Source organism: Mesorhizobium loti, from assembly GCF_013170705.1.
Taxonomy (GTDB): Bacteria; Pseudomonadota; Alphaproteobacteria; order Rhizobiales; family Rhizobiaceae; genus Mesorhizobium; species Mesorhizobium loti_D.
This window is the reverse complement of the sequence record NZ_CP033334.1, coordinates 6702972-6818314: the sequence shown is the minus strand read 5'-3', so window position 1 is coordinate 6818314 and position 115343 is coordinate 6702972. Positions and strand designations below refer to the sequence as shown.

The 115343-nt window shown below is 61.6% G+C and carries 98 protein-coding genes, 1 tRNA gene, 13 pseudogenes and 2 riboswitches (2 of these 114 cut by a window edge); of the genes and pseudogenes, 54 read left to right on the top strand and 58 right to left on the bottom strand.

The features are described from left to right. Together EB815_RS33185 and EB815_RS33180 are read left to right on the top strand one after the other, a co-directional pair. Positions 1-17: the 3' portion of an acyl-homoserine-lactone synthase gene (locus EB815_RS33185; protein ID WP_056570040.1), read on the top strand. 622 nt of this gene lie to the left of the window's left edge; the window shows 17 of its 639 coding nt (coding positions 623-639); its start codon lies beyond the left edge, outside the window; its stop codon occupies positions 15-17. Positions 18-25: 8 nt separating this feature from the next. Next, complete coding sequence (locus tag EB815_RS33180; protein WP_081295035.1) at positions 26-772, top strand: enoyl-CoA hydratase-related protein; 747 nt, start codon at positions 26-28, stop codon at positions 770-772. Between the two features lie 49 nt (positions 773-821). On the opposite strand, the gene ppk2 is transcribed toward EB815_RS33180, so the two are convergent. Continuing rightward, a complete protein-coding gene (gene ppk2, locus EB815_RS33175) occupies positions 822-1730 on the bottom strand; it encodes a polyphosphate kinase 2 (RefSeq protein ID WP_056570044.1) in 909 nt (302 codons plus the stop codon). A 212-nt stretch (positions 1731-1942) separates the two neighbouring features. Here ppk2 and EB815_RS33170 point away from each other — a divergent pair, with 212 nt between their 5' ends. From EB815_RS33170 to EB815_RS33160, 3 genes are all read left to right on the top strand, one after another. Then, positions 1943-3208, top strand: a complete 1266-nt coding sequence (locus tag EB815_RS33170; RefSeq protein WP_056570046.1) for an ATP-binding protein — start codon at positions 1943-1945, stop codon at positions 3206-3208. Between the two features lie 114 nt (positions 3209-3322). Next, the gene (phoU, locus tag EB815_RS33165) at positions 3323-4048 is read left to right on the top strand and encodes a phosphate signaling complex protein PhoU (RefSeq protein ID WP_056570049.1); all 726 of its coding nucleotides are present in this window, start codon (positions 3323-3325) and stop codon (positions 4046-4048) included. 97 nt (positions 4049-4145) lie between these two features. Then, positions 4146-5153, top strand: a complete 1008-nt coding sequence (locus EB815_RS33160) for a magnesium and cobalt transport protein CorA (protein ID WP_056570051.1) — start codon at positions 4146-4148, stop codon at positions 5151-5153. Between the two features lie 54 nt (positions 5154-5207). On the opposite strand, the gene EB815_RS33155 is transcribed toward EB815_RS33160, so the two are convergent. Beyond that, entirely contained in the window at positions 5208-5726 is a 519-nt protein-coding gene (locus tag EB815_RS33155) for a GcrA family cell cycle regulator (protein WP_056570053.1), read from the bottom strand. A gap of 357 nt (positions 5727-6083) precedes the next feature. Between EB815_RS33155 and EB815_RS33150 the strand changes: the two genes are divergently transcribed. The 3 genes from EB815_RS33150 to EB815_RS33140 all read left to right on the top strand — a co-directional run bounded on the left by EB815_RS33150 (position 6084) and on the right by EB815_RS33140 (position 9343). Beyond that, entirely contained in the window at positions 6084-7283 is a 1200-nt protein-coding gene (locus tag EB815_RS33150; RefSeq protein ID WP_056570056.1) for an aspartate aminotransferase family protein, read from the top strand. Positions 7284-7299: 16 nt separating this feature from the next. Beyond that, a complete protein-coding gene (argF, locus tag EB815_RS33145; RefSeq protein ID WP_056570462.1) occupies positions 7300-8211 on the top strand; it encodes an ornithine carbamoyltransferase in 912 nt (303 codons plus the stop codon). A 100-nt stretch (positions 8212-8311) separates the two neighbouring features. After that, positions 8312-9343, top strand: coding sequence for an Hsp33 family molecular chaperone (locus tag EB815_RS33140; protein WP_081294919.1), 1032 nt, complete (start codon positions 8312-8314; stop codon positions 9341-9343). A gap of 36 nt (positions 9344-9379) precedes the next feature. Here the strand turns inward: EB815_RS33140 and apaG are convergent, their stop codons facing one another. Continuing rightward, positions 9380-9772, bottom strand: coding sequence for a Co2+/Mg2+ efflux protein ApaG (gene apaG / locus EB815_RS33135; RefSeq protein ID WP_056570466.1), 393 nt, complete (start codon positions 9770-9772; stop codon positions 9380-9382). 300 nt (positions 9773-10072) lie between these two features. Here apaG and EB815_RS33130 point away from each other — a divergent pair, with 300 nt between their 5' ends. Then, the gene (locus EB815_RS33130) at positions 10073-11224 is read left to right on the top strand and encodes a ceramide glucosyltransferase (RefSeq protein WP_056570058.1); all 1152 of its coding nucleotides are present in this window, start codon (positions 10073-10075) and stop codon (positions 11222-11224) included. Between the two features lie 33 nt (positions 11225-11257). On the opposite strand, the gene EB815_RS33125 is transcribed toward EB815_RS33130, so the two are convergent. Then, positions 11258-12448: an O-succinylhomoserine sulfhydrylase gene (locus EB815_RS33125; protein ID WP_056570060.1), complete on the bottom strand. Its 1191-nt coding sequence runs from the start codon at positions 12446-12448 to the stop codon at positions 11258-11260. 56 nt (positions 12449-12504) lie between these two features. After that, positions 12505-12582, bottom strand: a riboswitch (SAM riboswitch). A gap of 97 nt (positions 12583-12679) precedes the next feature. Between EB815_RS33125 and EB815_RS33120 the strand changes: the two genes are divergently transcribed. Continuing rightward, the gene (locus tag EB815_RS33120) at positions 12680-13774 is read left to right on the top strand and encodes a 2'-deoxycytidine 5'-triphosphate deaminase (RefSeq protein WP_056570062.1); all 1095 of its coding nucleotides are present in this window, start codon (positions 12680-12682) and stop codon (positions 13772-13774) included. Positions 13775-13883: 109 nt separating this feature from the next. Here the strand turns inward: EB815_RS33120 and EB815_RS33115 are convergent, their stop codons facing one another. Further along, complete coding sequence (locus EB815_RS33115; RefSeq protein ID WP_056570064.1) at positions 13884-14567, bottom strand: L,D-transpeptidase; 684 nt, start codon at positions 14565-14567, stop codon at positions 13884-13886. A gap of 93 nt (positions 14568-14660) precedes the next feature. Here EB815_RS33115 and EB815_RS33110 point away from each other — a divergent pair, with 93 nt between their 5' ends. Continuing rightward, a complete protein-coding gene (locus EB815_RS33110; protein ID WP_056570066.1) occupies positions 14661-15629 on the top strand; it encodes a LysR family transcriptional regulator in 969 nt (322 codons plus the stop codon). Between the two features lie 8 nt (positions 15630-15637). Here EB815_RS33110 and araD1 read toward each other — a convergent pair whose 3' ends face one another. The 4 genes from araD1 to chvE form a co-directional block, all read right to left on the bottom strand. After that, positions 15638-16630 (bottom strand): AraD1 family protein, encoded by a 993-nt coding sequence (araD1, locus tag EB815_RS33105; protein ID WP_056570068.1) that lies wholly within the window; start codon positions 16628-16630, stop codon positions 15638-15640. 201 nt (positions 16631-16831) lie between these two features. After that, positions 16832-18118, bottom strand: coding sequence for a multiple monosaccharide ABC transporter permease (gene mmsB / locus EB815_RS33100; protein WP_056570070.1), 1287 nt, complete (start codon positions 18116-18118; stop codon positions 16832-16834). Beyond that, complete coding sequence (gene mmsA, locus EB815_RS33095; protein WP_056570468.1) at positions 18115-19647, bottom strand: multiple monosaccharide ABC transporter ATP-binding protein; 1533 nt, start codon at positions 19645-19647, stop codon at positions 18115-18117. The genes mmsB and mmsA overlap by 4 nt, the downstream gene beginning before the upstream one ends. A gap of 100 nt (positions 19648-19747) precedes the next feature. Then, positions 19748-20818 carry a multiple monosaccharide ABC transporter substrate-binding protein gene (chvE, locus tag EB815_RS33090; protein ID WP_056570072.1) on the bottom strand — a complete coding sequence of 357 codons (1071 nt, stop codon included), beginning with the start codon at positions 20816-20818 and terminating at the stop codon, positions 19748-19750. A gap of 311 nt (positions 20819-21129) precedes the next feature. Here chvE and EB815_RS33085 point away from each other — a divergent pair, with 311 nt between their 5' ends. From EB815_RS33085 to EB815_RS33070, 4 genes are all read left to right on the top strand, one after another. Next, on the top strand, positions 21130-22119 hold the full coding sequence (locus EB815_RS33085; protein ID WP_056570074.1) for a LysR family transcriptional regulator: 990 nt from the start codon (positions 21130-21132) through the stop codon (positions 22117-22119). 104 nt (positions 22120-22223) lie between these two features. Continuing rightward, positions 22224-22874, top strand: a complete 651-nt coding sequence (locus EB815_RS33080; RefSeq protein WP_056570078.1) for a response regulator — start codon at positions 22224-22226, stop codon at positions 22872-22874. Positions 22875-22879: 5 nt separating this feature from the next. Beyond that, complete coding sequence (locus EB815_RS33075; protein WP_244494040.1) at positions 22880-24604, top strand: sensor histidine kinase; 1725 nt, start codon at positions 22880-22882, stop codon at positions 24602-24604. 320 nt (positions 24605-24924) lie between these two features. Beyond that, positions 24925-29736: an autotransporter domain-containing protein gene (locus EB815_RS33070; RefSeq protein WP_065005391.1), complete on the top strand. Its 4812-nt coding sequence runs from the start codon at positions 24925-24927 to the stop codon at positions 29734-29736. A gap of 154 nt (positions 29737-29890) precedes the next feature. Here EB815_RS33070 and EB815_RS33065 read toward each other — a convergent pair whose 3' ends face one another. Next, a complete protein-coding gene (locus tag EB815_RS33065; RefSeq protein ID WP_056570084.1) occupies positions 29891-30112 on the bottom strand; it encodes a hypothetical protein in 222 nt (73 codons plus the stop codon). 439 nt (positions 30113-30551) lie between these two features. On the opposite strand from EB815_RS33065, the gene EB815_RS33060 reads away from it, so the two are divergent. Beyond that, the gene (locus tag EB815_RS33060) at positions 30552-31313 is read left to right on the top strand and encodes a Stf0 family sulfotransferase (protein WP_056570086.1); all 762 of its coding nucleotides are present in this window, start codon (positions 30552-30554) and stop codon (positions 31311-31313) included. Between the two features lie 78 nt (positions 31314-31391). Here EB815_RS33060 and EB815_RS33055 read toward each other — a convergent pair whose 3' ends face one another. The 6 genes from EB815_RS33055 to EB815_RS33030 all read right to left on the bottom strand — a co-directional run bounded on the left by EB815_RS33055 (position 31392) and on the right by EB815_RS33030 (position 37022). Beyond that, positions 31392-31625, bottom strand: a complete 234-nt coding sequence (locus EB815_RS33055) for a hypothetical protein (RefSeq protein WP_056570088.1) — start codon at positions 31623-31625, stop codon at positions 31392-31394. A gap of 84 nt (positions 31626-31709) precedes the next feature. After that, positions 31710-31783: transfer RNA gene (locus EB815_RS33050), tRNA-Gly, on the bottom strand. A gap of 97 nt (positions 31784-31880) precedes the next feature. Continuing rightward, positions 31881-33767 carry an acyltransferase family protein gene (locus tag EB815_RS33045; protein WP_056570234.1) on the bottom strand — a complete coding sequence of 629 codons (1887 nt, stop codon included), beginning with the start codon at positions 33765-33767 and terminating at the stop codon, positions 31881-31883. A gap of 202 nt (positions 33768-33969) precedes the next feature. Next, positions 33970-35460, bottom strand: a complete 1491-nt coding sequence (locus EB815_RS33040) for a hypothetical protein (RefSeq protein ID WP_056570236.1) — start codon at positions 35458-35460, stop codon at positions 33970-33972. 49 nt (positions 35461-35509) lie between these two features. Then, positions 35510-35956, bottom strand: a complete 447-nt coding sequence (locus EB815_RS33035; protein ID WP_056570486.1) for a GtrA family protein — start codon at positions 35954-35956, stop codon at positions 35510-35512. Further along, complete coding sequence (locus tag EB815_RS33030) at positions 35934-37022, bottom strand: glycosyltransferase family 2 protein (protein ID WP_244494029.1); 1089 nt, start codon at positions 37020-37022, stop codon at positions 35934-35936. The genes EB815_RS33035 and EB815_RS33030 overlap by 23 nt, the downstream gene beginning before the upstream one ends. 221 nt (positions 37023-37243) lie before the next feature. On the opposite strand from EB815_RS33030, the gene EB815_RS33025 reads away from it, so the two are divergent. Next, positions 37244-37507: a DUF6460 domain-containing protein gene (locus EB815_RS33025; protein ID WP_027047739.1), complete on the top strand. Its 264-nt coding sequence runs from the start codon at positions 37244-37246 to the stop codon at positions 37505-37507. A gap of 65 nt (positions 37508-37572) precedes the next feature. On the opposite strand, the gene EB815_RS33020 is transcribed toward EB815_RS33025, so the two are convergent. Next, on the bottom strand, positions 37573-38475 hold the full coding sequence (locus EB815_RS33020) for a histone deacetylase family protein (RefSeq protein WP_056570489.1): 903 nt from the start codon (positions 38473-38475) through the stop codon (positions 37573-37575). Between the two features lie 132 nt (positions 38476-38607). Here EB815_RS33020 and EB815_RS33015 point away from each other — a divergent pair, with 132 nt between their 5' ends. After that, on the top strand, positions 38608-39948 hold the full coding sequence (locus EB815_RS33015) for an MATE family efflux transporter (RefSeq protein WP_065005390.1): 1341 nt from the start codon (positions 38608-38610) through the stop codon (positions 39946-39948). Here EB815_RS33015 and EB815_RS33010 read toward each other — a convergent pair. Beyond that, complete coding sequence (locus tag EB815_RS33010; RefSeq protein WP_056570242.1) at positions 39941-41020, bottom strand: quinone-dependent dihydroorotate dehydrogenase; 1080 nt, start codon at positions 41018-41020, stop codon at positions 39941-39943. The genes EB815_RS33015 and EB815_RS33010 overlap by 8 nt on opposite strands. Next, positions 41017-41367 (bottom strand): DUF952 domain-containing protein, encoded by a 351-nt coding sequence (locus EB815_RS33005; RefSeq protein ID WP_056570244.1) that lies wholly within the window; start codon positions 41365-41367, stop codon positions 41017-41019. The genes EB815_RS33010 and EB815_RS33005 overlap by 4 nt, the downstream gene beginning before the upstream one ends. Before the next feature lie 107 nt (positions 41368-41474). Here EB815_RS33005 and EB815_RS33000 point away from each other — a divergent pair, with 107 nt between their 5' ends. Both EB815_RS33000 and EB815_RS32995 read left to right on the top strand, forming a co-directional pair. Further along, positions 41475-41909 carry a hypothetical protein gene (locus tag EB815_RS33000; protein ID WP_056570491.1) on the top strand — a complete coding sequence of 145 codons (435 nt, stop codon included), beginning with the start codon at positions 41475-41477 and terminating at the stop codon, positions 41907-41909. A 124-nt stretch (positions 41910-42033) separates the two neighbouring features. Next, the gene (locus tag EB815_RS32995; protein WP_056570246.1) at positions 42034-42693 is read left to right on the top strand and encodes a response regulator transcription factor; all 660 of its coding nucleotides are present in this window, start codon (positions 42034-42036) and stop codon (positions 42691-42693) included. Between the two features lie 59 nt (positions 42694-42752). Here EB815_RS32995 and EB815_RS33905 read toward each other — a convergent pair. Together EB815_RS33905 and EB815_RS32985 are read right to left on the bottom strand one after the other, a co-directional pair. Then, a pseudogene (locus tag EB815_RS33905) lies at positions 42753-42911 on the bottom strand (DAK2 domain-containing protein); the annotation flags it as partial. A 97-nt stretch (positions 42912-43008) separates the two neighbouring features. After that, a complete protein-coding gene (locus EB815_RS32985) occupies positions 43009-46491 on the bottom strand; it encodes a PAS domain-containing hybrid sensor histidine kinase/response regulator (protein WP_056570248.1) in 3483 nt (1160 codons plus the stop codon). Between the two features lie 250 nt (positions 46492-46741). Between EB815_RS32985 and mscL the strand changes: the two genes are divergently transcribed. Both mscL and EB815_RS32975 read left to right on the top strand, forming a co-directional pair. Then, on the top strand, positions 46742-47164 hold the full coding sequence (gene mscL, locus EB815_RS32980; protein ID WP_056570493.1) for a large conductance mechanosensitive channel protein MscL: 423 nt from the start codon (positions 46742-46744) through the stop codon (positions 47162-47164). A 110-nt stretch (positions 47165-47274) separates the two neighbouring features. Next, the gene (locus EB815_RS32975; RefSeq protein ID WP_056570249.1) at positions 47275-48441 is read left to right on the top strand and encodes a pyridoxal phosphate-dependent aminotransferase; all 1167 of its coding nucleotides are present in this window, start codon (positions 47275-47277) and stop codon (positions 48439-48441) included. A 27-nt stretch (positions 48442-48468) separates the two neighbouring features. Here the strand turns inward: EB815_RS32975 and hemA are convergent, their stop codons facing one another. Continuing rightward, entirely contained in the window at positions 48469-49746 is a 1278-nt protein-coding gene (gene hemA / locus EB815_RS32970) for a 5-aminolevulinate synthase (RefSeq protein WP_171883338.1), read from the bottom strand. A 278-nt stretch (positions 49747-50024) separates the two neighbouring features. Here hemA and galE point away from each other — a divergent pair, with 278 nt between their 5' ends. The 3 genes from galE to EB815_RS32955 all read left to right on the top strand — a co-directional run bounded on the left by galE (position 50025) and on the right by EB815_RS32955 (position 54203). Then, on the top strand, positions 50025-51020 hold the full coding sequence (gene galE, locus EB815_RS32965) for a UDP-glucose 4-epimerase GalE (protein WP_056565840.1): 996 nt from the start codon (positions 50025-50027) through the stop codon (positions 51018-51020). Positions 51021-51123: 103 nt separating this feature from the next. Beyond that, a complete protein-coding gene (locus EB815_RS32960) occupies positions 51124-52374 on the top strand; it encodes a D-amino acid dehydrogenase (protein WP_056565844.1) in 1251 nt (416 codons plus the stop codon). 2 nt (positions 52375-52376) lie between these two features. Next, complete coding sequence (locus EB815_RS32955; RefSeq protein ID WP_065005692.1) at positions 52377-54203, top strand: alanine racemase; 1827 nt, start codon at positions 52377-52379, stop codon at positions 54201-54203. Here the strand turns inward: EB815_RS32955 and EB815_RS32950 are convergent, their stop codons facing one another. The 7 genes from EB815_RS32950 to EB815_RS32920 form a co-directional block, all read right to left on the bottom strand. Beyond that, positions 54204-55580 (bottom strand): FGGY-family carbohydrate kinase, encoded by a 1377-nt coding sequence (locus tag EB815_RS32950; RefSeq protein WP_065005693.1) that lies wholly within the window; start codon positions 55578-55580, stop codon positions 54204-54206. Further along, positions 55577-55894 (bottom strand): L-rhamnose mutarotase, encoded by a 318-nt coding sequence (gene rhaM / locus EB815_RS32945; RefSeq protein ID WP_065005694.1) that lies wholly within the window; start codon positions 55892-55894, stop codon positions 55577-55579. Before rhaM ends, EB815_RS32950 begins: the two co-directional genes overlap by 4 nt. Beyond that, positions 55894-56889, bottom strand: a complete 996-nt coding sequence (locus EB815_RS32940; RefSeq protein ID WP_056565857.1) for an ABC transporter permease — start codon at positions 56887-56889, stop codon at positions 55894-55896. The genes rhaM and EB815_RS32940 overlap by 1 nt, the downstream gene beginning before the upstream one ends. Beyond that, on the bottom strand, positions 56886-57863 hold the full coding sequence (locus EB815_RS32935) for an ABC transporter permease (protein WP_065005695.1): 978 nt from the start codon (positions 57861-57863) through the stop codon (positions 56886-56888). The genes EB815_RS32940 and EB815_RS32935 overlap by 4 nt, the downstream gene beginning before the upstream one ends. Further along, positions 57860-59401 carry a sugar ABC transporter ATP-binding protein gene (locus tag EB815_RS32930; protein ID WP_056565865.1) on the bottom strand — a complete coding sequence of 514 codons (1542 nt, stop codon included), beginning with the start codon at positions 59399-59401 and terminating at the stop codon, positions 57860-57862. Before EB815_RS32930 ends, EB815_RS32935 begins: the two co-directional genes overlap by 4 nt. A gap of 86 nt (positions 59402-59487) precedes the next feature. Further along, positions 59488-60483: a rhamnose ABC transporter substrate-binding protein gene (gene rhaS, locus EB815_RS32925; protein ID WP_065005696.1), complete on the bottom strand. Its 996-nt coding sequence runs from the start codon at positions 60481-60483 to the stop codon at positions 59488-59490. A 48-nt stretch (positions 60484-60531) separates the two neighbouring features. After that, a complete protein-coding gene (locus tag EB815_RS32920; protein WP_056565871.1) occupies positions 60532-61335 on the bottom strand; it encodes a DeoR/GlpR family DNA-binding transcription regulator in 804 nt (267 codons plus the stop codon). A 184-nt stretch (positions 61336-61519) separates the two neighbouring features. Between EB815_RS32920 and EB815_RS32915 the strand changes: the two genes are divergently transcribed. The 3 genes from EB815_RS32915 (at position 61520) to ggt (ending at position 66844) form a co-directional block, all read left to right on the top strand. After that, positions 61520-63622, top strand: coding sequence for a bifunctional rhamnulose-1-phosphate aldolase/short-chain dehydrogenase (locus tag EB815_RS32915; RefSeq protein ID WP_065005697.1), 2103 nt, complete (start codon positions 61520-61522; stop codon positions 63620-63622). 91 nt (positions 63623-63713) lie between these two features. Then, positions 63714-65006 carry an L-rhamnose catabolism isomerase gene (gene rhaI, locus EB815_RS32910; RefSeq protein ID WP_056565878.1) on the top strand — a complete coding sequence of 431 codons (1293 nt, stop codon included), beginning with the start codon at positions 63714-63716 and terminating at the stop codon, positions 65004-65006. Between the two features lie 98 nt (positions 65007-65104). Continuing rightward, complete coding sequence (ggt, locus tag EB815_RS32905; RefSeq protein ID WP_056565880.1) at positions 65105-66844, top strand: gamma-glutamyltransferase; 1740 nt, start codon at positions 65105-65107, stop codon at positions 66842-66844. Positions 66845-66893: 49 nt separating this feature from the next. On the opposite strand, the gene EB815_RS34210 is transcribed toward ggt, so the two are convergent. The 5 genes and pseudogenes from EB815_RS34210 to EB815_RS34090 form a co-directional block, all read right to left on the bottom strand. Beyond that, positions 66894-67229 (bottom strand): hypothetical protein, encoded by a 336-nt coding sequence (locus EB815_RS34210; protein WP_081295188.1) that lies wholly within the window; start codon positions 67227-67229, stop codon positions 66894-66896. A gap of 288 nt (positions 67230-67517) precedes the next feature. Continuing rightward, the gene (locus tag EB815_RS32895; RefSeq protein WP_056565889.1) at positions 67518-68006 is read right to left on the bottom strand and encodes a hypothetical protein; all 489 of its coding nucleotides are present in this window, start codon (positions 68004-68006) and stop codon (positions 67518-67520) included. 243 nt (positions 68007-68249) lie between these two features. After that, positions 68250-68690: a hypothetical protein gene (locus EB815_RS32890; RefSeq protein WP_056565892.1), complete on the bottom strand. Its 441-nt coding sequence runs from the start codon at positions 68688-68690 to the stop codon at positions 68250-68252. Positions 68691-68749: 59 nt separating this feature from the next. Further along, positions 68750-69058 carry a hypothetical protein gene (locus EB815_RS32885; protein ID WP_244493932.1) on the bottom strand — a complete coding sequence of 103 codons (309 nt, stop codon included), beginning with the start codon at positions 69056-69058 and terminating at the stop codon, positions 68750-68752. A 925-nt stretch (positions 69059-69983) separates the two neighbouring features. Beyond that, positions 69984-70321 (bottom strand): annotated as a pseudogene (locus EB815_RS34090) (ATP-binding cassette domain-containing protein); the annotation flags it as partial. A gap of 719 nt (positions 70322-71040) precedes the next feature. Here EB815_RS34090 and nodU point away from each other — a divergent pair. Together nodU and EB815_RS33495 are read left to right on the top strand one after the other, a co-directional pair. Further along, positions 71041-72711 (top strand): nodulation protein NodU, encoded by a 1671-nt coding sequence (gene nodU, locus EB815_RS32880; RefSeq protein ID WP_019863201.1) that lies wholly within the window; start codon positions 71041-71043, stop codon positions 72709-72711. A 55-nt stretch (positions 72712-72766) separates the two neighbouring features. Beyond that, positions 72767-73063, top strand: coding sequence for a hypothetical protein (locus EB815_RS33495; RefSeq protein WP_065005699.1), 297 nt, complete (start codon positions 72767-72769; stop codon positions 73061-73063). Between the two features lie 687 nt (positions 73064-73750). Here EB815_RS33495 and EB815_RS33890 read toward each other — a convergent pair. Continuing rightward, on the bottom strand, positions 73751-73933 hold the full coding sequence (locus tag EB815_RS33890; protein WP_223217964.1) for a hypothetical protein: 183 nt from the start codon (positions 73931-73933) through the stop codon (positions 73751-73753). Here EB815_RS33890 and EB815_RS34365 point away from each other — a divergent pair. From EB815_RS34365 to EB815_RS32845, 8 genes and pseudogenes are all read left to right on the top strand, one after another. Further along, positions 73923-73967: pseudogene (locus EB815_RS34365) on the top strand (hypothetical protein); the annotation flags it as partial. The gene EB815_RS33890 and the pseudogene EB815_RS34365 overlap by 11 nt on opposite strands. Positions 73968-74083: 116 nt before the next feature. Next, positions 74084-74251, top strand: a complete 168-nt coding sequence (locus EB815_RS33885; protein ID WP_223217963.1) for a hypothetical protein — start codon at positions 74084-74086, stop codon at positions 74249-74251. A gap of 307 nt (positions 74252-74558) precedes the next feature. Beyond that, positions 74559-74915 carry a helix-turn-helix domain-containing protein gene (locus EB815_RS32865; RefSeq protein ID WP_155767353.1) on the top strand — a complete coding sequence of 119 codons (357 nt, stop codon included), beginning with the start codon at positions 74559-74561 and terminating at the stop codon, positions 74913-74915. Positions 74916-75339: 424 nt separating this feature from the next. After that, on the top strand, positions 75340-75552 hold the full coding sequence (locus EB815_RS32860) for a cold-shock protein (protein WP_065005701.1): 213 nt from the start codon (positions 75340-75342) through the stop codon (positions 75550-75552). A 1641-nt stretch (positions 75553-77193) separates the two neighbouring features. Further along, entirely contained in the window at positions 77194-77559 is a 366-nt protein-coding gene (locus EB815_RS33490; RefSeq protein WP_208863826.1) for a transposase, read from the top strand. After that, on the top strand, positions 77508-77903 hold the full coding sequence (locus EB815_RS34085; protein WP_155765388.1) for a helix-turn-helix domain-containing protein: 396 nt from the start codon (positions 77508-77510) through the stop codon (positions 77901-77903). Before EB815_RS33490 ends, EB815_RS34085 begins: the two co-directional genes overlap by 52 nt. A 971-nt stretch (positions 77904-78874) precedes the next feature. Further along, positions 78875-79984, top strand: coding sequence for a histidinol-phosphate transaminase (gene hisC, locus EB815_RS32850; RefSeq protein ID WP_065005702.1), 1110 nt, complete (start codon positions 78875-78877; stop codon positions 79982-79984). Positions 79985-80110: 126 nt separating this feature from the next. Continuing rightward, the gene (locus tag EB815_RS32845; RefSeq protein WP_081295190.1) at positions 80111-81139 is read left to right on the top strand and encodes an LLM class flavin-dependent oxidoreductase; all 1029 of its coding nucleotides are present in this window, start codon (positions 80111-80113) and stop codon (positions 81137-81139) included. Positions 81140-81397: 258 nt separating this feature from the next. Here EB815_RS32845 and EB815_RS32840 read toward each other — a convergent pair whose 3' ends face one another. The 9 genes from EB815_RS32840 to queC all read right to left on the bottom strand — a co-directional run bounded on the left by EB815_RS32840 (position 81398) and on the right by queC (position 88826). After that, positions 81398-82168, bottom strand: coding sequence for a hydroxymethylpyrimidine/phosphomethylpyrimidine kinase (locus tag EB815_RS32840; RefSeq protein ID WP_019863208.1), 771 nt, complete (start codon positions 82166-82168; stop codon positions 81398-81400). After that, complete coding sequence (locus tag EB815_RS32835) at positions 82159-82764, bottom strand: thiamine phosphate synthase (RefSeq protein WP_019863209.1); 606 nt, start codon at positions 82762-82764, stop codon at positions 82159-82161. The genes EB815_RS32840 and EB815_RS32835 overlap by 10 nt, the downstream gene beginning before the upstream one ends. Then, positions 82761-83534, bottom strand: coding sequence for a thiazole synthase (locus tag EB815_RS32830; RefSeq protein ID WP_019863211.1), 774 nt, complete (start codon positions 83532-83534; stop codon positions 82761-82763). Before EB815_RS32830 ends, EB815_RS32835 begins: the two co-directional genes overlap by 4 nt. A gap of 1 nt (position 83535) precedes the next feature. Continuing rightward, positions 83536-83733 carry a sulfur carrier protein ThiS gene (gene thiS, locus EB815_RS32825; protein WP_019863212.1) on the bottom strand — a complete coding sequence of 66 codons (198 nt, stop codon included), beginning with the start codon at positions 83731-83733 and terminating at the stop codon, positions 83536-83538. Continuing rightward, on the bottom strand, positions 83702-84703 hold the full coding sequence (gene thiO, locus EB815_RS32820) for a glycine oxidase ThiO (RefSeq protein ID WP_065005703.1): 1002 nt from the start codon (positions 84701-84703) through the stop codon (positions 83702-83704). Before thiO ends, thiS begins: the two co-directional genes overlap by 32 nt. Then, entirely contained in the window at positions 84700-86535 is a 1836-nt protein-coding gene (thiC, locus tag EB815_RS32815) for a phosphomethylpyrimidine synthase ThiC (protein WP_032921505.1), read from the bottom strand. The genes thiO and thiC overlap by 4 nt, the downstream gene beginning before the upstream one ends. 102 nt (positions 86536-86637) lie before the next feature. Continuing rightward, a riboswitch (TPP riboswitch) is annotated at positions 86638-86754 on the bottom strand. Between the two features lie 283 nt (positions 86755-87037). Next, a complete protein-coding gene (gene queE / locus EB815_RS32810; RefSeq protein WP_019863216.1) occupies positions 87038-87775 on the bottom strand; it encodes a 7-carboxy-7-deazaguanine synthase QueE in 738 nt (245 codons plus the stop codon). Beyond that, positions 87772-88128 carry a 6-carboxytetrahydropterin synthase QueD gene (gene queD / locus EB815_RS32805; RefSeq protein WP_019863217.1) on the bottom strand — a complete coding sequence of 119 codons (357 nt, stop codon included), beginning with the start codon at positions 88126-88128 and terminating at the stop codon, positions 87772-87774. Before queD ends, queE begins: the two co-directional genes overlap by 4 nt. Further along, the gene (gene queC / locus EB815_RS32800) at positions 88128-88826 is read right to left on the bottom strand and encodes a 7-cyano-7-deazaguanine synthase QueC (RefSeq protein ID WP_019863218.1); all 699 of its coding nucleotides are present in this window, start codon (positions 88824-88826) and stop codon (positions 88128-88130) included. Before queC ends, queD begins: the two co-directional genes overlap by 1 nt. Before the next feature lie 734 nt (positions 88827-89560). Here queC and EB815_RS32795 point away from each other — a divergent pair. Continuing rightward, a pseudogene (locus tag EB815_RS32795) lies at positions 89561-90643 on the top strand (IS110 family transposase); the annotation flags it as partial. Positions 90644-90957: 314 nt separating this feature from the next. On the opposite strand, the pseudogene EB815_RS32790 reads toward EB815_RS32795, so the two are convergent. Further along, positions 90958-91224, bottom strand: a pseudogene (locus EB815_RS32790) (transposase); the annotation flags it as partial. 186 nt (positions 91225-91410) lie between these two features. Between EB815_RS32790 and EB815_RS32785 the strand changes: the two are divergent. Beyond that, positions 91411-91926, top strand: a pseudogene (locus EB815_RS32785) (tyrosine-type recombinase/integrase); the annotation flags it as partial. A 775-nt stretch (positions 91927-92701) separates the two neighbouring features. Here the strand turns inward: EB815_RS32785 and EB815_RS32780 are convergent. Continuing rightward, entirely contained in the window at positions 92702-93064 is a 363-nt protein-coding gene (locus tag EB815_RS32780; RefSeq protein ID WP_019863225.1) for a hypothetical protein, read from the bottom strand. Between the two features lie 427 nt (positions 93065-93491). Here EB815_RS32780 and EB815_RS32775 point away from each other — a divergent pair, with 427 nt between their 5' ends. The 4 genes from EB815_RS32775 (at position 93492) to EB815_RS34080 (ending at position 98452) form a co-directional block, all read left to right on the top strand. After that, positions 93492-94451, top strand: a complete 960-nt coding sequence (locus EB815_RS32775; RefSeq protein WP_020629135.1) for a calcium-binding protein — start codon at positions 93492-93494, stop codon at positions 94449-94451. Positions 94452-94632: 181 nt separating this feature from the next. Further along, the gene (locus EB815_RS32770) at positions 94633-96462 is read left to right on the top strand and encodes a type I secretion system permease/ATPase (RefSeq protein WP_245303390.1); all 1830 of its coding nucleotides are present in this window, start codon (positions 94633-94635) and stop codon (positions 96460-96462) included. Between the two features lie 13 nt (positions 96463-96475). Next, positions 96476-97777 (top strand): HlyD family type I secretion periplasmic adaptor subunit, encoded by a 1302-nt coding sequence (locus tag EB815_RS32765; RefSeq protein ID WP_064982388.1) that lies wholly within the window; start codon positions 96476-96478, stop codon positions 97775-97777. A 48-nt stretch (positions 97778-97825) separates the two neighbouring features. Next, complete coding sequence (locus EB815_RS34080; RefSeq protein ID WP_019863231.1) at positions 97826-98452, top strand: calcium-binding protein; 627 nt, start codon at positions 97826-97828, stop codon at positions 98450-98452. Here EB815_RS34080 and EB815_RS32755 read toward each other — a convergent pair. Both EB815_RS32755 and EB815_RS32750 read right to left on the bottom strand, forming a co-directional pair. Continuing rightward, positions 98449-98603, bottom strand: a pseudogene (locus EB815_RS32755) (IS481 family transposase); the annotation flags it as partial. The gene EB815_RS34080 and the pseudogene EB815_RS32755 overlap by 4 nt on opposite strands. Positions 98604-98622: 19 nt before the next feature. After that, a pseudogene (locus tag EB815_RS32750) lies at positions 98623-98724 on the bottom strand (transposase); the annotation flags it as partial. 97 nt (positions 98725-98821) lie between these two features. Here EB815_RS32750 and EB815_RS32745 point away from each other — a divergent pair. Next, positions 98822-99514 (top strand): annotated as a pseudogene (locus tag EB815_RS32745) (helix-turn-helix domain-containing protein); the annotation flags it as partial. 56 nt (positions 99515-99570) lie between these two features. Here the strand turns inward: EB815_RS32745 and EB815_RS32740 are convergent. After that, a pseudogene (locus EB815_RS32740) lies at positions 99571-100698 on the bottom strand (IS110 family transposase). Between the two features lie 261 nt (positions 100699-100959). Here EB815_RS32740 and EB815_RS32735 point away from each other — a divergent pair. Beyond that, positions 100960-101161 (top strand): annotated as a pseudogene (locus EB815_RS32735) (integrase core domain-containing protein); the annotation flags it as partial. An 88-nt stretch (positions 101162-101249) separates the two neighbouring features. On the opposite strand, the gene EB815_RS32730 reads toward EB815_RS32735, so the two are convergent. Then, complete coding sequence (locus tag EB815_RS32730; protein ID WP_065005704.1) at positions 101250-101483, bottom strand: hypothetical protein; 234 nt, start codon at positions 101481-101483, stop codon at positions 101250-101252. Between the two features lie 40 nt (positions 101484-101523). Here EB815_RS32730 and EB815_RS34200 point away from each other — a divergent pair, with 40 nt between their 5' ends. Continuing rightward, positions 101524-101841: a hypothetical protein gene (locus tag EB815_RS34200; RefSeq protein ID WP_196771782.1), complete on the top strand. Its 318-nt coding sequence runs from the start codon at positions 101524-101526 to the stop codon at positions 101839-101841. Between the two features lie 89 nt (positions 101842-101930). Further along, positions 101931-102086, top strand: coding sequence for a hypothetical protein (locus EB815_RS34195; protein ID WP_019863234.1), 156 nt, complete (start codon positions 101931-101933; stop codon positions 102084-102086). A gap of 273 nt (positions 102087-102359) precedes the next feature. On the opposite strand, the gene EB815_RS34190 is transcribed toward EB815_RS34195, so the two are convergent. Next, positions 102360-102671 (bottom strand): Fic family protein, encoded by a 312-nt coding sequence (locus tag EB815_RS34190; protein ID WP_317452344.1) that lies wholly within the window; start codon positions 102669-102671, stop codon positions 102360-102362. A gap of 465 nt (positions 102672-103136) precedes the next feature. On the opposite strand from EB815_RS34190, the gene EB815_RS32705 reads away from it, so the two are divergent. Together EB815_RS32705 and EB815_RS32700 are read left to right on the top strand one after the other, a co-directional pair. Further along, entirely contained in the window at positions 103137-104570 is a 1434-nt protein-coding gene (locus EB815_RS32705; protein WP_019863237.1) for a phosphomannomutase, read from the top strand. Beyond that, positions 104570-105985, top strand: coding sequence for a mannose-1-phosphate guanylyltransferase/mannose-6-phosphate isomerase (locus EB815_RS32700; RefSeq protein WP_019863238.1), 1416 nt, complete (start codon positions 104570-104572; stop codon positions 105983-105985). Before EB815_RS32705 ends, EB815_RS32700 begins: the two co-directional genes overlap by 1 nt. Before the next feature lie 1296 nt (positions 105986-107281). Here EB815_RS32700 and EB815_RS32695 read toward each other — a convergent pair. After that, positions 107282-107542, bottom strand: a complete 261-nt coding sequence (locus tag EB815_RS32695) for a hypothetical protein (protein WP_027047760.1) — start codon at positions 107540-107542, stop codon at positions 107282-107284. A 789-nt stretch (positions 107543-108331) separates the two neighbouring features. Here EB815_RS32695 and EB815_RS32690 point away from each other — a divergent pair. From EB815_RS32690 to EB815_RS32680, 3 genes and pseudogenes are all read left to right on the top strand, one after another. Then, a complete protein-coding gene (locus EB815_RS32690; RefSeq protein WP_019863240.1) occupies positions 108332-109417 on the top strand; it encodes a cytochrome-c peroxidase in 1086 nt (361 codons plus the stop codon). 617 nt (positions 109418-110034) lie between these two features. Next, positions 110035-110712: a transposase gene (locus EB815_RS32685; RefSeq protein WP_081295191.1), complete on the top strand. Its 678-nt coding sequence runs from the start codon at positions 110035-110037 to the stop codon at positions 110710-110712. A gap of 69 nt (positions 110713-110781) precedes the next feature. Continuing rightward, a pseudogene (locus EB815_RS32680) lies at positions 110782-111317 on the top strand (transposase); the annotation flags it as partial. Between the two features lie 224 nt (positions 111318-111541). On the opposite strand, the gene EB815_RS32675 reads toward EB815_RS32680, so the two are convergent. The 6 genes and pseudogenes from EB815_RS32675 to EB815_RS34355 form a co-directional block, all read right to left on the bottom strand. Next, entirely contained in the window at positions 111542-111841 is a 300-nt protein-coding gene (locus tag EB815_RS32675; protein ID WP_019863242.1) for a M10 family metallopeptidase C-terminal domain-containing protein, read from the bottom strand. After that, the gene (locus EB815_RS34360; RefSeq protein WP_171883337.1) at positions 111838-111999 is read right to left on the bottom strand and encodes a hypothetical protein; all 162 of its coding nucleotides are present in this window, start codon (positions 111997-111999) and stop codon (positions 111838-111840) included. The genes EB815_RS32675 and EB815_RS34360 overlap by 4 nt, the downstream gene beginning before the upstream one ends. After that, positions 111923-112237: a calcium-binding protein gene (locus tag EB815_RS32665; protein ID WP_171883336.1), complete on the bottom strand. Its 315-nt coding sequence runs from the start codon at positions 112235-112237 to the stop codon at positions 111923-111925. The genes EB815_RS34360 and EB815_RS32665 overlap by 77 nt, the downstream gene beginning before the upstream one ends. Positions 112238-112854: 617 nt before the next feature. Further along, positions 112855-113620, bottom strand: a pseudogene (locus tag EB815_RS32660) (IS110 family transposase); the annotation flags it as partial. Between the two features lie 26 nt (positions 113621-113646). After that, on the bottom strand, positions 113647-113838 hold the full coding sequence (locus EB815_RS33865) for a hypothetical protein (RefSeq protein WP_027047765.1): 192 nt from the start codon (positions 113836-113838) through the stop codon (positions 113647-113649). A 681-nt stretch (positions 113839-114519) separates the two neighbouring features. Beyond that, positions 114520-114873 (bottom strand): hypothetical protein, encoded by a 354-nt coding sequence (locus EB815_RS34355; RefSeq protein WP_032920888.1) that lies wholly within the window; start codon positions 114871-114873, stop codon positions 114520-114522. Between the two features lie 388 nt (positions 114874-115261). Between EB815_RS34355 and EB815_RS32645 the strand changes: the two genes are divergently transcribed. Continuing rightward, positions 115262-115343 carry the beginning of a calcium-binding protein gene (locus tag EB815_RS32645; RefSeq protein ID WP_348625435.1) on the top strand. The gene runs 509 nt beyond the window's last position, so 82 of the gene's 591 nt are visible here — the first part of the coding sequence; it begins with the start codon at positions 115262-115264; its stop codon lies off the right edge, out of view.

Sequence of the window (115343 nt, the reverse complement as noted above, 5' to 3'; positions counted from 1 at the left end):
AAAGGAGGGCGTCATGAGATCGGAGATGGCCATGCACCCGCAACCGGAACTGCGCAACCACACGCTCATCGTCACCGTGTCGTCGAATGACGGCCGGCCGGTGCTCGACAGAAGGGCCTATGAAAGCCTTGCCAGGACGTTCCACGAAGCCGCCGACAATGATGAGGTTCGTGTCGTCGTGCTGCGTGGCCTGGCGGGCTGTTTCTGCCTCGGTGGCGACTTCTCCGAATTCCTCGACGCCACCAAGCATCAGAAGCTCATCGCCGCCGTCACCGACATGTTCCGCACGCTGGCGACGTTCCCGAAGCCTATCCTCGCCTGCGTCGACGGCGATGCCGTCGGCGTCGGCTGCACGATCCTGTTCCATTGCGACATGGTGATCGCCTCCAATGAAAGCACGTTCCGGGTGCCGTTCGTCGATTTCGGCCTTGTGCCGGACGCGGCGACCAGCATCCTGGCGCCGCAGAAGCTCGGCTATGCCGGCGCCTTCCGCTTCTTTTGCCTCGGCGACACGCTCCACGCCGAGGATGCCAGGGCGCTCGGTCTCGTCGCCGAGATCGTGCATGACGGCGTGGAGGAGGCGACGCTCGGACGGGCCAGGCAGCTGGCCAAGAAGCCGGTCGCTGCCCTTCTGCAGACCCGTGGGCTGCTCAAGGGGAACACCGGCGCGCTGTGCGATCGCATCGACCAGGAGATATCGCTGTTCCAGCAGGCATTGCAGGACGACACCACGCTGCGGCGCCTGCAGCGCATTGCAAGGCTGGCGGCCTGAGGATCGCGAAGAATGCCGTGCCGCGTGGAGGCCACGCGGCACGGCGAATTCAGCCCTCCTTGCCCAGGAATGACGGTCCTTCGCCGATGATCTTCTTGTCTTCCTTGCCGATGATATCGAGATCGCGCCCCTCATAGGGCAGCGACAACAGGATGCGCCGCATCACCGCCAGCCGCGCGCGGCGCTTGTCGTTGGCCCGCACGATGATCCATGGCGCGAACGCCTTGTGGGTCCGCTCGAACATGGTGTCGCGCATCTTGGTGTAATCATCCCATTTGGTGATGCCGGCGACATCGATCGGCGAGAACTTCCAGCTCTTCAGCGGACTGTAGCGACGGTCATGAAAACGCTCGAGCTGCGTTTCCCGGCCGATGTTCAGCCAGAACTTGAAGAAATGGATATCGTCATTGACGATCATCCGTTCGAAATGGGGCGTCTCGTCGAGAAACTTCTCGTGCTGTTCGGGCGTGCAGAAGCCCATCACCGGCTCAACGCCGGCGCGGTTGTACCAGGAGCGGTCGAAAGTGACGAACTCGCCCGATGTCGGGAAGTGGTCGACATAGCGCTGGTAGTACCATTGTCCCAGCTCGGGCTGGGTCGGCTTGGTCAGCGCCACGTTGCGTGCCGTGCGCGGGTTGAGATACTGATGCACCACGAAGATCGTGCCGCCCTTGCCGGCGGCGTCACGGCCCTCGAACAGGGCCATCACCCGCTTGCCGGTCGCCTGCAGCCATGCCTGCGCCTTGACGAGCTCGATCTGCAACTTTTCGAGCGTCTCGTCATACTCGTCGCTTTTCATCTTCTTGTCGTAGGGGTAGCCTCCCGCGGTCAGCTTTTTGGCCTCGACCCACTCCGGAAGCTCGGGATTCTCGATGTCGAATTCCCGTTCCTTGCCGTCGATCCTGATCTTCAGCGGACCCGAAGCCGGCGCGGCGGAACTTTCCTTGGCATTTTTCATGCTGACGAACCCTTTCCAGCTTTCGGACTCATGCTATTGGGAGCCACTACAGACCGCGCGTCCGTCTGGACGCGCAAACGACGCTGCAGGACTTTTGATTTTGCGCATGATCCTTTCCGAGAATCGATTCCCGATTTACGGGATCATGCGCGGAGCGGTCCAGCGGAAGTTTCCGCTGCCGCACGACCGATGGGGCGCGGGCGCGCGAGCGAATGACTGATCTGGACGCAGGGCAGAAGGGCATGGCGCAAATCCTGGCCGCCCGGCTGTGGAACAGCCGCTGGCTGCTTGCTGCCGGTGTCGCCGCGGTTCTGATCGCTTTTGCCTTCGCGGGCGTGTCCGCCTACGCGCTGGTACCGGCGCTGCTCCTGTTGCTTGCGGCGGCGATGCTGCCGGCCGCGGGACTCGGCCAGTCCGCCGATGGTGCCGCCGCGATCGAGGCGATCGGCCTGCAGCGCCTGTCGGGCGAATATCTGGCGGCGGCCGTCGCCGACCCGCTCATCATCTTCGACCATGCCGCCACCATCGTGCATGCCAACGCCGCCGCGTTTGCCGCCTTTGGCGGGATCGCACCGGGCATATCGCTGCCGCTGAAATTCCGGGCGCCGGAAATGCAGACCCTGCTCGACAGCGTGTTGTCGGGTACTCTCGCCTCGGATGTCGTCGACTATACCGAGAAGCTGCCGGTCGAGCGGGCCTACCGGGTCAGCGCGTCCTCGGTCGGGCACGGCACCGATCTCTATGTGCTGGTGTTCAAGGATCAGAGCGAGACGCGGCGGATCGACCGCATGCGCGCCGACTTCATCGCCAATGCCAGCCACGAATTGCGCACTCCGCTGGCCTCGATCGCCGGTTTCATCGAGACGCTGCGCGGACCGGCCCGCAACGATCCGGCGGCGCGCGAGCAATTTCTGCAGATCATGCAGAACCAGACCGGCCGCATGGCGCGGCTGATCGATGATCTCCTGTCATTGTCCCGGCTTGAGATGAAGCCGTATCTGAAGCCCGGGACGGAGGTCGACCTGCGCCAGACCGTCGACAGCGTCATCGATTCGCTGGCCCCGCTTGCCCGCGAAAACAGCGTTGCCATCGAGCGTGATTTCGCCAAGGGGCCTCTCAATGTGCCGGGCGATCGCGACGAGTTGTTCCAGGTTTTCGAGAATCTCCTGGAAAACGCCTGCAAATACGGCCAGTCGGGCGGCCGTGTCCTGGTGTCGATCGCGCGCGGCGACCTCGATTCCGAACCCGGCATCGACGTGACGATCCGGGATTTCGGCCCCGGCATTCCCGAGGAACACATTCCTCGCATCACCGAGCGCTTCTATCGCATCGACGTCGAGACCAGCCGGACCCAGAAAGGCACCGGCCTCGGCCTGTCGATCGTCAAGCATATTCTGACGCGCCATAACGCCAGGCTGACGATCAAATCCGAGGTCGGCAAGGGCGCCGCCTTCTCGGTTCATTTGCCGACGCACTGATCTCGCCCTAGTTTTCCCCTGGACCGTTTCTTTTTTCTGTCATCCCGCTAGCGTATCAGCGGGGATTCGAGGAAACGACTCAAAGTAAAGAACCCGTGGGAAGGCATTTCATTCATGCAGTCCGTGCACATCATGAGCGCCTATGACGAGGAGCTGAAATATCTGTCGAAGCGCATCGCCGCTATGGGCGGCCATGCAGAGCGCATGGTCGAGCAGGCGGTCGCCGCTCTCGTCAATGCCGATCCGGGACTGGCCCAGAAAGTCATTCGCGATGACGCCGTGCTCGATGAAGGGCAGCGCGAGATCGACGACAAGGCGATCATCATCATCGCCAAACGCCAGCCGATGGCGACGGACCTGCGCGAGATCGTCGGCGCCATCCGCATCTCCGCCGATCTCGAACGGGTCGGCGACCTCGGCAAGAATGTCGCCAAGCGGGTGGTCGCCGTCACCGACGGCCGTCAGCCAACCAGCCTGTTTCGTGGCCTGGAGGCGCTGGCCAACCTGGCGCTGACGCAGCTCAAGGAAGTGCTCGACGTCTATGCCTCGCGCTCGGTCGACAAGATCGGCTTCGTGCGTGACCGCGACGACCAGATCGATGCCATGTACACGTCGCTGTTCCGTGAATTGCTGACCTACATGATGGAGGATCCGCGCAACATCACACCCTGCACGCATCTTCTGTTCTGCGCCAAAAACATCGAGCGCATCGGCGATCACGCCACCAACATCGCCGAAACCATCTATTACATCGTCACTGGCGACCAGATGCCGGCCGAGCGGCCGAAAGGCGACAAGACCGATAAGATAAGTCTTTCCGCGACGCTGCCGGCGAAATGAACGCTCTTCCCCTCGAACGCTAGATCATATTGCGCTAAACTATCCCGGCGTTAAGCTTCTCAGGCCTTGATAAAGGTCCTGCCTTCAGGAGGCTGCGATGGAATATGTCCGAGAGTTCAAGCCTGCCGCGCCAACGTCAGGCATCATCGCCTCCAGTGTCTACACCGCCGGGCGGCGTATTGCCGATATTCCGATCGAGGAAGCCGGCGACTGGGCCAAGAAATCGGGACACGTCGTCTGGATCGGGCTGCTCGAACCGGACCGTGACCTTCTGCTGCGCGTCCAGGCACAATTCCATCTGCACGAACTGGCGATCGAGGATGCCGAGCATCCGCACCAGCGGCCGAAGCTCGAGCAATATGGTGACGCGCTGTTCATCGTCGCCCGCACCGCGCAGCTGATCGAAGGACGGGTGACCTTCGGCGAGACGCATCTGTTCGTTGGCTCGGGCTATATCGTCAGCGTCAGGCATGGCCCGTCGACCTCCTACGCCGCCGTTCGCCAGCATTGGGAAAGCTGCCCGCATTCATTGGCCAAGGGCGAGGATTTCGTCCTCTATGCCATTCTCGATTTCATCGTCGACAACTACATGCCCGTTCTCGAGCAGATCGAGGACGAGGTCGAGGCGATCGAAGACAAGGTCCTGCTGAAGCCGATGACCGGTCCCGACATCGAGCGGCTCTATATGCTGCGCCGCGATCTCCTGCGCCTGCGCAACGCGGCGCTGCCGCTGGTGGAAGTCTGCCGCCGGCTGACCAGCGCCGACCTGCCGCAAATCCATTCAGCCATGCACCCGCTGTTTCGCGACGTGACCGACCACATCCGCACTGTCCAGGAAAAGATCGACAGTTTGCGCGAGGTGCTGGCGTTCGCGTTCGAGGCAAGCCTGCTGGTCGGTCAGAGCCAGGAAACGGCGATCTCGAAGAAACTTGCCTCCTGGGCGGCCATTCTGGCCGTGCCGACGGCATTCGCCGGCATCTACGGCATGAACTTCACCGACATGCCGGAACTGAAGATGGAATATGGCTACCCGATGGTGCTGGCGACCATCGCGGCGATCTGCGCGGTTCTCTACTGGCGGTTTCGCAAGAATGGCTGGCTGTAAGGTAAGTCAGTAGAAATTAGTAAGTAGTGAAATTCACTACTCACTACTTGGCGCTCAGCGATTGCGCCTGCGCTCCGCCGCCGGCTGGAAGGCCACGCGGGCGTGGTATTTGCAATATGGACCGGTTTCTGCGGCTTCGTTGCCGCAGAAATTGAAGTCCTCCGACAACGGATCGCCGTTCGGCCATTTGCAGGTGCGCTCGGTCAGTTCGACGAGTTGCAGATGCCGAGAGATCGGTACCACCACATTCTCGACCGGGCGGATATAGTGTCGCGCCACCGGCTCGGCGTCGAATTGCGTCTGAAGGGCGGTCGCGCCGATCGATGCCGTGACATGGCGAGCCGTGGTTGCGGCGCGCGCCACCGATTTCTGGACGGTCGAGCCCTGTGTCGCCTTCTTCTGGCGTGCCGGCGTCGCCGTTGCGCGGCCGCGGCCCGACAGCTTCAGCCGATGCACCTTGCCGATGACGGCATTGCGGCTCACCCCTCCAAGCTGAGCGGCAATCTGGCTTGCGCTCAGACCCTCCGACCACAGTTTTCTGAGAAGTTCGACCCGCTCGTCAGTCCAGTTCATGAGACCGCGCTCCTGCTAAGCGTGCGGCAATCGGAATCCACTCCCGACCCAGCACCACTGCTGGGGCAGACACCACATATATCTGGTGATTAGGTCCGCCGCACGAAATCTAGTTATTTCTCGACTACAATTACCTTATGCGCTGACTCGGTGACAAGAGTCCCAAGTGCAACACGAATCGGTTTTTTCGGTTTTCCCCAACTTGCCCGGTCGCTTATGAGCCGGCATCGCGTTGGAGGGCTTGCCGCGCGCACTACGCGACGTTTTCGTTGACTTCATGGCCGAAAAACACGATAAGCCGCACAAGGCCGCCGCTTTGGCGGCTTTTTTGATTTTCCGGTACCGGAGACGCATATAATGAGCGGTTCGGCGCTTTACGAGACCTTTGCTCGCGCACCCCTGGCTTTCGACCACGGGGAAGGCACCTGGCTGGTTACCGACAAGGGCGAGCGATATCTCGATTTCGCCGGCGGTATCGCGGTCAATTCGCTTGGCCACGGCCATCCGCATTTGGTCGCGGCGCTGACCGAGCAGGCCGGCAAGCTCTGGCACGTCTCCAACCTTTATGAGATCCCGGGACAGAGCCGGCTTGGCGAGCGCCTGGCTGATGCCACCTTCGCCGACAAGGTGTTTTTCACCAACTCCGGCGCCGAGGCGCTGGAATGCGCGATCAAGACGGCGCGGCGCTACCACTTCGTCAAGGGTCATCCCGAGCGCTTCCGCGTCATCACCTTCGAAGGCGCCTTCCATGGCCGCACGCTTGCGACCATCGCCGCCGGCGGCCAGTACAAATACCTCGAAGGCTTCGGCCCCAAGGTCGAAGGTTTTGACCAGGTCGGCTTCGACGACATCGATGCCGCCGAGAAGGCGATCACGCCGGAAACCGCCGCGATCCTCATCGAACCGGTGCAGGGCGAGGGCGGTATTCGCCCGGTGCCCACACAATCGTTGAAGCGGCTGCGCCAGCTCTGCGACCAGCACGGCCTGCTCTTGATCTTCGACGAGGTCCAGTGTGGCATCGGCCGCACCGGCAAGCTGTTCGCGCATGAGTGGACGGGCGTGACGCCCGACATCATGGCGATCGCCAAGGGTATTGGCGGCGGCTTCCCCATGGGCGCGTGCCTGGCCACCGACGAGGCCGTGGTTGGCATGACGTCGGGCGTGCACGGCACCACCTTCGGCGGAAATCCGCTGGCCATGGCTGTCGGCAATGCAGTCCTCGATGTGGTGCTCGAAGACGGCTTCCTCGAGGATGTGCAGCGCAAGGCATTGCTGTTGAAGCAAGGCCTGGCGGCGGTCGCGGACGAGTTTCCCGATGTCATCGAAGGCATCAGGGGCACCGGCCTGATGCTTGGCCTCAAATGCGCCATGCCCAACACCAAGGTGAACATGGCGCTGCGCGACCAGCATTTGCTGGCGGTTCCGGCCGGTGACAACGTCATCCGCCTGCTGCCGCCGCTCACCGTCACCGACGCCGAGATCCACGAAGCGCTCAACCGCATCCGCGCCGGTGCCAAAGGCCTGGCGGACGCCATCGCCGTGGCCGCCGCGAAGTAATTCCGGAATATTGCTGATGTCAGTTCGCCATTTTACCGATCTTTCCACCGTTTCCGAGGGCGACCTGCGCTTCATGCTGGACGACGCGGTGGTGCGAAAGGCGCGCCTCAAGGCTGGTGAGCGGACCAAGCCGCTCGAAGGCAAGGTGCTGGCGATGATCTTCGACAAGCCGTCGACGCGCACACGCGTTTCCTTCGACGTAGGCATGCGCCAGCTTGGCGGCGAGACCATCATGCTGACCGGTACCGAGATGCAGCTCGGCCGCTCGGAAACCATCGCCGACACCGCCAAGGTCCTGTCGCGCTATGTCGACGCGATCATGATCCGCACCACCTCGCATGACCGGTTGCTGGAACTGACCGAGAACGCCACTGTGCCGGTGATCAACGGGCTGACCGACGACACCCATCCCTGCCAGCTGATGGCCGACATCATGACCTTCGAGGAGCATCGCGGTCCGGTTGCCGGCAAGACCATCGCCTGGACCGGCGACGGCAACAATGTGCTGCATTCGCTGCTCGAAGCGTCTGCACGGTTCCGCTTCAACCTCAATGTCGCCGTTCCCGAAGGCAGCGAGCCGGCGCAGAAGCACGTCGACTGGTCCAGGGCGCATGGCGGCAAGCTCCATTTCACCCGCTCACCCGAGGAAGCCGTCGACCAGGCCGACTGCGTCGTCACCGATTGCTGGGTGTCGATGGGCCAGGAGCATCGCGCCCGTGGCCACAACGTCTTCTCGCCCTACCAGGTCAACGCGAAGCTGATGGCGCATGCCAAGCCGGACGCGCTGTTCATGCACTGCCTGCCGGCGCATCGCGGCGAGGAAGTGACCGACGAGGTTATCGACGGACCCCATTCGGTGGTCTTCGACGAGGCCGAGAACCGGCTCCACGCCCAGAAGGCGGTGCTCGCCTGGTGTCTTGGTGCTTGAGATGAAGTGTCCGGGCGCTTGATCTGCGGGGGCGCGATGCCTATCTGCGCCGCATCACGCAAATCAAGCGCGTTTGGACGCATGCACCCCAGCGGGCGGCATGGCCGCGCCCTGGAGCTTTGTCATGTTGGAAACGCATCAAGTGACTGAACATCACCCCAAACTCGGCGAGTTCGGCTATGCCGGCGACGACCATGTCGTGCCTTTCGAGGTCGGCCCGCTCGACGTGCGCGGTCGCACGGTCCAGCTCGGGCCGATGCTCGACGCCATCCTCAGCCGCCACGACTATCCCGAGCCGGTCGCCCGCCTGCTGGCGGAAGCCTGCGTGCTGACGGTGCTGCTCGGCACCTCGCTCAAATTCGAGGGCAAGTTCATCCTGCAGACCCGCACCGACGGGCCGGTCGACATGCTGGTGGCGGATTTCACGACGCCTTCGGCGCTGCGCGCCTATGCGCGCTTCGATGCGGATCGGCTCGAGGCGCTGGTCGCGGCAGGAGAGACGTCCCAGCAGACGCTGCTCGGCAGCGGCGTGCTGGCGCTGACCATCGACCAGGGTGCCCACATGCAGCGCTATCAGGGTATCGTGCAACTCGACGGCGAGACGCTGGAGGACGCGGCGCGTACCTATTTCCGCCAGTCGGAACAGATTCCGACGGATATCAGGCTGTCTGTGGCCAAGCTTTTGACGCCGGGCCCTGGTGGCGCGCGCGAACAGTGGCGTGCCGGCGGCATCCTGGCGCAGTTCCTGCCGCAGTCCCCCGAGCGTATGCGCGTTCCGGACCTGCCCGGCGGCGACGGCGATCCACGCGAGGAGATCCACGATCCGGCCGACAATTCCTGGCAGGAATTGCTGGCGCTGCTCGGCACCATCGAACCGACAGAGCTGATCGATCCGACGATCGGCGCCGAACGGCTGCTCTATCGCCTGTTCCATGAGCATGGCGTGCGCGTTTTCGGCGGCGTCCCCGTCGCCGACCAGTGCTCATGCTCCAGGGACAAGATCCGCGGCATCCTCGAGGGCTTCTCCGCGCAGGAGATCAAGGACTCGACCGAGGATGGCGGCATCCACGTCGCCTGCGAATTCTGCTCGAAGCAATATGACTTCGACCCTGCGGAATTCGCTGCGCAGTGAGTCGAGCCTTCTCCCCGTGCAACGGGGAGAAGGACGCTAATTCACCGTCCGTCTCGTTCCCGGCAGATCCAGCGAAAAGGCCGGGATGGCGATGTCGAATGTCTCGCCGCGCTGGTTGCGCATCGTATAGCGTCCGACCATGATCCCTGACGGTGTCGAGAGCGGGCAGCCCGACGTGTATTGATAGCTGTCGCCGGGATTGAGTTCGGGCTGGTCGCCGACAACGCCGGGGCCGCGCACTTCCTCGACCCGGCCGGCGCCGTCGGTGATGTGCCAATAGCGCGACAGAAGCTGCACGAATTCGTCCGACTGGTTGTCGATCGTTATCTGGTAGCCCCAGACGTAGCGGTTCTCGGAAGGATCCGAACGGTCCTCGAGATAGAACGGCCTGACCTGCACTTCGATATTGCGCGTTACGGCGCGGTACATAAGCGGCTCCAAAACGATATCGAGCATGATCGCGAAAAGTGGAACCGGTTTTCTCGGTCAAACGCTTCCCGTTTGTTCAAAGGCCATGCTCAAACAAAATAAAACTCTCGGCCCTCCAGGCGAGGAGGTCAACGTGCGCGTCTTGACGCGCTCGTCCTCGAAAGGCAGGTGCCGGCAAAGAATGTCATTTAAGTGACACATGACAATGGTGGTGTGCGCGAACCGAGCGACTCGGCGCTCTGTCGAACTGTTGAAAGCGGCCACACCGCGGGCCGTCTCTTCCGGAGTGCCCAGACCTCGATGGAACTCACTCTCATAGCCACCTCGCTTTCGACTGCTCTTATCCTTTCCAACGCTGCCAGCATCGCGCTGGCCGCTTCGCGGCTGAAACGGCGCACCACGATCGCACGGCCAGCCGGCAAGTTGCCGCCGGTGTCGATTGTCGTGCCGTCGCGTGGTGTCGAGCCGTTCACGCACGAGACGCTGGAACGCGCCTTCTCTCTCGACTGGCCGCGCTATGAGTTGATCTTCTGCGTTGCCCACGCCGATGATCCGGTGGTCGGTTTGATCAGACAGGCCATCGCCCATTTCCCCGAGGTGCCGGCCCGGCTGTTGATCGGTGACGATCGCGTCAGCGCCAATCCCAAGCTCAACAATTGCGTCAAGGGCTGGGAGGCGGCGCGGCACAACTGGGTCGTCCTGGCCGATTCCAACGTGCTGATGCCCAGAGATTACATCCAGCATCTGATTGCGGCGTGGCGGCCAAACACAGGCCTTGTCTGCTCGACGCCGATAGGCTCACGGCCGGATGGCTTCTGGGCCGAGGTCGAATGCGCCTTCCTCAACACGCTGCAGGCGCGCTGGCAGTATGCCGGTGAGGCGCTCGGCCTTGGCTTTGCCCAGGGCAAGAGCATGCTTTGGAACAAGCCGATGCTGGATGCCAATGGCGGCATCCGCGCGCTGGCAGCCGAAATCGCCGAGGACGCCGCCGCGACCAAGCTGGTCAATGGGGTCGGCCTGCGCGTCAATCTCGTCGCTTCGCCCTTCGAACAGCCGCTTGGCCGCCGCACGCTTGGCGAGATCTGGTCCCGCCAGGCTCGCTGGGCGCGCCTGCGCCGCGTTACCTTTCCTCTGTTCTTCGCGCCTGAAATCCTGACCGGCGCGGGGGTGCCGCTGGTGCTTGCGCTGGGTGCGGCGGCAAGCGCCGGCTTCAGCCTGCCGCTGACAGCCGTCGCCGTGCTTGCGGCCTTCTACCTTCCGGAATGCGCACTGGCCTGGTCCAAGGGCTGGTACCTGTCGCCGCGTATGGTCGCGGCGATGATTGTGCGGGACTTGATGCTTCCAGCCATGTGGGCGCGCGGCTGGCTCGGCGGCGCTGTCGACTGGCGCGGCAACGCGATGACCATCGGCACCAAGGCCGCCGAACTTGAAGAGACGCCGTCGCGCGCTTGAACCCGCCGCGGTCGACGCCGTCTGGACGGCCTGCTATTGGGCGGCTTTCAACGCCTGTGCGATGTCCTCCAGAAGGTCGTCGGTGTCTTCCAGGCCGGCCGACAATCTCAACGTACCGGGCCCGATGCCGAGTTCGGCGCGGGCTTCGTCGCTCAAATTCTTGTGCGTCGTCGTCGCCGGATGGGTGATCAGGCTCTTGGCGTCGCCAAGGTTGTTCGAGATCAGCACGATGTCGAGTGCATTCTGCAGGGCGAAGGCTGCCTGCTTGCCGCCCTTGACATCGAGGCAGATCAGCGTCGAGCCACCCGACATCTGCTTCTTGACGATATCGGCCTGCGGGTGGTCGGCGCGGCCGGGATAGATGACACGCGCGATCTGCGACTGCTCGGCGAGAAAATCGGCGATCCTGCCAGCGCTCTCGGTCTGCTGGCGCACGCGCAGCGGCAGCGTCTCCAGGCCCTTCAGCAGCGTCCAGGCATTGAAGGGCGACAGGCTGGGGCCGGTATGGCGGAAATAGTCGTGCAGGTTCTCGTCGATCCACTTCTTGTCCGACAGGATCACGCCGCCGAGACAGCGGCCCTGGCCGTCAATGTGCTTGGTCGCCGAATAGACGACGATATGCGCGCCAAGCTGCAACGGCTTTTGCTGCAAGGGCGTGGCGAAGACATTGTCGACGACAAGCCGCGCGCCGATTGAATTGGCCAGTGCGGCGACGGCTGATATGTCGACCACTTCCAGTGTCGGGTTGGTCGGGCTTTCCAGGAAGAAGAGCTTGGTGTTGGGCCTGACCGCCTTTTCCCAATTGGCGATGTCGGTGCCGTCGACCAGCGTGGCCTCGATGCCGTATCGCGGCGCCAGCGTCTCGACCACCCAGCGGCAGGAGCCGAACAGCGCGCGCGCCGCCACGATATGGTCGCCGGCCTTGACGCTGCACAGAAGGGCCGCCGTGACCGCGGCCATGCCCGATGCCGTGGCGCGCGCATCCTCCGCGCCTTCGAGCGCGCACATGCGCTTTTCGAACATGTCGACGGTCGGATTGGCGTAGCGGGAATAGATGAAACCTGGTTCCTCGCCCTTGAAACGGGCTTCTGCCGCCTGCGCCGTCTTGTAGACATAGCCCTGCGTCAGATACATCGCCTCGGAGGTTTCGCCGAAGCCGGACCGCAGGGTTCCGCCATGCACGAGGGCTGTCTGAGGCTTCCAGTTGCGCTTCTTGGTGCTCATCGCTTTATTCCAGACACAAAAAAACCGGCCGCGAAAGTCGCAACCGGTCCATACGGCCTTGCGGCCCGACGGTCCTTTAGCGACTTGTTTAACGTGGCTGCAAGCCGACCGGCCAAATCACCACGGGATAAAGACCCTTTAGACCCGTCCCACGCTTGCGTCAATTGCCGGCTTCATTAAGAGGTTTGTACCAGGCGGGTTCGACACAGCCTGCCCTCTAGGAGCGAAGCCTTGCGAGAGACGGGCATTCTTCCCGATCAGGACATTTCGGCGCTGTTCCAGTCTGGGGCGCTGAAGTCGACGCGCGCGCTCGATGCCGACCAGATCCAGCCGGCCAGTCTCGATCTGAGACTCGGCGACAAGGCCTGGCGGGTGCGGGCCTCCTTCCTGCCCGGCCCCAATCACAAGGTTTCGGAGAAGCTCGACCGGCTGAAGCTGCACGAGATCAATCTTGCCGACGGCGCGGTGCTGGAAACCGGCTGCGTCTACATCGTGCCCTTGCTTGAAAGCCTGGCATTGCCGGCGGACATTTCCGCCTCGGCCAATCCGAAAAGTTCGACGGGGCGGCTCGACATCTTCACCCGCGTCATGACGGACCGTGGCCACGAGTTCGACAAGATCGCGGCCGGCTACAGCGGTCCGCTCTATCTGGAAGTCAGCCCACGCACTTTCCCGATCGTCGTGCGCACCGGTTCGCGCCTGTCGCAGATCCGCTTTCGCACCGGCAACGCGCTGCTCGCGGAAGCCGAACTGCATGAACTGCACCGCGCGCAAATGCTGGTCGCCACCGAGCCGCCGAATATTTCGGGCGGCGGCATCGCGCTGTCGATCGATCTCAAGGGCGACAGTGACGGGCTGGTCGGTTATCGCGGCAAGCATCACACCGGCCTTGTTGATGTCGACAAGCGCGCGGCGCAGGATGTCGTCGATTTCTGGGAGCCGATCCACAAGAGCGGCGCCGGCGAGTTGGTGCTCGATCCTGACGAATTCTACATCCTCGTCAGCCAGGAGGCGGTACATGTGCCGCCGCTCTACGCAGCCGAGATGACGCCATTCGACCCGCTGGTCGGCGAATTCCGCGTGCATTATGCCGGCTTCTTCGACCCAGGCTTCGGCCATTCGGCGGCCGGCGGTACCGGCAGCCGTGCCGTGCTCGAAGTGCGCAGCCACGAGGTACCTTTCATCCTCGACCACGGCCAGATCGTCGGCCGGCTGGTCTACGAGCACATGCTGAAGCGACCGCAGGCGCTCTACGGCACCGATCTGGGCTCCAACTACCAGGCGCAAGGCCTGAAGCTGTCCAAGCACTTCCGCGCCGCGCGGTGATCTTTACAGCCCGGTCTGCCTGACTTCGCTGGGATCAAGTCTCGGGCCTACCTTGCGCGTCCAGAAGGCCGCGCGGTGCCATGAGGCCGATCGATAGATGATGGTTGGTCTAAGCTACCGCTTGAGACTTGATCGGCAGGACAACAGCTTTGCTGCCTTCGGGAACCCGGTCGTACAGGTCTATAATATCCTGATTGAGCAGACGGATGCACCCCGAGGAAACCTTTGTGCCGATCGTCCATGGCTCGATTGTGCCATGGAGCCGGTAAAGCGTGTCGCGCCCGTTGCGATGAAGGTAGAGTGCGCGAGGGCCGAGAGGATTTCGCGGTCCTCCCGCAAGACCGTTGCGCAAGGGGCCGTAGCGCTCGGGATCGCGGCCTATCATGTCCTGCGTCGGGGTCCAGCGTGGCCATTTCTGCTTCCAGGCGATCACCGCCTCGCCTTGAAAATTGAAGGATTCCACCTTTCCCACACCAACGCCATAGCGTATGGCCCGGCCCTGTTCCAGAACCAGATACGCGAATTTTTCATTGGGATCGACAACTACCGTCCCGGGACGCTCGCTTCCTGCATAGGCCACCTCGCGGCGTAGATACTTCGGGTCGACGATCCGCGACAGGTCGATCGCGTCGACCGGGAACGGCTCGCCAGGTACGGCGGCGTACATCGAAAGATAATGTGGATCCGCCGTCGGCGGGGCGGTGGCCGGAAGCAAAGGCACGGTGGCGTTGGTGGCGCAGCCGGCAAGCACCAACGGCGTGGCGATCAGAAACCCTCTACGGTTCAAGGTCATAATCTCCTTGGCAAATTTCGTCTTGATATGACCAGCCTCCTTGGCATAAGCAATGAGAATTGATTTATAGCTTCAATAACTGATTGGAATACTATGGACGTCGCTGCAGCCTTGAGGGCCTTCTTGCGGACCGTCGAGAGAGGGTCGATAACAGGCGCCGCGCGAGACTTGGCCATTTCCCAGCCTGCGGTATCAAAGCTTGTCTCGAACCTGGAGAAACATCTCCAGGCCCGGCTCCTGGAGCGTTCGGCGCGCCACGTCAGACCCACGCCGGAAGGCAGGGCACTATACGATGCGAGCCGGACTCCCTTGGCCCAGATCGACGCCGCTTTGGAAGGTGTGCGATCGGACGCCGGTGTGATCGAGGGCGGTATTCGTGTTCATACTCCCTCATGCATCGGGGTGAAAAATCTGCATCCAATCGTGATGGAGTTTCAACGCAGGCATCCGAAGGTGACGGTGGAGCTTGTTCTCGAAAACAGGGTGGTCGATCTGGTCTATGAAAATTTCGACCTTGCAATCCGCTATGGGCGCCCGGAGGCGCAAGAAGTTATTGTTCGGCGCATCGGTCAGGTTCGTCGAATTTTGGTTGCCAGTCCGTCTTTCCTGCGAAGGGTCGGACCTATCGACACGCTCGATCAACTGGCCGTGGCTGATCTTGTCGTTACTCCGGCCGTACTGTCCTCCCGCAACATGCTCGCGCTCATCAAAGGTTTTGAGCAGACGGAAGTGGCGGTTCATTCGATCCTGCGCACGAACGATGCGAGCGTGATCGCAAATACGGTCCTGAGCGGCCATGCCGCTGGACCGGTTCAGCTTCTTCTCGTGTCCGAGGATTTGAAGGCTGGGCGGCTCGTTCGAATCTTGCCCGACTACGAGGTACGGCCAAGCGAATTGTTCATCGCTTACCCATCCATCCGGTTCATGCGCCCAGCCGTCAGGGCGCTGAGCGACCATATCATTTCTCGGTTGACGCAGGTCGACGGCGTCGACACGACCGGCGTCGCCCCGGCGGAAAAGGCTTTGGGGCCAAGCATTGCCCTTCTCGACGCACTCCAGTAACGAGCGCCTTACAGAGCCTTCACCGCGACCTTCACAGGCTTTTCGATCTCCAGCGGATTGCGCAGCGGCAGGCCGAAATCCCCAGCCTCGATCTCGAATACATCGCCGGCCTCGGTCTTGACGCCATCGGCGAAGGACAGCGTCGCTGTGCCGAACATGTGCACATGCACGTCGCCCGGCTGGCGGAACGCCGAATATTTGAAATGATGGTGTTCGAGATTGGCGATGGTGTGCGACATGTTCGCTTCGCCTGACAGGAACGGCTTTTCCCACAGTGTCTCGCCGTCGCGCACGATGCGCGACGTGCCCCTGATATCGGAAGGCAGGTCGCCGATCAGGATCTCCGGCCCGAACGAGGCATTGCGCAGCTTGGAATGGGCGAGGAAGAGATAGTTCACGCGCTCGGTCACGTGGTCGGAAAATTCGTTCGACAGCGTGAAGCCGACACGGAAGGGCGCGCCGTCGTCGCCGATGACATAGATGCCGGCCACCTCTGGCTCTTCCCCGGCGTCCTTGGCGAAGGCCGGTGACAGGAGCGCCGCACCTGGCGCCACGGCCATGGTGCCGTTGCCCTTGTAGAACCATTCCGGCTGCACGCCGACCTGGCCTTTGGCGGGCTTGCCGCCCTCCAGGCCCATTCGGAACATCTTCATGGAATCGGTGAGCTGCTCCTCGCCATCGGTGCTGAGCTTCTTGTGCATGGAATCGCGCGTCGCCGCCGAGCCGAGATGCGTCAAGCCCGTACCGGTGAGATGCAGGTGAGCCGGATCGGGATGGTTGATCGGCGACAACAGCCGCCCCTTCTTGTAGGCCAAGTCGAGATCGATCGTCTCGCCAAGCCCCTTGCGCTCGATCAGCGTGGCAAGGCCGACGCCGGTGCGGGCAGCTTCCATCGCCAGCGAATAGACGCTGCGGGCGCCGTTGATGATCCGGGTCTTGCCGCCGCTGCGGGCAACGACACGAATGGTGTCGGCGTCGTCGAGAATCTGCGAGATCAGCATGGTCAGTCCTCTCTCATGTGTCTTGGCCCGGCTGCCTCCTGGCAAACCTTGACCTGCGCGGCTCGGACCTAGCCGCGCCACGGGTTGAACTCTTCGTCCGGATTGCGCTCGCGGGCTTGATCCCCCGGGGGATCTCCTGATGCCGACAACTTGCCGGCCGCGCCGCGATCGTATGCCTCCTGCTTGCCTCGCCTAAACCTGTCAGGCCTTGTTCTTGTTGTAGACGTCGAAGATCACGGCGCCGAGCAGAACCAGGCCTTTGACCACTTGCTGCCAGTCGACGTTGACGCCCATGATCGACATGCCGTTGTTCATCACGCCCATGATGAAGCCGCCGACCACGGCGCCGATGACCTGGCCGACGCCGCCCATCGCCGAGGCGCCACCGATGAAGACGGCGGCGATGACGTCGAGCTCCGAGCCCAGACCCGCCGCCGGCACGGCCTGGCCGAGGCGGGCAGCGATGATCAGGCCGCCGAGCGCCGACAGCACGCCCATGTTGATGAACACGTAAAGCGTCAGCCGCTCGGTGTTGATGCCCGACAGCTGCGCCGCCTTGGCGTTGCCGCCCATTGCGTAGATGCGACGGCCGATGGTCATACGCTTGGTGACGAAGACGAACAGCGAGATCAGCACGCCCATGACGAGGAGTACCACCGGCAGTCCCCTGTAACTGGCGAACTCATAGACCAGGAACAGCGCCAGCGCGCTGGCGACCAGCGTCTTGACGACGAACAGGGGGAAGGGTTCGGCCTCATAGCCATGGCGCTCGCGCTTGCGCCGGGTGCGCAGCCCGAAATAGGCATAGGCCAGCACGGCGATCACGCCCAGCACGATCGTCGTCATATGCAGCGTCAGGCCGCTGCCCATGATGGTCTTGCCGGCGGCATTCACCGTCGGTGGGATCAGCGTCAGCGGGCCGATCACGTCCGGTATGAAGCCGGAGCTCAGCGCCTTGAATTCGTCTGGAAGTGGCCCCACCGAGGATCCGCCGCCCAGCAGCGCCTGGCAGATGCCGCGGAAGATCAGCATGCCAGCCAGCGTCACGATGAAGCTCGGTATTCGGTGATAGGCGATCCAGTAGCCTTGCGCCGCGCCGATAAGGCCGCCCACGATCAGGCAGACGATGGACACCACCAGCGGATTGCTGAGGGGCCCGAGCTGCCAGATGACCATCATGTTTGCCGCCAGCGCTCCGATGAAGCCCGCGACCGATCCGACGCTGAGGTCGATATAGCCGGAAACGATAACCAGCAGCATGCCCAGCGCCATCACGATGATGAAGGAGTTCTGCTGCACCAGATTGCTGAGGTTCACCGGCTTGAACAGCGTTCCCGACGTGGTGAACTGAAAGAACAGCATGATGACGATCAGCGCGATGATCAGACCGTATTCGCGCAGGTTCGCCGTCAGCGCCGAGACGGCGATGCGTGGACGTTGTTCTTCGGCGACGTTGCCCTGCGGGGCGGGGGCGCTTTCGGTGCTCATGCTGCTTTTCCTTCTCCCCGAACGATGGCGCGCATTATTTTTTCCTGGCTTGCGTCCGCCGCGGGCATTTCGCCCACGATGCGCCCTTCGTTCATGACGTAGATGCGGTCGGTGATGCCGAGCAATTCCGGCATCTCCGACGAGATGACCACGATCGCCTTACCTTCCGAGGCAAGACGCGCGATGATCGTATAGATTTCGTACTTGGCGCCGACATCGATGCCGCGTGTCGGCTCGTCGAGGATCAGCACGTCCGGGTCGGCGAACAGCCATTTCGACAGCACCACCTTCTGCTGGTTGCCGCCCGAGAGATTGCCGGTCATCTGATAGACGCTCGATGCACGGATGTTCGTCTTCTTGCGATAGTCGTTGGCGATGGCGAGCTCGCGCAGATCATCGATGACGCTGTGGCGCGACACGCCGCCGAGATTGGCGAGTGTTATGTTGTGCTTGATGTGGTCGATGAGGTTGAGACCGTAGGTCTTGCGGTCCTCGGTGACATAGGCGATGCCGTGTTCGACCGCCTTGCTCACCGACGAGACATCGATCTGCTTGCCCTTGAGCAGCACCTCGCCGGTGATGCGGCGGCCATACGAGCGGCCGAACAGGCTCATTGCGAATTCGGTTCGGCCAGCGCCCATCAGCCCGGCAATGCCGACCACCTCGCCCTTGCGCACGTTGATGTCGATGCCCTTGATCACCTGCCGTTCGGCATGGAGCGGGTGGTAGACCGACCAGTTCTTCACTTCGAACACGACCTCGCCGATCTTGGGCTCGCGCGGCGGGTAGCGGTCGTCGAGCGAACGGCCGACCATCGAGGTGATGATGCGGTCTTCCGAAATGTCTTTCTTGGCCAACGTCTCGATGGTGCGCCCGTCGCGGATGACGGTAACCTTGTCGGCGACCCGGTTCACCTCGTTGAGCTTGTGCGAGATCAGGATCGAGGTCATGCCTTGCCGCTTGAACTCGAGCAAAAGATCGAGCAGCGCCTGACTGTCCTTTTCGCTGAGCGATGCCGTCGGCTCGTCGAGGATCAGCAGCTTGACTTCCTTGCTCAGCGCCTTGGCGATCTCGACCAGCTGCTGCTTGCCGACGCCGATATTGGTGATCAGTGTCTTGGGGTCCTCCTTGAGACCCACCTTCTTCAACAGGGCGCTGGTGCGCTCCTCGTTGGCATCCCAGTCGATCACACCGTATCTGGCGTGTTCGTTGCCGAGGAAGATGTTTTCGGCAATCGACAGCATCGGCACCAGCGCAAGCTCCTGGTGGATGATGACGATGCCCTTGTGTTCGCTGTCATGGATGCCTTTGAACTGGCATTCCTGGCCTTGAAAGATGATCTGGCCGTCGTAGGTCCCCGCGGGATAGACGCCCGAAAGCACCTTCATCAGCGTTGACTTGCCGGCGCCGTTCTCGCCGACCACGGCGTGAATCTCGCCTTCCTCGACACGCAGGTTGACATTCGACAGCGCCTTCACGCCGGGGAACGTCTTGGTGATGTCGCGCATCTCCAAAATCGTCGAGGTCATTGGCGCAAGCTCCTCCGAGGCCGGCAGAAACAATACCGGGGTCGCTTGTGAACGAAAAGGGGCCCTGCGTTGCGCAGGACCCCTGACTTTACAACCGAAATTACTTCAGGTCTTCGGCCTTGATGTAGCCCGAGTCGACGACCAGCTTCTGGTAGTTCGACTTGTCGACCTCATGCGGCGTCAGCAGGATCGAGGGAACGACCTTGACGTCGTTGTTGTAGGTCTTGGTGTCGAGGCCATCAGGCTTGCCGCCCGAGAGCACCTTGTCGACGAGTTCGACGGTGGCCTTGGCCAGATCGCGGGTGTCCTTGAACACGGTCGAGTACTGTTCGCCCGTGATGATCAGCTTGACCGAGGCGGTCTCGGCATCCTGGCCGGTCACGATCGGCCAGGGCTGAGCGGCCGTGCCGTAGCCGACGGCGCGCAGCGAGGCGGTGATGCCGCGCGACAGGCCGTCATAGGGCGACAGGACGCCATCGACGCGGCTGCCATCCGAGTAGTTGGCCGACAGCAGGTTGTCCATGCGGGCCTGGGCGGTCGCCGCCAGCCAGCGCAGCGTGCCGACCTTGTCCATACCCATCTGGCCGGACTTGATCTTGATCGAGCCGTCGTCGATCAGCGGCTGCAGGACGGAAATCGCACCATTGTAGAAGAAGAACGCGTTGTTGTCGTCGGGCGAGCCGCCGAACAGCTCGACGTTCCAGGGCTTGGTGTTCGGGAAGCGCTCCTTGAGGCCCTTGACCAGCGAATTGGCCTGGATCACGCCGACGCCGAAATTGTCGAAGGTGGTGTAGTAGTCGACATTGGCGGTCTTCTTGATCAGGCGGTCATAGGCGACGACGACGACGCCGGCGTCAGCGGCCTTCTGCAGCGCATCCGACAGGGTGGTGCCGTCGATCGAAGCGATGATCAGCGCCTTCGGGCCTTTGGTGATTTCGTTTTCCAGCTGGCTGAGCTGGTTGGGGATGTCGTCCTGCGCGTACTGCAGGTCAACGGTGTAGCCGAGAGCCTCGAGCTGGGACTTGACGGCATCGCCGTCATTGATCCAGCGCTGCGAGGTCTTGGTCGGCATCAGCACGCCGACAAGACCCTTGTCGGCCGCGTGCGCCGAGTAGGTCATGGCAGCGATGCCAAGCGCCGCGACTGCGGCCAGTGTCTTGATGATTTTCACTTAACTCTCCCTGGTTGATGGACGCGGCACCCCGGGGGTCGCGGGCCGCGCAATCGTGCAGAAGCGCCAAGGCACTGCTGCCGTCATATCGATCTCCGGTATCCTCCCATGGCCCCGAAACGCTGATTTCAATCGATACGATTTTATCGTCGGCGACCGTCGCGTCTCGGGACGCGCTGACGTTGCCGCCCTTTTGCCATAACTGTCAAATGCGATCTTTGATGATTGCTATACCGCAAGTGGTATGTGTTATGATGCGTGATGGGTCGCTGGCAGATACCAACGGGCCGCGAGCGGAGGTAAGGAAAGCCATGGCGACGTTACCGAATCCGGTCGCGGTTTCAAACGTTTACAGTGACGTACCGGGCGACGGCGAAACCCTGCTGCGCAGCGGTCTCAGCTTGCGCCACATGCGCATGATCGTCGCCCTCGACGATCATGGCCGGGTGAGCGCGGCGGCGCAGGTCATGAACATCTCGCAGCCCGCGGCCTCGCGCATGATCGCCGAGATGGAGGCGGTGCTCGAGGTCAAGCTGTGCGAAAGGCTGCCCCGCGGCATCACGCTGACACCCTACGGCAAGGCGCTGGCCAGGCGTGCGCGGTCGATCCTGCTGGAGATGCGCGAGGTCGACCGCGAGATTTCCGAACTCAAGGCGGGCAAGGGCGGATCGGTGTTCCTCGGAGCTGTGACGGCGCCCGCGATCGAACTGGCGGTACCGGCGATCCGCGAAATCCGCCGCATCTACCCGCGCATCGAGATCACCATGCAGGTCGAGACCTCGAATGTGCTGGCGCGCGAACTGATCGCCACACGCCACGATTTCATCATCGCCCGCATCCCCGACGACCTCAATCCGCGGCTGTTCGAATCGCGTGTCATCGGCGTCGAGAAAGCCTGCCTTATCGTGCGCCGTGGCCACCCGCTCACCAGCGGCGGCGTGGTGCGGCTGGAAGACACCGCCGCCTATGACTGGGTCTTCCAGTCGGGCGGTTCGCCCTTGCGCCAGGCGATGGAGAGCAATTTCCTGAACCGCAACATCGCCCTGCCGGACCGGATCCTCAACACCAGTTCGCTGCTGCTCACGCTGGTCATGGTCGCGCAATCCGACGCCATCGCACCGGTCTCGGTGCAGGTGGCGAAATTCATCCAGAATCCCGACGGGCTCGCCGGCGCCATTGACGTCGTCCAGACCGAATTCGACATCGAGGTCAGGCCCTACAGCCTGATCACGGTCAGGAATCGCGTGCTGTCGCCGGCCGCCAAGATGCTGCACGATTTCATCCTGCGGGAGGTCGGTTGATGCGTGGCCACATGATTGTCGGCGGGTGCGGAGGTTGCCATCTGGTGTATTGATCGGTTTACAATGACCCTGCAGATCCATTGCAGGGCAGGCGGGTAGGGGACGTGAAAGCGAACGTCGTCGTTGTCGAGGATGATCCGCTCGTCGCCGCTCATGTCGGACGCGGCGTGGTGGCGCATGACGGCTTGTCGCTGGCGGGCATCGCGGGCACGCTGGCCGGTGCGCGTGGTCTGCTCGAGGAGAAGGTGGACCTGTTTATCCTCGATCTTGGCCTTCCCGATGGAAGCGGGATCGAACTGATCGAGGAAATCCGTGCACGAGGCGGTCTTGAGCCGAAAATACTCGTCCTCTCGGTGCTGGGCGATCAGGATACGGTGCTGGCGGCTGTGCTGGCGGGAGCGGACGGCTATCTGCTGAAAGATATTGACAGTCTCGACATCGGTCAGCAGGCCGCCGATGCGTTGACCGGTGGTGCGCCATTGTCGCCCAGCATCGCCGCTTATGTGCTGCGTCATCTGCGCCGGCAACGGGAAGATTCGAAATCGGATGATGCCGATCCGCCGCTGTCACCGCGCGAAATCGAACTGCTCCAGCTTCTGGCGCGGGGGTACAGCAACCGGCAGGCGGCGGCCGAACTGGAAATATCGCCGTACACGATCGGCGATCACGTGAAATCGATCTACAGGAAGCTCAGGGTGAGCAATCGGGGCGAGGCCATGGTACGCGCTTTTCGCAGCGGGCTGCTGCGCCTGTGACCATCATGCCCCGGCTGACGGGATGGCGCCGCGCGCTGGCTATCATTCTCGGCGCGCAACTGCTGTTCTGGTGCGCTTATACGCTCATCATCGCCGGTTTTCAGCCTGTGGGCACACTAGAGGAATATCGGTTGCCGGCGGCGCGGGCGCTGCTGGCGTCCGAGCCGGCCGAGGTGGGCGCCTATGCTGCCGGGCTTTCAGGGCCGGCCATGCTGCGTATCCCAGGCTGGCAGCCCGTGGTCCTGCGGCCGGCGCAGGCGAGTCTGTTGTCGCGCGCGGAGACGTCGGCCGGGAATGAGTGGTCGCTCACCTGCCGGGGAAATCCTTGTCCGGAGGCCGCGACAGCTTATGCAGGGCCTTTCGACCGTATGGATGAGACCGCCGGTCGGGAGAAGTTCCAGCGTTTCGACATGGTATGGCTGGTCGTTGTGACGGAACTGATGATGGGCGCAGCGCTGCTCGTCCTGTTGCCGGTCAACGGCTTTTCGCGGCTCCAGTGCATCACCGGCCTGCTGCTCATATCGGTGGGCATCGACGCCTGGCTCACCACCTTCGGGGCGGAGAGCCTGCCCTATGTCTGGTTTCCGTTGCTGCGCTACGGCGTGGAATATCTGATGCTGACGTTAGCAGCGCTTGCCGTGAACGCCTTTGCCGACTGGCGGTCGCGCGAGGCGTGGGCAGCCTGCGGCTGCTTTGGCGTCGCCTTCGCCATATTGCTTGGGACCATGGCCGCAGGCGTCGGCTTTGCGACAATTGTGCCCTGGCTCGATGCGGTGGCTCTGACCCTGCTGTTGGGATATGGCGTTTTGGCCTTGCTGCGGATGGGACGGACAGCTCCCGGGCCGGCGATCCGGGTTCTGGCGATATTGCTGGTCGCTCTTGCCTCGATTGGCTTCGACCTGTTTCTCTTGCCGCCGCCCAACGGCTTCGCGCTGCAGGCGTCGGTCCTGGCACCGCCATTGACGATGTTCGGCATCCTGTTCGAGATCGCTCTGCAGGGGCACAGGCTCAACCAGGAGGCGGAGGAGGCGCGTAGCGACCTGGAACGTCAGGTGCTGGAGCAGGATGCGAGCCTGCTGCGCTCCTCGCGATTGTTGCGCCATCAGGAACGGTTGCTGGCAATCGACGCAGAGCGTCAGCGTCTGCTGCGCGACATGCACGATGGGGTCGGAGGTGTGCTGACGCATCTTCTCCTCGATGTCCGCGAGAATCGACTGACCTCACGGGAAATCGAGCAGGGATTGCAGTCTTCGGTCGATGACCTGCGCAACATGGCCAGTGCGATCGATGCGGGCAACGAACCGATCGACGAGGCGCTGGCGATGTTCCAGGAGCGCATGGCAGGCCGTCTTGCCCGATCCGGCATCACGCTGGACTATCGCTGCACGCTCCCGACCCCGGCGCCGAGCCTCGACGTGCGGCGGCTGCTCAGCCTCTATCGGCTGTTGCAGGAGGGTATCGCCAACAGCTTGCGCCATGCTTCCGCCACAAGGATCGAACTCGCGATGAACCCCGGTGACGATGGCGTCATTCTCGTCATACTGTCGGACGACGGAATGGGGTTCGAGCCCGAGAGAGCCTCGGGCGCTGCCGGCGAAGGACGAGGCCTTGCGAACATACGTCGTCGGGCTGACCAGATGGGCGGACGAATAGCAATCGAAAGCGCGCCTGGGCGCGGCACGCAACTGACCTTGGCCATTCCGACTCACGCTGCGGGACGAAAGGCCTGATCGCTGCGTCAGAGGTGGTCGGAGCGGGGCTCGAGCGCTCGGCGGTCCGGCTTAAGATGACGGCCGACCGGATGCCGGTAAGCGAGTTGCCTGGCCGCCGGGCCAAATGCCGAAATTTGCCGTGATATTCTGCCGGTACCCCCTCGAACGCGGGATTGATGTATCCGCCGCCCCGGCGGAAAAGATCATCAACGACTCCCGTCCGGGATCGGGGAGCAAATCAATGAAACCGCGGTGCCGCCGATGGCGGCGCGGGGGAGGGCGTATGCCCGCGCTCCCTTGCGCCGACGCGCGGACGGCTGCCGTGGGGGAGCATGGCAATGAAGGCAGGGCGCGGCAATCGTTCGAGGACCATTTCGCTCGGCAGGCTGTCGGTCACGACCTCGACCCTCGCGCTCCTCGCCATCGCGTGCGCGCCTTCGACGGGCCATGCGCAACAGGCTTGTGACCCGGGAGGGGGACCGTATACCGGCGGTTTCCCGGTTTTCAACGGCGGCCCCACCAATGGTTGCAAAGTCGACGCCGATACAGCCGATACTTTTAGCGGCACCGTGGCCGCAACCTTCCGCAATGGCGCCGTCCTCAATGCGAACGCGGCCGGCGCCGTCAGCGGCGGCCTCGTGCAATTGCCGACCTTCGATGCCGTCGTGAATGCGAACGTCGCCAACGCCATCACCGGTGGCACGCTGACAATCAACGGCACCGTGAACGCACTGGCCACCGGCGCCATCGATGGCGCTTGGTTGAGGCTCGGTGGAGACGGCGTCGTCAACATATGGGCCGCCAACGCAACGACAGTGAATACCGACTTGGAGTTCGGCAGTCAGGCAGTGGCCGCGGGAGGTCTCCTCAACCTCAACGGCTACAGCACGACAATCGGTCGGATCACGAACTACATCCCCAGCGGGCAGATCGTAAACGGCGGCGCGACGGATGCCGTGCTGACGATCGATGGTTCGGCACTTGGAGATTCTTCTTTCGGTGGCGTCATCGCCGACGGCGCCGGTGGCGGCACGCTCGCTTTGGTCAAGCGCGGGTCGGGCGCGCAAACGCTTTCGGGCTCCAACACATATACCGGCGGGACGCGGATCGAAGCGGGCACCCTTGACCTCAAGGGCAACGGCACGCTCGGTGCGCCAACGGGGGAGCTCTACATCGGCAGCGGCGCCACGCTCCTTCTTGATACAACGGCCCTGACGGTCGGCTCGCTGTCGGGTGCGGGCACCGTCACCCGTTCGGACTTCAACCCCGGCCTGCTCACCGTCAATCAAGCCACCAACACCACTTTCAGTGGCGCCATCGCGGATTACTTCGACGAAATCAACGGCGTAACCACCATGACCGGGCTGACCAAGTCCGGTACCGGCACGCTCACCCTGAGCGGCAGCAACACCTATACCGGCACCCCCAATGTGACGGGCGGCACGCTGCTCGTCGATGGATCCCTGGGCAATGTGATGTGGGGGCCCATTCTGTTGGGCACGTCGACGGTTGCGATTGCGTCCGGCGGCAGTCTCGGCGGTGCCGGATCGATCGCCGGCGACGTTTCCGTGGCGTCCGGCGGCATCCTCCTGGGCCGCACCGGCCAGACCCTGTCGATGGGATCGCTGGCGCTGAATGCTGGCTCGGTTATCGATGTCTCTCTCGGCGCACCGGGCAACACGCGCCTGTTCAACGTCGCTGGCAACCTGACGCTTGCCGGCACGCTCAATGTCAGCGACGCCGGCGGTTTCGGCGACGGTCTCTATCGCCTGTTCGACTATGGCGGGGCGCTGACCGACAACGGGATGACCATTGGCGCGACGCCAGCCGGTTATGCTGGCGGCGATCTGGCCGTGCAGACTTCAGTGGCTAACCAGGTCAACCTGCTGGTCGGGGCGGTAGCGCCCGGCTCCTACAGCTTCTGGAACGGCGCGCACACCGTGCCTAACAATATGGTCAACGGCGGCACAGGCACCTGGAGCGCTGCCGGAACCAACTGGACGAACGCGGGCGGCAGCGCGAGCGGCGTCTACGATCCAGCGGCCATGATGATCTTCCAGGGCGCGCCGGGCGTGGTCACGGTCAGTGCGGGCGGTGGCGCGATGGATTTGGGCGGCGGGATGCAGTTCTTCGTCGATGGCTATCAAATGTCCGGCGATGCGCTCAATCTCACCGGATCCAGCGTTCCGATCCGCGTGGGCGACGGCACCACGGACGGCGCGGGCATGTCCGCGACCATCTTGTCTGCGCTCACCGGCAGCGGTGGCATCGACAAGACCGACCTCGGAACGCTCATTCTTTCCGGATTCAACACGTACACGGGTGGAACCACGATCTCGGCGGGCACGCTGAAGTTCGACGTCGACCTGGGCGGCACGCTTGGCGCACCGACTGGTGCGCTTGCGATCGCCGGCGGTGGCACGTTTGATCTTACCGGTACCAACCAGACGGTCGGCGCGCTGTCCGGCGCCGGCAGCATTACCACTACGGTGTATGGCGGCCGGCAAAGCCCGCTCACGGTCAATCAGGCGACCAACACCAGTTTCAGCGGTGCGATCACGGACGGATTCATGACGGGCGCTGGGGACGGCGCCGTGTGGCTCATCAAGGATGGTGCGGGCACGCTGACCCTGACCGGCAACAGTGCGTTTTCGTTCACCACCGTCGATGGCGGCACGCTGGCGATCGCACATGGCGGTACGGTCGCGAACCTGACCAGCTATATCGGCGAAGTGGCCGGCAGCAATGGCACGATGCTCGTTACCGGCATCGGGTCAGTGTGGACGACGGATTATCTGCGCCTCGGCTATCAGGGTGCGGGCACGCTTACCGTCGCGGATGGTGGCAGAGTCAGCACCGGCGTCGGCACGGTCGATATGGTGCGCACAAGCTCCGCCAGTGGCACGCTGAATCTGGACGGCACGGCCGGAGCACGCGGGGTTCTGGAAACCGGCGGTGTCTGGAAAGGTCACGATGGCGCGAGGGTCAATTTCGATGGCGGCATTTTGCGCGCCACGAGTGCCGACACCGATCTGCTCGGGCATTTCGCTGCCGGCGATGTGACGATCAAGGCGGGCGGCGCCTTCATCGACAGCAACGGTTATGACGTCGAGATCTCTTCCCCGCTGGGCGGCGTCGGGGCGCTGACCAAACAGGGCGCGGGCGAACTGTACGTGATCGGAGCCAATACGTACGAAGGCGGCACCAATATCGAGGCGGGGAGGCTGTTCCTTGGAGATGGCGGCACGCTCGGCGCCCCGACCGGATCGCTTTTCGTCGCAAGCGGCGCCACTCTCGATCTCGGCATCACGTCGCAGACCGTTGGTTCGCTGTCGGGCGCGGGCGATATCACCAGCACGGTGGCGATGGGATCCCCCAGCTTGCTCACCGTGGATCAAGCCACTGACACCACCTTTAGTGGCGTCATCAGGAATGGCATGCAACTCGTCAGTCCCGGCAGCAGCACCCTCCCGGCGATTCTCGTGCCGACGGTCGTTGGGCTGACAAAATCGGGCACGGGCACGCTCACCTTGAGCGGTGGCAATACCTATACCGGAAATACCAACGTGACCGGTGGAACGCTGCTCATCGAAGGGGCCTTGAACAGTACCCAGGTCGCGGTTGCATCGGGTGCTGCGCTCGGCGGCACCGGCACGATCACGGGCACGGTCACGGTCTCCGGCCGCCTCTTCACTGGCCCGGTCGCATCTGGCGTCGGCATCGGCACGATGAACGTGGGTGCCGTCACCTTCAATGCCGGCTCGACCTATCAGGTCGCCGCGAACGCGGCCGGACAAGCCTCCCGTCTCGACGTGACCGGGCCGGCCACGATCAACGGCGGGACGGTCAGCGTGCTGGCTGGCGCGGGCAGTTACGGACCTCAGACCGACTACACGATCCTGTCGGCGACCGGCGGCGTCAGCGGTACGTTCGCCAATGTGATCAGCAATTTTGCCTTCCTCGATCCTTCGCTCAGCTACGACGCGGACAACGTCTATCTGCGGCTGCACCGCAATAACATCAGTTTTGCCTCGGTTGGCCTGGGCGCCAACCAGATGGCCACCGGTGGCGGCGCCGAGAGCCTAGACAGCGGCAATCCGCTCTACGACGCCATCCTGGGGCTACCCGCCACGGCTGCCGCTCGAGATGCCCTCGACCAATTGTCGGGCGAGATTCATGCCTCGGCCAAGGGCATGCTGCTGGGAGATGGCCATTTCGTCCGTGATGCCGCCACCAGCCGCATCTCTGCCGCCTTCGGCGACGACAGCATGGCCGCTCTACCGATCATGGCCTATGGCGAGGGTGGTCCCGAAATGGTCGCCGCCGACACCGATCGTTTCGCCGTCTGGGGTCAGGCTTTTGGGTCTTGGGGCAGCACGGACTCCGATGGCAACGCCGCCGCCTTTGATCGCTCGACTGGCGGCCTGCTGGCCGGCGCCGATGCGTCGGTCGGCCGCTGGCGTCTCGGTCTGCTTGGCGGCTACAGTCATTCGAGCTTCGGTGCCGATGATCGCAATTCGAACGGTAAGAGCGACAACTATCATCTCGGCCTCTATGGCGGTACCAATTGGCGCGCCATCGCCTTCCGCACCGGCGCCGCCTACAGTTGGAGCAGCATATCGACCAGGCGCTCGGTAGCCTTCGACGGTTTTGCCGACGCGCTCTCGGCCGACTATGGTGCTGGCACCGCGCAAATCTTCGGGGAGTTCGCCTACAAGGCCGATGCCGGACAATTCAACTTGGAGCCTTTCGCCAATCTTGCTTATGTCAGCGTGCACACAAACGGGTTTACCGAGCAAGGTGGCCCAGCGGCGCTGGCCAGCGCCGCTTCGACCACCGATGCCACCTTCACCACCCTCGGCTTGCGCGGTTCCACCGAATTCACGCTTGGCGGCGTCAACGTCACAGCGCGTGGCATGCTCGGCTGGCGTCATGCCCTCGGCGATATCACGCCGCTGTCGACCGTCACTTTCGCCGGCGGCGATCGCTTCACCATCGCTGGCGTGCCGATCGGCAGGGACAGCGCGCTCATCGAGGCGGGTCTCGACCTGCTGCTCGCCCCCAACGCCAAGCTCGGCCTGTCCTATACTGGCCAGTTCGGCGGCGGCGTTGACCAGGGCGCCAAGGTCGATCTCGGCGTGAAATTCTGAGGGCGCCGGCGTCGCGTTCTGCCGCCGGCCGCCAAGATGCTGCACGATTCATCCTGCGCGAAGGGGGTGATGGAACAAGAAGCGCAGTCGCGCGTTCGATCCAATCGACATGTCGCTGGAGCCTGTTTTGGGCGAGGGAACGAGGTGCCGATAGTCACAACTCTGGAGGTTTTTGATGGAACGTCGGTTGTTTCTCACTGGAATGCTGGGCGTCGTCGGCGCGGTGGCGGTTGCGAGCGTAGCCGGGCCCGGCCGGGCTGTTGCCGGTATTCCCCAAGGCAACGGAATTCTCGACAAGCTGGATAAGCCGGATCCGGCTGTCTTCGAAGGCGGTGAAGAGGTCGAACTGGAACAGGTTTCCCATCGTCGCGGGCATTACCGCTATCGTCGCCGGCATGGCGGCAGGCGCCGCGGCTGGAGACGGGTGTGCCGCAGTTACTGGCGCCATGGTCGTCGCCACGTCCGTTGCTGGCGCGAGCGGGTATGGCTCTGGTAGCAATTGGATTCTCGCTGACGCAAGCCGGCCACCAACAGCGTGGCCGGTGTCGTCGGGATGCACAACCGTGCAGGGCCAATGTATGCGTTTGCAAATCGGTACCCAGGTACCGATCAGCCGATCGTTACGGATCCAGTCACGTATTTTAGCTTAATCTAACGCGTATTTTAGCTTAATCTAAGAATCGGTGGAACCAAATCAGCCGTTACCCGTTAGGGCGCTGTTTATCGGGAATTGTGACCATGCCAGACGGCTACCGAAGAGAATCGCATTCCGCAATTTTGATTACAGGTCCACAGGCCAGAGGCAATCCGCACGCATGAAGGGCGTGGCGATAGTGACCGAAGCCCGCAGCGGCTCCGAATGGCTCGGCAGTCTGGCAAACAGCACGGGAATATTGGGCCGGTCAGCCGAATGGCTCGATTCGGACACGTTGGGCGTCAGGCCGAAATCCTTCGACGAACTCCTGTCCGCCGTCATTGATCGTGGCGGGACCGAAAATGGCCGGTTTGCCGTCAAGCTGTTTCCACGCCACCTTCACTGGTCGCAAGCGAAATATGAAGCCGACTTCCTTGCCGAATGCATCCGGCGCCATGCCATGGGTGTGGTCTTTCTGGAGCGGCGGGACCGCCTTCGCCAAGCGATCTCCTATTGCCGGGCGAAGGCGTCGGGTCGCTGGAGAAGCACGATGGGCGGCGCGGATCGGGTTCCGCAATACGACTTCGCCGGAATCTGCCAGGCCTATTTCATGATCGGGCAGAGCTATGCTTTCTGGGAGGCTTATCTGCGCATGGCCGACCTGCCTTACGACCATTTGTTTTATGAAGATCTGCTGGACGACCCTCGTCCCTACGTCGCGTCGGTGGCCCGGCAGTTGTCGATTGAAGTGCCGAACTGCGAGTTCAGGACAAATCTGCGGTTGCAGCGGGACAGCTGCACTGAAGAGTGGGCCGAGCGGTTCCAGAGCGACGCCAAGTCCAAGGGCCTGCTGGCCCATCTCCCCAAGAAGGTGGCGCCGCGAAATATCAACAACCTTGCCCGATTCCTGCTCAAGAAGCAGATGCGCATCGGCCAGGCTTAGATGGGCCTGACCAATCCCGTACCGAACCGCCGGACCGGGCCGAGCACCCCAAGGCGCGTTTGAGATCGTCCGCGCGGCCTACTGGTCCGAAAACCTCACGCTCACCCCGCGCTGCCGAAAATAAGCCTGCATCAGTTTGCGGCCCGAGCGGTTGTTCTGCGCCAACTTGGTCGGATCGAACACAGCCTCTTTTATACCCTCTCGTGTCAGGGCTGCCTTAAGCGTCGCGATATGTGCGTCGATGTCGGCATTGTCCGCCCGCAGCGACGCATAGATAGTTTCAGTCGCCTCGGCCACGGTCGGTTCGCTCACAGGTGTCGTCCTTTGTTTGATTGGGCGGCGGCTCTAAAAAGTGTCGCCTTATCCGCCTGTTGTCTGGATGGTGCGCCGAAAGCTTGGAGCGGGTAGCGGGAATCGAACCCGCGCGTTCAGCTTGGGAAGCTGACAGGCTACCATTACATCATACCCGCGCGTGCCCTCGTTACCATGAGGTTCGGCCTTCGGGCAATCGCAAAGCGGCTCTCGAAACGCACTCTCCAGAAGTTCCCTCGGCGCGGGCCTGGGTTTTTATTTTGCCTTCGCGACCTTGTCGCCGGCGGCAAAGCTCGGCCAGTATTTCGAGATGGCGAGTATCGCGCCTGCCGAAGAGAAATGACCGTAGTCGAAGTAGAGAAATTGCCTGGTGCCGGCGTCTGCGTAGGAGCAGCCGGCCGCGTCGCACAGATAGGCCAGCGGGTCGATGAAAGTTGCCCCTTTGACGAAAGGCAGCACCTGCTTGTTGATGTCCGGATTCATGGCCATCGGCCAGGATGTGTTCGCCAGGTGCTCTCGCCGGGCGAAGAAGGCGATTTTCTGCACGTCGGCGATGAACTCCGGAGATTGCCCGATGACATAGACCTTGACGCCCATCCCGTTGAGCCGGTCGATGGTCTTCTGCAGGCCGTCGAAGCCCCTGGCCTGGTAGTCGGTCCATCGTCCACTCAGGATCACGGCCTGGATGTTGGCATCGCGGATGATCGACAGTGCCCGTTCGTTGAAGCGCGTGCAGGCCGGCCGGGCATAGGAGAAGTAGCTCAGGTTTGGCGGGCAGCCGGCATAGGTGTACTGGATGACATTGGCCTGGATTTTCTGCGCGTTGGCCTCCAGCCCCGATACGTAGTGAGCGGCGAAGGAATCGCCCCACAACAGCACATTGACTGGAAAGCCATGCGTTCGGGTGCAGTCGGCTAGGTTCCAGTTCTCGATCCGGCTCGCGCCCTCGTTGAAGCAGACGCCATTGCGCCAGTCACCCACCAGCACCCGCTCCGTCGAGAAGTCCGGGAACCGTTGCGGAAACCCCTTGCCGAGCGCACCGGCCAAGCCGCCGACGCACAAAAGGGCGATCGCTGTCGCCGAAAAGGCGAAGATGGGCAGCGGCGCCGTGAAGGTGCTTTTCCGGCGGAACGGCTGCTCGACATATTTCCAGGAGAACGTCGCCAGGGCGACGCTCGCCACGATCATTGCGAGGATCGTCGGCACGCCGATGGCTTTCAGCGAGAGATAGTGGACGAACGAATTGATCGGCCAGTGAACGAGATAGAGCGAATAGGAGATGAGGCCGACCCAGACCAGCGGAGCGAGCTGAAGCACGCGGGTGGCGACAGGGACGGGTCTGTCCGGGTGCATCTGGCCCGCATAGATCAGCAGCGCCGTCCCGATACAGGGATACAGGGCGTTGTAGCCCGGAAACGGGTCGCTCTCCGAAATCGTCAGGAAGCCGAATGTGAGCAGGCCAAAACCGGCGAGGCCGATCAGTTCCGTCACCGGGCGGCTGGCAAGTGCCGGCGGCTTTCTCAGCATCAGCATGGCGCCCAGCGCCAGTTCCCAGATACGCGTCGGCAGCAAGTAGAAGCCGGCGGTCGGCGCCAGCGTGGTTGCCATCACCGCCAGGGCGAAACTGCCGATGGCAATCGGCAGCAATATCGTCAGCCAGCGCTTCGCGGCGTATCGGTAGATCAGATACACAAGGACCGGCGCGAAGATATAATACTGCTCCTCGACCGAAAGCGACCATGTGTGCAGCAGGGGCCGCAGTTCCGCGTCAATGGAGAAATAGTTGGTCGTCTTCCAGAAATAGATGTTCGACCAGAAGGTCGAGGCCGCGATCACACTGAGGCTGTACTCGTGAAGGTCGGACGGCAGAAGGATGAACCAGGCGGCAATGCTTGCGAGCACGATGACGAAGGTCAGTGCCGGCAGGATGCGTCGTGCGCGGCGCCAGTAGAAGCGGCCGATCGAGAACTGGCCGCGCTCGAGATCGTCGAGCAGGCTGCCGCTGATCAGATAGCCCGATATCACGAAGAAGATGTCGACGCCGGTGAAGCCGCCGGGAATGGCGGAGACGCCGAAATGGAAGAGCACGACGGGAAGCACCGCAACGGCCCGCAGGCCATCGATATCGCGCCTGTAGTTCATTCGGCCGGTCCGTACGCCGTGGTTCGTGCGGCGGAACCTGACATGCTCCTCATGCTGCGATGTCCCCGTCGTACAAGAAAACGTGGCCCATGGTTTTATGGACTGTGCCCTGCAACATAAGTTTGCTGCACTGCAATATCCATGTCAAGCCGGATGCCGGGGTTTGGGCGCCGGCTGCACCGGCCCCTCGGGACGCTGCAAATCAGGTGCCGGGCAGGTAGATCACCGCATAATCGTCCGCATATGCCCGCTTCCACCCCAACTCCGCGAAGAAGGGGATGCGGGTGTCGTCGGCTGTAAGCAGCGCCCAGCCAATGGCGTATTTCTTCAGTTGGGCCTCGAGCAGCGGTTTTCCGTCGCTGCGTCCCGTTGCGTCGTCGGTTTTCGTGAAACCGCTCAGGAACAATTGGTCCGTCCTGCCGTCGATGTAAGTCTTGATGCCATGAAAGATCAGTGTGCCGCCGAAATTATAGGAATTCAGCACGTTGCCCGACAGGTGGTGATCCCCGGCGAATGCGAGGGCACCACTGGCGGATGTCTTCGGGCTCGGTGTCACCTGGTAGGCACTGCCGAGGATTGCGGCCGCCGCGACCAGAAAGACGGCCATGGCGCCGCAGACCGCGTAGAACCGGCTGGCGAAGAATTTTTCCAGCCCGTCACGCTTTTCCATCAGCCAGGTCGTGGTTGAGAGCGAAGGGTATTGCTGTGCGACCTCGACGGCGATCACCAAGGGAATCAGCAGGAAGGGCAGATATACAAATCGCAGATGGGTGAGATAGACATGCAAGGTGAAGATGACGAACAACGCCTTGGCCCAGCCGATCCGCAGCCTGGACACCAGAAGCCCGAAAAGCGCCAGCAGCATCACCGCTTCCTCGAAGATCTGCTCCTGGGCATTGAACGGCCGCCACTCCAGGATGAGTGGCACCGCCTCGTTGCCATAGGCCACGGTGAATGTCGCCAGGATGGCTTTCACGCCATAGGGGTGCATCAGGCTCACGACTGGGCAGAGTAGGCCGAAAGCCACCCATTTCGCCAGGAGAACGGGTTTCGACAAGCCCGAGCGCGTCAGCAGACCAAGCCCGGCAAAGGCGGCGATGACGAAGCTCAGGGTGAAGGTGGCGTGCAGGTTGGCCCACAAGACGACGAGTATGAGCAGCCACAGGGGCGGAGCCCTCTCTTCCCGCGCGGCGCGAAACAGCATTGCCGTCCAGACGACGATGATCGGCAAGGTGAAGACGTGGGGGCGTGCCGTATAGATCGGGGCGATCAGGAAAGCCACCACGAAGGTAAGCCCTATCGCCAGTATGGGCTTCAGCCATGTGCTGAGGAACCATCCCATCAGGAAGACCGTCAGACCGACGGTGGCGATGATCAGTGCGACGACGCCATTCCAGCCGCCCGCGCGGTAGGCAAGTGCCAGAAAGACCTGCCCCAGCCACTCCTTGGCGATCCAGGGCTGGCCGCCGAACGTATGGGAATAAGGGTCCACAAGCGGAAACGTCCGGTGTTCCAGGAAGTCCAGGCCAACTTTCACCTGCCACCAATTGTCGGGATCCTGCAGGATCGCGCTGGCAATGGCGCTAAGCACACAAGCAACCATGCAGGCGCACAGAAGGCAGAATATCAGCCTGATGCGTTGCGCGTCGCCCAGCGAAGGCGTTGCCATGGCGATTGCGGCGGCCTGGCTCATGTTGCGGCTCCGGGTGACGGCGTCGCCGTCACGACTGCTGCGGCCTGGTTCATGTCACGGCTCCGGGCCATCTCGTATTCGTTGCGGCGAAGGCGTCAGGATCATCCGCGCCGCCGGCGAAGACGAACCGGGCCGAGCCGAGATAGAAGATGACCGAATATAGGCAGTTTCCCGCCAGGTGGACGAACGGGCTCTCGATGAAGCCGGCTGACATGGCGGCAATGACGATGCCCAGATTGGCGCCATAGGCAACGACGAAGGTCATCGCGTATCGGGCAACCGCGCCGGGGCAGCCTGCACGTCCGAACGTCCAGCGGCGATTGAGAAAGAAACCAAGGGTGAGGCCGGCGGTATAACCTGCCGCATTGGAAACGATATCGCCAAGGCCCAGCGCCAGCCCGGCCAGGATCAGCGTATATCCAAGCGCCGTGTTGAGAAGCCCGACAGCGCCAAAGCGCAGCACCCGCGAGACATCAGATGGAAGAGCCGACCGCATGCCGCCCACGCCGTTTCGGTTGCATCCTGTCGACCTTCGCCTCAGCCAGGCGCGACCCTTTCGCCATCTCCTGCAGGCGATGGACGGGCAGGTCGCTATCCTTGGTCGGCTGGTCGCGCGAAACGACCTCATTGACGAAGTACAGCGGCCGCCGCTTTGTCTCCATGTACATGCGGCCGAGATATTCGCCGAAGATGCCAAGCACCAGAAGCTGGACGCTGCCCATGATCAGCGTGATCGCGGCAAGGCTCGTCCAGCCGGGAACCACGTTACCCCTGGACCATTCGAACAGCGTATAGCCAAGCACGACCATGCCGAGCAGGCCGAACATCATTCCCAGCAGCGAGGCAAACCGCAAAGGCAGGATCGAAAAGCTGGTCATCGCGTCGACCGCAAGAAGTACCATCTTCTTCAGCGGGTAGTGGGTGGTGCCGGCAAAACGCCGGTGCCGCTCGTATGGAAAGGCGACCTGGTTCAGGCCGATCCAACTCACCATGCCGCGAATGAACCTGTAGCGTTCGGGCATCGCGTTCAGATGATCGAGCGCACGGCGGCTCATCAGCCGGAAGTCTCCGGAGTCCGAAGCGATCTCGACATCGACCATCCGGCCGAGCAATCGGTAGAACATCGAGGCCGAAGCCCGCTTGAACCAGCTTTCGCCGTCGCGCTTCACCCTTTGGCCGTAGACGACGTCGAAGCCTTCATCCATCTTGGCCATCATCGCGCTGAGCAGTTCGGGCGGATCCTGAAGGTCGGCGTCGAGAATGAGAATGCGCTCGCCGCGACAGAATTCCAGCCCGGCGCTAAGCGCGATCTGATGGCCGTAATTGCGGGCAAGGTCGATGGCGACGACATGGTCGTCCTTTTCGGCCAGTTCGAAAATGGCTTCGCGGGTGCCGTCGGTCGCGCCGTCGATGACGAGCACGATCTCGTAGGAAGCGTTTTGCTCAAGGCATGCGGCGCTGACGCGTCGGTGAAGCTCGGCCACGCCATCGCGTTCGTTATAGCATGGCACGACAACCGACAGCATGACCGCGCGGCGCGCGCCGATTTTTCCCGTTCCCACCAAAGCCTGGCTCCCGCTCTTGTAATGGCAATAGCGGCAATTGGTTAGAAAACAGATAAGTAAGGTGGATATGCAGGTTAACTCGGCGGCCAATATCCAGCAGCATCCAGCAGCGGTCAATCGGATTCCGCGGACAGAGCCCGCCGGCTTGATGGATTACCGGCAAGCACGTATCTCTGGGCGGTGCCCGTGAGTCTGGGCATCTCAATCGGGAGACGGCCTTGTCCGCACTGACGCGTTTTCTCGGCGACTCGCCGCTCAGGGTGATCCTGAAGCTGCTGGTGGTGTCGTTCCTCGTCGGCCTTGTCATGAATGCCTTCGGCTGGTCGCCGATGGATGTGTTCTACGGCATCCAGAAATTCTTCATTGACCTCTGGAACCTGGGCTTCCATGCCATCGACCGCTTCCTCGGCTACATCCTGCTCGGTGCCGCGATCGTCGTGCCGGCCTTCATCCTGCTAAGGATCGCCAACTATCGGAAGTGACTCTGGAGCAATTCCAGGAACAGTGTGAAACGGTTTTCCGTTCGGAATTGCATTAAGACAGACGGCTAGGCGTAACCCGAGGCGACCTCGAACAGCAGGGCATGCCGTGCGGCAAGTGCCGGCACGTCCGTGGAATAGCCGCCGCCGATGACGCCGCAGACCGGAATGCCTTGTGCGCGAAAATGGCCGATGACCATCTCGTCGCGAGCGCGCAGGCCGTCGTTGGAAAGCGCCAGCCTGCCGAGCCGGTCCTCGGCATGGACGTCGACACCGGCATTGTAGAAAACGATGTCCCAGCGCAGTTGGGCCGAGAGCTCCGGCAGGATCGTGCCCAGCCTTTCGAGATAGGCGGCATCGCCCGTGCCGTCGGGCAGTGCAATGTCGAGATCGGAAGCGATCTTGCGCACGGGGTAGTTGCGCTCGCCATGCATGGAAAAGGTGAACACGCGTGGCTCGTTGCTCAGAATATCCGCGGTGCCGTCGCCCTGATGCACATCGAGGTCGACGACCAGGATGTTTTGTGCCGCACCCTCTGTGAGCAGCACCAGCGAGGCGACGGCGACGTCGTTGAAGGTGCAGAAGCCGGCACCTTGCGCGCGTCGCGCATGATGGCTGCCGCCGGCGGTGTTGCAGGCAATGCCGTGGCGCAAGGCAAGTCGCGCAGCCAACACCGTGCCGCCGGTGGCAAGCCGTGCGCGGAGCGAAACGCGGGGGCCGACCGGAAAACCGATCTCACGCTCGATTTTTTCCGGCACCGAACAGCCGATGACCTGGTCGACATAGTCGGCCGCATGGGCAAGCTTCAGCCATGACGCTGGTGCGGGGGCCGCTGTGTTGAGCGCGTCGGGTCCGGCCAGGCCGCGTGCCCGCAAGGCCTCCATCAGGAGCGGATACTTGCTCATCGGGAAGCGATGGTTGGCAGCGAAGCCGGCGTCGTAGTCAGGATGGTGGACGATCTGCAGGGGCATGAACGGAATCCGGCGGGCTCGCGCCAGACCGGGATTTCGGTTGGCCATCGCGGGAAGAATGATTGCGCGGTGGTCAGAAAATGGGGCACATCGGCTCCTCGATCAAGCATCAATCAGCAAGGCAGCAATCCCTTGGACAAGGGTGCAATCCCAGCCGACGCCAGACCTTTTGTCGTCACCAACCGTTCCGTGCTCGCCATAGCGGTGCCGATGACGCTGGCCTATCTGACCACGCCAATGCTCGGCCTGGTCGACACGGCGGTTGTCGGGCAGTTCGGCGACGCGGCCCTTCTCGGCGGCCTGGCAGCGGGATCTCTGGTGTTCAGTGTCGTCTTCACCACCTTCAATTTCCTGCGCTCCGGCACCACCGGTCTCGTCGCCCAGGCTTTCGGGCGCGGCGACGCGCTGGAGGAACAGGCGGTATTCTGGCGCGCCGTGCTGATCGCGGTCGTCGCCGGCATCGTGCTGGCAGCGCTTTCACCGCTGATCGCCGTCGGTGGCCAGTGGTTCATGGGCGCCGAGCCGCGCGTCAGCGAGGCGATGGGCGTCTACATCAGGATCAGGCTCCTTGCCGCACCCTTCTCGCTGATCAACTATGCTATCCTCGGTTATGTGCTGGGGCGTGGCGAGGGCGGGCTCGGCCTTGTGCTGCAGCTGGCGCTCAACGGCATCAACATCGCACTCTGCTTCCTGCTTGGGCTGAAGCTCGGCTGGGGCGTTGCGGGCGTCGCCTGGGCGACCGTCGCCGGCGAATTCCTGGCCATGCTTCTGGGGCTCGCCATCGTGGTGCTCCGCTTTCGCTCGACCCCGTCCCTGCCGCGCCATCGTCTGCTCGACATGAGCGCCTTCCTGCGCATGCTGTTGCTCAACCGCGACATCATGATCCGCTCGTTCTCGCTGCTCGCCGCCTTCGCGCTGTTCACGCGTCAAGGTGCGCAGTTTGGCACGGTGACGCTGGCCGCCAACGCGGTCTTGATGAACTTCTTCCTCGTCGCCGGTTATTTCCTCGACGGTTTTGCCACCGCCGCCGAACAGCTCGCGGGCCGTGCCGTCGGCGCACGTGCAGAGCAGCCCTTCCGGCGGGCGGTGCGTCTGACCTTGTTCTGGGGTTTCGGGCTGGCAGGAGCCGCGACGCTGGTGCTGCTCTCGGCTGGTGCCGATCTCGTCGCCGTCGTCACGACATCGCGGGAGGTCCGCTCGGTGGCCGACATCTATTTGCCCTGGGCGGCATTCACCGCGCTGAGCGGCGTGCTGGCGTTCCAGATGGACGGTGTCTTCATCGGCGCGACATGGTCGCGCGACATGCGCAACATGATGCTGCTGTCATTTCTCGTCTTTACCGTCGCGCTGCTGACGCTCGCGCCTGCCTTCGGCAATCATGGCCTGTGGGCGGCACTTCACGTCTTCCTGCTGACGCGTGGCTTCAGCCTGCTGGCGATTCTGCGGCTGCGGCTGCGGACGGCGTTCAGCTGAGCGGCTTTGACGCCCACCGATCGAGATGGCTGTCGCGCAACGCGCGGATGGATTTCAGCCGCTCCGTCTCGCAAAAGCGCGCCATGCCGGCGACGATACGGCCCGGCAGTGCCGGCCCTGCATAGATCATGCTGGTGTAGAGCTGGACGAGATCGGCGCCCGCGCGGATCTTTTCCAGCGCCGCATCCGTGCTATCGACGCCGCCGACGCCGATGATGGCGATATCCGACCCGAGCAGTTTGCGCATCCTGGCCAGTACGATGGTCGAGCGTTCGAACAGCGGCTTGCCGGAAAGTCCGCCTGTTTCGCTTGTCGTGCCGGTGCTGCGCAGCGGCGGCCGCGAAATCGTGGTGTTGGAGACGATGACGCCGTCGATTTTCTTCTCGGTGACCTCGGCGGCGATGTCTTCCAACTCGGCCTCGACCAGATCCGGCGCGATCTTCAGGAAGACCGGCGGCTGCGCGGACGCCATGGCGCGTGCGGCCATGACCCGCGACAGAAGCTCGCCGAGCTGTTCGCGCGCCTGCATGTTGCGCAGGCCCGGGGTGTTGGGCGAGGAGATGTTGACCGTCAGATAGCTGGCATAGGGGGCGAAGCGGACGACGCCGCGCTCATAGTCACTGATGCGGTCGGTGCTGTCCTTGTTGGCGCCGATGTTGACGCCGACGATGCCGGAATGCCCCTTGCGGGCGGCAAGGCGCCTTTCGGCCGCCGCATGGCCCTCATTGTTGAAGCCCAGCCGGTTGATCACCGCTTCATCCGCCGTCAGCCGGAAGATGCGCGGCTTCGGGTTGCCGTCCTGCGGCAGCGGCGTGACCGTGCCGACCTCGGCAAAGCCGAAGCCGAGGCCAAGCAGCGCGTCAGGCACCTCGGCGTTCTTGTCATAGCCGGCCGCCATGCCGAGCGGGTTGGGGAAATCGAGGCCGCAAAGGCTGACCTTCAACCTGGTATCGTGCGCCGTCCGCGCGCCGACCGGCAGCCCGCAGCGCAGCGCCGCGATCGACAGGCCGTGCGCGGTTTCCGGATCGAAGGTGAACAGCAGCTTCTGGCCGAGCCGGTCGAGCACGCTCATTCGGCCTCCAGCGCCGGGAAGAGGTGGGTACCGTCGGGACCAAGCGGCAGCGGTCGCACCCACTTGACGGCTTTCAGCTCCAGCACGCCGTAAAGATGCGGAAACAGCGCACCGCCGCGCGACACCTCATATTTCAGGGCAGGCCCCAGGCCGGCGCCGTCGATGGCGACGAGCAGAAGGTCCGACTGGCCGGAAAAATGCTTTGCCGCCGTTTCCCGAACCTGCGCCGCCGTCGAGAAATGGATGAAGCCGTCGGTGAGATCGATCGGCGCCCCGGTAAAGCGGCCATTGGCTTCGGCCTCGCGCCAAAGCGCTTGCGGGGTTATCTTGTAGATAAACTGAGACATGGTTGCGCTATAATCCGAACCAGTCGTGCGGGGAAGGCCACGCCAAGGGTCTTCCCCATTTCCGGCGCAAACATGCGATATTTCAGGCCTTGGCCATGGAGGACAACATGCGTCTGCATCACATTTTGATCCCCGCCGCACTCGGTTCACTGATCGCGGTATCAGCCTATTCGGAAGAAACCGATCGCTACCGGCTGGAAAAATCCGACAACGGCTATGTCCGCATGGACACCCAGACCGGCGCGATGTCGCTCTGCGAGGAGCGCTCGGGCCAGCTCGTCTGCAAGATGGCGGCCGATGAACGCGCCGCCTTCCAGGATGAGGTCGACCGCCTGCAGACCTCGATGAAGGCAATGGATGAGCGCGTCACCAAGCTGGAGAATTCGCTCTCCGCCCGTCTCGAATCGAAGCTCCCGAGCGAGGAGGATTTCAACAAGACGATGAGCTACATGGAGCGCTTCCTGAAAGGCTTCATGGGCATCGTCAAGGATATGGACAAGGACAGCGGCGACGGCGCCCAGCTCAACTCGCAGAAAACCTGAGCATCCAAACCAGGGAAAATGGGACGTGCCGGCTTTGCCGCTTGAAAACAGCGCGCGGCCCCTCATAATCGTCCGACTGGTCCCGAAAAGCTAAAAATCATCGACGGGATTCGGGGAGGAACATTTGCCGTCAGGCTATTCTTTCGTCATCGCCGACGATCACCCGCTGTTTCGCGGCGCGCTGCGTGAGGCACTTGCCGGCATCGGCAATGTCGCCGCCATCCACGAGGCCGGCGATTTCGAAAGTGCCAAGGCGCTGGTCGTGGCCAATGAGGATGTCGACCTTGTGCTGCTCGACCTGTCGATGCCGGGCGCCAGCGGCCTTTCCGGCCTGATCTCGCTGCGCGGTATCCATCCGGCGGTGCCGCTGATCGTTGTCTCTGCGCATGACGATCCGGCGACGATAAGGCGTGCGCTCGATCTTGGCGCCTCCGGGTTCATCTCCAAATCGGCGAGCATGGAAGAGATCCGCAACGCCGTGCAGTCGGTGCTGGCCGGCGACATAGCGGCTCCGGTTGGCGTCGATCTCGGCGTCGAGCGCGACCCCGAAATATCGGACCTGATCAAAAGATTGCAGGCGCTGACCCCGCAGCAGACCCGCGTGCTCGGCATGCTGGCCGAGGGCCTGCTCAACAAGCAGATCGCCTACGAACTCGGCGTCTCCGAGGCGACGGTCAAGGCGCATGTCTCTGCCATCCTGCAGAAGCTCGGCGTCGACAGCCGCACCCAGGCGGTTATCTTGCTGTCCAAGATCGGCAGCGATCCGTTGCAGCCGGCGCACTGAGTGACGGCGTGGCAACGGATTCAGGCGATGCGCTCCAGGTTATTGTTCAGCCTTGTCTGTCACCCTTGCTTGGCTATCGCCTGTGCGATCGCGCGCATCCAGATCGCAACGGCCGCGGCGCTGCCGTCCGGCGCGCCGACTGCCCGCTCGCCGAGATAGCTCGCCCTGCCAAGACGCGGCGACATCGAGGCGGTGGCGTCGGCCCCGCCTGCCGCGGCGAAAGGTCTTGCTCCGCTGGCAATCCAGACCGCGAACGATATCTCGAAGGCCCTGGCATAGTGCTTACCAGGCGGTGCGTATGAGTAAGACCTGATCTTACTCGGCCGACGCCATCGGCCTGACCCTGGCCATCATCGAGCGCAGCACCGCCGGTTTCAGCGGCTTGTTGATCATCGGAACGTCGAGTTCGCTGGCCGCCGCGCGCACCTCGTTGGAACGGTCGGCGGTCACCAGTATACACGCAAGATCCTGGCCGCAGGTCGCGCGCAGGGTCCTGATCACGTCGAGCCCGGTGACGCCGTCGAGATGATAGTCGGCAAGCACGATGTCGGGCCTGCGCGCGCCAGGCCGCGGGAGCTCTCCTGATCCGGAAGCGGTGTCGACGGTGCACCCCCAGCCTTCGAGCAGAAGACGCATGCCGTCGAGGATGCGCGCGTCATTGTCGATGCAAAGTACTGTCAGCCCAGCAAGCGAGGAAGCGGCATGGGCTGGTGCTTTCTCGATCTCGCGCCGCGGCGCCGCCACAGCCGCCACCGGCAGTATGACCGAGAAACGCGTGCCCTTGCCCGGATTGGAGAAAATACGGATTTCCAGGCGCAGCACCCGGGCGATGCGGTCGACGATGGAGAGGCCGAGACCGAGGCCTTCGGCCTCGCGCGCGCCTTCGTCCAGCCGGGTGAACTCATGGAAGACCGTGTTCAGCTTGTCGCCGGCAATGCCGATACCGGTGTCGATCACCTGGATTTCCGCCAGTTCGCCGCGTCGCCGCACGCCGACCAGGATGCGGCCCTGGCGCGTATATTTGATGGCATTGGAGACAAGGTTCTGGATCAGGCGGCGCAACAGATTGCGGTCGGTCACCACCGTCAGCGAAGACGGCATGATCGTCAGGCCGAGCTTCTTTTCCGCGGCCATCGGTCGAAAATCATTGCCGATCTGTCGCAGCAATCCGTCGAGGTTGAAGGCGGTATCGTCCGGCTTCATCGCGCCGGCATCGAGACGGGAGATGTCGAGCACGGCGCCGAGGATCGTCTCGACCGATTCCAGCGAGGATTCGATGTTGACCGCAGCCTTGCCGGCCGGACCCTTGCCGGCTTTCTCGATCAGCGAGGAGCAATAGAGCCGGGCAGCGTTCAACGGCTGCAGGATGTCATGGCCGGCGGCGGCGAGGAAGCGCGTCTTGCCCAGATTGGCCTCCTCGGCCAGCATTTGCGCCTGCGCCAGTTCCTCGTTGACCCGGGTCAGCTCGATGGTGCGGGTCTTGACGCGCTGCTCCAGCGATTCATTGGCGCGCTTCAGCGCCAGATCCTGCTCGACGCGGCCGGAAATGTCGGCATAGGTGGCGACGATACCGCCGTCCGGCATCGGGTTGGAGCGCAGTTCGAGAATGCGGCCGCTGGTCTTCAGCTCCATCTGCCAGGGGCTGACGAAACTGGTCAGACGGTTGAGCGTCATCACGCGCTGGTCGGCGGGGATGTCGCCTCGCTCGGCGAGGTGGCGCAAGATCTGGTCGAGCGAGACGCCGACCTGGCCCATTTCGTCAGGCAGATCGAACAGCGCCCGGTACTGGCGGTTCCAGCAGATCAGGCGAAAGTCCTTGTCGAAGACAGTGATGCCTTGCTCCATCTGGTCGAGCGCGATCTGCAGCAGGTCGCGGTTGTGCTGCAGCGCCTCGGTGGCGTCGTCGAGCAGGCGGAAAGCATCCCGGGACTCGCGGTCATGCCGCCTGAACAGCAGCGACAGGATCAGCCGCGCCGAGGAGGAGCCGACGGCGCTGGCCAAAAGCTGCTCGGAGAAGCGGATGACGTCCATGCTCGCCTGCTCCTTGCCGTGCAGCGAGGTGCCGTTGGTCCTCTCGAACGACTGGAAAGAGCGCTCGGTGCGCTCGACGCCGAGATAGCGGCCGATCGTGTCCTTGAGGTCATTGACGGTGATGGCGGTGCGGAAGCGGCGCAGGCTCGGCATCGGGCCGGCGTCGCGCGGCACGAAGATCGATGCCTGGATGCGCTCCAGCGGCACCGACGCGCGCGACAGCGAGCCGAGCACGAAGAACACCGCGTTGATCGACAGGCTCCACAACACGCCGTGGTTCAGCGGCTCGGCCACCGTACCGAACAGGGCTTGCGGGCGCAGCGCCTCGAAGCCGAACAGCCCATGCACGACGATGTCGGTGTCGGGAGCGACAAGCGAGGGCAAGAGCAGCGTATAGCTCCAGACAAGGATGCCGGCGACCATGCCGAGCGCGGCACCCCTGCCGTTGGCGCCGCGCCAGATCAGCCCGCCGATCAGCGCCGGCGCGAATTGCGCGATGGCCGCGAACGACATCAGGCCGATCGACGACAGCCGCGCGCTGTTGGTGCTCTCGCGATAGTAGAGGAAGGCGATGAACAGAAGGATGAAGATCGCTCCGCGCCGCACGTTGAGGATGAGCGTCGACCAGTCTTCGGTCTCCAAGGTCGAGGTCTTGAGCAGGCGGCGCACGAACAGCGGAATGACGAGGTCATTGGAGATCATGATCGACAGCGCCACGCTTTCGACGATCACCATGGCCGTTGCCGCGGACAACCCACCGATGAAGGCCGCCATGGCCAGCAGGTCGTGGCCGCTGAACAGCGGCAGCGACAGCACGTAGAGATCGCTGCTGGTGCCGGTGCCGACCAGCGACAGGCCGGCAAACGCGATCGGCAGCACGAATAGGTTGATCGCCACGAGATAGAGCGGAAACACCCAGGTCGCTGTGCGCAGCTCGGCCTCGCCGCGGTTCTCGACGATGGTGACGTAGAATTGCCGCGGCAGCATGATGATGGCACAGCCGCTGAGGCCCGTCAGCACCAGCCAGGTGGCAAGCGAGGTGTTGTAGCCCATCGCCTGCCGCACCTGCCCGTTTTGCGCCAGCTTGGCGAACATGTCGCCCGGGCCGCCGAAGATCAGGAAGGTGACCATCAGGCCGATCGCCAGGAAGGCGGCGAGCTTGACCACGGTTTCGACCGCCACCGCCAGCACCAGCCCGTCCTGATGTTCGGTGGCGTCGGCGTGGCGGGTGCCGAACAGCACGGCAAACAGCGCCAGAAGCATCGCCACGACCAGCGAGATGTCGCTGACGAACGGATCGAAGGAGGGTGGCGATCCCGTATAGTGCTCGACCATCAGGCTGACCGAGCCGGAAATCGCCTTCAATTGAAGCGCGATATAGGGTACCGCGCCGATGGTGGCGATCAGCGTGGCGATCGCCGCGACGGTGAAGCTCTTGCCGTAGCGCGCGCCGAGGAAGTCCGCGATCGAAGTGATCTTCTCGGTCTTGGCCAGCCGTACGATGCGGTTGAGCAGGGGAAAGCCGAACACGAACACCAGCACCGGACCGGTGTAGATGCCGAGGAATTCGAGGCCGCGTTCGGACGAGAGGCCGACGGAGCCGAAAAAGGTCCACGAGGTGCAGTAGATCGCCAGGCTGAGCGCGTAGATGAGCGGCCTTGCCCGGCCCGGCCCTGAAATGGCCGAGCGACGATCGCCCAGGCTGGCGATGGCGAACAGCAGCGTCACATAGGCGATCGCGATGATGACGATGAACAAGCCCTGCACGCCTGGAATTTCCTCCTTCGCCGCCTTTTTTATCCGGCTTGTCCGAACGCAATCACAGCTTGGGCCCCAAGTCCATCGCGGCTTTGGGCGCATGAAGGGCGCGACTTCCGGAGGTTGACGTGAGGGAAGGAGAAAGCGGTTGCTTTCTCCCTTTTACCCATGTTGCAACTTCAGGTTTTTGTTATTGTGCCCACGGTCGATGCCGAAGGACGGAACGGCAGCGCGACCGGTCATGACAAGGAGGGTCGAAATGCTGAAAGAATTCCAGGAATTCATTTCCAAGGGTAACGTGATGGACTTGGCCGTCGGTGTCATCATCGGCGGCGCTTTCAGCACGATCGTCACTTCGCTGGTCAACGACATCATCATGCCGATCGTCGGCGCGATTTTCGGTGGTCTGGACTTCAACAACTATTTCTTCGGCCTTTCCTCGGCCGTCAACGCCACCTCGCTTGCGGACGCCAAAAAGCAAGGTGCTGTTTTTGCATATGGCAGTTTCATCACCGTGGTGCTGAACTTCATCATCCTCGCCTTTATCATCTTCCTGATGGTCAAGGCGGTGAACAATCTGCGCCGTCGGCTTGAGGCCGAGAAGCCCGCGCCAGCCGCCGCGCCGCCCCCCGCCGATGTCGCCCTGCTGACCGAGATCCGCGATCTGCTCGCCAGGAAATAACTCGGCCTGCCATTGCTGGACCAAAACCCCGGTCGCTCGCGGCCGGGGTTTTCTGTTTTCGCATCTGGTAAGGAGCGCTGACCAACGCTTGAGACCGGAACAGACCCGCCATGACCTTGATCGACAGCTTGCGCGCCGAAGCCCGCGCGGCACCTGAAAGCGGCATTGTTGCCGTCGTCAACTACGGCCGCCTGCGCGAGGGGTTGATCCCGCTTTGGGCGGGTGAGGGCGACCTGCCGACGCCGGCCTTCATTTCCGACGCCGCTGCTCGGGGATTGTCCAATGGTGAGACCTTCTACACCTGGCAGAAAGGTATTCCTGACCTCAGGCAGGCGCTCGCCCGCTATTATGCCAGGCATTTCGCCAGGACGTTCCCCGAGGAGCAGTTCATCGTCACCGGCTCCGGCATGCATGCCATCCAGCTGGCGCTCGACGCGCTGGCCGGAGCCGGCGACGAGGTTATCTATCTGTCGCCGGCCTGGCCGAATTTCGATGCCGCAGCGGCGATATCGGGAGCCGTTCCGGTGCCGGTCACGCTCGATAACTCCGGCAATGGCTGGTCCTGCGACGTCGAGAAGATAGCGGCGGCGATCACGCCGCGCACCAGGGCGCTGTTCATCAACACGCCCTCCAACCCAACCGGCTGGACCGCCGATCGCGAGACCTTGCAGGCGATTCTCGATCTTGCGCGGGCGAAGAACCTCTGGATCATCGCCGACGAGATCTATTCGCTGTTCCACTATGGCCATGGCCGTGCGCCGTCCTTCCTCGACATCGCGACGGCGGAGGACCGCATCCTGTTCGTCAACTCCTTTTCCAAGAACTGGGCCATGACCGGCTGGCGTGTCGGTTGGATCAAGACGCATCCGAGCCTGCAGCAGGTGTTCGAGAACCTGATCCAGTATTCGAACTCGGGTGTTGCCCAATTCATGCAGCGCGGTGCGATCGCCGCGCTCGACGAGGGCGATGGCTTCGTCGCCGAGCAGGTGGAGCGGGCGAGGAAGGCACGCGACCTGATCTGCGGCATTCTCGGAGCCACCGGCCGGGCCCGGTTCACCGTGCCGCAGGGCGCTTTCTATCTGTTCTTCGCCGTCGACGGCATCACCGATTCGCGCGCGGCCGCTTTCGAGATCGTCGACAAGGCCAATGTCGGCCTGGCGCCGGGCACGGCCTTTGGTCCTGGCGGCGAGGCCTTCCTCAGACTGTGCTTCCACCGCCGCCTCGATCAGATCGAGGAAGCGGCGCACCGGCTGGCGAAGTGGATGAAGAGCGTTTGAACCGAAGGCGGCTTTAGCCGCCCGGGATCAGCCGCCCGACTTGGGGACCAGGAGCGGAATGATGCGGTCGGTCTTGGCGACCGAAGGTTGGCCGGAACTGGCATAGGGAATGCCGAGCGCATCCCAGGTCTCGACCAGCGCATCCTGCAGTTCGGCGATCAGCGCATCGGAATGGAACGGTGTCGGCGTGATGCGCAGCCGCTCGGTGCCGCGCGGCACGGTCGGGTAGTTGATCGGCTGGATGTAGATGCCGTGGACGCCAAGCAGCCGGTCGCTCGCCATCTTGCAAAGCTCCGGATCGCCAACCAGCACCGGCACGATATGGGTCGCCGATTCCATCACCGGCAGGCCGGCGGCCGCCAGGATGTGTTTGGTTCGGCTCGCCTGCTGCTGCTGCGCGTCGCGCTCGGCCTGCGAACGCTTGAGATGGCGGATGGAGGCGGTGGTGGCGGCGGCGATCGCCGGCGGCAGCGCCGTGGTGAAGATGAAACCCGGCGCATAGGAGCGAACCGCGTCGATCACCGCGCTGGTGCCGGTGATGTAGCCGCCCAGCGTGCCGAACGCCTTGGCCAGCGTGCCCTGGATGATGTCGATGCGGTCGGCAAGGCCTTCGCGCTCGGTGATGCCGCCGCCGCGCGGTCCGTACATGCCCACGGCATGGACCTCGTCGATATAGGTCATGGCGTTGTAGCGCTCGGCGAGTTCGACGATCTCCCGGATCGGCGCGATGTCGCCGTCCATCGAATAGACGCTTTCGAAGACGATCAGCTTGGCCCGCTCGCGCCCCGCCGCCTGCAGCAGGCTTTCCAGATGCGCGACGTCATTGTGGCGGAAGATCTTCTTTTCCGCGCCCGAGCGCCGCACGCCCTCGATCATCGAGGCGTGGTTCAACTCGTCCGAGATGATCAGGCAGTTGGGCAAAAGCCGGGCAATGGTCGAGATCGAAGCTTCGTTGGAGACGAAGCCGGAGGTAAAGACCAGCGCGGCCTCCTTGCCGTGCAGGTCGGCGAGTTCCTGCTCGAGTTCGACCAGCGGGTTGGAGGTACCGGAGATGTTGCGGGTGCCGCCGGCTCCCGAACCCATCTTGCCGGCCGCGTTCTGGAAGGCGGCGATGACATCCGCGTGCTGGCCCATGCCGAGATAGTCGTTGGAGCACCAGACGGTGATTTCCTCGGCGCGGCCGTTGGAGCGCCAGATGGCGCGCGGAAACTTGCCCGCGATACGCTCGAGATCGGCGAAGACGCGATAGCGACGCTCCGCATGGAGCTGGTCGATCGCTTCTTCGAAGAACCGCTGGTAGTTCATGTCGGCTTCCCAATTTTGCGCGGGATCATAATCATTGCCCTATGGGTCGTCCACCAGGCCGTTTTGGTCAAAATGCCACGCCCCGTACCTGTTCCTAACGCTGGCGGATCGTGGCCTATTCCCAGTCCAGGACACGCTCTGTGGATCACTTTTGTTTCCACACGATGCCACATCAAGTGAACGCCGGTTACCAAGGGTTCTAATGGCCATGCGGAGGGCTTTCCAGTAAGGCGGTGTTTGAGACAGTTTCCGATAAATCTTGAGATGCGAGGATGCGGATGACGGTTTTGGTGACAGGTGGCGCCGGCTATATCGGTAGCCACATGGTCTGGGAATTGCTGGATGCCGGCGACAGCGTGGTCGTTCTCGACCGGCTTTCGACCGGCTTCGAATGGGCGGTTGCGCCGGAGGCAAAGCTCGTCGTCGGCGATGTCGCCGACAAGGAATTGGTCGGATCGATCATCCGGGACAATCAGGTCGACGCCATTATCCATTTCGCCGGCTCCATCGTGGTTCCGGAATCGGTCGCCGACCCGCTTGCCTATTATGATAACAACACCTCAAAGACGCGCACGCTGATCGAAACCGCGGTGCGCGAGGGTGTACCCAATTTCATCTTTTCCTCGACCGCCGCCGTTTATGGAGGCGCCGGGCTTGAGCCGGTGCGCGAGGACGCCCGCCTGGCGCCCGAATCGCCCTACGGCCTCTCCAAATTGATGAGCGAATGGATGCTGCGCGACGCGGGCCTTGCGCACGACATCCGCTACACGGCGCTTCGCTACTTCAACGTCGCCGGCGCCGACCCGAAGGGCCGCACGGGCCAGTCGACGCCAGGCGCCACGCACCTTATCAAGGTTGCCTGCGAGACCGCGCTTGGCAAGCGTCCCTTCATGCAGGTGTTCGGCACCGACTACCCGACGCCGGACGGCACCTGCATGCGCGATTACATCCATGTCAGCGACCTGGCCGCCGCGCATCGCCTTGCCTTGCAGCGGTTGCGCGAGGGAGGCACGAGCCTCGTCGCCAATTGCGGCTACAGCCATGGCTATTCCGTGCTCGAGGTGATCGACAGCGTGCGGCGCGCCTTCGGCCATGATTTCGAGGTGAGGATGGGCGATCGGCGTCCCGGCGATGCGGCGGCCGTGGTCGCCAATTCGGACCTCGCGCGAGCGGAACTCGGCTGGGCCCCGCAACGCGATGACCTCGACCAGATCGTCGCCGACGCGCTCGCCTGGGAACGCATCCTGACCAGCAAGAACTCCGCACGCGGCTGAGCCAGGTTCCCCGAGGGCTCGCAACGCGCGCGGTGACACGCTATGGAAGCATTCGCGACACGGCGTGGAAGCGCCGTGCCGCTGCGAGCTTTTGGGGGATGGCATGAAGATAACGGTGCTTGGAGCTGGCGTCGTCGGCACGGCGGCGGCCTATTATCTGGCCGCCGACGGTCATGAGGTCACCGTGATAGAGCGCCATCCGGCGCCGGCGCGTGGCACCAGCCAGTCGAATGCCGGGCTGGTTTCGCCGGGCGACGCCACCGCCTGGGCCTCGCCAGCGGCGCTGAAGACCTTCCTGCGCGGGCTCTACAACCATGATCTCGGCATCAAGGTGCGGCTGCGCTTCGATCCTTATTTCCTTGCCTGGAGCCTGCGTTTCCTGCGCCAGTGTACCGTGGCCCGCCTGCGCGCCAACAGCCAGGTCAAGCTACGCCTGGCGCTCTATTCGCGTGAGTGCATCAACGCCATCTCGGCCGACACCGGCATCCACTATGACGAGCGCAAGAAGGGTATCCTCTATTTCTTCCGCTCACAGCACAGTCTCGACACCGGCACCGACAATTACCGATACCTGGCCGAGCATGGCCTGCCGATCGAGATCGTCGGCCGCGACCGGCTGGTCGAGCTTGAACCGGGCCTTGCCGGCGTGAAGGAAAAGATCGCCGGCGGCGTCTACTCGCCGATCGACCAGACCGGCGATTCCCGGCAGTTCGTGGAGAAGCTCGCTGCCCATGCCGCCGAAAAGCTCGGCGTGAGATTTCTCTACGGCACGACGGTCGAAGGCCTCGACATCGAGGGCGGCCGGGTGCGCGCGGTGATGACCTCCGCCGGCACCGTCTCAGGCGATGCGGTGGTTATCTCGATGGGTCCGGAAAGCGGCCTGCTCGGCCGCCGGTACGGCATCGACCTGCCGGTCTATCCGGTGAAGGGTTACACCGCGACCATTCCGCTGGAAGACGAAAGCAAGGGCCCGACCATGGGTGGCGCCGATGAGGACCAGCTGATGGCCTATTCGCGCCTTGGCAATCGCTTGCGGTTGGCCTCGACCGCCGAATTCACAGGCTTCGACCGCACCCACAAGCCAAGCGACTTTGCCACCATGTTCAGGACCGCCAGGGATCTCTTTCCCGGCGCCTTCGACGAGAAGAAAGCGGAGTTGTGGGCTGGCCTGCGGCCAATGATGCCGAACTCCGTGCCGGTCATTGGCCAGGCGCGCTATGAGAATCTCTATCTCGACACCGGCCACGGCCATGTCGGCTGGACGATGGCCTGCGGCTCCGGGAAATTCCTGGCCGACCTTGTCGCCGGCCGCAAGCCGGAGATCGACCCGCAGGGGCTGGTCTACGGAGGCTAGGCATGTCGGGACCGCAAGTCGCCATCGACCTTGGCCGGATCGAGCGCAACGCCCGCACCATCGTCGAGCGCTGCGCGCTGTCGGGCATCAAGGTGTTCGGCGTCACCAAGGGCATGTGCGGCATGCCGCAAGTGGCGCGCGCCATGCTGCGCGGCGGCGTCGCCGGCATTGCCGAATCGCGTTTCGAGAACATCCGCCGGCTGCGCGACAGCGGCATCAACGCGCCGATCATGCTGCTGCGCAGCCCACCCATGGCGCGCGTCGAGGAGGTGGTGCGCACCGTCGACATCAGTCTGCAATCGGAACTCGCCACCATTCGCGAGATTTCGCGCATTGCCGAGCGCATGGGCCGCGTCCACGACATCATGCTCATGATCGATCTCGGCGATCTCCGTGAAGGCATCTGGCCGAGCGACCTGATACCCACCGTCGAGAAGATCCTCGAATTCAAAGGGGTTCGCATAGCCGGCATCGGCACCAATCTTGGCTGCTTCGGCGCCATCATGCCGACGCCGGAGAATCTTGGCCAGCTCGTCGCTCACGCCTACAAGACCGAGCGCCTGTCCGGCAAAAGTCTCGACTGGATCTCAGGCGGTGCCTCGTCGTCGCTGACGCTGCTGCTCGAGGGCAGGCTGCCCGCCGGCATCAACAATCTCAGGGTCGGCGAGGCTATCCTGCAAGGCGGCGTCGAGACTTTTCGCGAGATGCCATGGGCCGAACTCGAACCCGATGCCTGCCGGCTGACCAGCGACATCATCGAGGTCAAGCTCAAGCCGTCGCGGCCGATCGGCGAGTCCGGCTACGACGCCTTCGGCAACCAGCCGGTCTTTCCCGACGAAGGCGACAGGCTGCGCGCCATCGCCAATATCGGCCGCGAGGACGTGCTGGTCGAAGGGCTGACGCCGATCGCCAAGGGGATAAGGGTGCTCGGCGCCTCCAGCGACCATCTGCTGCTCGACGTCCAGGATGCCGATCCGCCACCCGCCGTCGGCGACCGCGTCGCCTTCCGCATGAGTTATGGCGCCATGCTGCTGGCGATGACTTCGGAATATGTCGAGAAGGCGCCGATGCACGACGTCGCGGACTTTTCCGGCCGCAAGATGGTGTCGATCTCGGCTGAAACGGAAGCCGCCGGCATCCTCGTCCGCGAGGGGACGGGCGGGCGGCTGGAGGCGATGAATTTCGACGTCGTCGAACTGGCCGATGTCGAGCGACCCCCCTCGGGGCTGATCCGTCTCACCGCGGGCGCCGACCGTCGCGTCGTCCACAAGGCGCTGACCGTGACGGCGCGCGCGACGCACTCCTTCGGCCTGATCTGGATCGATTCCATCGCCGCCCTGATGCCCGAGGACGAAGAGGGCATCGATCTGCCGGAGGCCTCGGTGCTGGCGCGTGCGCTCGGGCTCGACCACAAGGCCGGCGCGCTGCAGCCGCAGCTGTCGCCGGAAAATGTCGTTATCGTCGGCTTGCGCCATGCCGATCCGGCCGAGGCGCGGGTGCTGAAGGATTCGCGGGTGTCGGCCTTCACCATGACCGACATCGACGCCATGGGCATGCGCGACCTGATGCATGAAGCGATCCGCATCGCCACGTCGGGCACGCAAGGCTTTCATGTCAGCTATTCGCCGACAGCGACCGAATTCGCCGGCTGGGCTGCTGGCTCCGGCGGGCTGACAGTGCGCGAAACGCATCAGGCGATGGAGGCGATCGCGCTGTCCGGCGGCCTGCTGTCGATGGATGTCTCTAGCCTGACCAAGGATCTGGAGCCCAGGATCGGCACCGATACCGTCAATTTCATCATGTCGGCCTTCGGCAAGCGGATCCTGTAATCAGCCCTGTGCCGCGACCGCCGCGCGCCATGCGCTGACATAGTCCGCCCAGGCCGGGTCGGTCGGTGGTTCCAGCCTTTCGCCGTTGCCGTGCGTGGCGGCCTGATCCGATGCCAGCAATGCGGCGCCAATGCTGGTGCCGGTCGCGGCTTCCGAGGCGACGACGCTGCGGGCGGTGGCCGCCGCCAGCATGTGGACAAACAGCCGGTTGCGGGCAAAGGGTCCTTCCACGGTGGTCGGACCGTCGGCGCCGATCAGCTCGAGACAGGTCGCCGTCATCAGCGCAAGATAGAACGAGATGGTGGCAAAACGCTCGGCATTGTTCATGCCGTCGGCATTGAGCCATGCCGCCGCAAGGTGCGGAAACGGTCCCGAACCTTGCTGCGTCGACGGCAAAAGCAGCATCTTGTTGGTCAGGACCGCCAGCACGTCGCCGCCGCTGTAATCCTGCGACTTGCCGTCCGTCAGCAGCGAGAATTCGCGCCCGCCCATGAAACGAGCCGACGGCACGGGATTGCCGAGTGCATTGACATTGACCAGCGTATCGCGCGCCGGGTCGAGCTTGACCGGCCTCCCGCCGACCGCCATCGACACCACCCAGGTCCCGGTCGAGACGACCGAGAAGGGTGGCGCATCCGACAAGAGATGCGGCAACAGTGAGGCGTTGGAATCGTGCAGGCCGCAGAACACCGGGGTTTGCGGATCAAGCCCGGTTTGCGCCGCGAGCGCGGGCAGGATCGGGCCGAGACGGTCTCTCGCCGGTCGCACCGGCGCCATCAGGCCGCGCCAGTCCATGCGGTCGACCAATGACGAGAAATCCACCTTCCATGGGTCCCAGAGATCCGTGTGGCAGCCCAGCGAGGTAACCTCGTTTGCGGTAACGCCGGTGAGGCGCAAGGCCCAGTATTGCGGATACATCAGCATCGCCGCGGCCCGCGCAAAATCGGCCGGAAAGCGTTTCTGCTGCCAGAAGAACTGCGCACCGAGATTGAGGCCGAGCGGCAGGCGCGGCGTGCCGGTCTCGGCGAAGGGCGGGCGGATCGCGTCATAGTCCGCCGCCAGCGCGTCGGGACCATCGAATTCATAGTCGAGTACCGGCAGCACCAATTCACCCAAGGCATCGACCAACGCGCCGGTCGCACCGTGGGTGGTGATCGAAATGGCGTCGATGCGCTGTTCGCGGTTGAGGCTGGCCAGGCTGTTGAGGATGAATGTCCACAGCGCTTCGACATCATGGTGCGGGTAGGGCGCCTGCCGCACCGGCGCATTGGCCATCCGGCGCAGCGCGACCTCGCTCAACGTTGTGAGGTCCACCAGCGCCACCTTGGCGTTGGTCTTGCCGATGTCGATCACGGCGATGTGGCGCATCGCACTCATTCCATATGGAACACGGTTTCCAGCGGCACCACCACCGGCTCGTTGTCAGGCCTGGTTTCCATGATGTCGGCCATGTCAGCCCACCAGCGCTGCATCACCGGATGCTTGGGCAATTCGTCCATGCTGTGGTCGTCGCGCCGCCACAGCACGCCGAACAGGGTGTTGGTCTCCTCGTCGAGATGTATCGAGTAATCGGAGACGCCGGCCTGCTTCAAGAGCGCGATCAGCGCCGGCCAGATCTCGTCGTGACGCTTCCTGTACTCGGCCTTCATGCCGGGCTTGAGCTGCATCTTGAACGCGTATTTCTGCGGCATCAGCGTCCCCCGCGCAGCCGCCGCCAGACGATCGGCAGCGCGATGACGATGATCAGCAGCAGGCCGATGAAGATCGACATGACGATACCGGGAACGTTGAGCAGGCCGAGGCCGAAGGTCACAAGCCCCATGATGAAGGCCGCGAGCACCACGCCGACAATGCTGCCGGCGCCGCCCAGAATGCTGACGCCGCCGAGCACCACCATGGTGATGACTTCCAGCTCATAGCCTTGCGCGATCGACGGCCTTGTCGAACCAAGCCGCGAAGTGATCAGCACCGAGGCGATGCCCGACATCAGTCCGGTCAGGCAGAACAGGATGAATTTGATGCGGCCGACGCGCACGCCGGAAAACTGAGCCGCGACCGGATTGTTGCCGATGGCGAAGACACGGCGGCCGAAGCTGGTGCGGTGCAGGAGGAACCAGTAGACGACGGCCGCGATCAGGAAGAGCACCAGTTCGAACGACACGACCCACCAGACATAGCCCTGGCCGAAGAAGGCGAAGCTTTCGGGGTAGCCCTTGTAGGCCTGGTCGCCGAGGATGATGAAGGCGATGCCGCGAAACAGGCTCATCGTGCCGATGGTGACGACGATGGAGGGCAGACCGAGCCGTGTCACCAGCAGTCCGTTGAAGGCACCGCAGCCGAGGCCGACGACGATGCCGATCGCCACCAGCGCCGGGGTTCCGGCACCTGCCTGCACCGCCATGCCCATCATGGTCGAGGCGAGCGCGATGATAGCGGCCACCGACAGATCGATCTCGCCCGAAATGATCAGCAGCGCCATGGCGAAGGCGATCAGGCCCTTCTCTGTGAAGTTGAAGGTCAGGTCCGACAGCGAATAGGGGTCGAGGAAATAGGGCGAGGCGAAGCTGTTGATGGCGAAGATGGCGACGGCCACCACCACCAGCAGCGCCTCCCAGGAAAAGATCGCTGAAGACAGCGGCTTGTCGAGCCGGTCGGGAATATGGCGCGGGGCGGGGATGTCGGTCATGCCGCCTCCACCTTTCTCAGGATGATGCGGCCCTGCTGGCGTTCGCCGCGAGCGTTGAGCACGACGGCCAGGATGATGGCGCTGCCCGAAATCGCCATCTGCCAGAAGGGCGAGATGTTGATGACCGGCAGCGCATTGGAAATGATGCCGAGGAACAGCGCCCCCAGCACCGCGCCGCCGACCGAGCCGATGCCGCCGGCGATCGAGATGCCGCCGATGACACAGGCGGCGATGATGTTGAGTTCATAGCCGTTGGCGACTTCGACCGAGGCGATCACGTAGCGTGAGATCCAGAGGTAGCCGGCAAGGCCGCCGATCATGCCGGAGATGCAGAAGACGATGAATTTCGTCCGGCCGACGTCGATGCCGGTATAGACCGATGCCGTCGGGTTGACGCCGATGGCGTAGATCGAGCGGCCGAGCGCCGTGCGTGTCATCAGGATGAAGAACAGCGCGATGACCAGTATGGCGATCCAGGACAGCACCGGGATGCCGAGGAAGGCTGCGCGCTGGAAGCCGATGAATTCAGGGCTCATCTTGTCGGCATTGACCCAGGCGCCGCCAGACAGCACGAAGGTGGCGCCGCGATAGATGGTCAGCGTGCCCAATGTCACCACGATCGAAGGGATGTTCAGCCGCCACACCAGAAGGCCGTTTATGGCCCCGAGCACCAACCCGACGGCGAGCGCGGTGACGATCAGCACCGGGATAGGGATCGCCGGGTGCGCGGCATTCAGCATCGCCACCATCATGCCGGTGAAGCAAAGGTTGGAGGCCATCGACAGGTCGATCGATCGCGTCAGGATGACCACCATCTGCCCAAGCGCCAGGATCATCAGGATCGAGGTGTCGTTGAATACCTGGCGCAGATTGCCTGGATCGGCAAAGGCGGGGAAGCGGGTCGAGATCAGCGCGATCAGCACGACGATGGCAGCGGCCAGCCAGATCTCGCGGTATTTCAGGAGAGCCTTCATGCCGCGATTCCCGCTGCTGTCCGAACCAGCGTTTCGGCGTCGAGTCCCTTGTTGTCGTAGACGGCCGCGACAAGCCCCTCGCGCATCACGACGACGCGGTCGGACATGCCGAGAATCTCCGGCAATTCCGACGACACCATGATCACCGACAGGCCCTGCGCCACGAGTTCGGCCATGAAGCCGTGCACGGCGGCCTTGGAGCCGATGTCGATGCCCTTGGTCGGTTCGTCCAGGATGATCACCTTGGGCGCGGTCGCCAGCCATTTGGCGATGACGATCTTCTGCTGGTTGCCGCCCGACAGCGTGCCGACATCCTGGCTGAGCGAGGAGGCCCTGAGGTCAAGCCGCTCGGTGTAGGAGCGGGCGAGCGCGAACTCTTCCGACAGCCGCAGCAGGCCTGACTTGGAAGTGCGCTTGAGTGAGGGCAGCGACACGTTCTGGAAGATCGGCAGGCCGATCACCACGCCTTGCTTGCCGCGTTCCTCCGGCACATAGACGATGCCGGCTTCGATCGAATCCGCTGCTGATTTCGGCGCGATTACCTTGCCGTCCAACGTGATCGTGCCGCCTGAGGCGCGGGTGATGCCCGATATTGCCTGCATCACCTCGCTGCGCCCGGCGCCGACAAGGCCGTAGAAGCCCAGGATCTCACCCTTGTGCAGTTCGAAGCCGATATCCCTGAATTCGGTCGGGTGCGACAGGCCGGCGACCGAGAGCACCGGCGCGCCGATCTCGGCCTTGCGCTGCGGAAAGATATGATCGACCGAGCGGCCGACCATCATGCGCACGATCTGGCTCTGGCCGGCATCCTTGATCAGCCCTTCGCCGACCATTTCGCCGTCGCGGAACACCGTGTAGCGATCGGCGATACGATAGATCTCGTCGAACTTGTGACTGATGAACAGGATCGCTTTGCCCTCGCTCTTGAGGAATTCGATCAACAGGAAAAGCTCCTCGATCTCCTTCATCGAAAGGGCGGCGGTCGGCTCGTCCATGATGACGATCCGCGCGTCGATCGACATGGCGCGCGCCACCGCGACGAGGTGCTTGTTGGCAATGCCGAGGTCCTTCAGCCGTGCGTCGGCATCGATATGGCCGGCATGCATGGTGTCCAGCACTTCGCGCGCATTCTTGCGCATCGTGCGCCAGTCGATGGTGCCGAAGCGCGAGCGTGGCGCATGGCCAAGAAAGATATTTTCAGCGACCGTCAAATCATCGAACAGCACCGTTTCCTGATGGATGGCGGTGACCCCATGGCCGAAGGCGGCATGCGCGCTGGGCAGGGTGACGGCCTGGCCGTCGATGCTGATCGTGCCGGCATCCGGTTGGTAGATGCCTGTCATGATCTTGACCAGCGTCGACTTGCCGGCGCCGTTCTCGCCGATCAATGCGGTCACCTGGCCGGGGTAGAGCGACAGGCTGACATTGTGCAGCGCGCGCACGCCGGGAAAGCTCTTCGAGATGGCGGACAGCGTCAGGCGTGGGGTGGAGGCCAAGGGCCTCTCCATTGCCGCGCCGTGTTGGGCTGTCGTGTCCATGGTTGTGTATCAAGCCCTGAAACAAGGTCCGTTTAAAATCGCGGCGGGACGTGAGCCCCGCCGCGACAGCTTGAGAGGGGCCGAGATCAATAGATCTTGGAGAACTTTTCGATGTTGGTCTTGTCGAACTGGAAGGGCGGAGCCATCGCAGCCGAGTTGGTGTCGTCGAGCGTCACCTTGCCGACGCGGCCGATCGACAGCGTGGCGCCGGGCTTTGCTTCTTCCTTCTTCACCGCCAGGTCATGGGCGAGGTAGACGGCGGAGTAGCCGAGGTCGATCGGGTTCCACAGCGCGACCGCCTGGCTGGCGCCGTTGTCGATGAACTTCTTGAACTCGGACGGCAGCGCGAGGCCGGTGACGTTGACCTTGCCGATCAGGTTCTCGTCGGTGACGACCTGTGCGGCGGCAACGACGCCAACGGTGGTCGGCGCGATGATCGCCTTGAGGTTCGGGTAGGACTTCAGCAGGCCCTTGGCTTCGTCGGTGCTCTTGGCCGAGTCGTCATCGCCATAGACGGTGGCGACGAGTTTGATCTTGGGGAACTTCTCCGGCAGGATTTTCTTGGCCGCGTCGATCCAGGCGTTCTGGTTGGTCGCGGTCGAGGAGGCCGACAAGATGGCGACATCGCCGCCTTCCGGCAGGTAGTCGGCGGCAAGCTTGATGATGGTCTCGCCGATCAGGCCGGTATCGGACGGGTTGAGGTGAAGCTGGCGGCCTTCCTTGGCGACACCGGAATCCCAGGAGATGACGGTGATGCCGCGCTCCATGGCCTTCTTCAGCACCGGCACCAGCGCGTCGGCGTCATTGGCGGAAATGGCGATGGCGTTGACCTTCTGGGCGATCAGCGAGTTGACCACTTCGATCTGCGCTTCGGCGGTCGCCTTGGTCGGGCCGGTGTAGATGATGTCGACGTCGCCGAGTTCCTTGGCCGCCTCTTCGGCGCCCTTGTTGGCCGCGTCGAAGAAGCCGTTGCCGAGCGACTTCACCACCAGCGCGATCTTGACATTCTCGGCATAGGCCGCATTCACGAACATGGCGGCGGAAAAGGCCGCGGTAACCATCAATTTCTTCAAGAAGCTCATCGTATATCCTCCCTTGAGCGTTGCATTTCCATCGCCGCTGCGGGCGTCTCAGGCCTGCAGTGAAGATTCTTCCTTTGCCGATTTGCGGGCGACGATCAGCGTCACGCCGGCGGTCTCCAACATCTTGGCTTCGCGATCCTCGATGCCGTCATCGGTGATGACCGTGGCGATGCGCGACAACCCGCACAGGATCAGGCTGGAGCGTTTGCGGAATTTCGAGGAATCGACGAGCACGACCAATTCGTCGGCCTGGTCGATAAGCTTCTGCTCGGCCTGGATCAGCAGCGGATCGCCTTCCATCAGGCCGAGCGGTCCCAGGCCTTGCGCCCCCATGAACATGCGGCGCGCGTAGAAATTGCGCGTCACGTCATTGTCGAAGGGCGACAGGATGATGTTCTGCTCGCGGTAGATGGTGCCACCCGACAGCATCACCGTGTTCTTGGAATGCTTGAGCAGATGCTCGGCGATCGGGAACGAATTGGTGAAGATCGGCATGCGGCGGCCGGTCAGGAAATGCACCATCTGGAAGGTGGTGGTGCCGCCATTGATGATGATCGGCTCGCCGTCCCCGCACAATTCCACGGCTTCTCGGGCGATGGCCCGCTTCTGCGCGGCGTTGATCGTTTCGTTGACGGAAAAGGGCCGGCCGGCCAGGCCGATGAATTGCGGCGGCGAGATCGCCTCGGCGCCGCCGCGCACCCGGCGCAGGCGCTTTTGCACGTGAAGAGCCGCGATGTCACGCCGGATCGTCGCCTCGGAGGACTCCGTCAGGTCGACCATCTCCTGCACCGTCACCACAGGCTTTTCCTGGACGGCGGACAGAATGATCCTGTGGCGCTCTTTTTCGTGCATGGTTCCTCCCTGCATTGCCATCTAGGCACTCAAAACAAGCACTGTCAATCATTTCCGATCATATAATTTCATTGTGCAGTGCAATATGATCGATATTGATCGTTTGTGATTGACAAGCGAGCCTCTTGCGTAGACATTCCGGGCAAAATGGACCGCGGCTTTTTGCGTCCCAGGGAGGATACCTATGCTCGACAAGCGCTCCGGCTCGCGCCTTGCCAATCTGTGGGACGATACGAAGGCCCAGGGGATGAGCGGGCCTGAGCTTCTGGTCTATCGCTCGAACACGCTCGGCTCCGACAAGCGCGTCACCAACTATGGCGGTGGCAACACGTCGTCCAAGATCTGGCAGAAGGATCCGCTCAGCGGCGCTGATGTCGAAGTGCTCTGGGTCAAGGGCTCCGGCGGCGACAGCGCTTCGATCAAGCTCGACGGTTTCGCCACGCTCTACATGGACAAACTGCGCGCGCTCAAAAGCCTCTATCGCGGCGTCGAGCACGAGGACGAGATGGTGGGGTATCTTCCCCACTGCACCTTCAACTTAAATCCGCGTGCGGCCTCGATCGACACGCCACTGCATGCCTATGTGCCGAAGCCTTTTGTCGACCACATGCATCCCGACGCCATCATCGCCATCGCCGCGGCTAGGGATTCCAAGGCGTTGACGACGGAGATCTTCGGCGACGCCATCGGCTGGCTGCCGTGGAAGCGGCCCGGCTTCGAACTTGGCCTGTGGCTGGAGAAATTCTGTGTTGAACACCCCGCCGCCAAGGGGGTCATCCTCGAAAGCCACGGCCTGTTCACCTGGGGCGACACGCCCAAGGAATGCTACGAGACGACGATCTCGGTGATCAACCAGGCGATCGAGTGGTTCGAGCGCCGCTCCGAGGGCCTCGCCATTTTCGGCGGCGAAGTGGTCAAGTCGCTGGACGCCGCTGAGCGTCGCGCCATCGCCGCGAAACTGATGCCCAGAATTCGCGGCCTGATCTCGGAAAAGAGCCACAAGCTTGGCCATTTCGACGATTCGGCCGCCGTGCTCGAATTCGTCAACTCCAGGGATCTGCGCCCGCTGGCGGCACTGGGCACCTCATGCCCCGACCATTTCCTGCGCACCAAGATCCGCCCGCTGGTCATCGAGTTCGATCCGGCCAAGCCCGATGTCGATGCGGTGATCGCGCGCCTCGCCGACGACGTCGCCAAATACCGCGTCGGCTACCAGGCCTATTACGACAGCTGCAAGCATGCGGACTCGCCTGCCATCCGCGATCCAAACGCCGTGGTCTATCTGATGCCTGGTGTGGGCATGTTCACCTTCGCTGGCGACAAGGCGACGGCGCGGATCTCCGGCGAATTCTACGTCAACGCCATCAATGTCATGCGCGGCGCCTCGACCGTCTCGTCCTATGTCGGCCTGCCCGCACAGGAAGCCTTCGATATCGAATACTGGCTGCTCGAGGATCTGAAGCTGCAGCGCATGCCGAAGCCTAAGTCGCTGGCCGGCCAGATCGCGCTGGTCACCGGCGGCGCCGGCGGCATCGGCCGCGCTACGGCCAACCGCCTGCTGCGCGAAGGCGCCTGTGTGGTGCTGGCCGACATCGACGAGGCAGCACTCGCCAGCGCCAATGATGAACTGGCGAAGGCGTACGGCAAGGATTTCGTCCGGCCGGTGGTCATCAACGTCACCTCGGAGGATCAGGTCGTAGCCGGTTTCGCCGAAACGGCGGTCGAGTTCGGCGGCATCGACATCCTGGTGTCCAACGCGGGTCTCGCCTCCTCGGCGCCGATCGAGGAGACGTCGCTGGCGCTGTGGAACAAGAACATGGACATATTGTCGACCGGCTACTTCCTGGTCTCTAGAGAAGCGTTTCGGCTGTTTCGGGTGCAGAAGATCGGCGGCAATGTCGTCTTCGTCGCGTCCAAGAACGGCCTTGCCGCCTCGCCCAACGCCGCCGCCTATTGCACCGCCAAGGCCGCCGAGATCCATCTCGCCCGGTGTCTCGCGCTGGAGGGCGCGGAAGCGCAGATCAGGGTCAATGTCGTCAATCCGGACGCCGTGCTGCGCGGCTCCAAGATCTGGACCGGCGAGTGGAAAGAGCAGCGTGCGGCCGCCTACAAGATGTCCACGGACGACCTCGAGGAACATTACCGTTCGCGCTCCATGCTGAAGCGCTCGGTCTTCCCGGAAGACATCGCCGAAGCGATCTATTTCTTTGCTTCCGACATGTCAGCCAAATCGACCGGCAACATCATCAACGTCGACGCCGGCAACGCGCAGAGCTTTACGCGCTAGGCCTTCTCTCCTTCTCCCCGTTCACGGGGAGAAGGTGGCCCGAAGGGCCGGATGAGGGGCAGCGCCAACTGGCATTTGGGAGGAATAGCAGTTGTCCGAAACGATCATTTCCGCCGACGTCGTCGAAAGAAATAACATCGCCCGCAAGGCTGACCTCGAGCACGACTACGCCTCGCTCGGCGAGCGACTCGACCGTCGCGGCATCGCCATCGACGCTATCCGCGACAAGGTCGAGAAATTCGCCGTGGCCATCCCCTCCTGGGGCGTCGGCACCGGGGGCACCCGCTTTGCCCGCTTTCCCGGAGCCGGTGAGCCGCGCGACATCTTCGACAAGATCGAGGATTGCGCCGTCATCAGCCAGTTGACGCAGGCGACACCGACCGTTTCCTTGCACATCCCTTGGGACAAGGCCGACCCGAACCGACTGAAGCAGGCGGCCTCGCGTTTCGGTCTCGGGTTCGATGCCATGAATTCCAACACCTTCTCCGACGCGAAGGACCAAGCGCTTTCCTACAAATTCGGCTCGCTCTCGCATGCCGATGCCGGTACCCGCCGGCAGGCGGTCGAGCACAATCTCGAATGCATCGAGATCGGCAAGACGCTCGGCTCCAAGGCGCTGACGGTGTGGATCGGCGACGGTTCGAATTTTCCGGGCCAGGTCAATTTCGCCAAGGCATTCGAGCGCTATCTCGATGCGATGAAGCAGGTCTATGCCGGGCTGCCCGCCGACTGGAAGCTGTTCACCGAGCACAAGATGTACGAGCCGGCCTTCTATTCAACCGTCGTGCAGGACTGGGGCACCAACTACATCATAGCGAAAGAGCTTGGCGACAAGGCGTTCTGCCTCGTCGACCTCGGTCACCACGCGCCCAACGTCAACATCGAGATGATCGTGTCGCGGCTGATTCAGTTCAAGAAACTCGGCGGCTTCCACTTCAACGATTCGAAATATGGCGACGACGATCTCGATGCCGGTTCGATCGATCCCTACAGGCTGTTTCTCGTCTTCAACGAACTGGTCGATGCCGAGCTTTCCGGCGCCGGCGGCTTTGACCCGGCCCACATGCTCGACCAGAGCCACAACGTCACCGATCCGATCGAAAGCCTGATGCTGTCTGCGGTCGAGGTGCAGCGCGCCTATGCGCAGGCGCTGCTGGTCGACCGCAGGGCACTCGAAGGTTTCCAGGACGGCAATGACGCGCTGATGGCGACGCAGACGCTGAAGGCGGCCTACCGCACCGATGTCGAGCCGATCCTGGCCATGGCGCGGCTGAAAACCGGCGGCGCCATCGATCCCGTCGCCGCCTACCGGGCGGCTGGCTACCGCGCCAAGGTCGCGGCCGAGCGCCCTGCCGTCGCCGGCGGCTCGGGCGGGATTGTCTGACACGCCTGACATCTGAATTGATCCTTCTGGCCCACCATTGATGGTGGACTTGACGGCAGCGACAGGGTCTTCTGGGCACCCCGCCCAGGAGCACCGCCATGCGCCATGTCAGCCAAACCCTGATCGCCGTCAGCCTCTCTTTTGCGTTTGCGACAGCACCGCTTCAGGTGATGTTTGCGGCGTCGCCGGCGCCCGCCAAAGGCGAACACGGCATGGTGGTGACGGCCCAGCATCTGGCGTCGGAAGTCGGCGTCGAGGTGTTGAAGAAGGGAGGCAACGCGGTCGATGCGGCTGTCGCGGTCGGCTATGCGCTGGCCGTCGTCTACCCCAATGCCGGCAATATCGGCGGCGGCGGTTTCATGACCATCCGTTTCGCCGACGGCAAATCGACTTTCCTCGATTTCCGCGAGCGCGCGCCGCTGGCGGCAACCAGGACCATGTATCTCGACAAGGATGGCAACCCCGTGAAGGGCGCCAGCCTTGACGGCTATCTCGCGGTCGGCGTGCCGGGCTCGGTGGCCGGTTTCGAAATGGCGCGCGAGAAATACGGCACGCTTTCAAGGCAGGATCTGATGGCACCAGCGATCGCCTACGCCAAGGATGGCTTCATCCTCGATCAGGGCGATGCCGCCTCTTTTGCCGGCAATGCGGGCCGGCTGGCGAAGGACCCGGCGGCGGCGGCCGCCTTCCTGAAACCTGGCGGCAAGCCCTACGCCATCGGCGAGAAGCTGGTTCAACCTGACCTTGCCGCGTCGCTCTCGGCGATTTCCGACAAAGGCCCCGATGCCTTCTACAAAGGCGCCATCGCCGACGCCATCGTCAAGGCAAGCAGCGCCAAGGGCGGCATTCTGGCCAAGGCCGACTTCGAGCAATATGCGGTGCGCGAACTCAAGCCGGTGACCTGTTCCTATCGCGGTTACGAGATCACGTCCTCGCCGCCGCCGAGTTCAGGCGGTGTCATCATCTGCGAAATCCTCAACGTGCTCGAGGGCTATCCGCTGTCCTATCTCGGCGCCGGCTCGGCCGAGACGGTGCATGTCATGGTCGAGGCGATGCGCCATGCCTATGTCGACCGCAATTCGGCGCTCGGCGATCCCGATTTCGTCGACAACCCGGTCTCGAAACTGCTTGATAAAGCCTATGCCAAGGACATCCGCGACAAGATCGATCCGTTCCGGGCTGGTGTGTCGCAGGACCTGATGCCGAAGGGTTTTGGCGAGTCGAAGGAGACCACGCATTATTCGATCATCGACAAGGACGGCAACGCGGTTGCAGTGACCTATACGCTGAACGGCTCCTTCGGCGCAGGCGTCGTCGCCGACGGCACCGGCATCCTGCTGAACAACGAGATGGACGATTTTACCCAGAAGCCCGGCGTGCCGAACCTTTATGGCCTGGTCCAGGGCGAGGCCAACGCCATCCAGGCGAAGAAGACGCCGCTGTCATCGATGAGCCCGACCATCGTGGCCAGGGATGGCAAGCCGTTCATGGTCATCGGCAGCCCCGGGGGCTCGCGCATCATCACCATCACGCTGGAAGCGATCGTCAACGTCATCGACCATGGCATGAACATCCAGGAGGCGATCGACGCGCCGCGCATCCACCACCAATGGCTGCCTGATACGGTCTATGTCGAGCCGTTCGGACTTTCGCCCGATACCGAAAGGCTGCTGGCGGGCATGGGCTATCACCTTGATCTCGGTGGCCAGACCTGGGGCCAGGCGGCCGGCATTCTCGTTGGAGGCAAGAGCCTGGCGGAAATCGAGAAAGGCGGCGGCGCGCGCTACAATGGCGCCATCGACAGCCGCGCGGCATCGGGGGAGGCTCTCGGATATTGATATCCGGGTAAACCCTTGGACAAGCGCCGGCTCATGGCCGGCCGGGCCGTCAGGTAACCAGCGTGATGGTCGATGCAATCAGCATCAGCGCGGCGATGCCGACGAACAGCGCATAGATGCGCGGCCGGTCGAGCAGAAGCGCGTTTCCCGATATCCAGGCCGAGGTCGCGCCGCCAAGCGCGAAGAGGAACCCGTTGCGATGGCCGAAGGTCATCGACGCGGCCATCAGCCCGCCAATGATCAGGGCGCCGAATACGATGATCACGGCGACCGCGTATTTTTCGAAGTCGTTGCCGCCGCCCATGGCCGGGCCGATTGCATTCAGATTCGGCAGGTCGTCCGGATCGAAAGACCCGTATTCGTCTTGACCGATGGATTCTCGCATCACTCGTTCTCCGCTGACCGGCAACAAACCATCAACACTTGCCGAGTGCAACCCGATCGCACGTTCCTCTCCATGTTGACCGCCGTCTTCAACACGTTCCGGCGGCACTTGTCATCGATTTTTCGGCCATCTGGCTCGAATGCGACACGAGTTCGCGCCCGGGGAACGCCGCCATCTCATTCCATTTGGACCGTGTTCTCGGAAAAAAGATGATGTCGCCGATCAATTCGGCACGCTGAGGGTTCTGCACGGCTGCGGCGGCGAGTCGCAGTACCCGCCATTGCGCCATCATTCCCGTGAAGGGGAGGCGCTCAATCGACGATAGGGGACGCCGTCGAAGCTTGCCGTCACAAAATCGGTGACGGACATCTTGCGCTTGCGTCCGTCGCTGCAGGTGTAAACCGGCCAACCGGCATCGCTGCATTCGCTGGCAGCGCAGATACGTGCCAGGCAGTTGCCGATAGTCAACCGGAAGCCGCCCTTGCCGGCGAAGCCTTGCAACAAGCTGCCGTCCGCCGAGCGCCATGTTCGCGCACGGAATTCCGCCCGCAGAAGCAACGGCTCGAGAGAGACCGCAAGATTGGTTTCGCCCGCACGTCCCGCGAACTGCAGACGGAAGCGCGCCATTGCAGTCGTGTATGCGGTCACGAGGTCCGATTCGCGAAGATAGGAGATCGGCAGGTTGGAGCGGTCAAGCAGATGAGACACACGCTTGCTTGCCTCTACCGGCCCCAGCAAGGCAACAAAGGTAAGAAGGGCGAAGAAAGCTCGCGACATTTTCAGCAGCCATATCGATCCCGGCCTGCCGGTTTGCCCGGTGCCCCCCTGTAACATCCCGCCAATCGTCGCCCTGCGCAAGCCGCTCGGCTAAACGGTCCATAAGGCGGCCGAGTCTGCAATTCGCAAGGCCCCCGAGTTAAAGCGCTCGAAAAAGTGACCCGCATCAAAGAATTGCGCGGGCGATAGCGAGGTACAGCCGGCGTTGCGGCAAGGAGGAGACTTGCCACCAGCCGGGGATCCTCAGCTGGCGCGCGCCGGCGGCAGTTCGAACAGATTGGCGCCGTTCTCCTGGCCGCGCTCGACATAGCCGATGACGCTAAACCACCTGGCGACGTCGGGGCCCTGCAGCCAGCTGCGTGAGTGGATGGGAAGGTTGCCGGCGAGCGCCTGGATGTGGCGGATGTGCCGCTTGCAGAAACGGACGGTCGAGGCGCGGAAGAAATCCTCCTGCGCGGCAAACAGCGTATCGGCGGCGTCGCTGTTCTCATGCCAGGCGATGATCGCCACGGCCTTGTCGCCCTCGACAAGCGCGTGCGCACGGCCTTCCTTCAAATTCATCATCAGATTGTCGTAGGCGATCTTGCTGTCCTTGCCGGCCGCCGCGTATTCGTCCGACATCCGCTTGGACAGGCCATGGAAGACATCCTCGAGATCCCCAAGCGTCGCTGCACGTGCTCTCATATCACCTCCTGCAGCCCCTCCGGGAAGTTTGCCCTAAGGATGGGGGATCACCAAGCAAATCAATTCCACTGAAGGGCCGAGTAGAGCAAAGTCATTTCGTCTGGCGAGTCGCGACGTCGCTGATTTCGGCCGATCGGCTGGAATGGGCCGCAGGACGATGAAGTGAGTTGGTAGATGGTGGCCGGAGGCGGATAGGGCCCGGAAGCAAGCCTGTGCGTTGATTTGAGAGACGAATGGGATTCGTCGTGAAAATCGCGCTCTCGCATCACCTCGATGAACTCCTTGGCGCGCTCGTAGCGCGTTTCGTGGTCGTCCAGTGTGCAGAAGTTGAAGTTGTGCGCTTTTTTCTCGCCGGTCGATGTCACCACGTTCCAGCTGGCTCTGCCGTTGCTGATATGATCGAACTGAGTGCACAACGTGATTGAAAAACGGCACCAAGCCAGGAATTTGGGTGTTCACCCTACCAATTGCCGAAATACACTAGGTGGCTGGATACCATCAAGAATACCAACACCGAGAGAGAACCTAGAGAGAGTTGTGACAGGCGCAATGGTTGTGTCAAAACTTATGACGAAAAACCAAGTTGCGAGAGGAAAATACAATTTAAAGCTGATGGTGCCCAGAGGCGGAATCCAAGCAAAGCAAATTTGACTTTAATTTTCAAATGCCTGGGGTCGCGGACCGACGGCGTTAACCAACAGACATACCAATAAAATATTTCTGTGGATTGGTTCGGTTCCCGAACATTACAAACTGCCCCGGACCTCCTCTCAGAAACCGATCGCTGTTCTAATGAACCTTAGCCAAGACTGGATCGTCCTCTCGATCACGCCCATAGCGCCGTGATCGTCTGAGGCGATCAAACTCGGGTTTTCGCCGGAAACTGCGCAATGCGAGACTCAAAACAATAAGGCAGGTCAAGTCATTTGAATCACTTGAGTCTGTTCCCCGGACAAACCTGCCGGCGGCGGAGAGAGCGTCTTTCGAGCTGACCTCCACGGCCAGTGGCCGTCTTGCGGCAGCTCGCTTGCCCTTTCCACCGGAGCTTCGGGGAGGGGAGGGGGAGGGCGTTGCGCCGCGGATATTGGCAGCGTTGGTAACCGATTGCTGATGGGCAGCCCTCTGCCTATTGCCCAAATGTCCGGTACAAACCGTCACCTCAGTCTCCTCTTCGCGGCAAAGCAACAGCTCCGGAGCCCTGCACGTACAGCCACGGTCTGCATCGTTGGATACGGTGCCGACCATCTGGCAACCCAAACAAGCCCCGCACTGGGTCGATGCGCCGGGGCTTTGGCCTTGCGGCAGATATCCAATATGACGGCCCAACGCTTCCCGGTCCCATTGGTCGAGGCTTGCGCCGTCGATGCGAACCTTTCCGGCGGCCGGGGCCATGCGCCGACAGTAGCGCGCGAGAGCGTCGACTTGCCGGAACCCGATGCGCCGATGACGCCCAGCGCGCTTCCCGCCTGAATGGCAAACGCAAGGCCGGTCTCGGTCGGCTTGCTTTCGCCGGGCGGAAAGATTGTCACGCCCTCGACGCGCAGTTCGCGTTCAGGTGCAGGCATAGGCATGACAGGAGCAGTTTCGGGGATCTTTGCCAGGGGGTCCAACAGATCGCGTTTGAGATTCCATCCGTCTCCTCATGCTCCATTCTCCTGGGTCCCTTACAGACCCGGGTTCGAAGCATGCTAGATGGCACATCTGACGCTAGGGAGCGGCCGCGCTTGTCGATGCGGTCTATCCCAGCCGAGGGGCGCCGGGTCGATATGCCGATAGAACAGGCGCGCCTCGATTCGACTCGAGTCAGGCTTGGGCCAATCGGGCGCAATCGCCGCCTTGATCGACTATGAAAAGGGCGCAGGGAATGCCGAAATAGTAGGCCTGCAGATGCCGCAGGAAGTCGAGATGCCTGCTCCCCCGCAAAACGATGGCGTCGTAGTCGTCGCAGGCCGCGTCGTGCCGCGGCGTACCAACTTCGCTCGTGACTCCAAATCTGCGGAAGCCTCTCTGAATCACACTAACCTGTGACAGACCACCAATTATACGCCGTCGTTCACCTGAACTGCCCTGCGGTCACCGCTGCTCCTTCACGCTGAAAGTGCGGTAAATCGAGGTGCCCAACTGAGCCCCCATCAGTGCTCGACGAGGAAGAGTATGGTTGGGTTAGACGCCTGTTGGGCATGGGCCGCATATCCACCCCATGAATGCACTCAATCCAAACAATCAAATTTACCGATCCGTCAAGATGCTGCATAGCGCATTAATTGAAAGCGCATGTCCCGTGCTTTCGCGCTCACGTTTTCCGGATTGTTCTACATTTGTGCCACGCTAACCTTGACAGGGCTCTATTATGCGCATTTGCGGTATCAAGCTAACGCACGACGGGGCGATCGCTGTCGTCGAGGACGGCCGATTGATCTTTTGCATCGAGCAGGAGAAACTCAATAATAACCCACGATACCAATCCATTGATCGTCTTGAAACGATTACTGCCGCCTTAGCGGAACATGGCCTCGATCCGCGCGATATTGACCGGTTCGTCATCGATGGCTGGGACGGTGAGATCGAATCGGAATTCCAGGTTGTCAGTGAGGGTGCCCCGGTCACTCTCCACGGGGCACCATATGTAGAGCGGGACGCTAATGGTCCCCTGACAGCCTATCACAGCTCGGGCCTCATGCTCGGCGGCGGGGCATTTCCTTATGAAAGCTATCCGCATGTCATTGGCCACGTAGCTTCCGCATACTGCACCAGCTCATTCGCCAAAGCAAAACAACCCGCCTTTTGCCTGATATGGGACGGCTTCATCTTCCCGCGGCTTTACTACGTGGAACCAAGCGGAGTCCGGTTTGTCAGATGCCTGTTTCCGATTATAGGCCATGCCTACGCCGCAGCGGGCCAACACTTCGGTCCCTATAGACAGGAAGTGCGGACCGGCTGGAATCTAGATATAGCCGGCAAGCTGATGGCCTATATCGCGCTAGGGGCTGTTCACGAAAATATCGTCTCTATATTTCAAGAGCTTTATAACGAACACTTCGCCGGCGACACAAAGATTGGCCTCGAATACAGGAGCAGCAGCCGCTGCGAAGACGCGCTACTCGCAGCTGTGCATGGTTTCTTCGATGTAAGCGCGTCGCGCCTAGTCGCCGAGAGACCCGAGGACATACTTGCTTCATTTCATGCCTTTCTCGAGCGCCTTCTTGTTCGCGAGATGACAATCGCGCTGCGGCAGTCGGTTCCCGGGACGCGAAACCTGTGCATCGCCGGGGGATGCGGGCTGAATATCAAATGGAACAGTGCACTTCGCGCGAGCGGTTTGTTCGATACAGTCTGGGTACCTCCGTTTCCAAACGACAGCGGGTCGGCGATCGGTGCTGCTTGCTGCGCCCTAGCCGCCGACAAAGGCTTCGTCCACCTCGATTGGTCGGTCTACAGCGGGCCAAACATGAACCATGGCTCCGTGCCCCCTGGATGGCATGCTGCTCCATGCAGCTTAAAAGAACTTGCCAACGTGCTCGCCGACGACAAGCCTGTCGTTTTCCTCTCAGGCCGTGCAGAGCTTGGTCCACGTGCGTTGGGAGGCAGAAGCATCCTGGCGGCCGCGACTTCGCCGCAAATGAAGAACCACCTCAACAACGTAAAAGGTCGAGAGCACTTCCGGCCGGTAGCGCCAATATGCTTGGAGGATCGTGCTCATGAGATATTCGAACCCGGCACGCCGGATCCTTACATGCTGTTCGATCATCGAACACGTTTGGAGTGGAAAGAGAAAATTCCGGCAATCGTTCATCTCGACGGCACTGCGCGATTACAGACAGTTTCTAGAAAATCTGATCACCCAATTGCAGAGCTCCTGGTCGAATATGAGCAACTCACTGGGATTCCGCTGCTCTGCAACACGAGTGCCAACCTTAACGGGCGTGGGTTCTTTCCGGATGCCGCGGCAGCCTGCGAGTGGGGACGGGTGGACCACGTTTGGTGCAATGGGCTGCTGTTGACCAACGTGAAAGGTACATGACCGGTTGGGCACCTGACCGTCCGCTTCCGCCTGAGGGTTACGTGCGTGTGGCCGAATGGCGAATGATCCCTATGAAGGTAGTTTTATGAGATTGTATGCGAAAATCTTTGCTGCAGCGGGAGCGTTGCTCGCTGCCTGGCCGGTCATGGCCAATAACGCGGTTGTGGGTGAACCGGTGTCCTACAATCCCGATTTCTCTTTCGTCGGCGGCGGCCTCATCATTGACATCGAGGCCAACGAGCTAGTCCGGCAGGAAATCTTCCTGGCGGGCTCCGTCGAATGCTTAGCATCTCGACAGCTTTGGCGGCTGGACCTCGTATCTTGCCGCTGGACGAGCCAGAGGCCGGTTTAGACGCGACCGAAGACAGCCGAGGTCACCGGCAAGCGAGAAGCTTAGATATGCGATCCGTGATCCGTCTTTGTGACCGGACCACGGTCTTGCATTTCGGCTGCGTCCTCGCTGAGGGGACACAGGCAATGCGCTATCGACGAGTTGAACTTCGGCGCGAAGATCAGTGGCGTCACGCCGCCGACGTGGGCAGCAATGGCGTGGGCAAGACCAGCTTGATGAACACTATCTGCGGCTGGTGAAGCCATCGCAGGCGAGATCAGATTGGAGGGGGAGTGCATGGACGGCATGCCCCCTGATGAGGTCGTGCGCCGAGGTAATTCGCTTGTCCCCGAGGGCTGGGTACTGCTTCCGCACCTCTCGGTGCGCGAGTTGCCCGTGCCGCTATGGCGTTCATCGCCAACTCACGCGCCTCGGCCATCGGTGCGACGTAGTGGCCCCGACGCGAGTTCGCGGGAGCCTGGCCATCGGGTTAGACGAACCGTCGCGACGCCACCAGGCCCGCTCGCCTCATCGGGCCGGAGAGTTGACCCCGTCTGGGTGCCCGACGCCGATCATGAAGCCATGCGCGACCTGATCCGGCTGCGCAGCCGTCGTGCGACAAGTGGTGACGCGAGCGCGCCAACATCTTCAAGGATTTCTGCTCCGTCACGGGCGCTAGCATGAGCGCGGGAGGGCCTGGCGAAAGGCTTATCGGCGATGGCTTCGGCCCTCGACCATCCCGCTCAGCAGGTCGCATTTCAGGACTATGTCGATGCCGTCATGGATGCGGAACGGCGCCTGCAGCGCCCCGTTCGTTGACGCTTTGCAGGCGATGCGCGGCATCGCGGTGATTAATGCCCTGTGCCGGGCGCGGAGGTCGGTGAACTTCACACGCTTCTCAAACCCACGCCAGCTCATGGCCTATTTCGGCCTGGTCCCCGGAGAACAATCGAGTGCTGAGACCGTCTGGCGCGGCGGCATCACCGAGCCGGCAATACTCATGCCCGGCGCGCGCTGGTCGAAGGCGCCTGGGCTTACCGGATGGGAGCGCGCATCGGCCAGCATAAGGTCGACCGGATCGAGGCGCTGCCGAAAATCGTTCGCGATATCGGGTGGAAAGCGCAAGTTCGACTGTGCACCCGAAATCGTCGGCTGAGCGCGCGCGGCAAGAATGCGATCCGCGCCAAAGGCGGCGTGACCACTATTTGACAGACCGCCAGCAGAGGAGACCACAACACGGGATCAGCCTCGGCGCGATACGCGGCGCTGGAGGCGCGACAATGCCGGGGAGCTCACTATCAGCCTCGACGCTCGCCACCTAGACAGAGGCAGCCCCAAACGAAACCAGGTCATGCGGCCCGACCCGCGGCCTCTTGCACCTCACATCCGCCGTACAAGTGCCTCATGCCCGCCGATCGGATCGGCGGGCATGAGAGTGGATTGATCGGATCAAAAAAGGTCCGATTTTGGGATTCCGTTTGCGGTGTAGCGTGTGAGTTTGATGCATCCCCATGGCATGTCCCTCAACGGCTCGGCCAGCGATCGTCGGCGCTTGCAAGTGATCGTCGCGGACCCTGGAAGCCTAGAAGGCGTGATGAGCGGCGATGGTCTGGGCACCTCGGCAATCATGGCCGAGACCGACAAGTCCAAGACCTCTGTCTGTCGCTCGCAGGAGCGGTTCATGCGCGAATGCTTCGATGGACTGCTCCGCGACCGGTCCCGTTCGCCCGGAAGGGCGCCGGTCCCGCCGAAGCACGTCGCCGAGATCGTCCGCCTGACGCAGGCGACGCCGCCGCATGAGGCGGCCCATTGGACGCTGCGCGCGATGTCCACGGTCGCCGGCATTGAAGCGTCGACGGTGCAGGGTATCTGACATTGTCGGACATCTGACATCGCCGAATGGGAAGTGCTTGCCACTTGAAAGGTTGCTAGGTGAACCATCCGTAGGCGAGCGACGAATATGATGGCGTTAGCGCGCGCCCGTAGTCGCTGTGTCGTCAGCGTACCCTTGCTCAAGTCGGTAGATCGCAGATCCCGTGATACGACTCCAAAACCAGCGATAGACGCGGTTCTGCGATCTTTTTTCGGAGCGTTGCAGGAATCGCTTGTCTTTTGGGCCATTCGAGCTCCAGCGCGAGATGCTTGGGGCGACAGGCGATCATGAGCCTTGCGCGCCGGGTTGCGATTGGACTGGGCTTTTGCAATTTCTCGCTTTTGCTGCCCCTAAAATCTCGGTATGAAGCGGGCGGACTGGCTTATGGCCTGCCCGCATCGAAATGTTTACAAGGAATACGACTATGGCGACCGGAACGGTGAAGTGGTTCAACAGCACCAAGGGATTTGGATTTATCCAGCCCGACAATGGCGGTCGGGATGTTTTCGTCCACATTTCTGCTGTCGAACGCGCAGGCCTCTCGACCCTCACCGACGGCCAGAAGATCAACTATGAGATCGAACAGGACCGCCGTACTGGCAAGTCCTCCGCTGGCAGTCTCAGCAAAGCTGGCTGAACTTTTCTGCGTCTGCCCGACAAGAGCCGGGCAGACGTGCCACTGACTCCGATAAGAGCGGGCAAGAACATGGATCCTACGCAGACCGGGGCAGCAGATTGTGGGAAGCTGTTATTTCTACTCCAGCAGATTCTTCTGTAGAAGATGCCGACGGCAGCTGCGCGCATCAGAACGAATCTGGAGAGATGAGACCACGCTGCGACTTCTTGCGGATCCCGGTCCCTTCGCCGCTGAATGCTAATAGCTCGCGGCGCGTTCGCGTTCCGATCTGATGGACCTCGTCATCACCTACCATAGCCGACTACCGCGACAGTAATAATACTTCGTCCGATGAGGTCTCACGGACCCAAATGTCCACTGCGCTCCGGTTTTCGAAACCATCATCATATGACTCGCCAGAGCGAATTTCGAAACAGTCTTTGAGAAGCCATTGCTGTTGGAGTTGTCGCAAGAGTGGATCGGAGCGCTGCGCAGCTCACCTCTCGAGGGTCACTTCAGCAGCCCCTGCATACGACACCGTCCCGCACAACACTCCCCTGCACCGCAGCGATCTCCAGAAAATCGGGTGAAGGCGAAGAGGCGCTCGCCGGCCTCTTCCAGGCTTCGGCCACCGCCCAGCACTTGAGCCGCCATATGCGTAGGACCTGCGGCCGTCGTACGGGCAGCGTTATTGATATTCATCCGCTTCGTAGCTTCGACCGCAATCTAACCATCTTAGGATATGTTCCTTTCGAAAAGCTGGCGAGTCGAAGAGCCAATCACGACCGTCATTGGCGTCGCACCTGATTTCCTTCAGACATGCAAGGTGGTTCGATCCGGCACCGACCGTTAAGCGGGGGGCTGTTTGAGCCGATGCCGGACCGAACCGTCTGGGGCAACGCCGGCTTTCTCGTGGGAGATTGCGATAATGTCGGGGCTAAAAGGTGGCGATAATGTGTCACGGAATCACCGATTCCAACACGCGCTTCGAAAATGTGACTAGGCGGTTGGAAGCGGCACAGAGCAGCTGGCTTTGCTAGAGGTCTGCAGTTCGGCCGCGAAAGTGCTACTTTGGCTATGGTAGAAAGATTGATGCAGCGCGACAATCAAGGGTTCTTCCGCATATTTGGTGCAGATTGCGGGATTCACGGACGGTGCGAATAAGTTCATAGAGTCGGAATCGCAGTTGACGCCGTGATTTGCCCGCGCTCCATGCCTTCCGCTCGCTGATTTCGCCCGAGCTTTCGATTGTCCAAATTCTTCCGCAGGCTGACAGGGCGGTGCTCGTCGCTCGGCCGAAGGCAATGGAAACGTGCTTCCATGTTGCGGCCGCCGAACCGGCCGCGTCCACAGTCACTACATGCGCCGGTTGACCGATCTGCCGTGGCAGGGGCGGGTTGTCGAAATTCGGCTCCACGCACGACCGTTTCGATGCGCGAATTCACAATGCCCGCGCCGGTTCACCGAGAGGCTTCCTGAGACGGTTCAGCCGAAAGCCCGGCGCACGGTTCGGCTCGGCGAAAGCCATCTGGCGATCGGCTTCGCTGTGGGTGGCGAGCCGGGCTCGCGCCTGTCGGACAAGCTCGCCATGCCGGTGAGCGGCGACACGCTGTTGCGGATGGTCCGCGCGGCCGGGTATTCGAGCCGCCGCAAGCGCCGCGGGTGGTTGGCATCGACGACTGGGCCTGGCGCAAAGGACAGCGCTACGGAACGATCATCTGCGATTTGGCGCGCGACCGCGTGCTGGATCTATTGCCGGATCGAAATGCCGGCACGGTCGCATCACGGCTTAACGCCATCCTGGCATCGAGGTCATCGCGCGCGATCGTGCCGGCGTTTATGCCGAGGGCGCCCGTCGCGGTGCTCCCGATGCAACGCAGGTCGCCGACCGCTGGCATCTTCTCCAGAACCTGGGCGAAGCGTTGCGTCTGGCCGTCGGTCGCCATCGCAAGGCGGTCAGCGCCGCCGGAAAGGCCATGGCGTCCGAGATGGCCGGAAATGCCGAAGCCGAGCCGGAACCACCGGTAGAAACTTCCCCGAAACTTGATTGCCTGCGCCAGTCGAGGCGCAACCAGCGCAGCGAGTTCTATGCTGAAATCCTTCAGTTGCGGGAGGCCGGTCTATCGCCGCGACAGATCGCGCCCCGGATTGGCATGAACGTGAGAACTGTCGAACGCTGGCTTGCAGCGGGCGGTGAGCCCGAGCACCGGCGGCCACCTTCGCGCTCGGTTCTCATGGATTCTTTCCAAGAGTATCTCGAAGGGCGCTGGGAGGAAGGCCAGCGCAACGGGTTGCAGCTGTGGACCGACAGGGGGCCATCAGGTGCTCCGCGAGGAGGGCAAAGGTCAAGACTTCGTCGCGATTGTGAATGAAATCATGCCGGGGTCGCGGTCAGCCCGAGCAGGTGACTCGTCGCGATGGCGGTCGCCACGCCACTGCGCCGGCTTTGCCAGGAGCTGATTACGCTGGTGGCCCGAGCTATCAGCACCGGCACCGCGGAGACGCCGTGGCAGACATTCTACCGTTCGATCTCATCTGCTGAAGATATACGAAACTGAGGGAATTCTATCATGAGCGCCGAGTTTCCTTTCGCGGATGAAAGAAAGCTCGATTGACTCTCCCGCCCCATTCCGGTCTCGTGAATCAACGTGCGGTTGCGGCGTGCAGAAGTCAGTCGAAGATCGCGATTCATGAGAGGAAACCCATGCGCCAAGCATCGCCCCGATGTGCACTCGACCACGTCGCGGCGCCCCGACTTACGGTCACGGCGTTTTTCGCGCTTGCCGCGTTCCGCGGCGCGTGGAAGAGCGGACCGGGCAACATGGTGCTGTAAGTGGGTCCGGTGATGCCAGCCAGGCCGGCCACGTCGCCGAATGAGGCTGCTCCCTGGGCCGCCGCTACGGCCCCGCCCGTCGTCAGCGATCAGGCACCACTGGGCTGCCAGCGCGGCCTCTTAAAGGTGCGAGTATGTCAAATCGCGAGCGTGCTATCGGGGCCGTGGAGAGATGTGGCTCGCTGCAGGCAAAGGCGGCGCCTCCTGGGACTGACGCCGCGCCAGACTGGATACACGCTGAGGAAATACGGCATCAAGATCAAGCGTCCTTGAAAGGCCGACCGAGGCAAATATCAGTGACAAATCAAGCGTTGGTGGTTTGGCGGAGCCTTGGCCCGATGACGAGTGGATGCGGATCTGAGCGTCGGCCGGTTCGACCCGGGAGGACAGCCCGCCCGCCCTCACGGGGTCAATGTGCTGACAAAGGCGGTGTGAACGCACCGTCGGTCGTCCATGTGCTCTAGACCATCAGTTCATCCGGATTCCTCTGCGACTGAAACGGAGAAAAACATGTCCGACGCAAAACTGCAGAGTGTGCTTTCGTCTCTTTCGCGAGTGGCGAGACAGTTAGATGCTCTGCCATCCGATAGACCAGCGCCGGATGCAAGTTGGGTAAAACTAAACACGAATGAGAACCCATTCCCGCTTCCAGCAATCATAATGCAAAGTGCGATTTCAGCTTTAGAAAGGCAGTATCTATATCCGGAAGACGATAACATCAGCTTGAGGGAAGCAGCCGCCAACGTCTATAGCGTCGCCATGGATCAGGTAATCGCCGGCAACGGTTCGTCTGAACTGCTTGGACTTGTCTACCGAGCTTTCCTTGCTCCGGGGGATAGCGTGGCGATGATGTCGCCAGGTTTTTCGTTTAACCGCAAGCTTGCCACGTTGCAGGGTGCTCAATTTCTCGAAATCGAATTTAGCGAAGATAATTCCTTGCCGATGGAGCAATTGCTCTTCGGTCCTGCAAAGGACGCCAAGTTCATTCTGTTAGCCAATCCGAACAATCCGACTGGAACGTTCGTTCCGGTGGCCGATATCGAACGCCTGGTAGCGAAATCGGACCGCTTGATCGTGCTGGATGAGGCCTACGTCGACTTTGCACCAGAGAATGGTCTACGCCTCATCGATCGCTATTCGAACCTTCTGGTCTTAAGGACATTTTCGAAAAGCTATGCTGCCGCCGGCGTTCGCGTCGGTTTCGGTTTCGGTCACCCTGAAATTATCGGCAGGCTACGCAACATCCAGAACGTCTTCAACATGAATGTGATCGGGCAGGCGGTTGGTATCAGCGTCCTTGCGCACCGCGCCGCCTATGCAGACAACCACAGACACATCAGGCATGAACGACGGCGAGTGACGCTCGCGCTGTCGCAACTTGGATTTTCCGTAATCCCTTCCCACGCAAACTTCTTGCTTGCCCGCGTGCCAACGGGACAGGACGGCTCATGGTGGCAATCAGCCTTTGCAAGGCAAAAAGTACTTGTTGCCGTCTTTCCCGATAAAGGTTTGGAAAATTACATCCGCGTCAGCATCGGTACAAAAGAGCAAATGGATGCGTTTCTTCGTGACGCTAGTCGTATTAGTAGAATATTGAATATGTTAACGCCCCCGCGTTAGGTTGTTAAGGCCCTGCTTTAGCATTTCGCACGCATAATTCGAGCGATTACACAAGCGAAAAACCTTCAAATTGCTTGGAATACGCAAGCAACCGGAATTGTTGCGTCAAAAAATGGAGACAATATCATGGATAAGGCCTTTCCTTCAGGCCTAGCTGTCGGAATCTTCGATCATCTGGACGAGGACGGCCCCGATATCGCCCGACAGTACGAAGATCGCCTGATGTTAGCGGAGGCGTGCGATCACCTTGGGTTCTATGCATATCATCTCGCAGAGCACCATTGTACCCCACATGGGAGAGGTCCCTCACCGAATCTGTTCTTGTCGAGCGTAGCCCAGCGAACCCGGCGCCTTCGTGTCGGACCGTTGGTAATGTTGCTTGCCCTTTATCATCCGCTACGTGCGTTTGAAGAGATCTGTATGCTGGACCAATTGAGCGGTGGCAGGCTGGAACTTGGGATAGGGCGCGGCTCGCTCCCGATCGAATTGGGTTACTTCGGGATTGGCTCGGACGCGGCGCCAAACCACTATGCGGAAGCCAGCGAAATTCTTATCAATGCGCTGAAGGGCGGCACGCTATCGTATCAAGGTCGCCATTTTGAGTTGAACAGCGTTCCGCTGACGCTAAGAACTCATCAGCGTCCACATCCGCCGACTTGGATCGCCACCAATCGACCGGAATCGGCAGGCTGGGCCGCTGCGAATGGCATGAACATAGCGTGCGTGGGACCTTCCTCTTCCGTTCGAAGAATCACTGATGCCTTCCGCGCCGGTCGAGAGCACACCGGTGAGGCGGACGACCAAGCGCCATTTCTTGGATTGCTCCGAATGGTCGTGATTGGGCGTTCTGAAACAGATGCACGTTCACTCGCCGCACCTGCTTACGAACGGTGGCTCAAGAGCTTTAAATTTCTTTATGATCTCAATAGCATGCCAATTCCACCAAACCTGCCGCTGACCTTCGATGGAGCAATCGAGAAGGAATTGTGCGCAGTAGGAACGGCAGCATCTGCGGGACAAGCTCTTCTTGATCAGCTGGAAGCGGCAGGTGCAAACTACCTCCTTTGTCAACCGGCGTTTGGGAACCTGTCGTTAGATGCTTCCCTATATACCGCAACGGCGATTCAATCCGCAATTATGGCTCGAGTTGGCTAACCCCGGTTCGAACGTTCGCTCACCCAACAACGTGCCAAGCGGCATGCTGTCGCTAGCGACGACTAGGTGCGGGTTTCGGATGACCCATCAACCGGTTGGCACAGAGGCATGCGGCTTCCTCCTCAAAGCGGCGTGTTGTTCATAGGCGAAAGCGACCGTGTATGCCGCATTCTCACCCTGATAGGGCCTTCATGTCCTAGGAGTAGACCCACGATCGCCTGCCAGACTTGATCGGATCGTTGGATACGTTCGGGCCGATCAGCTTATCGGCCCGATATCCTTCGATCCGGCAAGCGCATCGAAAACATGTTGCTTGGCTTGGCGCACGCTCGCTTTCAGCGACGCTCCAAGAGCAAGCGAGGCGGCGACTGCGCTGGCCATCATGCAACCCGTTCCGCGCATCCCTCGCGGCAAGCGGGGCGCCTCAAACCGAACTGCAGGTTGGTTCGGCTGCAAAAGCACGTCGACGCAACGGGTTCCTTGTACATGGCCGCCCTTGACGAGTACGGCGGTCCTCACCGTCCTCGATAGCTCTTCAGCCTGACGACAAGCCCCTTCTTCGTCCGCGGCCGGTGACGAGCCGGTAAACGCAGCCAGCTCGACCAGGTTAGGCGTTACAAGCCGGCAGATCGGCATCAGATCGTGGCGCAGCATATTAATGGCATCGTCCGGCAGCAGATTGCGTCCCGAGGTAGAGGCCAGGACCGGGTCGAGTACCACAGGCACTTGGCGGTTGACCAAAACAGCGCCGACTGCCTCAACAGCCGCCGATGTCCCAATCATGCCTATCTTGACGGCCGCGACATCGTTGGCAGCGAACGCGGCGCGCATCTGAGCGGCGACAAGCTCCGACGGCACAAGCTTGACGTGCTCGACAGCCGAGTGCGTCTGGACTGTCACGGCGGTGATGGCAAGACAACTGCGCAGCCCGAAGGCGGAAACCGTTTCTATATCGCGGGCAATGCCAGCTCCACCGCTGGAGTCCGATCCGCCAACGACAAGGACATGCGGTTCCCGCCTCAGCGCCATCGCTCCGTCTTTTTGATCCATTCTCGCGTACGCGCCTCGGGGTCGGCATTCAGCGTGATATCGGTGACCACTGCCGCGCTATCGGCGTCCGCCGCGAAAACACCGTTGAGCCTGTCAGGGTTGAGACCGCCAATGGCGACCAATGGGATTGGCGCTACCCGATGCTTCCATTCTCTGATCCGTTCGAGTCCCTGCGGCGCCCATTTTATCTTCTTCAGGATGGTCGGGTAGATGGGCCCAAGCGCGATATAGTCCGGCCCGGCGGCCATCGCCGTTTCCAGCTCAATGTCATCATGTGTGCTCAGTCCGAGCCTCAAGCCGGCTGCGCGTATCGCCAAGAGGTCGGCGGTCTGCAAATCGTCCTGGCCGAGATGCACGAAGTCGCAGCCTTCCTCGATTGCCAGGCGCCAATGGTCGTTGACGATGAGCTGGCATTGTTGCTCGGCACACAGGGCCTTCGCCTTCCGGATTTCGGTGCGCAACCCGGCCTGATACACGGTCTTGATGCGCAGTTGCACAAGCCGGACTCCGAGTGGGACCAGCCGCTCGATCCAGGCTGCACTATCGACGATCAGATAGAACGGATCGAGCTTCATGAAAAAACTGCCCTGCCAATTGTCGGCGTCGATGGCGCGGCGACGTCGCGCGGTTCGAGCATTCCCGAGCTGTAAGCTTCACGACCGGCCTCGACAGCCTTGCCGAAAGCGCGCGCCATGCCGACCGGATCAGCCGCTCTGGCGACCGCGGTGTTCAGCAGCACGCCGTCAAAGCCGAGTTCCATGACGGTTGTCGCGTGCGACGGTCGTCCGAGCCCCGCATCCACAATCAGCGGGACGCCAGGGAAATGTCCGCGCATCGAGCGCAGTGCCATGATGTTGACCGGGCCGAGGGCGGAACCGATCGGTGCGCACCAAGGCATCAAAACCTTGCAGCCCGCATCCAGCAGCCGCTCGGCGACACCAAGGTCGTCGGTGGTATAGGGAAATACCGTAAAACCGTCTTCGCACAGGATGCGCGCGGCTTCGACCAGGCCGAACACGTCCGGTTGCAGCGTGTCCTGGTTGCCGATCACTTCGACCTTGATCCAGCTCGTGCCGAACACTTCGCGCGCCATGTTCGCGGTGGTGACCGCTTCCTTGACGGAGTGGCAGCCGGCAGTGTTCGGAAGGATTCTCGTGCCGAGCGCGCGGATCAACGACCAGAATTTTTCGCCGGCCCTCCCGCCTGCCATCTCACGCCGCAACGAGACTGTCACCACCGATGTGCCCGACGCCTTGACCGCATCGGCAAGGATGGCCGGTGAAGGATATTGAGCCGTGCCGAGAAGCAGCCGCGAGGGAAGCGACGTTCCGAGAAGCTCGAACATGCTAGCCTCCCTGCATGGGTGAGAGGATTTCGATCCGGTCGCCGTCGCTCAACCGGAACTCCGCCCGATTGGCCCGGTGCACGAGGTCGCTGTTGACGGCCGTCGCCAGCCATTCGCCTTCATAGTCGAGTGCGGCAAGCAGCTCGGCCAGCGTGGTGGCCGCAATCTCATGCGCTTCGCCGTTGACCATCAATTTCATGAGCAAGCTCCTTGGTTCCGTCTTGATTGAAAACCAGGTCGGCAGCCTGGCGCGCCATGGCGGGGGCGAGGAGAAAACCGTGGCGATAGAGCCCGTTGATTGCGACGGTGCTTCCGTGGGTCGCGACTCGCGGCAGGTTGTCTGGAAAGGCCGGACGAACACCGGCGCCGGTATCGATGACGCCAGCCTCGCCGAATGCCGGATGGAGAGCGTAGGCCGCGCCCAAAAGCTCCATCATCGAACGCGCCGTCACCGGTCCCGTGGACCGGCTCTCGATCATCGTCGCGCCAACCATGAAACGGTGGCCGGTGCGCGGCACCGCGTAAAGCGGAAAGCGCGGGTGAAGCAGCCGGACCGGGCGCGACAGCGACACATCCGGCGTGCGCAGGATCAGCATCTCGCCACGAACGCCGCGCAGTCGGTCGTCTTCCGCCGCCATCCCCGTGCAGTCGATCCGACGATCGAAACCGGAAATGTGCCGGGCATCGACGCCGAAGCGGAATTCGACGCCCATCGCCGCCAGCCTGCCATGAAGTGCCGCCATCGCCTGGCGAGGGTCGAGATGGGCTTCGTCGGAGAAGAACAGTCCGCGGCGGAAGCGGCCGGCAAGGTCGGGCTCGAGCAACACGATTTCATCTTCATCGACACGCCGATGACCCGAGGTACGGCTGGCGAACCGGTCGAGCTCGCCCACATCGCGCGGCGCGGCCACGACCAGCGTTCCCGCCCGTGTCACCTGGCCAGGCGTTGCCGCCTCCCACCAGTCTCCGGCATTGCATCCGAGATCCAGCACTGGCTGCTCGGCGCTTTCACGCTCGCACCATGGCGCCAGCATGCCGCCGGCGAACCATGACGCATTGCCGCCGAGGGCATGTCCTGTCTCGGCAACTGTCACCGCCGCGCCGCGTGTGGCGAGCTCGAAGGCGGCGGTGAGGCCGGCGACGCCGGCCCCTTTGACCAGCACCCTCATGACGGCTCATGCGCCTCCGGCATGAGCGGTGCGCCGGTCTCGTCCGCCGGCACATAGAGATCGCCGCCTTCGCGATATTTCGCCGCCATCGCCGCCATGCCCTCTTTCTGTGCCTCGGCGCGAATGTCGTGGGAGATGCGCATGGAGCAGAATTTCGGCCCGCACATCGAGCAGAAATGCGCCAACTTGTGCGCCTCCTTGGGCAAGGTCTGGTCGTGGAAGGACCGCGCGGTTTCGGGATCGAGCGACAGGTTGAACTGGTCTTCCCAGCGGAACTCGAAGCGCGCGCGGGAAAGGGCGTCATCCCTGACTTTCGCCGCCGGATGCCCCTTCGCCAGGTCGGCGGCATGGGCCGCGATCTTGTAGGTGATCACGCCGGTCTTGACGTCATTGCGGTCCGGAAGGCCGAGATGCTCCTTCGGCGTGACGTAGCAGAGCATGGCCGTGCCGAACCAGCCGATCATGGCGGCGCCGATGCCGGAGGTGATGTGGTCATAGCCCGGCGCTATGTCCGTCGTCAGCGGCCCCAGCGTGTAGAACGGCGCCTCGCCGCAGACAGCGAGCTGCTTGTCCATGTTCTGCTTGATCTTGTGCATAGGCACGTGGCCAGGGCCTTCGATCATCACTTGGCAATCTTTGGCCCAGGCGATCTTCGTCAATTCACCGAGCGTTTCCAGTTCGGCGAATTGCGCCGCGTCGTTGGCGTCGGCGATGGAGCCCGGACGAAGACCGTCGCCGAGCGAAAAGGACACGTCATAGGCGCGGCAGATGTCACAGATTTCCGCGAAATGCTCATAGAGGAAGCTCTCGCGATGATGGTGCAGGCACCATTTGGCCATGATCGAGCCGCCGCGCGAGACGATGCCCGTGACTCGGTCAACGGTCAGCGGGATAAAGTGCAGCCGCACGCCGGCATGGATGGTGAAATAGTCGACGCCCTGTTCGGCCTGTTCGATCAGCGTGTCGCGGTACACCTCCCAGGTCAGGTCCTCGGCGATGCCGTTGACCTTTTCGAGCGCCTGATAGAGCGGCACCGTGCCGATCGGCACCGGCGAGTTGCGCACGATCCATTCGCGGATGTTGTGGATGTTGCGGCCGGTCGACAGGTCCATCACCGTATCGGCGCCCCAGCGGATCGCCCAGACCATCTTTTCCACTTCCTCGGCCATCGACGAGGTGACCGCCGAGTTGCCGATATTGGCGTTGATCTTCACCAGGAAATTGCGGCCGATGATCATCGGCTCGCTCTCGGGATGATTGATGTTGGCGGGAATGATCGCGCGCCCGCGCGCCACCTCCTCGCGCACGAATTCCGGCGTGACAAAGTCGGGGATCGCCGCGCCGAAGGCTTCGCCGTCGCGCTCGATCTTGCCGCGCAGGATCTCGCGGCCGAGATTCTCGCGGATGGCGACGAACTCCATTTCTGGCGTGATGATGCCGGCGCGCGCATAGGCAAGCTGGGTCACGGCCTTGCCCGATTTGGCCTTCAGCGGCCGGTTACGGATTGGAAACTCCGGCGTCAGGCGTTCGCCCGTGACAAATCCATTGTCTTCGGGTCGGACATGGCGCCCGTCATAGGCTTCGACATCGCCGCGCGACACGATCCATTCGCGGCGAAGCCGGGCAAGGCCGGTTTCGATGCTGGTTTCGACAGTCGGGTCGGTATAGGGGCCTGAGGGATCGTAGACGGTGACGGGCGGCTCGCCGGCCGTCGGATGGACGGAGATCTCGCGCATCGGCACCCTGATCTGCGGGTGGATGGCACCGGGCTTGTGGATTTTCCGCGAGGCGGGCAATGGTCCCGTCGAGACGGCGGGGGTGAAGGCATTCATCTTGAGGCTCCTTTGCTCATGCATTGGAGACCCAGTTCTGTGCCGGAAGGATGAAAAGACGCTTCTGTTGACCTGCCGAAACAGGACCTCGGGCGTAAACTCCCGTAAGCGCTTGCACCGTCCCTACGCCAGTATGAACTGGATCAGGTTCAACGGGTCACTGCGCCGCGAAAGCAAGCAGTATCTCAGCCCCTTGCCGGGACTCCCCTGGTGAATGCCTCAAGTTTGAACGGGCCGGCGCTATTTTGTCAAGCGCATTCGGCCCGCAGCGGTGATCGGGGCGACCAAACAAACCCAGCGGAAAAGCATGGTAGTATCGAGAGCAAGTCACGCTCCAGAGGAGCGGTGAAGCGCCCCCAATAAGGCGAGCCCTCATGCGGATTCGGTGCCTTTTCCAGCACGGTGTTTTCGGGGCTTTCCGGAACGACGCTGCTGCCGCCCAGTTGGGTGAGATTGCTATAGATGTCTGGCTTGCTCGTCGTCGGCAATCCTTCCCCTTCGGCTAGACGCCCCGTTTGTTTCCCCAGAGCAGAACATGAAGCTGCGGCAGCACACGCGCCTCGAACCACCTGTCACGGGTCACCTTTTCAACCAGCCATTCCATGCGCCTCATCACACCGGCAAAGTCGATGAAACCGTCTTCGTTGCCGGGACGCGGCGGCGTGTGATTGCCGGGCTGCAGATAGACGGGTAATTGGGGGTAGCGCGCCGCGGCGTCTTTGGCATAGGCATAGTCATCTTCGTCGAAGACGACAAGCTTGAGCGCCATCTGCGGCTTAGCCTGCGCCGCCTCTAAGCAGGCGTCGAACGCGGCCCAATCTGTCGTCATTTCACTTGAGGGCGGCTTGGGGCTGAGTACCAGCACGTCGAGGTCCGCGAACCATTGCTTAGACACCGAACCTTGGCTTTCCAATGCAAAACGGTAGCCCTCACCATGCCCGCGGTCGATCAAGTGGCCAAGCGGCTGGATGGCCGGATTGCCGCCCGATAGCGATACCATCACGGGCTGACCGCCGGAAAGTGCAATGACCTTTTGCCAAACCGCCTCGGGAGTCATCATCTCCCAATCATGGCGGAAGCGACGGTCCACCGCATGCAGGCTGTCGCACCAGGAACAGCGATAATCGCACCCGCCGGTTCTTACGAACACCGTCGGCAAGCCGATCAGCACGCCTTCGCCCTGAATGGTCGGCCCAAAAATCTCGCTCACCCGGATTCCGGGATGCAACGCGCAAGTCATGGCCGGTATTCCGCCCAGGTTTTCGGCGTCTCGCTCACCCGCACGGCGGAGGTTTCGGGTAGCCGCACCTTGCACCAGTCGTAGAAGTGCCTGGCCAGGTATTCCGCTGTGGCATGGTCATGCCCCAGCACGTCGTTAAGATGCCGATGGTCGAAGGTCCCATCGATGTAGTGCTTGAACGCCGCCAGATCTTGGTAGTCGCGCACAAAGCCGTGTTCGTCCAGTTCGCCACCCGAAAGCTCCACTACAACGATGTAGTTGTGGCCGTGCAGACGTGCGCACTGATGACCTGGTGGCAAGGAGGTGAGCTGATGCGAGGCCGAGAAGTGGAACTCTTTGGTAATGCGGAACATTACGCGCTCCTTGTCTGGATAGCGTGGAGCCAGAAGTCTGCGTCCTCATAATCTGTCGGGTCGGTGATGCCGGCCAGATCGAATGCTTCGCGCCGTTCGACGCATGTCCCGCAGCGACCGCAATGACGTGCACCGCCCTTGTAGCAGGACCACGTCGCCTCGAACGGTGTGGCGTACTTTGCCCCCTCGCTGACGATGTCGGCCTTCGAGATATTCACATACGGAGCGTACAGGCAGATATCGGCGTAGCCTGCGAGCGCATGGTTCTGCATCGTCTGAAAGGCGTCGATAAAAGCGGGCCGGCAATCGGGATAGATGAAATGATCTCCGCCGTGGACGGCAGTGGCCACCGCATCGGCCTTCTGCGCGGCGGCAACCCCGAAGGCGATGGCCAGCATGATAGCGTTCCTATTCGGCACCACCGTGATCCTCATGGAGTCTTCGGCATAGTGCCCGTCGGGCACGTCCACATTGTCAGTCAGCGCCGAGCCGCTCAGGTTCCGGCCAACATCGCGGATATCGACGATCTGGTGCGGAACACCCAGCCGTTTGGCGCAGATGGCGGCAAAGCCGAGTTCCTTTTTGTGCCTCTGGCCGTAATCGAACGAAAGCAGGCCAATGAGTTTCTGCTCGGTCGCCACCTTGTGAGCGAGCGAAACAGAGTCCAATCCGCCGGAGCAGATGACGAGGGCATTCATGGTTTGAGTCCTTGTTTTGACCGGGTAAGGCTGCGACCGGAGATTTCTCTGCGTTCCCACTACCCCACCGAGCCGGTTTTGTGAATGAGGTGGACCCGATTGAGCGCACGTACCTTGTTGTCAGGGTCCCAAAGATGACTTTGCACGCGACTTGTCGCGCATGTTCGACCGCTGAGGCGCTGAGTCCGCCACTGCGTATGTATGCGTATAGACGATGCAGAAGTCACTGCCGTGGCGCAGCAGCATTCCCGACACACCTTTGGCTTGTCCGGTTTGCTCCAGAACTTGACGTCCCGAGTTCGGCGATAACGCAAGGGTCGACCGGCAGTCCAGTGAAAGGCTTCTGCCGCGCGCTGGTCTGCGCATAGATCGCCTCGATCCGCCGCGCCTCGTCATTGGTCAGAGCGGGGAAAGGCGGCGGTGCGAGCAAGGAGGTCACGCGGCACGTCCCCTATGATTGCCGCCGCGTGCGGCGACAGTTCAAGGCCGATGATCTTTCGAGTGTCTTTGCGGAATCCCAGAGGGCAGAACTCATGCGTGCCCAGGAGATTGTCCCTTATGCGGTAGCGCGAAGCGGTCTTCTCGGGTCCCGGACCACCGCAGCTCGGGATCGACAACCGGAACGTAGCGTCCGGCATCGGCGTCGGGCAGATCGAGACGCGCGCCCGTCAGCCATTCATAAGAAACCAGATGCGGCGGGCATAACTGCCGGTCGGGCTTTCAGGGACCAGCGCCTCGAGGCTACGGGCAACGCCATGGCGGTGGTGCGGGTTCTGTCGCCCTATGTCGGCCGGGTGATTGTCGCCAACCCGATGCAGGTGAAGGCGATCGCCCATGCCAGGATCAAGACCGACAAGATCGATGCCGGGGTTCTGGCGCAGCTCCATGCCAGCGGCTTTCTGCCGGAGGTCTGGGTTCCCGATGAGCGGACTGAGCGGCTTCGCCGCCTCGTCGCGCGGCGCAACCAGGTCGTGCGGCACCGCACGCGCGTGAAGAACGAGGTGCATGGCATCCTGCAGGCGCACCTCGTGCCGAAGTGCCCGCATGCCGATCTGTTCAACCGTCGGGGTCGCGCCTGGCTCGAGCAGCAGGTGCTCCCCGACGACGAGCGGGCTGCTATCGCCCGCCACATCCGCGAGATCGACCGCCTGGCCGAGCATCTGGCTGACCTCGATCGCGACATCGCCCGGGAAGCGGTTGATGATGTGCAAGTCCGGCGGCTTCAGACGATCACCGGCGTCAATGCAATCGTCGCGAGCGGTATCATGGCCGCCGTCGGCGACATCCGGCGGTTCCGCGAGCCGCAGAGGCTGGTGAGCTACTTCGGCCTCAATCCGCGTGTGCGCCAATCTGGTCTTGGCTTGGCGCAATATGGCCGGATCAGCAAACATGGGCGTTCCCATGCCCGCGCCACGCTGGTCGAGGCCGCCTGGGCGGCGGCGAAGGCGCCCGGACCGCTCAGGGCCTTCTTCCTGCGCATCCGCAACAAGCGTGGCCATCAGGTCGCAGCCGTGGCGGTCGCCCGCAAGCTCGCGGTGTTGATCTGGCATCTGCTGACAAAGGAGCAGGACTGCTTCTGGGCTCGCCCGGCGCTGGTGGCGGCAAAGCAGAGGCAGCTCGCTCTTAAGGCTGGCGCGCCGGGGGAGCGCGGTGTCGGTCGCCGCGGTTCGGCTTACGCCTACAACGTGAAGTAGTTGCGAAACAGCGAGAAAGCCGCGGCCGAGAATGCCGAGCGTGCCTACGAGCTGATGGTTGGGCATTGGCGGCCACGCGGGCCGAAGCGGCGCACGGACGCCACAAAGGAGGACCGACTATAAGGCTGCGTGGCGGCACTCTCATCCCCTGCACCACTCTTTGCCACGTGATCATCCATGCCGGACAAATATAGCATAGGGAATGTGCCGGCACGACCGCCGTCTCGGTCCGCTCCAGACTGGCGCCGTGCTCGACGCCGTCAAGGCGTGGCCTTGAAACCTCGCAGCCGCCGTGCCGCCACCGCACCGGCCAGCCTTGACGGCGTCTCGACACGCTCGCACGGGAAATCCTGTGGGCCGGGACGAAGAAACAGGCTCACCTGAAGCCGAACAAAGAAACGAACAGGAGTCGAAAAAGCCAAAAAGCCGAAATCAGGCTTGTCGATGTCATCCGTCGAGTGCAGCTTGACGCGGTGCTCCCTGGGGAAGCTCATGTAGGCGAGCACGTCGTGCTGGGCCTCGTCCATGATGGCGGCGAGATTCGGCACCTTCGGGCGGATCTGGTCGGCGACGGCGCGCCACTGCAGGCTTGCCGCCTCGGCCGTCTCCTGGACGAAGGCGGTGGCGATGAAGGCCGAGACGACGCGGCGGCCGCTCTTGCCGGCATGGGCGAGCACGTTGCGGGCGAAATGCACCTTATGCCGATGTCGGCATAAGGTGCCATTGGACTAACCCGCTCCGCGATTGCGGAGCGGCAAGGAGGGTGTGTGCCGACGGCGTGGTGTTGATCACGTCGTCTGTCGCGCTGGTCATGTGTCCACAACAAGCTCCGACTGCGTCAGCATGGAGTGGCTGCTTGCAGCCCATTCCATCCGACAAAGGAGCTTGTCATGACCCAACTTCGCCAGCGCATGAGCGAGGACATGGAGGTGCGCAACTTCGCGCTCAACACCCAGCTGTCGTATCTGCAACAGGTGTCGCTGTTCGCCCGCTATTTTAGCAAGTCGCCGGACTTGCTCGGGCGCGAGGACATTCGGACCTATCAGGTCTATTTGACCAACGAGAAGAAGCTGGCCCCCGGCTCGATCCACATCTCCATTGCGGCGCTGCGTTTTCTCTACAAAGTGACGCTCGGAAGGGACTGGGCGCTTGAAGAGGTCCTGCCGCTTCCCAAGAAGTCGCAAAAGCTGCCGATCATTCTCAGTCCCGAGGAATTTCAGCGGTTCCTCGGTTGCGTCCTCGACGTCAAACACCACGCCATCCTGACCACTTGCTATGCCGCCGGCTTGCGCATCTCGGAAGCGGTTCGGCTGAAGCCCGCGGGCATCGACAGCCAGAGAATGGTCATCCGCGTCGAGCAGGGCAAAGGCCAGAAGGACCGCTACGTGATGCTGTCGCCCAAGCTGCGAAGAAATCGATCAGGACGGGTCGTTCAGCGCAGCCAGCGCTTCTTGCCCCATTCCCAATGGGCGTCTTCGGCATTGACCTCAGCTAAAGTTTGAACAGAGGCCTTGGCTTCCCTACGACGCAACTCAAAAAAAGGTCGCCAGCGTGCTTCAATATGCTCGAGATTCGTGCTGTCCAGGCCATGATACAGATCTGCATCTTCGCATCCCCAACGAACCGATGGGCAAAGTGTCGTTCGATCCGTCTGAGCGGCCGGCGCGGACCGTCATGCGGAAGAAGCCTTCGAGCTCCGAAGAGCGCCGACGCGAACAAAACGAGCGCATAGCCGCTCGGATGGACTTGGTGAAGAGGATCGTCGGATGACGATGTTCGTTGAAGCCCGCGCTGCGCTCAGTGTGCGCGCCGCCTTCGATATGGCGGCCAAGATGCAATGTCCGGTGCTTGCGGTCGGTAAAGCCGAGCTCCGAAAGACTGTAGCACTCGGGTGGATAGCTGCCCAAACCGGAGCTGCCTGTTGTGAGGTTGCGTAGCATAGCAAGGCTATCAGGCCGATGCTGCAGATGCTGCACGACGCCTACGGCGTCCAAAAGGACAGCAAGTTCACATACGACCTTGCGACAGGATTGCATCAACTTTTTGGATGCCCGATACGGCGCGACGCGTGCGTTGCTGGTGGACGAATATCAGAACTTCACACCCGCCGTATTGCGAGAGCTGCTGCATCTTCAGGAGTACTGCGGTTTCGCTTTGCTGCTCGCTGGCAACACTCATCGTTTAGCGGGCACGAGGCGTGATACCCACGCTATGGATCAGCTCGAAAGCCGTATCGGCATGCGTTTCGAGATCGGGCAACCGACGCGGGAGGACTGCGTAAGGATCGGTGTCGAACAAAACGTTGATGGAGCCGACGCCTACGAAGCGATTGTCATCTATGGTGAGAACACCTCCCTTCGCGCGCTTTGCCACCTTCTCCAGAACTGCGCTGCCCTTACCAGCGGCATTGGGGGCATTCGTCTTCCCCGGAACGAGACCACGCTTTCGTGTGATGTCGTGCGGCAGCGATGCGTTAAGCTTTTGCACGAGCGCCGGCACGACCGGCTTGATTCCGGACAGCGACAGATAATTTCTGAACGGCACAACAGGGCCAGAATCTGCTGCAGCGGCTGTTCACAGGGCATGCCGGAGCCTGCTGCGCGAGCTGGGACCGTGAGAACAAGCACGAGCGCGGCGGACCAAAGAAAGCTTCTTGCACATGAATTAGCCCTTTCAAACTACTGAAGTTGCGGGAGCGTCAGTCGGGTGACGGCGTAACCGCCGCTGCCCTCTGACCGCTGGACCATGGTTCGTCCGGTTTGACGAACCGACTTTTCCAGACCGGTCGGCTGAGTAGCCAGGTCGCCTGCCGCCATCGAGACCGGCAACTGCTTGCTAGGCAGAAGGACGAAGCCGATGCCACACATCCATTTCGTAAATGTTTCTATCGAACAAATCGATTTCCCCAGTTGTCTGGTGAGGGATAGCAAGGTGCCAGGTGGGTGGGGCTGTATCAGAAGGAATGTTTGCGATGGAAACGTTTATCCAGGGAGGCCCGAAGGGCGAAACCGTCTTCGGCAGCGACGGCGACGATAAGATACTTGGTTCCGGTGGCGGTGACTGGCTCGAAGGTCGTGGCGGCGTTGACTATATCTCGGCCGGCTATGGTAGTGACCGATCCATGGGCGGTGAGGGCAATGACAAAATCTTGGGCGAACAGGGCTTCGACCATCTCTCCGGCGACAACGGCCGCTACAAACCGCGCATCGTCGGTGAGGACAATGACTTTATCGACGGCGGTCCCAACGACGATTTCCTCTACGTGGGTGACGGCAAGGACTATCTGACAGGCGGGGCCGATAAAGACACTTTCGTGTTCCAGTTCCACGATCCAGTTCCTGGGGTGGATAGTTCAGGGTCTGGGGAGCCTGTGGACCCTAAGCCTTGGATGTTGCCTGACTATCCTGAGTGGCCTGGGGAGGAGGATGATCCCCTGATAGGGGGGTGGGAGGAGGATGATCCCCTGATAGGGGACGAGCCTGGGGAGCCTGGGGGAGCCTTGGGAGTATCCGGTGTTCCTGACATCACTACCATCCAAGATTTCGATCCGAAGGAGGATACCTTCGCCTTCGACGCCGTGGGCCTCTACAATGATGGTTTTGGCGCAAACTTCATCAATAACGCCAGCCCAGAGTCTGGCCACCCGGTGAGCAGCTTCTACAGCGGTAAGGCCTCGGATGCGAATGGCGAGCACGTCGTGGTGATCACTGACAAATCTTTCACCTCTGCCTCTGACGCCGCGAATGCCATCTCCGGCGAAACCGTCGGCGACATCATCGTCTACCACTCCGACGGCAGAACGGGACTCGCCAGTCTGGCCTATGTCACCGCCGAGAACCAGGCGGAGGACTTCACCCATCTGGGCGGTGTGGACAGTTTGGCCGATCTGGCCAATCTGGGCCTGACAGCCTCGGACTTTACCTTCGTCTGATTCGGAAAGTCGATATGGGACCCGCCCCACACGTGGGGCGCTTCCTTTTCCACTACTTGCCGATGGCCGTGGCGCAGCATGTCACCTTGATAAAGGGCTGCTGGTCGTAGACCGTCCTGAAGGTACACATTGAGGCGGTGAGGCTGTCCGGACCCCTGGCAGGAGCGGAGCACAATGGCTGATGAACGAGCCGGTGCGATCAGTGTCGCTCCTCCATTTGGCGAGCACTGCGCGTGCTGTGCCGACAATTAACGGAGGCATTCTCCTGAGCAAGTATCTCTCGAACATTTCAGTGTGGAGACCTTCCGGTCTGACTTCCACCATTGGGGGAATTTTGTTGATAAGCGGCGTGGTCAATGTGCTTGCGCTGACCTCGCCGCTGTTCATGCTGCAGGTCTATGACCGCGTTCTGGCAAGTGGCAGCGTACCGACGCTGGTGGGGCTCGCCGTGCTTGCTGCCGGGCTTTATGCGTTCCAATGCCTGCTCGAAATTCTGCGCGCCCGCGTGCTGCTGCGGATCGGTGAGCGTTTCGATCGACAGTTTTCCGGACGCGTTCACGATGCTATCGTTCTGCTTCCGCTTTCAACGCGCATGCCGGGCGACGGCTTGCAGCCGCTTCGCGATCTCGACAATGTTCGCGGATTCCTAGGTGGAAAAGGTCCGACAGCCTTTTTTGATCTGCCATGGACTCCGCTTTATCTTGGCATTTGCTTCCTGTTTCATTTCTGGATCGGCATGACGGTGACTGTCGGAGCGGTCGTTCTGATATCTATGACATTTCTTACCAATGCTCTTTCCCAACGCCCGATACGCGATACAACAGCCCACAACATAGTACGTCATGGTCTTTTGGAAGCTGCACGCCGCAACGCCGAGGTCGTGCAGGCTCTCGGTCTCGGAAACCGAATCGCTGCCCGATGGCACCAAGCCAATGGCAAGTATCTGGCCGCCAACCGGAAAGCCGGGGACGTGGCAGGTGGGCTCGGCCGCATTTCAAGTTCGCTGCGCGTCATGCTGCAATCGGCCATCCTTGCCCTGGGAGCGTACCTTGTCATCAGGCAGGAGGCTACGGGCGGGGTCATGATTGCCAGCTCGATCATGATGGGGCGTGCGCTGGCTCCGGTCGAGCTGGCCACTGCAAGCTGGAAGTCCTTCCTCATGGCGCGCCAGAGTTGGGCGCGGCTGGAGGACCTCCTGGCAAAGATCCCTGAAAGTGCTCCTGTCATGCCTATGCCTGCACCTGAACGCGAACTGCGCGTCGAGGGCGTGACAATCGTTCCCCCCGGCGAAAGCAAGCCGAGTGTGACCGGCCTTGCGTTTGCCGTTCAGGCTGGAAGCGCACTGGGCGTCATCGGCGCATCGGGTTCCGGCAAGTCGACGCTCTCACGTGCTATTGTCGGCGCATGGCCGCCGGCCGCCGGAAAGGTTCGCATCGACGGGGCAAGCCTCGATCAATGGGATCGGGAAGCACTAGGCCGTCATATCGGATATCTGCCGCAAGGCGTTGAACTGTTCGACGGCACCATTGCCGAAAACATCGCTCGTTTTGAAGACAGTCCTGATCCTGAGGCTATTGTCGCCGCGGCAAAGGCCGCAGGGACCCACGAGCTCATCCTCCGATTTGAGTACGGTTACGAAACTCCGATCGGTGAGGCCGGATCAGCACTTTCCGCCGGGCAGCGTCAGCGCATCGGTCTTGCCCGTGCTCTCTACCGCGACCCTTTCCTTGTCGTGCTCGATGAACCTAATGCCAATCTCGATGCGGAAGGCGAGGCCGCTGTCATTGAGGCGATCGCCTCCGTGCGCGAGCGGAAGGGAATTGCGGTTGTCGTCGCCCATCGGCGGAGCGCCCTGCGTGCAGTGGATTACGTGTTGACTATGGACGGTGGGCGGCAGAGGGCCTTCGGTCCGCGTGATGAAGCGCTGTCCAAGGTCCTGAAAGGGGCAGCGACGGCACCAGGCATGCGTCAAGGCGCACCAAGTCCTCACACGATGAAAGGCGAGTGCTGATATGGTGGCCCCGATGTCCGGCATTTATCAGAGCAATGACGTTTCCAGCTCCATTCGCCATCACCTGTTAGTGGGCCTTGTGGCCAGCGTGATCGTTGTCGGCGGAGCCGGAGCCTGGGCGGCCGTCACGAATCTTTCCGGTGCAGTTGTCGCATCCGGACACTTTGTTGTCGATTCCCATGTGAAGAAGGTGCAGCACCCAACCGGCGGGGTCGTGGCAGAAATCCTAGTGCGCGAAGGTGATAGAGTGAAAGCCGGCGACGTCGTCATCCGGCTCGATGCCACCAAGACGCGCGTCAATCTCGCCGTCGTCACCAAGCGGCTCGATGAGCTGGCCGCCCGGTTGGCACGACTGGAAGCTGAGCGTGACGATCTGGCGGAGATCGCCTTCCCCCACTGGCTGCTCGCTCGCGGAGATGGTGCGGCAATACATAACGAAACGCGGCTGTTCGAATTTCGTAGACAATCCCGCGAAGGAAAACAGGCCCAGCTAGCCGAGCGCATTGCTCAATATCAGCACGAGATCGAGGGGGGCAAGGAGCAGGAAATTGCCTACGAGAAAGGCATCGAGATTCTCCAAAAGGAAATTGCTGCCCTCACTGGGCTGCGCGAACAAGGCATTGTCTCGGACCAACGCTTGAATAGCCTAAAGACGCAGGTTGCCACTTTCGGCGGCGAACGCGGTGAGAAGATTGCCTATCAGGCACAGACGGCAGGCCGCATAACTGAAACGCGCCTGCAGATCCTGCAGGTCGATCAGGATCTCAAGACGGAAGTCGGCCAAGAGCTCAGAGAGGTTCAGGCGCAGATAGGGGAATATGTTGAGCGCAAGGTGGCGGCTGAAGACGAACTGCGACGAATCGATATTGTCGCGCCTCAGTCAGGCATCGTTCAACAACTCGCAGTTCATACGGTCGGCGGAGTGATCGCGCCCGCCGATCCGATCATGCTAATTGTGCCCGAAGGCGACGATCTGACGCTAGAAGTGCGGATCAACCCGAAGGACATCGACCAAATCCAGCTCCTTCACAAGGCTGTGCTGCGGATGTCAGCCTTCAATCGGAGAACCACGCCCGAATTGAATGGATATGTAAGCCGGATCGCAGCCGATCTGGTGACGGACGAAAAAAGCGGCAGTTCCTATTACCTGGTGAGTCTCTCAATCCCGCATGCGGAACTGACGAAACTCAAGGACCTGACGCTCGTGCCCGGCATGCCGGCCGAAGCGATGGTCCAGACGGGCGAGCGTACGGCGCTTTCCTATCTTGTGAAGCCGCTGGCCGACCAAATCAGTCGCGCATTCCGCGAGCAGTAGAGTGCGATCCCTTCCACCCCGCCAAGACACAACACAGGAGAAAGACACATGGCACTAGTCAGTAGCAGAGAATTCAACGATCACGTTTGCGATGGGACGCCCTATGGGGACCTGATCCTCGACAGCCAGAACAGGGACGATCTGCACAGGCCGCGCGACTGGGTGCAGGGCAGCCCCGAGGCCGACGTGTTCCTCGGTGGCGACGGCACCGATTTCGTGAAAGCCGGTGGAGGCAACGATTATGTGCGGGGCGGTGACGGCCGCGATATTTTGTTCGGCGAGGAGGGCAATGACAGCGTCCATGGTGACGGGGGCGACGATCAGCTGTACGGGGGGTTCAACAATGACTATCTGTACGGCGACGGGGGCAATGACTTGCTCGACGGTGGCAGGGGTGACGATCATCTGTTGGGCGGTGGGGGCAGCGACAAGTTTGTCTTCGAAGCCCAGAGCGGCAACGATATCGTGTGGGACTTCGAGGCGGGGCACGACATGCTGCGGATCAATGGAGCTATGACTAATGGCGCTTATCCCACCGTCGAAGAACTTGCCGGTCGCGCCCATCAGGTTGGCCAGGACACGGTCGTTGAACTCGAAGCGGGTAATACGATCACGCTCTCCAACGTGAGTGCTGACGACGTTCACGCGCACGCGAACCTTTATTTCTTCGTCTAGGTGTTCAGTCCCGAGGTCAAGTGGACCGGATCGATCCGGAAGCGATCTGGCTGTTTGGCCCATGCCGTGCAATAGCTTCGTAAGGTGTAAGGCCATGAAGGGTCTTGAGCCGCCTGGCGAAGTTGTAGCCATCGAGCGAGGCGGCAAGGTGATTTCAAGTTGCCGGTGGGTCGGAAACCGGCAGGATCGGGTACTGCCGCACGAACGGTGGCTGCAATGATCGGACCTACACCGGGGATTGCCGTCAGGCGGCGAGCGCTGTCGTCTTTTCTGTAAAAGCTTTAACTTTATCTGACAGACGGTGTCCTAGGTTGAGCTTGAGCCGAGGCCGGGCGCGGGCCCGGCCTCGGCGTTTGAAAGGACACTAACATGACCAAGGACCAAAAGATCATCCGCGCCAAGGTGGGGCTGCTGGAGCTGGCCAAACAGCTCGGCAATGTCAGCCAGGCCTGCAAGATGATGGACTATTCGCGCGACAGCTTCTGCCGCTTCAAGGAGCTTTACGAGACCGGCGGCGAACTGGCGCTGCAGGAACTGACGCGCAGGAAGCTGTTGGCCAACCGCACGCCACCACAGATCGAGGCGATCATCATCGAGCCGACGCTGGAATATCCCGCCTATGGCCAGACCCGCATCGCCAACGAAATGCGCAAGCTCGGCCACTCGGTCTCGCCGTCGGGCGTGCGCGGGGTGTGGCAGCGTCACGATCTGGAGACGATGAAGAAGCGGCTGAGGCGCTGGAGGCGAAGGTCGCCCAACACGGCATCGTGCTCACCGAGAGCCAATTGGCGGCGCTGGAAAAGGGCCAGGCTGGACAAGGGGGCGCATGGTGAGTTCGAGAGTGAATGCCAGGGCTATTGCGGCGGCCAGGACACCTTCTATGTCGGCAACATGAAGGGGGTCGGGCGCATCTATCAGCAAACCTTCCTCGACACCTATTCGAAGATCGCCTTCGCCAAGCTCTATGACCGCAAGACGCCGATCACCGCCGCCGATCTCCTCAACGACCGCATGGTGCCGTTCTTCGATGCCCACGAAGTGAAGCTAAGCCGGGTGCTGACCGGGGTGACCGCGTGGCGAAGAGCGGGATCAGAGGTGAGTGTCCCGCCGCGCTGCCTTTATCGTCGCACCTCATTTGCGGCATCCGTGCGCACCTTCTTCGGACCTCGCGGGTTCCAGCCGGCAACGAAGCGGGCATAGGCGCCCTCGGCTTGCTCAACCCAGCGCCGCTCTTCATCTCGATGGCTTTTAATGTTGTAGGCGTGCGCGGTTCCCTTTTGGCCGCGCGCAGCGTTGCCTCCAGCTTTGAGTTCCATGTCGCGCAACTTCTTGGCGTGCAGGGACGGGCGCGCCCAGGCATAGCTCTCCCCCTTCGTCAACAGATGCCAGATCACGACGGCGAGTTTGCGTGCGGTTGCCACGGCCGCGACATGCTGCCCGCGACGGGCTCGCACCCGCAGGAAGAAGGCACGCAGTGGCCCCGGTGCGCGTGCTGCCGCCCAAGCTGCTTCAACGAGCATGCCGCGGGCATGTCCGCGACCCTGCTTGGTGATCCGTCCGTGGTAGGCGGGGCCTGGCCCTGATTGCCTGACGCTCGGATTCAGGCCAAGATAGCTCACAAGTTTCTGCGGTTCGTCGAAGCGTGACACGTCGCCGATCGCGGCCTTCATTGCCAGCGCGACCGTCATGTCGACGCCGGGAATGGTCATCAGCCGCTTCACGCCTTCATCATCGAACGCCGAGCGGGCAAGATCGCGCTCGATAACCTGGAGGTCGTCGCCCAACCGGTCGAACTCGCGCAGATGCCGATCGATCGCGAGGCGCTCGTCTTCTGGCACGATCTGCTCGCCCAACCACGACCGGCCTTTGGCGCCGCGTCACCTGCCGGCGCAACGCCTGTGTTGGCTCGTCCGGAATCCAGACTTCTGGCAGGAAGCCGCTGGCATAGAGCTGCGCCAGAACGCCGGCATCGATCGTGTCCGTCTTGATCTTGGCATAGGCGATGATGCGCACCTGCTTCGGGTTTGCGATCACGACTTTCTTCACGTGCAGCGCGACAACCGCGGCGGCAGAGGACGCGTTGCCGGTAGCCTCGATCACCACAATGTCGCTCGGCGCCAGCTTTGCGGCAAACGCCTCCAGCAGGTCGCGCCGCATGTCGACACGGCCCAGCTGCCTGAGCCTGCCGTCCTCCCATGCCACGCCTCGGCGAAAGCGCGGTGGATATCCAGTCCGATGATGCACATGCCTGTTGCCTCCTTTCTGGCTCGGTCAAAGAACGGGAACTGGCGGGCAACACGACATCTACTGATCCGCGCTCGCAGCGCATCCGGGAAAGTCGCGGGGGGCGGCCATGTAACGAGCTCGGGCTCTCAGCCCACGGTCTAAAGACGGCCTGCCCGCACTTTCGTGCTCCCGGTGCCCCACGTCCCGGATGGGCTCACCATAAGGCCGTTCCAAACAAAGAAACAGCAGGACGAATAGGCACCGCAGGTCACATACCGGATAATGGAGTCGTTGAACGCTTCCACAACGGTGCTGGACGAGTTCTACCGGGTCGCCTTCAGGAAGAAGATCTATGGCTCGATAGAGGAACTGCAGGCCGATTTGAACGAATGGGTCAGAAGTTACAATGAGGAGCGCCCACATCAGGGCCGCTGGTGCTTCGGCAAGACGCCGATGCAGACCTTCCTTGACACGCCCCCTTGACACGGCCCCGCTGGCGAAAGAGAAAATGATCGCTGTCTGATCCCATCGGACAGGCAAAACGGACCACTCTCAGACGCTAACTGTCCGATCAAGTGCAAACTTCTACATCTTTTCTCACTGTCGCGAGAATCTCCCTATCCAGCCTCTCAATACGTTCTGATACCGCTTCGATCTGTTCGACCAACTCCGCCAACGCCATTCGAGCAGCGCCCGGCAACCTAGTGTCACTCTCGTCGCGCACGATGGTGGCAAGCTTGATGATTCCGACCAGCCCGGTCGCCCTGACAATCCCTTGATTTCGCTGACCGCTGATAATTTCCATTTTCCCCGCCTTCTGACGGGCGCAAAACGGTGTCCTTCGATTGGGTGCCGGTCCGCTATCGAAGCGTTATTTCGATTCTCAAGAACCCATTCTATCAGGGGTCTACGTCTATGGTAAAAGTGAGAAGCGAACAGAGATTGTCGATGGCCGGGCTCGTAAAAGCTACGGACACAGCAAGCCTTTCGCAACGTGGGACGTGCTGCTCCGGGATCATCATGAAGGCTATATCGATTGGGATGAGTTTGAAAGAAACCAGCGCCTTATCGCCGTCAATGCCTTTGGTCAAAAAGGCGGGATCAAGTCCGGTCGTGGAGGTCGAGCGTTGCTCGCAGGCCTGCTCACCTGCGGCCGGTGTTGAAGACGGTGGGGCGTTGTCTATTCGGGACGCCCTCCAGGCCACCCTTATTACCGCTGCGAACGTATCAACCAGATGTTCGCCAAACCGCGATGCATGACTTTGGCGCTTCCCGCATCGACCCTGCGATCGGCAAGGAGATACTGAGGGCCGTAACGCCCATGGCGATCGAGGCGGCGATGGAAGCTGACCAAATGCATCGGGATAATCTGGAAGAACGGCATCGCATGATGGAGCTGGACTTGTAGCAAGCGCGCTACGAGGCATCTCTAGCAGAAAGTCGTTATGCCGCTTGCGACCCTGATACCGGCTGATCGCTGCTCAGCTTGAGAAGAGCTGGGAAGCAGCGCTCAGGCGCGTGGAAACGTGTGAAGCGGCTCTAATCCAAGCCCGACAAGTCGAACATGCAATCCCAACTCCCGATTTCGCCGGCATTGCCACCGACCTGGAGGCCGCCTGGCGCGCGCCTAGTGTCGATATGCGTTGCCGTCAGCAACTCCTTCGCACTATTGTGTCCGATATCATTGCTGATGTCGATGAAGAGAAGCGCGAAGTCCTTCAGGATCGCGGCCAATACGGGAACACCACTCCCGGCGATTGAAGCGGTGCATGGCAAGGACGTGGTGGATCAGGTAGCGGTGAATGCGGCCGTTTCCGTCCTCGAACTGATGGATGTAGACAAGGCCGAAGGCGAAGATTGCGGCGGCGACGACTGCATCAAGGTTTTGCGGTGGGCCTTGATAGAACGCACTTCCATAACAACTTCCTGGACTGAAGGCGTCGCAAGGCAAGACATTGTCGGCGCTGATCGTCGTCCCAGCTGATCCAAGCATCGGTTCCTGCTTCTTGGGTCTAGCGCCCTAGGCGACGCCATGGTCGGCGAGCGCTCTGGCTGACCTTAATCCAAATACCTAAGAATCACAGGGTTCCATTGCGCTGATCGAGACGGCCTTCTAGACCTATCCATGCCATGGATGCATTCCATCCAAACAACCAAGTTTACGGATCTGTCATGATGCTGCATAGCGAAATACCGGCAGGCACCGATCGATCACTCCACTGCCTCGATCATTAGATGAGCGCGCAAAAAGATTCCAATAGAAGGAGAACTGTGGATGCCCCCGTGCCAGTGGATGCCCTGCTGTTCGGCGGAACTCTGAGGGGTCCTTGCGCCACACCGTGTTGTAGAGACCGCATATCTGAACAGCAGGTGGCTGAGAGCGATGGCCCTTGCATTAGAAAGTACTAGCCCATTGCAACATGACCCCACCCTGCCTGTCCACTAGCAAAGCGAAATCATGAAATTCGGGTCAAGCGGCGTTCGAGGTTTGGCTTCGGAATTGGTCGGCAAGGCCAGCGGACTTTATGCCGAAGCTTTCGCTTGGCGTTTGATTTCCAGCCGGGTTCAGCCGAGTAGTTCGGTCTTCGTAGGCCGCGACCTACGTGACAGCAGTCAGGCGATAGCCAACAATTGCATGGCGGCGTTGGCCGCAAATGGTTTCCAGCCGATCGATTGCGGCACCATACCTACGCCTGCGCTGGCACTATATGCATGCAAACACGGCGCGGCGGCTCTTATGGTAACCGGGTCGCACATTCCAGCCGATCGCAATGGCATCAAGTTCTATGGCCCGAATGGTGAAATCAGCAAGGCGGATGAGGCCGCGATTACGCGCTTTGTAGCCGAAAGATCAGTTGCGTATTGCTTACCAACGGCTTGTCTGGGAACGACGTGGCCTATGCACCGTGAAGAAGCAATCGCCTCTTATCGAGAGCGCGCCCATAATATGCTGGAGCCGGGCTCACTTTCCGGCATGAGACTTGGTGTCTATCAGCACAGTTCGGTCGCGGCGGAACTGTTGGTACAGGTTCTTCGATCGCTCGGTGCCAGCGTGGTCGCCGTCGGGAAAACCGGGACCTTCGTACCTGTCGATACCGAGGCCGTGGACGCAGCAACAATCGCGAAATTGAAGAAGTGGGTCCGCGAATTCGGTCTCGATGCCATCGTGTCGACCGATGCGGACGCTGATCGGCCACTCATCGCTGATGAAAATGGCGATCTTCTTCGCGGCGACCTGGTTGGGCTTGCAACGGCTCTTTTCCTGAAGGCAGACACGATCGTGACGCCAGTGACCTCCAATTCGGGAATTTCGAAGGCCTTTGGTTTCGCGGTCCAGAGGACGAAAGTCGGGTCTCCATTTGTCATTGAAGCAATGGAAGCATTACACGGCGCCGGCGGCGTCATCGTCGGCTTTGAGGCCAATGGTGGTGTTCTGCTGGGCTCGGATTGTGTGGTGAATGGGAAGACATTGACTGCACTGCCGACGCGGGACTCATTCCTCCCGATTTTGGCCGTCCTCAGTACGGTGGCATCGACAAAAAAGAAGCTGTCGCGACTGCGCGGGCTTTGGAATCTTCCTGTGTGCGCCAGTGACCGGCTTCAGAACTTCCCCTCGGAAAGTTCACGCAGATTGATGGATCATCTCGCAAGCTGGAACGCACTGCAGCACTTTCTTGCCTCGTTCGGGACCGTCGCCGAAGTTGACGAAACCGATGGCCTCAGGGCGCGGATGCATACGGGCGAGATCATACATCTGCGGCCTTCCGGCAATGCCCCGGAACTGCGCTGCTACTCGGAAGCTTCGACCGAGAGCAGGGCCATCGCAATCGTCGCCTCGACGCTGCAAAGGGCACAGGCATTCGCGCTTACAGACGAGATAGAGGACCTTTGATGAAAGTGGTTCCGGTCATCATCAGCGGTGGAGCTGGTTCGCGGCTCTGGCCGGCCTCAAGGCAATCGCACCCCAAACCTTTCCTGAAGGTGGCGGATGGACATTCGCTCATCCAGCACACCGTGTTACGCGCCGCTTCGATACCGGACGTCGTAGAGCTTGTTACCGTGACGTCCACGGGGCACCTCTTCCTTACAAAAGACGTTTTCGACGAACTGGATTCCGTGGTTTTGCCACGCACCTTTCTGCTTGAGCCTGAGGGTCGGGATACCGCCGCCGCCATTGCTGCGGCAACCGTCCATACCAAGGCAACACAGGGTCCCGATGCTGTTCTGTGCATTTTTCCCGCCGACCACATGATTGGTGACCTGCCAGCATTTCAAACCGCCATGAGCCGGGCAATCGAACAGGCGCAGCAGGGGCGTATCGCAACCTTGGGCATAACCCCGGATAGGCCAGACACCGCATTCGGCTACATCGAGGCCGAGGGTGAGAAAGTTGTCCGGTTCGTCGAGAAACCGAACGCCGAGACTGCCAAATCTTATGTCGCGTCCAAACGTTTCTTCTGGAACGCTGGCATCTTCTGCTTCAAGGCGCAGGTCATGCTCGACGAAATGGCTGCGCATTGCCCGGAGGTGATCAATGCCGTTCTCGACAGCTATGATAACGCTCGCGTCAGCCACGGCGAACATGTTGCCAGCGTCGAACTCGCATCTGAGCACTTCGCCATGGCGCCGCGTATTTCACTCGACCGAGCGGTGATGGAAAAAACACACAATCTCTCCGTCGTTCCCTGCGAAATGGGGTGGAACGACATTGGATCTTGGAACGCAATGGCCGAACTGGTCCCCGCTGACGGGAGCGGCAACAGGATTCGCGGCGATGTCCACGTGGTCGACACCGTGGGCAGTTACATAAGCTCGGACAAACGCGTCATCGGCACCGTCGGCATCAGCGACCTGGTGATCGTGGATTCCCCAGATGCATTGCTTGTTGCGTCCCGCGATCGCGTCCAGGACGTCAAGAAACTCTTCGAGGGCCTCAAGGCTGCGGGACATGAAGCGCACTTGCTTCACAGTACCGTGCACCGGCCCTGGGGCACCTACACGGTTCTGGAGGAAAGCGAGCGCTTCAAGATCAAGCGCATCGAGGTGAAGCCGGGCGGACGCTTGAGCCTGCAGATGCACCATCACCGCTCCGAGCACTGGGTCGTGGTCAGCGGCACTGCGAAAATAGTCAACGGCGACCAGGAGCTACTCCTGACAACTAATCAATCTACCTATATCCCTTGCGGCCACAAACACCGGCTCGAAAACCCCGGCAATATTGGACTGGTGATGATCGAGGTCCAAAGCGGCGAGTATCTCGGCGAAGATGACATCGTGCGGCTTGAGGACGTATACGGTCGAACCTGATAGTCCAACGTCACATGCCCTACGGTGGCTGGCAGACCGAACCTGCGTCGGCATGTGGGCTGTCAGGCGACCGCCGGCTAAGCAAGGCGAGGCAAACCAGAACAGGTTTTATGAGTATGGCTAGTGAGCGATGTCGCAACGACAGGCTGGCCGAATTGTTGAGACGGCAGTTTTCCGGCGAGATTGTCAGACGACGCTTGTGCATCCGCTGCACCCGCTGCAACGGCATGCGCTGCTACAGCCGCTCGAGTTGCGGAAGGTGATCGGCAATATCAGTCGATCAGGTGCGCGATGAGGTTCGTTGCCATGTACGGCAGGCGCGACATGAGCGGCCTGGCACTCTGACGGGTAGGCCAGCATGCGCCAGGCCCGATTGGCGGAGGCTCGGAAGAGAAACGCGGCATCGGCTGACGAAGATAATACGCTCCTGCGCGCCGGTGACGGATCGGGGCCATTAGGCGTAGGGGCATCGCTATCGCCATGCCACGTAAACAATCCTATTCGGGCTGGGCAGATGGGCGGTAATTCCAGCTTTCGACGGCGTTGACTTCGTCGATGCAGACCGGCCCCGATGCACCGCAGTCCTCGCATTTCATCACAACGCGCGCCTCGTCCGTCTCATATGGCCTAATCTCGCAGCTTGCGCAGAACGGGCAAGGGATCGCTTTCATCGTGACGAACCTTCCTGATGGCCTCGGGCGGTTTCGCCGAAACCTTTCGGCTAAGCCGCTCGACTTCACAAGCGCTGATCGTTGTGCCGTAGTTCGGCGCCACCATCGGGTAGGATATTTTGTCCACATGCCCTCGTACCGGCCGGTGTGCCGGTGCTACTGTTCGCTCCGATTCTCTCGGAACTTTGTGATCCATTCATCGTGCACGGCTTTGGCAAAGTGATGCGCATCTCGGTCGCGACTTATGTTCGTTCATAATGGCCGCGGCGCGCCACGTCTCGGATCGTTTCCATTCTCTAAGCGGCGCGTGAACCGGATAAATTCCCACTCGCGCTCAAATTCGGCAGGCACCCCTGCGTATTTTCGCTTTAGGTCTTTTGTTCCCAAGTTCTTGTTGGCTTCCTTGCGACCCACCAACGCGGCTAGGCGGTTCTCACTATCCACAGATCTGGCCTCTCGTGCGGGTTACATCCGTGTCGCCCAGCATGAGACCGATCTTCCGCAGAGCGAATCGATTCCGTAGAAATAAGAATTCTGCCACCGCCCCGCCGCCGTAAGGGTATTGATATACCCTTGGGATTTTGATCCGACCTGGCAGGCGGCGGGTAATCTTCAGAGGCCGACGTCAGGCAGCGTTCGGGATACCCGAGATTTCATCGAAGATACTCTCAGCCAAGCCAAGCGCCCGAGCGATCCGATCGCGATAGCCCTTGTCGAAACAATTGCCAGATTCGATCAGCCCAACCTCCTCGACTGTCAGACCGCTGGTCACGGCAATGTCCTCGGTCGAATAGCCAAGATGTTCCCGACATGCCTGAATTAGGGGTTTTCCATTTGAGATTGCGGTAAGCACTGCCTCGGGCAGCGCGAAAGGCGTTGCGGTCATTTTGCCTCCAAATGCAGAGAACGGCCATTCGATAACTCGAAACAAGCGGCGGCCGATGTTGAAATAGGATGCCGAAACAGCCCGAGCCGGCGGCATCCAAAAATGCGATCACTCTCGAACGTGTGAGAGGCGCTACGCTAATATGGCGGCCGCCGCCGTTTAGATCAAGAACCTTGGCTCGCTTTACGAGGATTGCTCCAGTGGCCACAATACGACGACACAGTGCGCAGCGCCGTCATCATGCTCACATCGATGATTGCGCGGCCGCTTTAACGCGCCGTCGGCTTGCGGCGCGATTGAGGAGCCGCGATCTGGCGGTCGGGCACTAGGCGCACCAGCTCGCGGACCAGCGTCAAAGTATCTGCCGGGACTGTCTAGCGATGTTTGCCGGCGGCGTTCATCTTGAGCTTTAATACCGTGTGGTCCCCTCCCGCCCATGCAGGAGGCCGGGTGCCCTTCGGACAAGACGCTGAGGGACCAACATCTCTCTGTTTCAGCCCGACTGTTGGCTGTCAGATCCGCGACACCGGAGTGGGGCTGCGCTTTGCTGCGAATTCCTTCAACCTGTTGAATGATGACCAGAAAATCCGCCGGAGGTTCCTTCTGCTCAGTTGGCACGACTTTTGATGCTTCTCGAGAGGCGACAGGAGATACCGACTGGCGTTCATCGTGGGTGACTTCGCGCAATGCAACGAAGGAAGACAATATGTCAGGTCCGCGTCAGAATCGATTTTATGCAAAGAGGATTGCCGCCTTTAGCGCAAGGCGTTCACGAACCGCATATCAACAATGGCTTCCGTGCAAAACGCAGGGAGATCACGCGTGAAAATCCTATTCACTACGGTGGCTGTCGCGTTGCCGGCCATCGCTTTTGCTGCACAAACGATCCCCGTATACCTCAGCGAAACAGCACGGGCCACCTTCAAGGCTCTACCATCCATCACGCCGACAGTCGCCAACAACCCGATCACACCGGAGAAGATAGCCCTGGGCAAGGCAATGTTCTTCGATCCACGCCTCTCGGCGTCAGGCGTCTTGTCGTGCAATTCGTGCCACAACTTGGCCACCGGGGGCGACGACAATCATGAAAGCTCGATCGGCCATGGTTGGCAGAAGGGACCGCGGAACGCGCCGACGGTACTGAACGCTGTCTTCAACATAGCGCAGTTCTGGGATGGTCGTGCTGAAGACCTGAAGGTTCAGGCCAAGGCACCGATCCAAGCCGCTGTCGAAATGGCCAACACACCAGGTCAACTCATCGCCACGCTCAAGTCGATGCCGCAATATGTCGAGTGGTTCAATTCAGCTTTCTCGGGCGAAGCCGATCGCGTCACCTTCGAAAACGTCGCCAAGGCAATCGAAGCATTTGAGGCGACACTGGTCACACCGGCGCCCTTCGATGCCTTCCTCAACGGCGATGACGCCGCTATGACTTCCGAACAGAAACAGGGCCTGACGCTTTTCATGGACAAAGGCTGCTCGTCCTGCCACGGCGGTATCAACGTGGGTGGGGAGGGCTATGCCCCATTCGGCCTCGTTGAAAAGCCCAACACCGATGTCCTGCCGGAAAACGACAAAGGCCGATTTGCCGTGACCCGTGAAGCCGACGATTCCTATGTTTTCCGCGTGGCGCCGTTGCGCAACGTAGCACTCACCGCGCCATACTTTCATTCGGGCAAGGTTTGGGATCTGAAACAGGCCGTCGCCATTATGGGGACCACCCAGCTCGGCCAAGAATTGACGGAAAAAGAAGTCGACCTGCTCGTTGCCTTCCTTAATTCGCTGACCGGAAAAGTACCGGAGGTCGCCTATCCCGTCTTACCGGCCGAAACGCCGACAACGCCTCGACCTGTATTGCATATCCTCCCGCAATGATTGGCCGGAGCTGGCTAGTGAAGGTCGCAATCACGAATGATTGCGACCTTCACTGGGACGAGACGATCATGACTTCCGGCGAGGCCTATCCAACTGGAGCTAGGTGGACTTTCATATCCGAATTCCATTGAAACGCTAAGTGAAAACCTGACCCGTCGACGCCCAATTGCGGCACGACGGTATGACCGCCTTGTCGGCCACCTCGATCAGACGCTCCGACTACCCGACTGTGTCACGATGTGTCGTTGCATGCACCCGCGCTTAGATTCGCTGACAAGCTCGGATCCATCTGATCGAGCCATCGCGGTGAATATTCCGCGCGGCGTTGGCGTGCGCCCAGCAGAAACCGCCATGCCTTCAGATCCACCCCTTCAAACGTGCTCGATGGCGTTGCGACGCGCTAGCAGTTGTTCCAGCTCTGCAAACGCACCGATACGAAAACAAAGCTGCGACAGGCAGCGACGTGGCTCGAACGAGCATTTGTCAATGCACACCGCAAGTGCCGCTTGCTCTCGGGCTATCTCATCCATATAGCTGGGCGCAACAGAGGGAGCGCCAGTTGTTCAGTCGTCGTCAGCCGCGACCTCTGTGCAATTCGTTCTAACAAGGAAGAACCTATGAGGCGGCAGACCCGACCGTTCACTGTGGAGGTCAAACAAAAGCGCAATTATCAAAAACGGGGCCGTTCCATCTGGAGCGATGTCGATCTCTCCGTAGCCATAGCCGACACAACAAGGGAGCTCAAAGAAATGGATCTAAATGGTCGGCTGATTGACTCTAATGTCATAGCCCTTGATGCTGAACACGGTCTCAAACCGCGAGCGGAGAATCTCATGGCAAATCCCCCAGACGCTGAATCAGTAGAAACTGCAACCGAACCTGCTCCCAGGGGAACTGAAACGAAGAAGAAATCCTCACCGTCGCGGGAGGCGAAGGCTGCGCCTGGTCGCAAGAATGGCGCCAATACGGCGTCCCCGGCGAAGGAAGCAACAGCAACAGCAGCGGCCGTGCGGAGCCCCCGGAAGGTCTACTCCGGAAAAGAGCGCGCCCAGAAGCTCGCTCAGATCGAGACGTCGATCAGCGGCAGCGCCACTCTCAAGAGCGCCGTAAAGCAGGCCGGTATATCGGAACAGACCTATTATCACTGGAAGAAGGCCGCGGCGCCTACATCCGATGGCGACGATCTGAAGGATCTGCTCGCCCTCGAGCAAGAAAACAAGCGATTGAAGAGCCTGCTCGCGGAACGCCTGCGCAGAGAGAACGCCGAACTGAAGACGAAGCTGGGGTTGCAATAACGCTTCAGAAGTCTCCTGATTCGATGCCGGCATTCGGCCGGACGGATCGTAGAACTGTGACGGGTCGATCGGCGCCCGAACACGAGCAAGCCAGCTGCGGGCCACAAGATCTACCCTTATCTGTTGCGCGGGATTAAGATCGCACGGCCGAACCATGTCTGGGCGATGGACATCAGCTACATCCCGATGCGGCGCGGCTTCGTCTATCTGGCAGCCGTCGTCGACGTGTTCAGCCGGCGGGTGCTGGCCCATCGGGACTCAATCACGATGGAGGCGGCGTTTTGCGTCGAAGCGCTCGAGGAGGCCCTGGCCAGACATGGCCGACCCGAGATCTTCAACTCGGACCGGGCAGCCAGTTCACCAGCCTCGAGTTCACAGGCGTGCTGACGGCGGCGAGCGTGTCCATCAGCATGGATGGCAAAGGTGCCTGGCGCGACAACGTCTTCGTCGAGCGGCTGTGGCGCACGATCAAATACGAGGCGGTCATGCGCGCCTACGACCGGTATCTCGCCTTCTGTAATGGAGGGCGCCCGCATTCGAGCCTTGACGGGCGCACGCCCGACGAGGCTTATTTCGGCGCGCAAGCGATGGCGACGGCCGCATGATCGTCGCCGCGCGATTTTGCTGCAGCTCTGGTCGGGCTACGCCCTCCCGACGCCGCAGCAAAATCGCAAAGCCCCGCGCTCAACGTAACCGGCAGCATGCCACTTAAATTCCGCGGGCGCTGTCCAAACAAGCGGAGCCAGCTCTTGGGGCGACCTACACGCTTACCTGAGTCACGAAGCTATCACCCGCATTGCCTTGGATGCAGTCCACAACCGCCGTTGCTCTAGACTGAAAAATAATGTTCCGGGTGCGTGTGAAAGTCGTCAAAACTCACTTTGGCGAGCGTGATCGAATTACCCGGTTCGAGGTCAACGACCGTGTCTTTGCCAGACTGATAGGCGCGACCGGCAAGTACTTCAACCGTAGCTTCAGTGCCATTGATCATTACCCCGCTGATCGACAGGGTGTCCTGCCCCGCCTCGAAGTCCATCACTTTATCGTTGCCGGTCTGGGCTTCGAAGACGAACTCGTCGGAGCCCTTACCGCCGAACAGACGATCGTCGCCTTTGCCACCGTAGATCATGTCATGCCGTCATCACCCGCCAGAGTATCGTCGACCTTACCGCCGGCCACACGATCGTCGCCTGTGCCGCCGTAGAGATGGTCACGGCCCTCTCCGCCGTACAGATGATCGTCGCCCTCCGCCGAACTGATGATCGTCGCCCTCTTCGCCGTACACATAATCCTTGCCCGCACCGCCGAACAGAGAATCGTTGCCCCTCTCACCATGTAGGAAGTCATAGCCCTCATTGCCGCACAAAAAATCGTCGCCGCCACCGCCCCATATCGAATCGTCGCCTGGACCGCCGTTCACATAATCGGCGTCGTCGCCACAAACGATCTCCTCGTCCCCGGGGCGCCCCCGCTGCCCGTCGCCCGGGCTGTGCAAATCGTTCCTGTTCTGGTTGTCGAGGATCAAGTCCTCATCGGGCCTCCCATGCAAAACGATCGTTGAAGTCTCTGCCACTGACTAGTGCCATGTGTCTTTCTCCTGTGTTGTGTCTGCTAGAGGGGCCGGCACGGAAGGCATCCCACCCTGGCTGCCGAACATACATGTCGGATCTGACGCAAACCTGACGTGCACCTCACCAGACGTTATGACCGTGGTCTGAGCGGCCGGGCCCGCCCTTAGTCTTTGCAGCTGTTAAGCAACGGGGGGTGCTTCTCTATTCGGCGTGTTGAAGTCAAGCGCTTTTCGAGCTTTCCGCTTCGCCGGCATCTGAGGTCTTTCGCGGGGTCTTGCTTCTTTACGAGATCGGCGCTCGGGGCCGTCGCCTTGATGGGGATGAGAAGCATGAGGCGGAACAATCTCGGAAGCGTCCTGATCGTTGTGATGCGACCGGTACTGCAACCCTCGCGAACTCACCTCATTCGTCGTCCCGCGAAGGACGCTCTTTCCACCGGCTGGTGGAACCTTATGGGGTGATCCTTGTCACGCTCGCTCTGCGATCATGTTTCATCTCCGTGTTCTGCCGTCCCCGACCTGGTTTCGGCTCGGCCACCGCGCGCCGGAGGCTGCGATGGTCAGGCGCACGATCAGGCGGCTTTCGGCATGATGTCTTGTCGCGTCCAACGAAACTCTGTGCCGTCGCGCCACATGCGATGCATGATCACCGCCAGCCGGCGAGCCAATGCGACAATGGCCTTTTGTCGGCCGCGCCGCCTGGCAACATTCATCGCCCACGCCCTCAGCCACGACCATTTCGTCACGCGCGTTAGCAGTGTCTGCGCGGCTCGTAAAGCAGCGTTCGCATCATGCCGTCGCCGCAGCGGGATATCCGGCCGATGCGGCGCCTTTCGCCCGACTCATGGAGCACCGGCGTCAGCCCCAGGATCGGTCCGACCGCCTTGGAGTTGTGGAAGCGGGCCGGAATGTCGATGGTCGCGTTATAGGCCAGCGCCACCACCGGACCGACGCCGGTATCGTCGTCAGCCGCCGGCAGACCGCATCACCGCGGACAATGGCCAGAAGTTTGCGGTGAAGCGCGGCAAAATTCTCGCGCAGCTTGCTACGCGCCTCGAGCAGCGGTTCGACGATTTCGGCCAGATCGGGCATCCCTTCGGTGAGCTCGCGGATGCGGGCCTCGAACTTGACGGCGCCGACCATGCCGACCTTGAGGCCGAAGTTGCGCAATAGCCCGCGGATGTCGTTCTGGATGGCGATCGCCTTGTCCTGCAAGAGTTTGCGCGCAATCAGCAGGGCCCGGCGCCTTCTGCTCGTCAGCGTCTTGACATGGACCGGGCGAAACAGGTTGCCCGGCATCATCTGGGCAATGCCGCGGGCGTCAATGCGCTCGGATTGTTCATGGTGGCCACCAGGAGATCGCCTCAGAAGCGGCGCCCATTCGGAAACATTAGCACCTCCGCGTCTTGTCGCGGCTGCTTGAACTCTTCGACGGCAACCGCCTCAATTAGCAAATCCAAGGCTTCGCGCCCCCTCCGACTCATCGGGTCATCGCCACGCAAGTAATGATACGCTCGATCTAAATGCACTCGCGCGGCGGAAAAATCGCTTGTCATGTGACCCTCTCAGTTGCCGCCCGCGTTAGCCATCTACGAGGTGAGGATCGCGCAATCGTCACTATCCACAGACGGATTTGATTTAAATTGCGAATGATGTGGGATAATCACAACGCCTGCTTGTCTTGTGCGAGAGCCCCTTGCTTACGTCGCCGGCCGGGCCCGGTTGGCTCTGCAATTGGGGTTCCGTGGTGTGCGCCGATCGCACGTTTCATGCGATGGTCGTCATTGAACCTCGCATCGGCCGCTACTGCTATGTTCGGTCGGCAGCCGATGCCCGGAAAGTGCTCCTCCGCGAATGACCTGACCACGTGGAAGCATGGGTCCTAACTCGTGCAGGAGGTTGTCGCAGGCCAGTTTTTAGAATGGCCGCAGAAACGCCGCAGCTTGCATGAAACAGCCCCTTCGCGCGTGTTACCAAGCACACGACAGCCGTCAGCCGGTAGTGGCGCGGAATGCCTTGTCAGGTTTGCCAAGCGAGCCCTGCCAATGTGTCCCCAGCATCAACCATAAGCTGTCCCGAGTTTCTGGCCGGATCGCACGCGCAGGCATCCTGTTCTCCTGTCTCGCGCCGCTCGCGCGGGCCGTATATACTACGGTCCCGGCACCAAAGAAAAATCTGCTCGAGCATCGCGCCAACCGATTGCCCGGTCGGACACAGTTCGCCAGCGATCCACAATGTCAGCTCTTCCCGATCGGGCCGTTCTGGCGGAGACACTGCAAAATCTCGGCATAATGGCGGCGCGCAGTCCGTCCGGAGAAATCATACTGGTTCACGGCGTCACATTCGACGCACGCAGAAGGACGAAACATACGCGCCAATCCCAGTCGCGGCGGGGCCGGCTTGCCGTTCACAAAATCCATGTCGAAAAAGCTCAGGCTCCCACGCCCGATAAAATCCTCATTCGAAATACTCAAACTCCTGTCATTCCCCGCAATTAGCGGGACAATTTTCCCACAACGTCCTTCTTGGCCAAAATCCCAGCTTCGAGCCGACAGGGCCAGAATCTGCTGCAGCGGCTGTTCCCAGGGCATGCCGGAGCCTGCTGCGCGAGCTGGGACCGTGAGAACAAGCACGAGCGCGGCGGACCAAAGAAAGCTTCTTGCACATGAATTAGCCCTTTCAAACTACTGAAGTTGCGGGAGCGTCAGTCGGGTGACGGCGTAACCGCCGCTGCCCTCTGACCGCTGGACCATGGTTCGTCCGGTTTGACGAACCGACTTTCCAGACCGGTCGGCTGAGTAGCCAGGTCGCCTGCCGCCATCGAGACCGGCAACTGCTTGCTAGGCAGAAGGACGAAGCCGATGCCACACATCCATTTCGTAAATGTTTCTATCGAACAAATCGATTTCCCCAGTTGTCTGGTGAGGGATAGCAAGGTGCCAGGTGGAGGGGTGGACTTTATCAAAAGGAATGTTTGCGATGGAAAACTTTAACCGGGGCGGTCCGAGGGATGAAACCCTCGTCGGCACCGATCGCGACGATAATATACTTGGTTCCGACG

Excerpts from the sequence above, each read along its gene's own strand:
- EB815_RS33180 (WP_081295035.1), top strand. The coding sequence starts at position 26 with ATGGCCATGCACCCGCAACCGGAACTGCGCAACCACACGCTCATCGTC.
- ppk2 (WP_056570044.1), bottom strand. The coding sequence starts at position 1,730 with ATGAAAAATGCCAAGGAAAGTTCCGCCGCGCCGGCTTCGGGTCCGCTG.
- EB815_RS33170 (WP_056570046.1), top strand. The coding sequence starts at position 1,943 with ATGACTGATCTGGACGCAGGGCAGAAGGGCATGGCGCAAATCCTGGCC.
- phoU (WP_056570049.1), top strand. The coding sequence starts at position 3,323 with ATGCAGTCCGTGCACATCATGAGCGCCTATGACGAGGAGCTGAAATAT.
- EB815_RS33160 (WP_056570051.1), top strand. The coding sequence starts at position 4,146 with ATGGAATATGTCCGAGAGTTCAAGCCTGCCGCGCCAACGTCAGGCATC.
- EB815_RS33155 (WP_056570053.1), bottom strand. The coding sequence starts at position 5,726 with ATGAACTGGACTGACGAGCGGGTCGAACTTCTCAGAAAACTGTGGTCG.
- EB815_RS33150 (WP_056570056.1), top strand. The coding sequence starts at position 6,084 with ATGAGCGGTTCGGCGCTTTACGAGACCTTTGCTCGCGCACCCCTGGCT.
- argF (WP_056570462.1), top strand. The coding sequence starts at position 7,300 with ATGTCAGTTCGCCATTTTACCGATCTTTCCACCGTTTCCGAGGGCGAC.
- EB815_RS33140 (WP_081294919.1), top strand. The coding sequence starts at position 8,312 with ATGGCCGCGCCCTGGAGCTTTGTCATGTTGGAAACGCATCAAGTGACT.
- apaG (WP_056570466.1), bottom strand. The coding sequence starts at position 9,772 with ATGTACCGCGCCGTAACGCGCAATATCGAAGTGCAGGTCAGGCCGTTC.
- EB815_RS33130 (WP_056570058.1), top strand. The coding sequence starts at position 10,073 with ATGGAACTCACTCTCATAGCCACCTCGCTTTCGACTGCTCTTATCCTT.
- EB815_RS33125 (WP_056570060.1), bottom strand. The coding sequence starts at position 12,448 with ATGAGCACCAAGAAGCGCAACTGGAAGCCTCAGACAGCCCTCGTGCAT.
- EB815_RS33115 (WP_056570064.1), bottom strand. The coding sequence starts at position 14,567 with ATGACCTTGAACCGTAGAGGGTTTCTGATCGCCACGCCGTTGGTGCTT.
- EB815_RS33110 (WP_056570066.1), top strand. The coding sequence starts at position 14,661 with ATGGACGTCGCTGCAGCCTTGAGGGCCTTCTTGCGGACCGTCGAGAGA.
- araD1 (WP_056570068.1), bottom strand. The coding sequence starts at position 16,630 with ATGCTGATCTCGCAGATTCTCGACGACGCCGACACCATTCGTGTCGTT.
- mmsB (WP_056570070.1), bottom strand. The coding sequence starts at position 18,118 with ATGAGCACCGAAAGCGCCCCCGCCCCGCAGGGCAACGTCGCCGAAGAA.
- mmsA (WP_056570468.1), bottom strand. The coding sequence starts at position 19,647 with ATGACCTCGACGATTTTGGAGATGCGCGACATCACCAAGACGTTCCCC.
- EB815_RS33085 (WP_056570074.1), top strand. The coding sequence starts at position 21,130 with ATGGCGACGTTACCGAATCCGGTCGCGGTTTCAAACGTTTACAGTGAC.
- EB815_RS33075 (WP_244494040.1), top strand. The coding sequence starts at position 22,880 with ATGCCCCGGCTGACGGGATGGCGCCGCGCGCTGGCTATCATTCTCGGC.
- EB815_RS33070 (WP_065005391.1), top strand. The coding sequence starts at position 24,925 with ATGAAGGCAGGGCGCGGCAATCGTTCGAGGACCATTTCGCTCGGCAGG.
- EB815_RS33065 (WP_056570084.1), bottom strand. The coding sequence starts at position 30,112 with ATGCCCGCGACGATGGGAAACCTGTTCCAGTTCGACCTCTTCACCGCC.
- EB815_RS33060 (WP_056570086.1), top strand. The coding sequence starts at position 30,552 with ATGAAGGGCGTGGCGATAGTGACCGAAGCCCGCAGCGGCTCCGAATGG.
- EB815_RS33045 (WP_056570234.1), bottom strand. The coding sequence starts at position 33,767 with ATGAACTACAGGCGCGATATCGATGGCCTGCGGGCCGTTGCGGTGCTT.
- EB815_RS33040 (WP_056570236.1), bottom strand. The coding sequence starts at position 35,460 with ATGAGCCAGGCCGCCGCAATCGCCATGGCAACGCCTTCGCTGGGCGAC.
- EB815_RS33035 (WP_056570486.1), bottom strand. The coding sequence starts at position 35,956 with ATGCGGTCGGCTCTTCCATCTGATGTCTCGCGGGTGCTGCGCTTTGGC.
- EB815_RS33020 (WP_056570489.1), bottom strand. The coding sequence starts at position 38,475 with ATGCCCCTGCAGATCGTCCACCATCCTGACTACGACGCCGGCTTCGCT.
- EB815_RS33010 (WP_056570242.1), bottom strand. The coding sequence starts at position 41,020 with ATGAGCGTGCTCGACCGGCTCGGCCAGAAGCTGCTGTTCACCTTCGAT.
- EB815_RS33005 (WP_056570244.1), bottom strand. The coding sequence starts at position 41,367 with ATGTCTCAGTTTATCTACAAGATAACCCCGCAAGCGCTTTGGCGCGAG.
- EB815_RS33000 (WP_056570491.1), top strand. The coding sequence starts at position 41,475 with ATGCGTCTGCATCACATTTTGATCCCCGCCGCACTCGGTTCACTGATC.
- mscL (WP_056570493.1), top strand. The coding sequence starts at position 46,742 with ATGCTGAAAGAATTCCAGGAATTCATTTCCAAGGGTAACGTGATGGAC.
- EB815_RS32975 (WP_056570249.1), top strand. The coding sequence starts at position 47,275 with ATGACCTTGATCGACAGCTTGCGCGCCGAAGCCCGCGCGGCACCTGAA.
- hemA (WP_171883338.1), bottom strand. The coding sequence starts at position 49,746 with ATGAACTACCAGCGGTTCTTCGAAGAAGCGATCGACCAGCTCCATGCG.
- galE (WP_056565840.1), top strand. The coding sequence starts at position 50,025 with ATGACGGTTTTGGTGACAGGTGGCGCCGGCTATATCGGTAGCCACATG.
- EB815_RS32960 (WP_056565844.1), top strand. The coding sequence starts at position 51,124 with ATGAAGATAACGGTGCTTGGAGCTGGCGTCGTCGGCACGGCGGCGGCC.
- EB815_RS32955 (WP_065005692.1), top strand. The coding sequence starts at position 52,377 with ATGTCGGGACCGCAAGTCGCCATCGACCTTGGCCGGATCGAGCGCAAC.
- EB815_RS32950 (WP_065005693.1), bottom strand. The coding sequence starts at position 55,580 with ATGAGTGCGATGCGCCACATCGCCGTGATCGACATCGGCAAGACCAAC.
- rhaM (WP_065005694.1), bottom strand. The coding sequence starts at position 55,894 with ATGCCGCAGAAATACGCGTTCAAGATGCAGCTCAAGCCCGGCATGAAG.
- EB815_RS32940 (WP_056565857.1), bottom strand. The coding sequence starts at position 56,889 with ATGACCGACATCCCCGCCCCGCGCCATATTCCCGACCGGCTCGACAAG.
- EB815_RS32935 (WP_065005695.1), bottom strand. The coding sequence starts at position 57,863 with ATGAAGGCTCTCCTGAAATACCGCGAGATCTGGCTGGCCGCTGCCATC.
- EB815_RS32930 (WP_056565865.1), bottom strand. The coding sequence starts at position 59,401 with ATGGACACGACAGCCCAACACGGCGCGGCAATGGAGAGGCCCTTGGCC.
- rhaS (WP_065005696.1), bottom strand. The coding sequence starts at position 60,483 with ATGAGCTTCTTGAAGAAATTGATGGTTACCGCGGCCTTTTCCGCCGCC.
- EB815_RS32920 (WP_056565871.1), bottom strand. The coding sequence starts at position 61,335 with ATGCACGAAAAAGAGCGCCACAGGATCATTCTGTCCGCCGTCCAGGAA.
- EB815_RS32915 (WP_065005697.1), top strand. The coding sequence starts at position 61,520 with ATGCTCGACAAGCGCTCCGGCTCGCGCCTTGCCAATCTGTGGGACGAT.
- ggt (WP_056565880.1), top strand. The coding sequence starts at position 65,105 with ATGCGCCATGTCAGCCAAACCCTGATCGCCGTCAGCCTCTCTTTTGCG.
- EB815_RS34210 (WP_081295188.1), bottom strand. The coding sequence starts at position 67,229 with ATGCGAGAATCCATCGGTCAAGACGAATACGGGTCTTTCGATCCGGAC.
- EB815_RS32895 (WP_056565889.1), bottom strand. The coding sequence starts at position 68,006 with ATGTCGCGAGCTTTCTTCGCCCTTCTTACCTTTGTTGCCTTGCTGGGG.
- EB815_RS32890 (WP_056565892.1), bottom strand. The coding sequence starts at position 68,690 with ATGAGAGCACGTGCAGCGACGCTTGGGGATCTCGAGGATGTCTTCCAT.
- nodU (WP_019863201.1), top strand. The coding sequence starts at position 71,041 with ATGCGCATTTGCGGTATCAAGCTAACGCACGACGGGGCGATCGCTGTC.
- EB815_RS33495 (WP_065005699.1), top strand. The coding sequence starts at position 72,767 with ATGGCGAATGATCCCTATGAAGGTAGTTTTATGAGATTGTATGCGAAA.
- EB815_RS33885 (WP_223217963.1), top strand. The coding sequence starts at position 74,084 with ATGGGAGCGCGCATCGGCCAGCATAAGGTCGACCGGATCGAGGCGCTG.
- EB815_RS32865 (WP_155767353.1), top strand. The coding sequence starts at position 74,559 with ATGTCCCTCAACGGCTCGGCCAGCGATCGTCGGCGCTTGCAAGTGATC.
- EB815_RS32860 (WP_065005701.1), top strand. The coding sequence starts at position 75,340 with ATGGCGACCGGAACGGTGAAGTGGTTCAACAGCACCAAGGGATTTGGA.
- EB815_RS34085 (WP_155765388.1), top strand. The coding sequence starts at position 77,508 with ATGGCGTCCGAGATGGCCGGAAATGCCGAAGCCGAGCCGGAACCACCG.
- hisC (WP_065005702.1), top strand. The coding sequence starts at position 78,875 with ATGTCCGACGCAAAACTGCAGAGTGTGCTTTCGTCTCTTTCGCGAGTG.
- EB815_RS32845 (WP_081295190.1), top strand. The coding sequence starts at position 80,111 with ATGGATAAGGCCTTTCCTTCAGGCCTAGCTGTCGGAATCTTCGATCAT.
- EB815_RS32840 (WP_019863208.1), bottom strand. The coding sequence starts at position 82,168 with ATGGCGCTGAGGCGGGAACCGCATGTCCTTGTCGTTGGCGGATCGGAC.
- EB815_RS32835 (WP_019863209.1), bottom strand. The coding sequence starts at position 82,764 with ATGAAGCTCGATCCGTTCTATCTGATCGTCGATAGTGCAGCCTGGATC.
- EB815_RS32830 (WP_019863211.1), bottom strand. The coding sequence starts at position 83,534 with ATGTTCGAGCTTCTCGGAACGTCGCTTCCCTCGCGGCTGCTTCTCGGC.
- thiS (WP_019863212.1), bottom strand. The coding sequence starts at position 83,733 with ATGAAATTGATGGTCAACGGCGAAGCGCATGAGATTGCGGCCACCACG.
- thiO (WP_065005703.1), bottom strand. The coding sequence starts at position 84,703 with ATGAGGGTGCTGGTCAAAGGGGCCGGCGTCGCCGGCCTCACCGCCGCC.
- thiC (WP_032921505.1), bottom strand. The coding sequence starts at position 86,535 with ATGAATGCCTTCACCCCCGCCGTCTCGACGGGACCATTGCCCGCCTCG.
- queE (WP_019863216.1), bottom strand. The coding sequence starts at position 87,775 with ATGACTTGCGCGTTGCATCCCGGAATCCGGGTGAGCGAGATTTTTGGG.
- queD (WP_019863217.1), bottom strand. The coding sequence starts at position 88,128 with ATGTTCCGCATTACCAAAGAGTTCCACTTCTCGGCCTCGCATCAGCTC.
- queC (WP_019863218.1), bottom strand. The coding sequence starts at position 88,826 with ATGAATGCCCTCGTCATCTGCTCCGGCGGATTGGACTCTGTTTCGCTC.
- EB815_RS32775 (WP_020629135.1), top strand. The coding sequence starts at position 93,492 with ATGGAAACGTTTATCCAGGGAGGCCCGAAGGGCGAAACCGTCTTCGGC.
- EB815_RS32770 (WP_245303390.1), top strand. The coding sequence starts at position 94,633 with ATGAACGAGCCGGTGCGATCAGTGTCGCTCCTCCATTTGGCGAGCACT.
- EB815_RS32765 (WP_064982388.1), top strand. The coding sequence starts at position 96,476 with ATGTCCGGCATTTATCAGAGCAATGACGTTTCCAGCTCCATTCGCCAT.
- EB815_RS34080 (WP_019863231.1), top strand. The coding sequence starts at position 97,826 with ATGGCACTAGTCAGTAGCAGAGAATTCAACGATCACGTTTGCGATGGG.
- EB815_RS32730 (WP_065005704.1), bottom strand. The coding sequence starts at position 101,483 with ATGGAAATTATCAGCGGTCAGCGAAATCAAGGGATTGTCAGGGCGACC.
- EB815_RS34195 (WP_019863234.1), top strand. The coding sequence starts at position 101,931 with ATGCATGACTTTGGCGCTTCCCGCATCGACCCTGCGATCGGCAAGGAG.
- EB815_RS34190 (WP_317452344.1), bottom strand. The coding sequence starts at position 102,671 with ATGCTTGGATCAGCTGGGACGACGATCAGCGCCGACAATGTCTTGCCT.
- EB815_RS32705 (WP_019863237.1), top strand. The coding sequence starts at position 103,137 with ATGAAATTCGGGTCAAGCGGCGTTCGAGGTTTGGCTTCGGAATTGGTC.
- EB815_RS32700 (WP_019863238.1), top strand. The coding sequence starts at position 104,570 with ATGAAAGTGGTTCCGGTCATCATCAGCGGTGGAGCTGGTTCGCGGCTC.
- EB815_RS32695 (WP_027047760.1), bottom strand. The coding sequence starts at position 107,542 with ATGACCGCAACGCCTTTCGCGCTGCCCGAGGCAGTGCTTACCGCAATC.
- EB815_RS32690 (WP_019863240.1), top strand. The coding sequence starts at position 108,332 with ATGGCTTCCGTGCAAAACGCAGGGAGATCACGCGTGAAAATCCTATTC.
- EB815_RS32685 (WP_081295191.1), top strand. The coding sequence starts at position 110,035 with ATGAGGCGGCAGACCCGACCGTTCACTGTGGAGGTCAAACAAAAGCGC.
- EB815_RS32675 (WP_019863242.1), bottom strand. The coding sequence starts at position 111,841 with ATGATCTACGGTGGCAAAGGCGACGATCGTCTGTTCGGCGGTAAGGGC.
- EB815_RS34360 (WP_171883337.1), bottom strand. The coding sequence starts at position 111,999 with ATGTGTACGGCGAAGAGGGCGACGATCATCAGTTCGGCGGAGGGCGAC.
- EB815_RS33865 (WP_027047765.1), bottom strand. The coding sequence starts at position 113,838 with ATGACAAGCGATTTTTCCGCCGCGCGAGTGCATTTAGATCGAGCGTAT.
- EB815_RS34355 (WP_032920888.1), bottom strand. The coding sequence starts at position 114,873 with ATGCCCTGGGAACAGCCGCTGCAGCAGATTCTGGCCCTGTCGGCTCGA.